This is a genomic window from Dyella sp. M7H15-1 (assembly GCF_004114615.1).
Taxonomy (GTDB): domain Bacteria; phylum Pseudomonadota; class Gammaproteobacteria; order Xanthomonadales; family Rhodanobacteraceae; genus Dyella_B.
In genome coordinates, this window is sequence record NZ_CP035300.1 from 3110189 (window position 1) to 3225531 (window position 115343).

Sequence of the window (115343 nt, forward strand, 5' to 3'; positions counted from 1 at the left end):
GGCATTGCTGTCGGCCGGCGCGTAGCTGTAACTGGATTGCTCCAGAATGATCGGGAACTGATCGTTCAATTCAAGCTGCGTCTTGCTGTGGATTATCTTGATCTGACGCCACTGCTGTTTCAGATAGCCCAGCACGATGGTGTCGCCGACGCCGATCTGGCTGGTGAACGTGGTGCTGAAACCGTTGAGCTGGGTGTACGGATTGACGGCATCGGCCGACACCATGCCGTTGCCGACCAGTCCATCGCCGGTGCCCACGCTCAGCGACGCCGGCGGATGGGTCATCAGCACGCCCACGTTGCCCTGGTTGTAGTAGATCGGGCTCAGCGCCGCGGTGGGATTCTGCTTGGTCCAGTAGCTGAGGATCGGCAGGTTTTCCAGTTTGCTGCCGTTGCCTTCGAACGAAAGCGCCTTGACGGTGCCGTTCACCTCCAACGCTTCCTGCGGCATGACGGCCGCATCGTCGAAGCCGATGCCCACCTTGCGTTCGGGCGTGATGCGCAGCGCCGCCGGCCCGGGTTTGCCGCTGCTGGCGGCGGCCGGCAAGCCCAGACCGACATTGCCGTCGTTGTCGATGCGGAAGATCTCCAGCGGCGGATCTTCGCTGAGGCCGGCCAGAAAACGCACGAGATGGGTGCGGATGTAGCCATAGCCCACCGGCACCAGCATGTCATTGGCGAAGGCGCGCTGGATCTTGTAGACCTGCTCGCCTTGCCGGGCGGAGGTGCCGACCGCGGCGATCACCGCCTGGCCTGGTGTCGGCGCGGCCGTACCCCTTATGCGCTGCGGTATCACCACGTCGCCCGGCTGCAGCGGCGGAAAGATGCCCGGCTGCATGAATAGCGTCGTGCCCTGCGCCTTGAGCGTGCCGGGTGCCGGCGTAACGATGCGCGCCAGTTCCAGGTTGGCCTTCGGAAAGTCGACGCCGATGCCGAGATTGTCGCGCGTGGTGAGCATGCCGTTGAACTGGCTGCGGCTGGCGGTAACGTCGAGGTAATCGTGCTTGCCATCCTGGTCGCGCAGCGCCTGCAGTTGCACGCCCTGCACGGGATCGGAGCCACTGCCTTCGGTGACCAGCTCCAGCAGGCCCAGCCGCGAGCCGACGTAGCGCCGCTCGGTGTTGCCCTGCTTGAAGATCAGATCGTTGATGTTGCCTTGCGGCGAGAAGGACACCACCGCCAGCAGAATGTTGATGCCCGGCTGCTGCAGGGTCGGCAGTTGTTCCAGCAGCGGTTGTTGCACGATGCGTTTGTAGCCCGGCACGCCGCTGTCCACGCTGTAGTCGGCGTATACCTCGTTGTAGCGGATGGTGAGATAGATCGGGCCATCGTCCGGCCCCGCCGTCAATGCAACGATCTGCGGGACGCTGAGCACGATCTGGCGACCGAGTTCGTCGATCGCCATGCCCGGGCTTACGCGCACCTGGTTCGACTGGCTGCTGGCCTGCCAGCTCACCAGCAGGCCGCTGGCGATGCCCCAGGTGTGCAGGCTGCTGTTGAGCAGCGTGCGCATCTGTATGTTGTAGTGCTGCTCGCAGACGAAATCGCCGGTGAGCAGGGCTTCGCCGGAAAAATAATTGACGCGTTCGACGGGAGGAAGCTCAGACATAGGCCAGCCATTGCACGGTGATCGGCCCCGTGTTTTCCGCGGCCAGCGAGAACAGCGACGTCAAGGTGAGCGTGAATTTCTCCGTATCGACGCCGCTCACCGCCGTGGCATACGGCACGCTGCCGAGCACGGTGACCATCACTTGCGGAATCCGCTTCCATTCGCTGCCCGGCGGCGGGTTGAAGTACACCGGCTGTTCCACGCTCTTGCCAGGTTGGCGCAGATCCGTGCTCGGCACGGACGCCACGCCGCGCAACATGCTCTGGCTGCTGCCCTTCGGCGCCATCGCGTTGATATCCGCAGTGCCGCCCAGGTTGGCGGGAAGACGGCTGGCGACCGGTGCGCGCAGGTCGGTGACGCCATCGATGACGCCGCTCTTCACCGTCACCTGCGCCAGCACCACGCTGCGGCCCGGCGCACTGGCGCCATCATCGAGCACCTGCAGGCCGCTGGCCATGTTCACCTCGGTGTCCGACGTGCCTTGCACCGGCGGCGGGTTGTTCGGATCCGGGTAAACCAGATACACCTTGTACACCTGGTCCGTCGCGCCGGAAGGAAGCGCCAACGCTTGCGCACTGTCGCCAGGCAGGATCAGGAAACAACCGTTGTCGTCGAAACCAGTGCCCGGCTGCACCGCCAGGCTGGCAGGCCCGGCGCTGCTCACCGCCAGGCCGTTCAATACGCCCGGCGTGTAAAGCATCTGGTTCTGCAACTGCATCCAGTTCACCAGATAGTTCTGCGCCGTCGTCATGTTCTCGGCGGTGAGGAACATGCCGGCCTGGTATTTCACCGTGTACGCGATATTCGCCGGAATCGGCGGTGTGGGCGCGGGCGGTGGCGTGGACGCGCTGAGCGATGTGGTTGGCGTAGTCATGAAGATGGCAACGTGCTACCGAGGAGGGTGGTGAAATCGAGTTTGGGGTCCGGCAAAGACGGTGCGGGCGGCGGCGATACCGGGCTTGGCTGAAAACACATGCCGCCGAGGATCTGCACCTGGTAGCGGCAGGCCGCGGGCTTGATCGCGTCGAGCAGCACCGGCAGTTTCGCCAGCAGCTGGCGCACCTGGTCCGCGCCGTCGTCGTCGAGCACGTGTTGCGCATCGCTGTACCTGGGCAGCATCACCTGCACCAGAAACAGCCATGGCGCATAGCCCGACAACAGCGGCAGCCCCGGCCGCCAGGCGCATGGCAAGATGTAAGTGCTGCCGGCCGTGTCGCCGATCACGATGTCGGGCGGCGACGGGTTCAGCACCTCGATGCTCACCGTGCTGGTGACTGCTTTGCTGCCCGGCGGCGTATAGCAACTCACCTCCATCGGCAGATCCAGAAACAGATCCAGCATCATGTTCATGCCTTGCGCGGTTCCGCGCAGCCGGTACAAGGCCATGATCTGGGCGATCACCTCTCGCTTCCGATCCAGCGACCAGCTTCCGTCCAGCAGCAGGTTCACCCATCCGGCCAGCCAGTCGAGCACGCCGTCGAGCCAGGCGCTGAAGCTGGCGAGCGGATCGTCGTCCTGCGCATTCGCCGCGGTGGCACTCGTCAGCGGCAGGCGTAGCTCGGGCACGCCGATGTAGCTGTCGAAATCGCGCAGGATCGCGTCGCGGTGCTCGCTGCCGGAAATCGGCGGAATGAAGGTGTCGTCGCCCGACGGAAACAAAAAACTGAAACGGCTGTAGAACAAGCTGCCGACGACGTCCGCGGCGAGCAGTTCCTGGATGCCGCGCCGCCCGTCCAGCGTGCCGTCGGCGATACCGGTGAGCAGCTTCTGGAAGATCGTCAGATAGCGCGCGAGAAAGCCGTCGTCAGCCTTCGCATACGCGGCGGGGAGATAGCGCAGATAGCTGGCAGGCATGCTCATGCCGCGTTCCTCGCCTGCAGGCTGATGCAGCGCACGCGCGGCAATCCGCGGTAAAGCATGGCCGGCGTGCCCGGCGGCAGATCCGCGAGCAGTGCGTTGACGTTCAATTGCGCCAGCCAGCCGAGCTGCGCACTGGGCGCATAGCTCCATTGCATGCCGTCCATTCCGGAAACGCCGGGCACGCTCTCGATCACATGCTGCAGATCTTCCAGCTCGGGCGGACGATCGTATGCCCAGCGCTCGCCGGGCTGGAAATAAGCGAACAGCGTATTCATCAACGCAGTCAGCACCGTCTTCAGCACCACGTTGGGTGGACAGCGCACGGACACGTCGAGATTGATGTCGGTGAGCTGCGCGGCGCGCACGTTCACGCGGTTGCCGAGCAGCACACGCGGCGACACGTAGGTGCGCACGCTGTCCAGCAAGGTTTTCTCCGCCTGCGCCGCATCCGCCGCAGCCTGCCCCAGCGGCGGCTGCAGCACCAGCACGCTGCGCCGGCTTCCGGGCGGGGGCGGCGCGCCGGCATCGGTCGGATCGATGAGCTGATAGGACCACGCCGCATCGCTGAGCACGTAAGCATTCGTGGCCTCGCCGCTCACCAGCGCATCGGCGCGCCGCACGCGCAGGACGGTTTTCGACGAATCCTGCGATGCTGACTGCTGCGCATCGATCATCGCATTCGTTTGCAGGGCCAATGCCTGCACGTCGCTCAGGCTCAGCGCCAGATAGGGTGTATCCCGGTAATCCAGCACCGCATGCTGCAATTGCGCGCGCGTGAGAGTGACGCCGGCTTCGATCTGCCCGAGCACGTCGCGCAGGCCCTGGAACGCGAAATCGAAATCCTTTTCGGCCGCCTCGCTGTAGGGCGTCGTGTTGGAGGTAAACGCCAGCCCCAATACGTCGCGCAGAAAATTCTGGTCCGCCTGGATGGGAATGGCGTTGTTCTGGTACAGCAGGGATTCGCCGATCCAGCACAGCAACTGCAACAGCGTGATGCCCGGATCGGAGTCGTTGTAATCGGTCCACAGGCGCGTGAACTGCGGAATGCGCCGGATCAGCTCCGCCTGCAGGGCGGCGCTGTCGCGCGTATCCAGATCCGGCAGTTCGAAACTCATGCGCTACCTTCCCGCACCGGTCGCGTACACCAACACGCTCATCGTGCCCGCTACCGGCAACTGATCCGGCGCCAGCGGCACGTTGCCGTTCTGCACGCCGTTCAAGGCGATGCCGAGCACGGCGCCGACGCGCTTGTCCTTGCGCAGCATGCGCGTCACCTGCGCCGCCTGCACGGTTTGCCCGAAAGCCCATCCCTGCCCGTCCGGACCGCCGAATACCGGCTGGAAAAACGCCTGCAGTTGCGCAGCCAGATCCTGCTGGGTGGCGTTGCTTTGATCGCTGGGCACGTCGGCCGCCACCTGCGCGACCACGTCGATGGCGACATAGCTAGGGCCGCAACTGCCGATGCGCGGCGCCAGCGGCGCCAGGCAGCGTGCACGTACATAGGCCGTCACCTGATCCAGCAAGGCGGGCGGCGCATACGGGCGCGGCGCGTCGGAGAGCGCCAGCACGCCGATCGCGATGCGCTGATCCGGCGTCACCACGGCGCGCGCGCGGCTCACCATCGAACTGGCGGCGCGCGCCAATGTGCCCAGGTCGTCCAGTTGCACGGCGCGATCGTTGGCTTTTGTCTGCGTGGGCGCCGCCGCCTCCAGGTCGCCGACGCTGTCGCCGTTCACGCCGCCCTGCGCCGGCGCGGGATTGTTCACGGCGGCGATCGCGCTGAAACCCTCGCGCAGCACGCTGAGCTTGCCGGCCGCCACGTTGCCGGCAATACCCTGCGTATATTCGTAATGGCTGGCGACGATGTTGTTGTAGCCGGCGGGGGGAATCATGCCGTTGTAACCATCGCCGAAGGTGACCCTGCCGTTTTCGCTGTTCAACGTGTAGACGCGATCGGTCGGTCCGTAGAAGCAGAAATTTTCCACCTGGGTCCAGCGGCGCGCCGTGGTATCGCTGCCGCCCGCGCTGGTCGCGGAAGGCGTGACGGAAAAACTCAGCGCATCGCCATCGTCCGGCGCGGGCGCCGGTTCCATGCCGGCCGGCTCGATCACGTCCAGTTGTAAGCCCTGCAGCACCGGTGTGTAGCTCAGCTCGAACGACTGGCTGGGCTGCTCGTTGCTGGAGCCGAGTATTTCGCTCAGCACGGTGCTGCGATTGCCGGCCATCGCCGCGTTGGGATAGATGCCATAGACGTCGACGTCCTGGCGCGGATACGGATTGAGGATGCGCAGCCAGCAGGCGTCCTGCGAATACAGCGTGGCGGCGATCAGATCATCCGGCACGGTGAAGCGCACGATGCCTGAGCGCGTCAAACCCTTGGTGCCGTCGTCGATCGACAACGCCTGCCAGGCGGCACCGTCGTAATACTCCCACTGCTGCGTGGGCGCCGGCAGGTCGTATTCCCGCGACAGATAGAAATACAGCGACAGGCCGCGCCCCAGCGTGTAGCGGACGAAATCCTGCGGCGAAAAGCCCAGATAGCAACTGGTGTAGCGATCCGTCACCGGCTTGAACGGACTGTGGCGGAAGGCTTCCAGCGCAAAGGCGTTGTAGGTCCACAGGCTCTGCGGCGTGGCCGTGTAGGCATAGCTCAGGCACAGCGACTGGATATACGGCGGCGCGTAGCTGCTTGGCGTATAGGTATAGGAGAAATTGACGCCCTCCACGTTGTTCAGATAATCCGTCACCTGCTGCTTCTGCTCGGGCGGAAGAATGCTGTCGGGAATCTGGTCGATGGTGGTGCTCACCGCCTGGGTGGTGATCGCACCGATCTCGCCGTAGCCGCCCGCGGCGATCACCACGCGCAGCCAATAGCCTTCCGCACCGGCCACGGTGGTGCGCTGCATCGCCGGACACAGAAATTGCACATAGCTCGCGCCGAGCGGATTGCCGCGCAGCGCGTTGGTGGTGTCGATGAAGTGATAGGTGCCGATCTGGGTGGGCGTGGCATTGAGCGATTGCCAGGTGGAACCGTCCCAATACTGCCAGTACAAAGTGACCGGGTAATCCGTGGTGACGTAGCTCAAGGCAAAGTTCAGCGTGATCTGCGCGCCCTGGCGCACGAACAGATTGTCGGAGCAGATATAGAACGCGTCTTCCACCGCCGGCGTCTGCCCGAAGGGATACACGCCGTTGCGCAAGTTGACGATCACCGTACCGCACGCAGCCTGTTCCGGCTGGATGCCGTCGCCGCTCAAGGTGCAACTCAAGGCGGACACGCTGGGCAACTCGCTCGCCAGCGCATTGACGACGCGCAGCGTCGGCGCCGGCCGCACCAGCAGCCAGTACATCGGTTGTTCCGCATCCGCATCCGGATTGCCGGCGAAACCGCTGCTGCGGCCATCGGCCTGGTACAGCTCCGCTTCCAGTTGCGTCAGCGTCAGCGGGCCGGCAGTGGGCGCCTGGGTCACCTCGATGCTCAGATCAAGATCGCCGATCGTACCGATGACGGTGGCCGCCAGCGGCGCGAGCGCGCCATCGGCCCATTGCTCGAAATACTCCGCGGCAAGCCGCGCGCCGCTGAGGTGCACCGTGATGCGTTGCAAGGATGGATCGGGCTTGAACAGTTGCGGATCGCCGAGCATGAACCAGTGCGACAAGGGCAGTTCCTGCTGGCTGTCCTGCCCGGCGAGAAACAACGGTATGGGCTGGCCCTTGCCCATTGCGTCGAAAACGTCGATGTAGCGATCCTGCGAGGGAATCATCGTCAGCAGCGCCGACAAGGTGGCAGGCACGACTTCCAGCGCTTCGTTGGTTTGGAACGCCATCAGCGGATCGTCGCTGTTCGACACCACCGTATCGGCCGGTATCGCGCACGGCGGTTGCTCCGCCTGCAGCGTGAAGGCGAGCGGCGCCTGCGCCGCCAGCGGCGGGCGCAGTTGCATGTCGAGAAATTGATAGAAGGCCAGCTTGCGCTGATGGGGGACTTGGTTCTGCATCTGCCCGATGTAGCGCCCCAATAGCGCGAACAACTTCAGCAGCACCAGGCCCGGATCCTGGTTCACCTGCTGCGCATCCGGCTCCTGCGTGCTCCATGGATCGGTCCAGTCCGGCGTATAGGTGCGCGCCAGCGCCAGCGCCTGCTGGTAGAACGCATCGGTGCTGCGGAAATCCAGGATCGGATCAGTCATGATGCGTCACACCGCACCGAGCTTCCCGTCGGCGGCCAGTTCCTCCAGCACGGCGATGGCGCCGCTGATCCGCTGCAGCGTGTCCTTGAGTTCGCGCGTGCGCTGTTCCAGCGCGCGCAGTTGCGCCTGGCCGGTTTCGTATTCCTGGCGCAGCGCCATCAGGCGCTGTTCGATCTTGCTGGAGACAAGGCCGGCGTCATCGATCGATGGCGGCATGTTCATGCGGACTCCTCAGCTCTTCAGATAGAACGGATAGACCAGGTTGTCGGGACGGTTCTTGTCGCGGATGACGTAATCCACGGAAATGATCATGCGTTGCGGCTGATCCAGATCGATCGATGCCGTCACCCCAACGAGCTGGATGCGCGGCTCCCATTGCTCCAGCGCATCTTGCACGTAAAGCTGCGCCAGGCTCAGCGACGCGGCATTGCCGGCGGCGAACACCAGTTCGTTGATGCGGCAGCCGAAATCGGGCAGCAGCACACGCTCGCCCGGCGCGGTCTGAAGAATCAGCACGATCGCCTGGCGGATGTCGTCTTCGTCGACGGCGAAGCAGATGCTGCCGCCCTGCACGCGCACCGGAAACGCCCATCCGCGCCCGAGAAAATCGTCACCTTTGTTGCGGATCGCGTTCATGGCTCACCCGATCAACACGTTGCCGGGACCGTTCAACACCACCATCGGCAGCGGCGCCTGCGGACCGGCCGGGGGCAGGTCGTGGCAGGTTTCGCACGGATCGCCCGCGCGCGCCGCGCCACGGCCGTTGATGCGCACCGTGGTGCTGCCGAGCAGGATGCGTCCCAGGTTAGTGGGCGGCTTCTGGAACGGACCGCCTTGCGGAATGTGCGGCGGCAGGTTGTTCGCCATCGAACCCTGCAAGGCGGCCGGCTGCTTGTTGATGAAGACGTTGCGGCTGACCTGCTGCGTGATCCTGCCATTGAACGGACACGGCTCCGGCGTGGGCATCGGCCCGCCGGGCGAGGGAATCATCACGATGTGAATATCGGCCGCATTGACGATGCTGTCGCCGAATCTCGCTGCGGGTTTTCCCGGCATGGTGTGATGCTCCTCAGTTGAGTTCGATGGTGGCGGCATTGAGCTTCATGCTGCTGCCGCCGTTGGCCTGCATGCCGCTGGCGCCAAGCACGAGCTTCACCGCGCCGGTCGTGTTCTGGATCGTCACCTCGCGCGCCTTCAGGTTCAGCTTGCCGGCCGCACTGATGCTGATGTCGCCTTTGCTTTCGATGCTGATGCGATTGTTCGCGGTGTCGAGGGTGATCGCGTTCTGCTTTTCGTCGATCAGCGTAAGCTGGCCATTCTTGCTGTCGTCGAAGATCAGCTGCTTGCCCTGCTTGGTTTTGATCACGCGCACGTCCTGCTGCTTTTCCGCACCTTGCACCGGTGGCTTGATGCCGCCATTCCACAGGGTGCCAAGCACGATGGGCGCATTCGCGTTGCCCTGGATAAAGGCCACCAGCACCGAATCACCCTCGCGCGGCAGGAAGAACGCACCGTAATCGGCGCCGCCGTAGAAGCTCATCACCTGCAGCCAGTCCGTGGTGACTGTGCTGCCCTTGAGCTGGAACGTCACGGTGACCCGTCCCAGGCCCTTGGGATCTTTCGTTTCCTTCACGGTCGCCATCACCACCCCCATCGCGTTCGGCGTCGACGACGATGAAGGCATGGCGAAATCCACGTTGATGCTCATGCACCGCTCCTCTTCAATGTCAGGCTCGTGCGGTAGCCGCTGTCGAGGTCGTAGCGATGCGTGCTGCCCTGCACGTAATAGATGCCGTCGAAGCTCTGGCTGAGCCCCTTGAGCCGCACGTTCACGCCGGCCACCAGACTCGGGTCGCCGGCCAGTTCCGCGCTGCCCTCGATAAAACCGCCGACGTTCTTCAGGTATTCGGCGTTCGCATACGCCTGCAGGGCTTCCACCCGCGTGATCGAATAATCGGCCAGGGCCATGCTGGCGCTGGGGAAGTCGCTGCTGAAGTCATAACCGGTCTCGCTGCCGCCCATCTTGACGCGCGTCGTATTGGGATTGCTCTGCGCGACGATTTGCTGGTTGGTAAGCGGATCGAAACTCACCGCCTTCACGCTGCTGCCTTCGGTGCGCACGCGCAACTGCAGACTCACGCTGTGCAGGTTGAGTGGAAAGCTCAGGGTCTTGACCGGGCTCAAGCCTTCCGCGCTGGGCCGAAATTGCACGTCGGTACCGCTGACCACCAGTTCGTAATGAATAAGTTTGCAGCGGCCGAGGATGAAATCGTAATTGCTCTGCTCGCTCTGGCAGACCCATGCGTTGAGCGCGACCGCGGCGCCGGGCGTCACCACTTTCACCTGCGAGGATTTGGCCGCGGTGATCGCGATCTGGTTTTCGTCCATGTTCTCGTAGTCGCGGGTGTGATTGCCGAAGCGCAGCCTGGCCATGGCGTCGAATCCGCTGACCGTTGCGCTCGAATACGGCCCGAAGCTGGGATCGATCGCGTAGATCTGCCCCTTGATCAGCGACTTCGGCTGGCCGATGCCAAGCTGCACTTCCACCTTCGCACCCGGTTTGAAGGTTTCCAGATCCACCCCCTGCCAATTGCCCTGCGGCGACATCAAGTTGAAGGTGAAGCTGAACATGCCCGGCACGTTCAACTGGTTGGAAACCTCCACCGCGGTGATCGCGCTCGACAGGTTGTTCGCCAGCGGCCTGCCGTTGAGCAGGATCTGGAAAGCCGCCGTTTCGACCCGCGCGCTGCACATGCTCACACCCTCGCCGGCGGGTTGTACGACTCGCCGTGCACGTCGATGATCACCAGCGTCTTGCCGATGTCGGCGGGCGTGGGGAAGTTCAGCGGGTCGTAGATCGCGTTGGCGTCCGCGATCAGCCGCCACAACGATGCATCGCCGAGCGTGTGCTGGGCGATCAGGTACAGGCGATCGTTTTCGGCCACGGTCCAGAACTGGCGGCAGTTGGCATAGCCGCGCGAAGCCAGATCCTGCTGCGGCGTCAGGATCGATTTGAAGGTGACGCGCAACTCCGCACGCACCGGCACGCCCGATTCCAGGAACAGCGTGAATTTCTGCTCCAGCTTCACCACCATGCCGGTAAACAGCGCGCCGGCCCAAGAAAACACCACCGTCGGCGGTTCCCGGCGCATGCCCGTGCCGGCGGTGGGCTTGGTCAGCGCGGCGATCTGGTCGGTGTATTTGCGCACGTCGCTTTTGCTGTCGTAGGTATCGAAGAACAGGTTGACCGTGAGGTCGTCGTCGACCACGCGCTGGAACTGCACGTTGGAACCCTCGCCCGCCGCCAGCACCGTCTTGTTGAGCGACAGCTCGGTGGGGTTGTACATCACCGGAATGGTTTTCGTCGGTGACGACTGCACGATGATTTTCGCCTTCTCCAGCATCACAGCCCCCTGCGGTAGCGTTCCAGGCTGACCCGCCGCGCCATCACGCCGGCCACCTGCCTGGCCAGTTCGCGCACCATGTGCGGAGCAAACGCCGCCTGCTCGACCTGCTCGCGCGACGGCGCGGACTGAGCCACCTCGCGCACGATGCGGCGGGTGAGTTGCTGCTCGATGCGTTCCACCTGTTGCTTGATCAAGCGCGATGGCGCGGTGGCGGCGGCGCGGTAAACGAGCGGCGTCGCTGCGCCTGTCGATGCCGCCAGCAGGGACGAGCCTTGCGCGGTGAATGCAGGGATGCTCGGAGTTATTCCCTGTTCGATTCGAAGCGAGCGTAGGCTGGGATGAAATCCCAGCGCTTTTGCAGCTCCCAGTGCTGGGATTTCATCCCAGCCTACGCGGATTGACTGGCTCTGCGAATTAGTCTGTGCATCCGGAGGGCCGGATACGGCCGAAGCGGTCGATGTGTTCGCTCGCGCAATGCTTTGCCGTTGTGTCGGCCATGGTGGTGGGTGCGCGATCGGAAAAATTCCGCTGTATTCGTGCTGCCGATGTGTCGATGTTTGGAATGCGCAAAGCACGCGCTGGATGAATGACAAGGAAGTCAATGCGTGACGCCGGAACTGGAGACGAATGCTCCTTTGCCTTTCGCCATGCGCATCCAATCTCGATCGTCGCCCCGGCGAAGGCTCTGTCTCTCGATCACGTCTTTCCGTTTGATGCCTGCTGACAGGTAGCCACCTGTCGCGGTAAGCCAGCTCCCTCTCCCCCATCTTTGATAAATAACGGGGGAGAGGGTTGGGGTGAGGGGCGAATCTCGCGAAATGGCTTGTTCCACGCGAGATTTAAAGAACAAAAATTACGCGTAGCCCCCGAGTCTCCCGCAAGCCCAGCCCCTCACCCCAACCCTCTCCCCCGTTATTTATCAAAGATGGGGGAGAGGGGGCTGGCTTAATGCGTATTGGAGTGGTGCGACAAGTACAGGGCAACCAACCGCCCGCGTGATGCCGAAAGGCCACAATGACCCGCTTGAATTTGGCGCACGACAAACCTGCACGGTTTCGCCCCACATGCCATCGCATCCGCGCCAGTCGCGACCACGCACGCACGATCACCTGCACGACAAGCTGCATCGACGTTGAAACCGGCGACAGATACACCAGATGCGCCCACCTCCCGCTCACGCCAGGCGCAAACGCATGCGTGCTGAAGCGCATGCTGATCGTCGCCATCGGCGCGCGGCTGCGTATCACAACGCCCCCATCACCGCGTTGGCGGCACCGGCCGCGGCGGCATACGCTGTGGCGGCCAGGCTTTTCTTGATGCCTTCGTGCGCCAGCACGAAACGCTGGGTGGCGACCAGGCTCTGGCTTGCATCCAGACGCGGCCCCTGCCATTCCGTGGGCCAGGCGTTGTAGAAGTCGTACCAGACGTTGGGTATGCCCATGTCGCCGAGCAGGTAGATCGAGCCGTTCTTGCGCTTGATCTTGCCCTGCAGCGTGGACTGGTACCACAGCCACACCGGATCGAGCGCGGTAATGCCCGATTCCAGCACGATCGGCGTGTAGCTGACCACGCCGCCCAACGAGTAGCTCTTGTCGTTGACGCCGCCCTCGCGCACGGTCATGACTTCCATCTTCGATTCCAGCCCGGATACCGACGTGAAGCCGCCGACCAGGATGCCTTCCACTTCCACGAAGAAGCTGTAAGCCTTGAACGGATCCAGGTGCGCGCCCATGCGCTGTGCGGCGGCGGCCGCGGCGTTGATGCCCAATGCCATAGCTCACTCCAGGTTGAGATCGCGGCGCGGCTCTTCCGCGCTCATCGCTTGGTTGATGCGGCTGATGTGTTCGCAGAAGTGGCGACGTTCGGCGTGCTCCATCGCCATCACCTCGTCCAGCGACCAATGAAAGTGATAGGCGATGAACGCTATTTCAGCGTAGAGCCGTTCATCTGCAACAGGTCGCGTTTTCCCATGAATGCGCCGACCTCCGGCACGGCGTCGGCGGCGCTGCCATCGATCTGGTTGATGCGGTTGTAGAGCTGCTGCAGGTAATTGAAATCCACCGCGAACAGCTCCTCGATCACCTTGGTGTTGATCATCTCCAGCGTGCCGAGCTTCACGATCACGCGCGACAGCACGATCACGGCGAGATAGCCGGGGTTGGCCTGCACGCGGTGGTCCTTCAGTGGCAATATCTCGTCGCCCGCGGTGGCCATGCGCATCACGCCCTGCCGTTGCAGTGTGCCGTCCGCGTCGCGGTAGCCGACGGGCAAGGTGAATTCCACTTCCGTACTGATCACGCTCATGACTGCCTCACTTGATTCGGTTCATGTATTCCATGGCCAGCTCCAGCGTTTCGACCATCACGTCGCTGCTGGCGGCGTTCATGCCGCTGGTCTCGTATTTCGTCGGCCAGGCGTTGATCACGTTCCAACGCACCTTCTCGCTGCCATCGGTGTCCAGCAGGATCAGCGAGATGTTTTTCTGCGCATTGGGGCTGCCCGATCCCAATTGCGATACCTGCTGCTGCCAGTTGTAGAGATCCATGCCGTCGGTCAGGCCCTTCTTCAGGCTCAGGCGTCCGTAGCTGGTGAGGCCGGACAAGGGGCGCTTGTAGATCGGATCGGTACCTTCACGGTAGTCGACGCTGTCCACGGTGATGTCGGGCACGCTGGCTTCCGCGAAGGCCGCCACCTGGATACCGGCGATTTCCACGCGGAAGCGAAAACCACGGAACGGATCGGTCAGTTGATTGGCCATGTCTCAAGCTCCTGCTCAGCTACCCGAATCTGGGCCGGCGGTCTTCTGGGTGATGCGGATGATCACGAACTCGGCCGGATAAACCGGCGCCAGGCCGATGTCGATGATCAACTGGCCAAGCTGGCGCGTTTCCGGCGGATTGTTGGATGCGTCGCAGGTGACGAAGAACGCTTCCTGCGCGGTGGCCCCGAACAGCGCGCCCTGTTGCCACAGCGTGGTGAGGAACGCGCTGATGTCGCGCGTGACCGCCGCCCATAGCTGCTGATCGTTCGGTTCGAACACCACCCATTGCAGGCTGTTGCGCAGGCTCTGCTCGACGAAGATGAAGAGCCGCCGCACGCTGAGATACGTCCATTGCGAATCCTGCGACACGGTGCGCGCGCCGTAGATCACGTTGCCGTAATTGATCAGGTTGCGCAGCGCGTTGATGCCGTTCGGGTTGAGCGTGTCCTGATCGGCATCGGTAAGCTGCATGAACAGCGCGGTGACGGTGCGCATGGCGCCGTCGTTGACGCCGGCCGGCGCTTTCCACACGCCGATGCTGCCATCCGTATAGGCATAGCGCCCAAGCGACGGCCCGGATGGCGGCATCGGTACGTTGCTGTTGCTGAGCGGATTGAAGATCCACGCCCACGGGTAATACAGCGCGCCGTAGCTGGAATTGATCGCCTGGCCGCCCTGCGATGTGCCGGGCGGCGGCGTGCCGTTCTTGAACGAAAGCACACCCGCCACATCCTGGCCATACGGCGGATCGATCACGTAGAACAGGCTCGCCAGCTTCTCGCACAGCGACAACCCCTGGTTCACCCATTCGCTTTGCGTGACCGGATCGGTGACGCCGCTGCTGTTGGTGATGCCCACCGTATCGGGCATCGCCAGCAGGCTCAGTGCCTGTACGGTTTCCAGCGTATTGAGCGCGGCACTGATGTCCCACGAGGCATTCTGGCCATTGGTGAAGGGAACCGGTGCGGATGTGTTATCCGGGCGCGTCTTGTCGTATTGCGTGACGCGGATGAAGATCGACTGCGTATTGATGCGCGAAGCAAAGGAAGCGTCCGCCGAGGTAAAGCCGCTGAAGGCTTCCAGCACGTAGTAATAACTCGCACTGCCGGAACTGGCATCGCCGATGGGAGTCCTGGCCAGACCGTTCTGGTTCACGTAGGCGATCAGCATCTGCGTGGCCTGATCGGTGGGCGGCTGGCTTGGATTGATGACCGAGTCGGGCACCACCACCTGCACGTTGAAGATCGGTGTCTGATCCGAACTGCCACTGGATGGGCTGCCGGAACTGCCGTTGCAGATGTAGACCTGCAACAGGTTGCCCCACGTGCCCATGCTGGCGGTGCTGAACGTGGTTCCGCCCACCGTCGCCGTGGCGAGCGTGCCCTGGCCCGAGCCGGTCTGCCTGGTGCGCACGACGTAGCAGCTGGTGCCGCCTTCCTGGAAGAACTCGTATACCGTCCAGGGCATGAAGCCGTTCCAGGTAAGGCTGCCGAACTGGCGCGTGAAGGCGTTCCAGCTGGTGATCAACGTGGGTACGTTGAACGGCCCCATCTCGGCCCCGCCGATGAATGCCGCCACCGACGTCGATGCGCCCTGGATGCTGCGCGCACCGGGGATTTCTTCGATATAGATGCCGGGATGCAGATAAGTCGCCACGATCCTGTTCCTCTGTGTTGGGGCATTACTTGGGCAGAACGTCCACGCGCGTCGCGCGCCCCGGCGTTACGGAAATTTGCTGCTGTGCGGCCACGCCGCCGGGCACATCGACGCGCAAGCTCACCGCGGTCGGATCGGCCAGTTTTCCCTGCAGCACCAGCACGTAGTCGCGATCGTTGCCGGCAGGCGCTTGCACGGTGTGCGGACGTCCGTGGACCGAGCGGTAATCGGCGCTGATCGTCGCATCGCCTGCCGTGCCGCACACGCGGCCGTGGATGAGGGTGGCGCATGCGGGATAGGCGTAGTGCGGCCCTGGCTTCAGCACGCAGCGGATCAGCCGCTCCGAAGCGCAGGCCGCTTCAGGCAGCACGAGTTCCATCTCGCATGCATCGAAAGGCGGCACCACGACGCGCAATACGTGCGCACCAGGCCGCACGTCGAAGAACACGTAGCGCGCCTGCGGCTTGGCGATCGGCATGCACGGCTTGCCGTCCCATTCGAAGCGCGGCGCCGCCACGCGCGCCGGCCGGTCGAGAAAACCATCGACCAATTCGACCACGGCAGACAGGCAAAGCAGCGTTCCCATGCGCACTCAACTCCTTAGCGGACGCGTGTTCACCAGCGTCGTGTCGACCTGCGTCACCATGTATTCGTCGAAGGCCGGTTCCGAAGGTATCCGCACGGGTGACAGCGTATACAGCTTGGTGAACTTGTATGACTTGCCGGAAAAGCCTGCCCACAAATCGCGCATCACGTCCACGGACGAATCGCGCGGCACGATCTGGATGCGGCTGTTGCCCGTTTCCTCCAGACCCGGGTGCAGCAATGGCCCTTGCAGCCACGACACGTTGTGCAACAGCCGCATCAGCTTGTCGGCCAGCACCAGCTCCATTTCGGCGGACTTCGCATACGGCACCAGCATGTAGACGAGATCCACCACCATCGGCGCCGGTGTGATCGTCAACGCATTCGAGCCGGTGGCGCCTTGAGGAATACGGCCAAGCGTCGGCGGTTCGTTGCGCAACCATGGGTTGTGCTCGATCTGGTACAGATACAGGGAAAGCTTGTTTTCGCCCTGTGCTTCGATCTCCGCGGGCGATTCGAATACCACCGCGGACTCCGCCGACAGTTCGGAGATGTGGGTGCGGATCAGGTCGCGCAGCGATTCGCTCACCCAGCGCACGACCTGCCCGCTGGCATCGTCCGGCGGCGACAATGGCGGCTCGTTCTGCACGGCTAACACATGGCTTAAGGCCATCGACTTTCCCTAGAGCGTGAAGACCGAATAGGTCGGGCTGATCCATTGCGGCTGCCGTGTTCCGACCTGTGCGCATACCGATACCGAGGGATCGGCGATCGCCTTCAGATAAATGCAGGACAGATCGGCCGGCTGCCACGACACATAGGCAACCATCAGCACGTCGCTGAGCGTGCCGCCTTGCCCGTTGCCGGTCTGCATCACGATCCGCTTGTCGTTATAGGTGAACGACGCCAGCGGAATGTTTCCGCCGGTGCTGCTCAAGGCCGCGCCCAGCGCCTGCGGTACCTCCGGCCCCAGCGTCCAGCGGGCCGAGCCGGGCGCTCCAGCAATCACATCCAGCATCAACGGCGAGCCCGGCTGCAGCCCGCTGATCGTAAACAGCACGCTGCGACAGTTGCGGGGCGCCGCTGGCAGCACGGCGCTGATCCGCCCGTTGTACCACTGCACGGGCTGCTCGCCGCCGAGAAAAGCGCTCACCACGGCTTCGTTGTTGAGCGTGCAATAGCCCTGCAGAAAAGGCACGTCCGGCTCGATATCGAGAAACAACGTAAGCGAAAATTTGTTCAGCGCCGGTGCGACGCTGGAGGTGCGTATCTCCAGAATGCCGCCATTGAAGGAAACGCTCTGCAACACGGGCACATTGCCGTACACATCCTGCGCTAGCACGTTGTAGGAGAAACCAAGGCTGTCGCCAATGCGCCCTCCCATCGACCAGCGCGCGCCAGGTGTCGTAAGCGTGATGTTGAGATAGGAGTTGGATGCCACGTTGCTGAACTGAAGCACCACCGGTATCGCATTTCGGTACGACATGCAGCTTTCCCCCTGCATCAGAAATCGATCGCGAAGGCACTCAGGCCGACCAGGCTGACGCGCTCGGTGTTGGACTGCAAGGTGGCGACGGCGCCGGGCGGCAGATCCACTCGCCCGCGAAAGCCGGGCTGCGCGGTGCGCACATAGAGATTCACCAGTATTTCCTGGCAGGTGTTGTAGGTCTGCACGTAGAACTCGCGCGCATTGATGAGGTAATTGCGCAAATACAGTGCGGGATCACGGGTGGTGGAAAAACTGAGGCCAACCAACCCAGCACCGTCCCCTTCGCTCCACATGGCAACCTGGTCGTCGCGGATGATCAAGGAAGCCTTGCTGTTGGCGCGCACGTTTTGCAGCGAGATCGTCAGCGGCCTGCACAGTACCGGCACATCCGACTGCGCCATGGCGGCCATGAGATCGCGCTCGTTCAGGTGCGAACTCAAATGCCGCTTCATCACCTCGCTCATGCGCGGGTTGCCGCCAGCATCAGCATGCATGCCGGGATCGGTCAGCGTCTGCGCAGGCAATACGACAGGCTGCTGCTCGCCAGCGGCAACGCCTTCATTCGCCATCGCCTCGGTTGCAGCGTCCGCCGGCCTGGCTTTCTTCTCGGTCATGGCGTTACCGACTTTTGTTGATCGAAATGGTGTTTTCCCCAGGGTATAGCTGTCCACCTCCACCGGGGCCGTCAAGCAATGAATAAGACGCCGCGATGTTGGCGCCATGGGTATTGAGGTCAAGCCGCAGCGAGCCGTTCTCGAACGTGCTCCAGACGACGTTCGCAACGCTGTCGTAGGCCGCTGCGCTGGCGACGTTGAGAAAAAGCCCCGTGGTCCAGATGCTGGCATTGTTCATCGGCGGCGTGGAGGAGCCCATGTAAGGCGTGAGCTGCGACTTCTTTTCGCTCGATATCACGAACTCGTTCGAATCGAGGACGGCGATTTCCAGCATCTGGTTGCTCATCGTGTCCTTGAACTGAAATTGAAAGGCAACCTGGTATAGCGCCAGATCATTCGAAGGCATGGCCATCCCCTGCTTGCCGCGCTGACAGCTTGCCACGCCATCACGCAGTCGGCGTTGCTTGCCAAGTTCTTGTCGAAGGATGTGCTTCCGGTCGTGCGTGCCGGAAGCACCCCCGTTTTGCGGCAACGGTCTATTGCATGGTTGCCGAGGTGTTCGACCAGTCGAAATTGGTGGTCGTATTGAAGGTCAGGGTCTTCGCCTTTTGTCCACCCAGCCCCAGCGTGACCTGTGCGCCCGACGGGACGGACTGCAATGTCGCCGAAAAATCCGTCAGGTCCTGGCTCGCGCATAAGAAGCCATTGAGATTGAACGCAACCGCGCTGCCTCCTTTTGCCGTCTCGAAGGTGATCTGGCTGGCCGTTACCATGAAGCTGGTCAACGGCAGCGAACCCGTTGAAACCACCATGTTGATGCCCGAGGACTCAGTGTCGGCAGGATCGCCGGAACTCCACACAATGGTTCCCTTCTTCGTGGAAATCGACACGATGATGGGTGTACCCGGTGCTGCATTGGTCACCGTCAGAATGGCGGATTTGTACTTGTACAATGCGGTCGCACTCGCCGCATAGGCATGCTTGGAAGTCTCTTTCGAGGTCGACATGTCGCTCATATCAATTCTCCTTTCAGGGAACGAGGTATCGGTGCAAAGCGCCTCGGCGGACTGTGCCTGGCACGCGTCCGCCTTGCTCGTTGAAGCCGAAGCGCCTGGTGCATGGGCACGTTACGACCCCGACGGTCGCTTGCCTCCCCCTGTCGGGCTGCCTGCGAGCACGCCGTTTCTGGTACGGGCCGGTCGAAGAAAGGTGAACCATCGCCCGCTGCAAGTAAATCCAACGAAAGGCTTAGGACCAAAGACCCATCTGATATGCATCGACTCAAATCACGGCGCGACGTTGACGATGCCGATCGCGATGAAGGAAAAATTGCGGTCGCTGCGATTGCCCCCTGCATCGCCGGTAAAGACCGTCGATTGGTTGGCGCTGAGCAACGGAAAGGTCACGTTGTCCTTGGTGTTCTGGCTAGTGCCGAACCCCCATTGCGACCCAGTGATGGCGGGTAGATGGTTGAAGGCTGGGGAGAAATTGATCAGGTACGTGCCGGCCCCCGTGCGGTTCACGGAAAAATTGTAGTTTCCGTTCTGCGCCTTCGATCCATTGGCGATGCTTCCGTCCTTGTTGATCGCACCCCACACGATGATCTGGGCCATGCTCGCTCCTTTTGCTTTCAGTGAAAGGTGAGGCGCTGCGGCTTATGCGCTGCGCTCATTTGCAAAATAACGTTCGCACCGATGGCGCGCCTGCCTATCCAAAGTCTTGCCATTTCTTCACGTGGCATGCACGCGTGCTCATGCAACGATCCCACGGTAGGCTTCGCGTAAGCAAAAAGAAAGCCTATGCCCAGGGGGCTAGCCATGAAACTGCTGGTGATCGACGACGATTCCGTATTGCGTACCGGCCTGGCCGTCTTGCTGAGCCGACTGGAAACGGAGACCGTGGTGCAGGACGTCGAGAGTGCCGATCATGGACTTCGTCTGGTCAAAGAGCATCCGGATCTCGCTGCCATTGTGATCGATCCGCTTGCGGCAGGTGTCAAGGGCGCGACGGAATTAGCGGATTTCGTGCGGGCAGCCGCGCCGGTGCCGGTCATCGCACTGTCACACTCGGAACATCCCGAATACGCCAGGCATGCATTGGCATGCGGCGCGCGCGGTTACTTGCCGAAGTCGGCCAGCCCGCACACGATCCAGTCGGCGATCCGCCTTGTGCTGGGCGGCGACGTCTACGTGCCGCCATTGCTGTTGCAGGACGAATCTTCGCCTGTGTCGAGCAGGTCATGGGCCTTCGATCCGACGGCGCATGCGTCGCTTACCCATCGTCAACGAGCCGTATTGCAATTGCTGTGCCGCGGCCTCTCCAACAAAGCGATCTGCCACCGCCTCGATCTTTCCGAAAAAACCGTCAAGGCACACGTATCGGGCATCTTCAAGGCGCTGCACGTCGCCAATCGCACGCAAGCAGCGCGCGTTGCGCTGGATGCGGGACTGGTGAGCTGGGGTGTCATACCTCATTCCGTGAGCTCCTGACTCGCAACCCGCACGCTTGCTTTGCGAGTGATCTTTGACTCACCCGACGCGTCTCGTGTTGTTTAGTGAGTTGTCCTGTTGCTCCACCAAAGCAAGTTTTTGACAAGCTTTGCATGTTCATCGGCTCGCAAAAGGTGTGCCGGGCAGCAGTGGGCTTTCGCTGGGATGACGGCACATTATTGATTGGGCCCTCAAATAGTTCGCACCATGGCCATCCAATCTCGCTTTCCAACGCGGTTGGTGAATGGGTGCCACCTGTACTATTCGTGGGCCGGATCAATAAGGTGCTGACCGAGATGTTGCGATGACCGCGCGTGTGCTGATGGTGCAAGGCTGCACCTCCGATGCTGGCAAGAGTGCGCTGGTGACGGCGTTGTGCCGCTGGGCGCGCCGGCGCGGTCTGCGCGTGGCGCCGTTCAAGCCGCAAAACATGGCGTTGAATTCGGCGGTGACGATGGATGGCGGTGAAATCGGGCGAGCACAGGCGGTGCAGGCCCAGGCGTGTGGCATCGAGCCGCAAGTGGATTTCAATCCAGTGCTGCTCAAGCCTAACAGCGATATCGGTGCGCAGGTCATTGTTCACGGGCATCCGGTAGCGGATATGGATGCATGTGATTATCACGAGTACAAACGGCGGGCGTTCGATGCCGTGATGGCATCGCATCAACGCCTCGTCGATACGTACGATGTGGTGATCGTGGAAGGCGCCGGCAGTCCGGCGGAAATCAATCTACGTGATCGGGATATCGCCAACATGGGATATGCCGAAGCGGTGGATTGTCCGGTCATCCTGGTTGCCGATATCGACCGTGGTGGCGTGTTCGCCCATCTGGTTGGTACGTTGGCGTTGTTGTCGCCAAGTGAGCAGGCGCGCGTTGTAGGCTTCGTGATCAACCGCTTCCGTGGCGATTTCGCCTTGCTTCAGCCCGGGCTTGAATGGCTGGAGAGCAAAACTGGCAAACCGGTGCTGGGCGTCCTGCCGTATCTGCAAGGCTTGTATCTGGAGGCCGAGGATGCCTTGCCGCGCGAAAGGGATAGCAAGCCGGATGCCTTGCTGCGTGTGGCGGTGCCGGCTTTGCCACGGATCAGTAATCACACGGATTTCGATGCCCTGCGTGCGCATCCGCAGGTCGATCTGCATATAGTGGGGCCCGACGAGGCTCCGCCAGCTTGCGACTTGATGGTCTTGCCGGGTTCCAAATCCACTTGCGCCGATCTTGCGTGGCTGCGTGCACAGGGGTGGGATACAGCGATCGCACGGCATCTGCGTTATGGCGGCAAGCTGATCGGCATTTGCGGCGGTTTGCAGATGCTGGGGCGTGCCATCCACGATCCACTGGGCAGGGAGGGCGAGCCAGGTTCCAGCGAGGCGCTAGGTTGGTTGGATCTGGAAACCACGCTTGAGCTGGACAAACAATTACATCGGGTGCGCGGACGCCTGAGTTTCGCCAACGCCCACGTACATGGCTATGAAATCCATGGTGGCGTCAGTTATGGACCGGCGCTCGCGCGCCCGTTCGCACAACTCGATGGCGGTCGCAGCGATGGCGCACTATCGGCGGATGGACAGATCATTGGTACCTATCTGCATGGCGTGTTCGACGATCCGCAAGCCTTGCGCGCCTTGCTGCAGTGGGCTGGCTTGCACAGTGCTGGAACCGTGGACGTGCATGTTTTGCGCGAAGCAAGTATCGATCGGCTTGCCGATGCCGTTGAGGCGCATCTCGATACGGTCCGGTTGGAGCGATGGTTAGGAATCGCCCCATGCGTAAACGTCAACTGCCTGCATCCGATGCTTACCGTCGGTTAAAATCGCCTATCTACCCCGATAATCATTAGCACCGCCGGCCCTATGGCCCTTGGTCCAGTGGAGATGTTTTGCCTATGCCCATCTACGAATTCCAATGCCATGCCTGCGGGCATCAGTTCGATCGCCTGCAGAAGCTATCGGACCCTGATCCGTCCAATTGCCCCGATTGCGGCAAACCCCAGGTACAGCGAAAACTGAGTGCTCCGCAGTTTCGCTTGGCCGGCGGCGGCTGGTATGAGACGGATTTCAAGAAAGATGGGGACAAGAAGCGGAATCTGGCGGGGGATGCGGCGGGCAGCAAGCCGGCTGAGTCTAGCCCGGCGCCGGCGCCGGCTGAGAGCAAGCCCGCGCAGGCGCCCGCGCCAGCTCCCAGCGCCGAATAGTTCTGCTGACTAAGCGCACTTTCATCCCGCGACCGGCAGCCATCAGTGCGTAGGTTTCATCCCAGCAGGTTGTCACAGGTTCCCGTGTAGACGTAGCCATTCCGCAAGATTTGCCCCTCACCCCAACGGTCATGCCGCGCGGCGGCACCCGCCATGATGAAACCTGCTTCACTCATCGTCGCCCCGGCGAAGGCCTGTCTCTTGATCACATTTTCATGAGTGCGAAATGCGCGCTTTTTTGCTCGTCATCCCGGCGCAGGCCGGGACCCAGTGACTTTAGTTCGCCAGTGCTCTGCCTGAGTCGGCGTTCTACGAAGAGCGAAGACGCTGGGCCCCGGCCTTCGCCGGGGCGACGAATCCGGAGGTACGGTGTGTTTCATGGCAACCCTCTCCCCAGAGGGGAGAGGGAGAAAAAGCGTGGCCAACTTATGCCTCGCGCGATAAGCATCATCTCCCTGTCCCTTGCGGGACAGGGAGATGATCGTCCCACCACCAGTGCTAAGATTCCAGGTCTTTTCCATGTCAATTCGCCGCCCAGGCGGCCCGGAGTTTCTTTTCGTATGCGCACGCATTATTGCGGCCTTATCCATGAGTCGCTGGTCGGCCAGACCGTTACCCTGTGCGGTTGGGTCAATACCCTTCGCCTGCAAAGCCACGTCGCCTTCGTCGATTTGCGCGACCATGAGGGTATTGTCCAGGTCGTCATCGAGCGCGAGAACGCCGCCGCTTTCGTCGTGGCCGGCGACTTGGGTTACGAATACTGCGTGCGTGTCACCGGCAGCATTCGCAAGCGCTTGTCGGCCAATGACAAGCTCAACACCGGCACGGTCGAGCTGTTGGCGGAAAAGGTGGAGATTCTCAACGTCGCGAAGGATCTGCCGTTCGCGCTGCACGAGAGCCCCAACGAGGACATGCGGATGACTTACCGCTACCTCGACCTGCGCCGCCCGGATATGCAGGCGATGATGCGCACCCGCATCAAGCTGGTGCAGGCGCTGCGCCGCTATCTGGATGCGCGTGGTTTCCAGGACATCGAAACACCCATCCTCACCAAGGCCACGCCGGAAGGTGCACGCGACTACCTGGTGCCCAGCCGCGTGCACCCAGGCCAGTTCTACGCGTTGCCGCAGTCGCCGCAGTTGTTCAAGCAGATCCTGATGATGGCGGGCTTCGATCGCTATTATCAGATCGCGCGCTGCTTCCGCGACGAAGACTTGCGCGCCGATCGCCAACCGGAATTTACCCAGCTTGATCTTGAATTCGCTTTTGTCGAAGAGAAGGACGTGCAGGATTTCGTCGAAGGCTTGATTCGCCATGTGTTCAAGGAAGTGGTGAACGTGGAACTGGCTGCCGTGTTCCCGCGCATGACCTGGGAAGAAGCCATGCGCCGGTTCGGTTCGGACAAACCGGACCTGCGCATTGCGCTGGAACTGGCCGACGTGGCTGATGCGCTCAAGCACGTCGAATTCAAGGTATTTGCGGAGCCGGCCAACGACCCTGCTAGCCGTGTGGCCGCGCTGCGCGTGCCGGGCGGTGCATCGCTCAGCCGCAAGGAGATCGACCAGCTCACCGAATACGTCGCCAAGTACGGCGCGAAGGGTCTGGCCTGGATCAAAGTGAACGATCTGGTCAAGGGCCGCGAAGGCATCAACTCGCCGGTGACCAAGTTCCTTGATGATGCAGCACTCGACGCGGTGCTCAAGGCGACGAGTGCACAGTCGGGTGACATTGTGTTTGTCGGCGCGGGCAAGTGGAAGACGGTCACCGATTTCATGGGCGCGCTGCGCCTGAAGGTCGGCAAGGATCGCGGCTTGGTCGAAAATAGCTGGAAGCCGCTATGGGTCACCGACTTCCCGATGTTCGAATATGACGAAGAAGAAAAACGCTTCGTTGCTCTGCATCATCCATTCACCGCGCCGAAGGTTGATGATGTAGCCGATCTGCGTGCCAGCGCCGCCCATGCGGTGAGTCGTGGTTACGACATGGTGCTCAATGGCAACGAGATCGGCGGCGGTTCGATCCGTATCCATCGTCCAGAGATGCAGAGTGCGGTGTTTGAGTTGCTCGGCATCGATGCGGAAGAAGCGCGGATGAAGTTTGGCTTCCTGCTCAAGGCGTTGAAGTTCGGTGCGCCGCCACACGGTGGCCTGGCCTTCGGCATCGATCGCATTGCCGCGCTGATGGTCGGCACGGAGTCGATCCGCGACGTGATTGCTTTCCCCAAGACCACCAGCGCGCAGGATCTGATGACCGATGCGCCATCGTTGGTCAACGAGGCGCAACTGAAGGAGCTGCATGTGTTGGTGCGGGACTCGGGAATCGGGACTCGGGAATCGTAGAAGTGGGGCGCAGCAGCGTTCCGGCGGCGGCTTTCAACTATTCTCGATTGACGATTTACGATTCCCGGCACCTCCCCCATGACCGAACACATCATCCTGCTGCACGGCCTGTGGATGCGCGGCTTCGCGCTGGGCCTGTTGCATCAGCGCCTGATGGAAGAGGGCTTCCGCGTTCATCGCTTCGACTATATGAGCGTGGCGGCGACCCAGCATCACATCCTAAAGCGTTTGCGGGCGGGCATGGAGGAGTGCGCGCCGGAGAGCGTCCATCTGGTCGGCCACAGCCTGGGTGGTTTGCTGGCCTTGCGCGCCTGCCTAGAGCCGGGCCAGCTTCCGCCGGGCCGCATCGTTTGTCTTGGCTCGCCGCTCAAGGGCAGTGCCGTCGCGCGTGCGTTCGCAAGCTGGGGGCGAGGCAGCGAGGTATTGCTTGGGCACAACCGCCCGTTGCTGGAGCAGGGATTCGAAGCATGGAACGGGCCGCGCGAGGTGGGCGTGATCGCCGGCCGCATGCCGATTGGACTGGGGGCGATGCTGGGTCATATCGCCGGTGAGCACGATGGCACGGTGGCGGTGGAGGAGACCTGTCTGCCCGGCCTAGCCGCCCATTGCGTGGTCGAGACCAGCCATACCGGTTTATTGCTATCGGCCGAGGTGGCCCGGCTTACCACGCGATTTTTACGTGAAGGTCAGTTCGGGCCGGTCCTTGACGGTAGTGATACCTAGGATATCGGGCAAGATCAGTCTTCAACATCGCCCGTTCCCGTCGCAATAACTCAGAATGAGGTAAGCCCCCGGCTTTGCCGGGGGACTCACCAAGGTTTGACCTATACGGCGGTCGTAGTGAACCTGAAATCTCGACCAAGAGACGAGGTTCACGATGAAAGAGTATCAAAGCTTGAGTCATGCCCGTTGGGACTGTAAGTACCGCGTGGTGTTCATTCCCAAGCGGAGAAAGAAGCAGGTGTTTGGAGAGTTACGCAAGCACTTGGGCGAGGTCTTCCACGAGTTGGCTTCGCACAAGGAATCGCAGATTGTGGAAGGCCACCTGATGAGCGACCACATTCACATGTGCATCAGCATTCCGCCGAAGTATGCAGTGTCGAACGTGGTGGGTTACCTCAAGGGTAAGAGTGCCATCACCATTGCGCGCAAGTTCGGAGGACGGAATCGAAACTTCACTGGGGAGTCGTTTTGGGCACGAGGCTATTTCGTCTCGACGGTGGGCTTGGACGAAGCGATGGTGAGGGCATACATCCGAAACCAAGAGCAAGAGGATGAACGTTACGACCAGATGAAGCTGGGCGTGTAGCCCGCCGCCTTCAGGCGGCTCACGCTGTTATCGCCCCTTTGAGGGGCTCACCCAATAAAGCCCCCGGCTTTGCCGGGGGATACTTACTGCGACGGGGCTGAACGTCGGAACGAAGCAGGAACCATTGACCGGAAAGTGGAAAACTTAGGGATGCCTTAGGCACTGGTGTCCATGCCGTGATGCATTTTCTTTACAGGCGTTCTCCATGTTGGTCTATTTCACTTGTGGGCACTGAAAAATCGAACTTATCTTCAGTCTTATTGCTATCGTTTATCTCGATCACTCTACATGAGCTAAGCGGAAGAAAAGAAACTGACTTGGTATTATTTCTTTCACGGCGAGGCTCTCTACTCGTGACAGCGTCCTGGCGATTAACGAAGGGGTGGACTTCGTAACTTGGTATTTCGTCCTCGCTAGATTTTTCGGGATGTTCTTGGCGAATGCTTGATGGAGGGAATGATGTCTCGCTATATTCAGCCCCTTCAAAATTACAACGCGTAAGGTGGGATGATGATAAGTTCAAGTATTTGAGAATGGATTCGCTAAAATTCGTGTATGGCATATCGCAGCGCTCGTATGTGCTGCAAATCTGTTTTGTTTGACTCATGTTCATTTTAAATAAAGAGCAATCTATCATTCTGGTGTCGATGATGGTGGCAGACGAAAAGTTTGCGCGATCCATCACAACGCCCTTAAATTCACAATTTTCTAGCCTTGCATTGCGAAAATCCGGGTTCGTCAGGCTGATATTGGAAAGTTTAAGGCCGCTTACGCGCAAGCCGTTAAAATCAGCGTCTTCGAAAGTCACGTCAGTCAGATCAAGGTTGTTCACAAAATCAACCATCTGTCGTTCTTGATCCGGACCTTGTGTGGACATTTCTCGGATAAGTTCGGGAATGGGCAGGAGCTGCTTGTCTTCAAAAGGCAGGTTATTAATGTTTTGAGTATAGATCCTCATTAAACCCGGATCTTCGATCGATGCAAGGGTTGTTAATGACGTTAGACGCGATGAAAAGTCACCGCTGCAAAGATTCAGATAAGCCCGTCTTGCTTCTTCTTCGGGCGAAACAGGTAGATGATTCTGTCCGTCTTGAGCACTTCTGTGTACGTAAGCGGGAAATGATGCTTCCATATCAACACCTCTTAATCTTTGATTAAATTTAAGATTGTGAAAAGTGCGTTGGCTAAGCAAAACTTGCATGCAATATGCAAGTGGGAAAACTATGACTCTACGGACTAACGATCTAGCATCGGGTAAACACCTGAGTTTTTCGAGAAACACCTTGGTGGCCATGGCACTAACTTAAGTCCGTCCCGCCATCACTCGATACGGGTGAACGCGTAGGTTGGGGTGCAAACCCCAACGTTGCCATCTCTCACGAACCACGATGTTGGGTTCGCACCCCTACGCGGATCGTGTCGCAAGACTTGCCCCCTCAGGCTTCGCCGGCGACTTATTTAAGGTTATTTTTGAGACACTGCACTAGGCGCAATGCAGTAAAATCATTCGCTTATCATCTGATCCAGTCAGGAATCGCCATGGGTAGAGGCCCGTCCATCGAAGGTCGCAAGAACGCTGAAGACGCCAAGCGCGCTAAGGTGTTTACCAAACTGATCCGCGAAATCACCGTTGCCACGCGTGCCGGCGTGGCTGATCCCAATCTCAACCCGCGCCTGCGCACGGCAGTGGACAAGGCGCTGACCGCCAACATGTCCAAGGACACTATTGAGCGCGCGATCAAGCGTGGCGCTGGCGCCGACGGTGGCGCGAAGATGGAAGAGCTGCGCTACGAGGGCTATGGCCCGGCCGGCATCGCCCTGATCATCGAATGCTTCACTGACAATTCCATCCGCACGGTCGCGGATGTGCGCCATGCGCTGACCAAGCATGGCGGCAACCTCGGCACCAGCGGCTCGGTGGCATTCCAGTTCACTCGTTGTGGCGAGTTGGTGTTTGCGACTGGCGGCGATACGGCGGCGGAAGAAAAGCTGTTTGAGGCGGCACTCGAAGCTGGCGCCGATGATGTGATCAACGAAAACGGTGAAAGCACCGTGATTTGCGCGTCGGAAAATTTTGAAACGGTGCAGCAGGCACTGATCGAAGCGAAGCTCGATGCGCAGCACGCGGGCGTGGTGATGCGTCCGAACAGTCGCGTTGCCGTCACCGGCGAGGCGTTGGAAACCCTTGCCGACCTGCTGGAAAAACTCGACGGGCTCGATGACGTCAGCGAGGTGTATCACAACGCTTTGCTGCCGGTTGACGTTGCCTAAGTGATGGTCATTGCGACAGCTACCTTGCGATGATCCGCATCATTGGTATTGATCCAGGCAGTCAGCGCACGGGCATCGGCATTGTGGATGTCGATGCCGCGGGCAAGCTGTCACATGTTTTTCATGATGCTCTGGTCGTGGCTAGCGAAGAGAACTTTCCGCTGCGCCTGAAACGTATTTTTGATGGTGTCGGTGAGATCATCGCGGCCTATCGTCCGGTCGAGTGTGGCATCGAGCGCGTATTCATGGCACGCAACGCCGACTCGGCGCTTAAACTCGGGCAGGCACGCGGCGCAGCTATCTGCGCCGTGGTTCATCGGGGGATTACCGTGCACGAATACGCAGCGACCGAAGTGAAGAAGGCTGTGGTCGGTGGTGGCCGCAGCGACAAGACACAGGTACAGCACATGATTGGCGTATTGCTTGGGCTGAAAGGCCCAATCCAGGCTGACGCGGCTGACGCGCTGGCGATTGCCGTGGCGCACGCGCACACGCGTTCCAGTCTCGAACGCGTAGGCATTCCACGCACCGCATGGAGACGTCGCCGATGATCGGCCGACTTCGAGGCATTCTTGTTTCAAAGCAGCCGCCATGGCTGATGGTGGAGGTCGGCGGCGTTGGCTACGAGCTGGAAGCGCCCATGTCCACCATCTACGACTTGCCGGCGACCGGCAAGGAAGTCACCCTGCTTACCCATTACGCGGTCAAGGAAGACAGCGTCGCGCTCTATGGCTTCTTGCACGAATCCGAGCGCACCCTGTTTCGCAATCTGCAAAAGGTTAGCGGCATCGGTGCGAAGATTTCGCTGGCCGTGCTGTCTGGCGTCTCGACGCAAGAGTTTGCACGTTTTGTGCAGGCTAGCGATGTGGTCGCCCTGACCAAAATTCCTGGCATCGGCAAGAAGACCGCCGAGCGCATCGTGGTGGAGTTGCGCGATCGCGTGGATGGTCTTGGTGCCAGCGTGCCGGGTTTTTCCGCCGCGTCGAACGCACCGCTCGATCCTGCCGCCGAAGCTACCGTGGCCTTGCAGCAGCTTGGTTACAAACCCGCCGAAGTCACCCGGCTGGTGCAAAAGGTGGCTGTTCCAGATGACAGTGCCGAAACCATCATCCGCAAGGCGCTGCGCGCCGCACTTGGAAGTTGAGGATTCTTTGTGGGACACGATATTTACCAAGGAATGAGCGAGTCCGAGGCCAGAAAGCGCGTGGCGGTGTTGGCACTGGGCGCCATCGGCGTGGTGTATGGCGACATCGGCACCAGTCCGCTCTACACCTTGCAGACCACGCTCGGTTATGAGGGCAAGACCCCAGAGCCGGATAGTATTTTCGGCATACTGTCATTGATTTTCTGGGCGCAGATCATCGTGGTGTCGCTGAAGTACGTGGTGTTCATCATGCGCGCCGACAACAAGGGCGAAGGTGGCATCATGGCGCTGATGGCGTTGGCCCTGCGTGGGGTGCGTGACAGTGCGCGGATGCGTTGGGTGCTGGCCATCATCGGTATTTTCGGCGCGGCCCTGTTCTATGGTGATGGCGTGATCACGCCGGCCATTTCCGTATTGTCGGCGGTCGAAGGCGTGAAGGTAGCGGCGCCGGGGCTGGCGCACTGGGTGATGCCGATCAGTGCGGTCATCCTGTTTTTCCTGTTTGCCTTGCAGAAGCATGGTACCGATCGCGTGGGCAAGTTGTTCGGGCCGGTGATGGTGGTGTGGTTCATCGTCATCGCGGTGATTGGTTTGTACAATATCGTGCAAAACCCTGGCGTGTTGAGGGCGCTTTCGCCGCATTACGGTTACCACTTTTTCATCCATCACGGCTGGAGTGCTTTTATGGCGTTGGGTGGCGTGGTGCTGGCGCTGACGGGCGCCGAAGCCCTGTACGCGGATATGGGGCATTTCGGCAAGAAGCCGATCCAGCTTGCATGGTTCAGCTTCATTCTGCCGGCGCTGGTACTCAATTATTTCGGCCAGGGAGCATTGCTGTTGCGCGATCCCAGTGCGATCGACAATCCGTTCTTCAAGGCAGTGCCTTCGATGTTCCTGTATCCGATGATCGGTCTGGCCACCATGGCTACGGTCATTGCTTCGCAGGCGGTGATTTCTGGCGCCTTCTCGATGACTCGTGAGGCGATGTCGCTGGGTTATTCAATGCGCATGCCGGTCGTGCATACCTCGCGCGAAATGTCCGGCCAGATTTTTGTGCCTTGGGTGAACAGCTTTCTGCTGGTGATGGTGCTAGCAGCGGTGGTTGGCTTCGGCAGTTCCGATGCACTGAGCGCGGCCTATGGTATTGCCGTGACCGGCACGATGAGCATCACCACGATCCTTGCGCTGTTCGTGGCGCGCCATCAATGGGGTTGGCGTTTGCCATGGCTGATCGTGGTGGGCGCGTGTTTGTTGATCATCGATTTGTCGTTCTTCTCCGCCAACTTGCTGAAGGTTGAGGCCGGTGGCTGGTTCCCGCTGGTGTTGGGTCTTGGTGTGTTCATCGTCATGACCACCTGGCGTCGTGGCCGCGAGCTGGTGGTGCGCGAGATTAAGCAGGGTGGCCTGGCGCTGATGCCTTTCATCAAGAACATCACCGAGCATCCACCGTTGCGCGTGCCCGGCACGGCGGTGTTCCTCACCGCCAACCAGAACGCCGTGCCGCATGCGTTGCTGCATAACCTCAAGCACAACAAAGTACTGCACGAGCGTAACGTGATGCTGACGGTGGAAATTCTCGAAACGCCAGTGGCCGATGCCGAGGAACGCATCCATCTGGTGCCGCTGGATGGCGATTTCTACGGCCTCGAATTGCGCTTTGGTTTCGCTGAAGACCCGAACATTCCGCAGGCACTGTCCAAGTGCGCAAAGAGCGGCCTGTCACTCGATCTCATGGACACTACTTTCTTCCTCTCACGCGAAAACGTCGTGGCGGATAAGCGTCGCCCTGGCATGGCGCTGTGGCGCGATCGCCTGTTTGCCTTCATGTCGCGCAATGCACTGCCGGCCACGGCGTTCTTCCAGATTCCAGGGAACCGGCTGATCGAGCTGGGGACGCAGGTGGAAATTTAGCGGGAATCGTCAATAGGGAATAGGGAATCGTTAAAAACCACGGTCATTCCTGCTTGCTAAATTATTTGCTATGGCGCGCTTTTGCTCTCACCATTGACGATTCCCGATTCCCGATTCCCGATTCCCGATTCCCGATTCCCGACTCCCGACTCCCGGCCATGACCGATCACCGCCTCATCACCGCCGACGCCCAGCTCGACGATGAAACCCTGGAAGCTTCGATCCGTCCCAAGCGGTTGGCCGAATACCTCGGCCAACAGGCGGTGCGCGAGCAGTTGTCGATCTACATCGAGGCGGCGAAGAAGCGGGGTGACGTGCTGGATCACGTGCTGATCTTCGGGCCGCCGGGCTTGGGCAAGACCACGTTGAGCCACGTCATTGCTAATGAGCTGGGCGTCAACGTGCGCTCCACGTCCGGTCCGGTGTTGGAGCGGGCGGGCGATCTGGCGGCGCTGCTGACCAATCTCGAAAAGCACGATGTGTTGTTCGTCGACGAGATCCATCGCCTGTCGCCGGTGGTGGAAGAAGTGCTCTATCCGGCGATGGAGGATTTCCAGATCGACATCATGATCGGCGAAGGCCCGGCTGCACGCTCGATCAAGCTGGACCTGCCACCCTTCACCCTGATCGGCGCCACCACGCGTGCCGGTCTGCTTACCGCTCCCTTGCGTGACCGCTTCGGCATCGTGCAACGCCTGGAGTTCTATTCGCCGGACGAACTGACCGCGATCGTGCGTCGCTCGGCGCGCATTCTCGGCATTGCCTGCGAGCTTGAAGGTGCGCGGGAAATCGCGTGTCGCGCGCGTGGCACACCGCGTATTGCCAACCGTTTGCTACGTCGCGTGCGCGATTATGCTGAAGTACGTGCCGGTGGATGCATCACGCCCCAGGCGGCGCAGGCCGCGATGGACATGCTCAAGGTGGATGCCGAAGGTTTCGATGAACTGGATCGGCGCTTGCTTACGGTCATCATCGAGAATTTCGATGGTGGCCCCGTCGGCGTCGAGTCGCTGGCTGCCGCACTCAGCGAGGACCGTGGCACCCTTGAAGACGTGGTCGAACCCTATCTAATCCAGCAGGGCTTCCTGGTGCGTACCGCACGAGGACGTATGGCCAGTGCGAAAGGCTGGCGCCACCTCGGGCTTGCGCCGCCACCGCGCCAACCACAGGCAGCGGATCTGTTCGGCGATCAAGATGGCTGAGATGACGCGTTTCGACTGGCCAGTCCGCGTTTACTGGGAAGATACCGATGCCGGTGGCGTGGTCTACCATGCCAGTTACCTGCGCTTCCTGGAGCGCGCCCGCACCGAGTGGTTGCGCAGCCTGGGCGTAGACCAGATGGCTTTGAAGGAAGCCACTGGCTTGGGCCTCGTGGTACACCGGATGGAGATCGACTTTCTCCGTGCTGCCCTGCTGGACGATGAACTGTGGGTGAGCGTGGAAGTCAAAGAACGGCGTTCAGCCAGTATCCTTTTCGCGCAGAGCATTACCCGGTCGGATGGAGCTGTGCTGATCCAGGCGCAGGTGCGTGCAGCATGCGTGGATCTGAAACGGATGCGGCCCGCCCCGATTCCAGTCGATATCGCTGACCGGATCGTCCCCAGAACTTAAGACATACCTTTGCGGTGGAGTACCCCCAAGCCATGAATGGTGGATTGAACGTTTTCGAGATCGTTGCGGGCGCAAGCTGGCCCGTGAAATTCGTGATGTTGGCGCTGATACTGTTCTCCTTCCTGTCTTGGGTAATCATCATCCGCAAGTATTCGCAGCTCAAGGCGGCAATGGAAAATGCCGAGTCCTTCGAAGAACGCTTCTGGTCCGGTGCGGACCTGGCTCAGTTGTTCCGCGAGGTGAGCAATAACGGCAATGACAACGGCGGCATGGAGAACATCTTTGAATCGGGCTTTCGCGAATTCGTGCGCCAGCGCCAGCGTCGCGTCAGCGACATGCGCACGGTGATCGAAGGCTCCGAGCGTGCGATGCGTGTGGCGGGCACCAAGGAAATCGGCTTGCTGGAACGGAATCTGGAATTCCTCGCCAACGTCGGCTCGATCAGTCCTTATGTCGGCCTGTTCGGTACGGTGTGGGGCATCATGGGCGCCTTCCAGGGCCTGGGCGAAATGAAGGACGTCACTATCGCGGTGGTCGCGCCGCACATCTCTGAAGCACTAATCGCCACCGCGATGGGGCTGTTCGCGGCTATCCCAGCCGTGTGGGCCTACAACCGCTATGCCAACAAGGTGGAGCGTGTCGCTTCGCATTACGAGGTGTTCCAGGAAGAATTTTCCTCCGTGCTGCAGCGGCAGCTCCAGGTCGACGACACGAACTGAGCCGGTGACGCCCACGTAGAATGGAACAGAGCATCCCATGCGTAATTCCGCGCGCCACAAGCGCTTGAAATTGAAATCCGAGATCAACGTCGTACCCTACATTGACGTGATGCTGGTGCTGCTGATCATCTTCATGGTCACCGCGCCGATGCTCAATGCAAACGTCGACGTGAATCTGCCGCAGGCCAACGCCAAGTCGCTGCAGGACAAGAAGGAGCCAGTCATCGTCTCGGTGGATAGCCAAGGACAGATGTACCTCACCCTCGGCACCAGCAAGAAAGAGCCGATCGATGCCGATGCCTTGAAGGTGAAGGTCGGCGCGTTCGTGCAGGAGAATCCGGACGTCAGCGTGCTGGTCGCGGGTGATCGTGATGGCAAGTACGACGGTGTCTACCAGGTACTGGCCTTGTTGCAGCAGGCTGGCGTCGCCAAGGTCGGCTTGATGAGTGCGCCGGAGTCGGGCAAGCCAAATGGACGACCGTAACAAGAGTCTGCTTTCATGCTCCAAGCGCCTCGCATTGCCCCTGAGCGATTGCCAGGTGGTAGGGCGCAGCGCAGCGCTTGACTGGCTGTCAAGTCAAGTCACGCGCTGCCGCATGGCAACCGCTCAGGGGCAATGCGGGGCGCTTGGAGCATGAAAGAAGACTCTAAAGGGACTCCGCTGGCGGTCGTGCTCTCGGCTGTCCTGCATCTGGGCATTGTCGCGTTCTTGTTTCTGGCGATGCTGCCGTGCACGAGCTACGAGAAATTCCTCAGCGCGCTGGGGCTACCCAATCCCATCTCTTGCACACCGCCACCTTTGCAACTGACGGGGCCGGTGATTGAGGCGACCCTGATCGGCAATACGGGCGCGCCGCCACCCAAGGCGGAGAAGATCAAGCCGATTCCCAACACCGTGCCACCGCCACCGTCGGTACCGCCGCCGCCCCCGCCGCCACAGGTGCAGCCGCCACCGAAACCCAGTCAGTTGCCACCGCCGCCGAAAAACCCGAATACGGTAGATCAGGAGCGCGTGATGCAGGACGCGCTGCAAAAGGCTGAGGACGCCAAGAAGGTGCAGGAAGAAAAGGAGCGGCAACGTCAATCCGAACTGGATGCGCAGGCGGCCAAGCGCAAGGCGGAGCAGCAAAAAGTCGATGAGCTGTTCAAGCAGCTCAATGATGCTTCTGCGCAGACGCAAAAGGCCGACACCAAGGCCAAGCAGGCCAAGCAACAGCTTGCAGACCTTAAAAACGCCCAGGACAACGGCCAGGCTAACCTGCCTAACGCTCCGCAGCGCCAGAGCGGCAACAACGCCGCAAACAGCGACCTGATGTCGCAATACGCGGCGGCTATTCAGAACGCCGTCACACAGAACTGGACCCGGCCGGATAACATGCCCAGCGTTCCATGCACGGTTCATATCGTGCAGTTGCCTGGTGGTAACGTCATGAGCGCAAAGGTTGTCGGCAATTGCCCCTATGATGACGCCGGCAGGCGATCGGTCGAAAATGCCGTGTTGCGTGCGCAGCCGCTGCCCTACAAGGGCTTCGAAAGCGTGTTCCAGCGCGAGATCGATTTCACCTTCACACCGCAGTGAGCAAGCCTATGCGCAGATCCGCTCGATCGCTACTTACCCTTATCCTGCTGTTGATCGCAGGCTTGGTCGCCGGTCCCGCCGCGGCGCAATCGTTGAATGTGCAGATCGTCGGCGGCGTGAAAACCGCCACGCCGATCGCGGTAGTACCGTTCGCGCAGCAGGGTGGCTCGCCATTGCCAACCGATGTTGCCGACGTGATCCGCAACGACCTCAACCGCTGCGGCAAATTCCGCTCGCTGGCCGTCAGCGAGATCGTCGAACAGCCCAGCCAGGGTTCGGACATCAAGTTCGCCACCTGGCGCCTACTCAAGCAGGACTACATCGTGATCGGCCGTATCAAGGATGCCGGCAACGGCATGGTTTCCATTGAATACGAACTGTGGGATGTGAACCGCCAGCAGCGTCTGCTGGGTGCGGCCATGCCGCCTGCCTCGGTCAGCGATCTGCGCAGCGTGGCGCACCAGATCGCCGATGCGATCTTCCAGCAGATCACTGGCATCCCGGGTGCGTTCTGGACTCGCATCGCCTACATCACCTCGGTCGGCACTGGCGCCAACCAGACTTATTCGCTGATCGTGGCCGATTCGGACGGCTACAACCCGCAGGTGGTGGCGCGTTCGCATGAAGCACTGCTGTCTCCGAAGTGGTCGCCGGATGGCAGCCGCATTGCCTATGTGTCGTTCGAGAGTGGCAACTCCGCCATCTACATCCAGAACATTTCGACGGGTGCGCGGCAGCTTATTTCTGGTCGTGGCAAGGGCATCAACAGTGCGCCGGCCTGGTCGCCGGACGGTAGCAAGCTGGCCTTGTCGTTGTCTTACACCGGTAATCCGGAGATCTACGTGATGAATCTGGGTTCCCGCCAGGAAACTCGTCTCACGCGCAGCCTTGCGATCAATACCGAGCCGGTCTGGTCGCCGGATGGCCAGAGTATCTACTTCACCTCCGACCGTTCGGGCCGTCCGCAGATCTATCAGGTGTCGGCCGGCGGCGGCACGCCAACGCGCGTCACCTTCCAGGGTCAACAGAATCTGGATGCGGCGATCAGCTACGACGGCAAGCAGATGGCCATGGTGCAGGCCAGCGGGAACGTGTATCGTATCGCCATCGTGGACCAGAGTCTCGGTGGGCAGATGCGCTACATCTCGCCCGGTCCGATCGACGAATCGCCAAGCTTTGCACCTAACGCCAGCATGCTGATCTATGCGGCCACCGATGGAGCACGGGACGTGCTGTATGCCGTTTCGGATGACGGTATGGTGAGGCAGCGGCTGATGTTGGCCGATGGTGATGTTCGTCAGCCAGCTTGGGGACCCTACCGTAAAAATTGAATCCAACCCAACCGCCACCCTTGGGGTAGCGGTTGGGTGTCCTGAGAAGGGCCCCGGGGCGCAGTGATGTGTTTCGGCCAAAGGTGGTCGTGGCGCTTTGCCTCGCCCCAAAGCGGTCTTAAGCAGTACAATGCGTAGCCGCAAATTGAAGGTGTAAGAAAAATAAATAAAACAGCCGGTTCACGGCGATGGCTGTCCCGTAATCGTCATTGACTGTCGGAAATCAAACCCGTTTGAAGGAACGTCACCATGAATAAGACCGTTCGTATCGCTCTGGTCGCCCTGCTTTGCGTTGGCGCGGCGGCCTGTTCCAAGAAGCAGGAAGTCAAACCGCAGCAGGAAGCCCCACAGGTTGCTCAGGAGCAGGCTGCTCCGCAGGGCGCCGGTAAGTACACCCCGGCTGATCTCAACACCGATGCTTGCCTGCGTCAGCGCGTTGTCTATTTCGATTTCGACAAGGACGAAGTGAAACCGGAGTTCCAGCAGATCATGCAATGCCATGCCAAGTACCTGCAGGATCGCCCGACCTCGCAGATGCGTCTGGAAGGCAATACCGACGAGCGCGGTACGCGAGAATACAATCTTGGCCTTGGCGAGCGCCGTGGTAACGCCGTGTCCAGCGCCCTGCAGGCCAACGGTGGTTCGGCCAGCCAGGTCAGTGTGATCAGCTACGGTAAAGAAAAGCCGGTGTGCCGCGAGCATAACGAGGATTGCTGGAGCAAGAATCGTCGTGTCGAGATCATTTACACGGCTGAGTAATGGCATTTCGGCTGGCTAATTGTTTTGCGGCCAGTCTCGGCATGGCGGGCGCCTTGGCGTCCGCCATGCTGTTTATAGCCCCTGCACAGGCTCAGGATTCGTCTCCAATGAGTCTGGCCGACCGCGTTGCCCGGCTCGAACAGCAACAGCAACAGCAAAATCAAGATAAGAGTCGAGGCAATACGCTCAATCAGCTCCAGCAAATGCAGTCGCAGATGCGGGATATGCAGGGCCAGATCGAAGAGCTGCAGCATCAGCTTCAACAGTTGCAGGACCAGGACAAGGCTCAATACACCGACCTGGACAGCCGCATCGGACGTCTGGAGAAAGGTGGTGTCAACCCGGCTGTCGCATCCAGCAGCAATGGTCCGGCGCCAGCCACACCAACCTCGACCACTACCGCACCACCAACGCCTGCTGCATCGTCCGTACCATTGATGCCTGCGAAATCGGCGGCACAAAAGTCGGCGGCGCTCAGTGCTTATAACACTGCTTTCAAATCCTTGAAGGCAGGTGATTACGTCTCTTCATCGCGCGGATTTCGGGAGTTCATCCAGAAATACCCGAGCGATGCGTTGACGCCGAATGCCTTTTACTGGCTCGGCGAATCGTATTACGCCACGACCAACTATCAGGTCGCGGTGGAAGCTTTCAAGCACCTGCTGAGCCAGTATCCGCAAAGCGACAAGGCGCCGGACGCCACGCTCAAGCTCGGTTACAGCCAGCTTGAAATGAAGCAGACCGATGCAGGCGCCGCTACGCTGAAATCGGTCGTGGCCAAGTATCCTAATTCCAATGCGGCGAAGCTGGCCCAGGAACGGCTGCGCAGGCTTTCGCAGCCATCGCGCTGAGACTGTGGGGGCGTGAGTGTGACCAGTCAGGCAAACGTGGACACCACCACGTCGGCTTCGTCGACCGCCGATCGTTTGCGCATCACCGAGATCTTTCATTCGATCCAGGGTGAAGCGGATGCGATCGGCTGGCGCACGGTGTTCGTGCGTCTGACCGGCTGCCCGCTGCGTTGTGTTTGGTGCGATACCGAGTATTCCTTCTACGGCGGCCATTGGCGCGATATCGACGACATCCTTGCTGAAGTGGCATCGCATGGCGCACAGCATGTCTGTGTGACCGGTGGCGAGCCGCTGGCGCAGAAGCGCTGCCTGGTCTTGTTGGAGAAGCTGTGCGATGCCGGTTACGAGGTGTCGCTGGAGACATCCGGCGCCATCGATGTTTCCACGGTCGATCCACGCGTGCGTAAGGTAATGGACTTGAAGGCGCCGGATTCCGGCGAGAGCAAGCGCAACCTGTGGTCCAATCTGAAGCATCTGCTTGCGCATGATCAGGTCAAGATCGTGGTCGCCAGCCGCGCCGATTACGAATGGGCGCGTGATGCGGTGGCGGAACATGCGATCGATCGACGCTGCATGGTGCTGTTTTCGCCTGTGCATGGTGCGGTCGAGCCGCGTGCGCTGGCGGAGTGGATCATCGAGGATAAATTGCCGGTGCGTTTTCAATTGCAGTTGCACAAGCTGCTATGGAACGATGCGTCGGGGCATTGAGTAATCACATGGACTTGCTCTCGCTCATCCATCGACGGTGGACAGTTTTACTCTTCTCCGCTGGCCCGTGAGGCCTTACCGGAGCGGGGCGAGTCCATGTGATTACGCTTAGTTATCGAGCCGAAGGGAGGCTTCCCATGAAAGACCTGGATCAGATCAAGGCACAACAGGAAGGCCAAGGTTTCCAGTTTCCCGGCGAGTTCGAAATCACTGCGATGGGCAATGCCAGCGCGGATTTGAAAGCCCGCGTGTCGCAGATTCTCGAAGGCATCGGCCTGCACGTGCTGCACGAAACCGTGAGGCACAAGCATTCACGCGAAGGTAACTTTCTCTCGGTCACTGTCAGTTTTCGCTGCGACACGCGCGAGCAGTACGACCTGGCGCATAGCGCGTTGCGTGCCGACTCGGACATTCGTTTCACGTTGTGATGGGGAGACACGCTTTTCCCCTCTCGCCCTTTGGGGAGAGGGCAGGGTGAGGGGGCAATCGCGCGGAAAAGTAGCGGTCGGAGCGATGTCTTCCTTCACTTGCAAGTCCCTGCTCCCGGCCACAAATTGGCCTCATCCCGTGTAGGCCTGATCCATGTCCCAACCGCTGAAAATCCGCCGCCTAGGTCGCCAGCCCTACGAGCCGGTCTGGCAGGCGATGAGTGTCTTCACCGACAACCGCACTGCCGCGACTGTCGATGAGCTGTGGGTACTCGAGCACGATCCCATCTTCACCCTTGGTCAGGCCGGCAAGATGGAGCACGTTCTGGCTCCCGGCGAGATTCCGGTGGTGCCGGTAGATCGTGGTGGCCAGGTAACCTACCACGGTCCTGGCCAGATCGTGGCCTACCCGCTGATCGATCTGCGTCGCGCCGGCTTGGGAGTGCGCGAGTTAGTCAGCAAGATTGAGCAAGCCATTATTGATACGCTGGCGCACTGGAATATCGAGGCCGTACGCCGCGAGGGTGCTCCCGGCGTTTACGTGGCCGACGCCAAGGTCGCTGCCTTGGGCCTCAGGGTTCGGCGAGGCTGCAGCTTCCATGGGCTGGCCTTCAATGTGAACATGAACCTGGAACCGTTCCATCGCATCAATCCTTGTGGCTACAAGGGTCTGGCGGTCACGCAAGTGCTAGACTTAGGCGGTCCGTCGCGGCTGTCGGACGTCGAGGATATGCTGATCGGTGAGCTTTGCCGACAGTTTGGCTTCGATATCGAACCGGCTGCTCCCCTTGTTCCCGAACTCCCCGCTCGCGTGGCGGTCCGACCTACTTCATGAGCGATACGTCAGCTTCATCCACGAAGACCATTCCGATCAGCGTCGTAAGCCATACGCCCGTTGTCGAGAAACAGTTGGGCAGTGACAAGATCGCGCTCAACCGTGCGGGCTTTGATACCAACACGCCAACGCTGCGCAAGCCTAGCTGGATTCGCGTGCGCCTGCCGCAAGGTAATGCCGTGCAGCAGTTGAAGGCACGCCTGCGTGAGAACGCGTTGGTAACGGTGTGCGAAGAAGCCTCATGCCCGAACATCCACGAATGCTTCAGCAAGGGCACCGCCACTTTCATGATCCTTGGCGAAGTGTGCACCCGGCGCTGCTCGTTCTGCGATGTGGCGCATGGCCGTCCGGCTGCGCCCGATCCGCTGGAACCGGCACGCCTGGCCGACACCATTCGCGACATGCGTCTGAAGTACGTGGTGATCACCTCGGTGGATCGCGACGATCTGCGTGATGGTGGTGCCGAACATTTTGCCGCCTGTATTCGCGCCGTGCGGCATGCCAGTCCGACCATCCGCATTGAAATCCTCACCCCGGATTTTCGCGGCAAGGGACGCATGGAACGCGCGCTGGAAGTGCTCAAGGATTTCCCGCCGGACGTGTTCAACCACAATCTTGAAACCGTGCCGCATCTGTATCGCGAAGTGCGTCCGGGCGCCGATTACCAATGGTCACTGGATCTGCTCAAGCGCTTCAAAGCGCAGCATCCGGAGGTGCCTACCAAGTCCGGCATCATGCTGGGCCTGGGCGAAACCTTTGAGCAAGTGATCGAGACCATGCGCGACCTGCGCGCGCACGATGTCGAGATGGTCACTATCGGCCAGTACTTGCAACCCACACCACATCATCATCCGGTGGTGCGCTACTGGACGCCTGACGAATTCGAAGCGCTGCGCGTAGCGGGCGAAAAGATGGGGTTCCATCACGTCGCCTCCGGTCCACTCGTGCGTTCTTCCTACCATGCCGACCTGCAGGCCCATGCAGCAGGCGTTACCGAGCAAGCTTGAAGAGAACCCCATGACCTTTCGTTTTCGTCCCCTGCTCGCCCTGCTGATCGCATTCAGCATCACCGCCGCCGGCACGGTGTTGGCACAGTCCGCCGCTGACATGGGTGCGTCCAAGCCGCGCAAAGTGTCCGAGCTGCCCTTGAAGCCCGCGGACAGCCAAGGCGATGCCGCGCTGATCTCGGCCCATCTTCTCACTCGCTTCCACTACGACGCGCAGCCGCTCGACGATGCGATGTCGCAGAAGATCTACACCTTGTATTTCAAGTTGCTGGATGGCGAGAAGGTGTTCTTCACGCAGGAGGACATGGCGAAGTTCGCGCAGTACAAAGATAAGTTCGACAACGAAATCTGGAACAAGGACCTGTCCGGTCCGTTCGACATCTTCAATCAGTACATCCTGCGTGCCATCGATCGCATGACCTATGCGCGCAACCTGTTGAAGCAGGGCTTCGACTTCAACACCAACGACACCTACAACATCGACCGCAAGAACGCCGACTGGCCGAAAGACAAGGCCGAGCTGGACGACCTGTGGCGCAAGCGCACCATGAACGACTGGCTGCGCCTGAAGCTGGCCGGCAAGACCGACGACGAAATCCGCAAGACGCTGGACAAGCGCTATAGCAACTACATCGATCGTGTGAAGCAACTGGACGGCGAAGATGCCTTCCAGACCTTCATGACCGCCTACGCCAATTCCACCGATCCGCACACGGATTACATGGGCCCGCGTCAGGCCGAGAACTTCGACATCACCATGAAGCTCTCGCTGGAAGGCATAGGCGCCGTGTTGCAGGCACGCGACGACTACACCCAGATCCGCGAGCTGGTGCCCGCAGGTCCAGCCGCCAAGTCCGGCAAGATCCATGTCGGCGATTTGGTGCTGGGTGTGGGACAAGGCTCGACTGGCGCCATCACCGACGTCGTTGGCTGGCGCTTGGATGACGTGGTCAACCTGATTCGTGGCAAGAAAGACACCACCGTGCGCCTGGAAATCGTGCCGGCCGATCAAGGCCAGGATGGCAAGCACGAGATCATCACGTTGGTGCGCCAGAAGGTGGCGATCGAAGAGCAGGCTGCCAAGAAAAAGGTCATCGACATCACCGACGGCGGTGTCAGCCGCAAGATCGGCGTGATCGAGTTGCCGATGTTCTATTCCGACTTCGGCGCACGCAGCGAAGGCGACAAGAACTTCAAGAGCGCCACCCGCGACGTAGCCAAGTTGCTGGGCGAACTGAAAGCCGGTGGCGTGCAGGGGGTGGTCATCGACCTGCGCAACAACGGAGGCGGCTCGCTGTATGAAGCCAATGAGCTCACCGGCCTGTTCATCGACCGGGGGCCGGATGTGCAGGTGCGCGACGCGCGTGGCCAGGTGCAGGCGCAGGGCAAGGACGATCCTTCGCCGATGACCTGGAATGGTCCCATGGCGGTGCTGGTCAACCGTGGCACGGCGTCGGCCTCGGAGATCTTCTCCGCGGCGATCCAGGACTACGGTCGCGGCCTCGTGATCGGTACGCCGACTTTCGGCAAGGGCACGGTGCAGACGCTGATCGATCTCAACCGCTTCGCCGCCGATCCGTCCAGCAAACCGAACTACGGCGCACTGAAGATGACCGTGCAGGAATTCTTCCGCATCAACGGCGGCTCTACCCAGTTGAAGGGTGTCACGCCGGACATTCTGTATCCGACCAACGGCGACGAGAAAGAGTTCGGCGAGTCGACCTACGACAACGCGTTGCCGTGGACGCAGATTCCGCCGGCTGACTACAAGCCGGTGGCGGATATGAAAGCCTACCTGCCGCAGCTCGAACAGATGCATGAAGCCCGTGATGCGAAGTCGCTGGCATGGCAGCTCATGCTGGATGAAATCGCACAATACAAGAAGCTCGCCGACCGCACCGCTATCTCGCTGAACTACGGCCAGCGGCAGACGGAGCGCAAGCAGCTCGACGCGATCCAGGCTGAATTCCGCGCTCGTCACAAGGCGATTGATGGCAGCGATTCGGCGGAAGCCGATGAAGAAAGTCAGCTTGATGATGGCCTCAATCCGAACGAGCGCAGCCTGAAGACCGAGCTGAAGGAACAGGAAGACGCCAAGAAGGCGCCCGACCCGCAATTACAGGAAACCGCACACATCCTGTTCGATGCGATCGGCCTGATTCAGGTAAACCCGAAGCTGGCTGCGGAAGTGCTGCCCTACGGTGGCAAGGAAAGCGCCAATACCGTGGCTGCCGTCACCGGCTCAGCGTCCTCGGCACTGCCAACCGCGCCCGGCATGCCGAATACGGCAGTGGCTCCGACCCAGGAGGCGATCAAGGACAGCATCCCGGCCGCGGCAGGTTCGGCTGGCGCGCACTAATCCGATATCAGCCATTGACCGACGGCAAACGTCGCTTTCATCGCGTTCAAAACTCCAGTGAGCGCAGCCAGAAGCGCAACAGATGGGGCTTGGCTTCTTGCTGACCAAGCTCACGCCATGACAGTTCGCAAAACAAATCGTATCGGCCAGCAATGACTGGGGCAGAAATTGGCAAAACTATATCCTGATTCCGTGAGCTCCCGACTCGTAACCCGCATGCACGCTTGCTTTGGGAGTGATCTCCATCTCACCCGCCGGGTGAGTTAAAGATCACTTGCAAACCCAGAGGCCATGCGCATTGCGCGTTAGGAAGTCACGGAATCAGGTATATTTTAGGGCTTATAAAATAGCTGCGTAGTCACCACAAAATATTTACCTCCTAATAAATTTAACTTCGGCCGGAAATGATATTGATGCGCATCGCTATCTATAAGGCCTATATAGAAGAAGCAATCAAGATCACGTTTTTTTGCCTGAGTATTGTGGTGCTGTTTAAAATTTGTGGGGCCCCCAATAACACACTGATAATCGTATTTAATATGGCAGTCATGTCATTCGCCGCCACTTTTTCATCTGATAAAAAACGACTTTCTCACAGTATGCTCGGAAGTGCGGTCGTCGTCCTTTCGATAATTACGGGAGGGTTGGCGGGTTATTATTTTCCGCGACTTACTGATCTCCTAACTCTTCTATATGCCTGTTTGGCTTTTTTCTTGCCGAATACGCGAGAGAAAGTGGTCGTATATGTGACTGGAGCTGTGATGTTTCTAATTTTCACGTCACTGCCACTTGACTGGCAAGATGGCGTGAAATATGGCCTTGACGGCCTTGCTATTATTTTAATTTTTACAGGATTCCACTGGTTTTTTAACCGTCGCGCTAGCATCGATCGCGAATATCGCTCGGCGCAGCTTGTTGAGGATCGGTACGCCACTACGCTGCTTGCTTTTTTCTCATTGAGCGGTGCTTTTGTCGTCGTCCACATTTTAAGATCCTATACAACGCTGTCGCACCTTTATTGGACTGGATTGACGGTATTATTGATTATTCAGGGGGGCGGGAGAGATAAAATTAGAACTTCGTTAATGCGAATGGGCGTGAATATCGTTGGCGCGCTTGCGACAGTGCTATTGTTTGGTTATGTTGCCCCGCCAATTTTTATCGTTAATTTAATTATATTAGTGTTATTTTTATTTTTTATATTTGCACTGGGTTTTTCTTATGTGGGAAGAACGTTATTTATCGAGATGTTTGTGCTAGGGTTTTCTCACTTGATTGGCAATTATGCTAATACGCTTGCGGGAGATCGAGTCATATTGACATTGATCGGTGGAGCAATCGTCATTGGGTCGATCGGCATGGTTTACGTCATATTTTGGCTCTTCTCCCGTTGTAGTTGATCGGCACGTGTTTAGACAATAGCGAGTCCCACTCCGGCCGTGAGCGACGTCGAAATGGATCGTCGACCGGGGGCCGGATGTGCAGGTGCGCGACGCGCGTGGCCAGGTGCAGGCGCAGGGCAAGGACGATCCTTCGCCGATGACCTGGAATGGTCCCATGGCGGTGCTGGTCAACCGTGGCACGGCGTCGGCCTCGGAGATCTTCTCCGCGGCGATCCAGGACTACGGTCGCGGCCTCGTGATCGGTACGCCGACTTTCGGCAAGGGCACGGTGCAGACGCTGATCGATCTCAACCGCTTCGCCGCCGATCCGTCCAGCAAACCGAACTACGGCGCACTGAAGATGACCGTGCAGGAATTCTTCCGCATCAACGGCGGCTCTACCCAGTTGAAGGGTGTCACGCCGGACATTCTGTATCCGACCAACGGCGACGAGAAAGAGTTCGGCGAGTCGACCTACGACAACGCGTTGCCGTGGACGCAGATTCCGCCGGCTGACTACAAGCCGGTGGCGGATATGAAAGCCTACCTGCCGCAGCTCGAACAGATGCATGAAGCCCGTGATGCGAAGTCGCTGGCATGGCAGCTCATGCTGGATGAAATCGCACAATACAAGAAGCTCGCCGACCGCACCGCTATCTCGCTGAACTACGGCCAGCGGCAGACGGAGCGCAAGCAGCTCGACGCGATCCAGGCTGAATTCCGCGCTCGTCACAAGGCGATTGATGGCAGCGATTCGGCGGAAGCCGATGAAGAAAGTCAGCTTGATGATGGCCTCAATCCGAACGAGCGCAGCCTGAAGACCGAGCTGAAGGAACAGGAAGACGCCAAGAAGGCGCCCGACCCGCAATTACAGGAAACCGCACACATCCTGTTCGATGCGATCGGCCTGATTCAGGTAAACCCGAAGCTGGCTGCGGAAGTGCTGCCCTACGGTGGCAAGGAAAGCGCCAATACCGTGGCTGCCGTCACCGGCTCAGCGTCCTCGGCACTGCCAACCGCGCCCGGCATGCCGAATACGGCAGTGGCTCCGACCCAGGAGGCGATCAAGGACAGTATCCCGGCCGCGGCAGGTTCGGCTGGCGCGCACTAAGTCTTCACAGGATGTCATTCAAAAAAAGCAGCGCTTTGGCGCTGTTTTTAATGAGCCCGATATCGCTTCTGTAGCCATTCAAACATCGCGCGCAACCCCATTGCCTCACCACCACGCGGACGCCCCGGGCGATCAGCATCGTTCCACGCATACGTATCCAGATGCACCCATGGCAGGCCTTCCGGGATAAAACGCTCCATATACAGCGCCGCCGTAATCGCACCCGCATGACGCGACGGGCTGGCATTGGCGAAGTCGGCGATGTAGGACTCCAGCATCTTGCGATACGGACGCCACAATGGCAGTCGCCACATCGGATCGGCAGCCGTGCGGCCGCAGGCCAGCGCTGCATCAGCGATGCCGTCGTCGTTGGCAAACAGCGCGGGTAGGTCGGGGCCAAGCGCAACGCGCGCCGCGCCGGTGAGCGTGGCAAAGTCGACGATCAGGTCCGGCTTTTGCTCGGCGCCATAAGCCAGTGCGTCGCACAACACCAAACGACCTTCGGCATCGGTGTTGTCGATTTCCACGCTGTGCCCTGCGCGTGTTACCACTACCTCGCCAGGACGCAGTGCATTACCCGCAACGGCGTTTTCCACGGCAGGAATCAGCAAGGTCAGGCGCACTGGAAGCTTCGCTTCCATCACCAGCCCGGCCAGCGCGATCGCATGTGCCGCGCCACCCATGTCCTTCTTCATCCAGCGCATGCCGTCGCTAGGCTTCAGGTCGAGACCGCCGGTGTCGAAGCACACGCCCTTGCCAACCAGTACCAATTTGGGATCGGTGGATTTGCCCCAGCTCAACTCGATCAGGCGCGGTGCGCGATGGCTCGCACGACCCACGGCATGGATAGTGGGGAAGTTGTCTTCCAGCAACTCATCACCCACCCACTCGCGCACTTTGGCTTTGTGCGGCTTGCCCAACTGCTTCACCGCATCGGCAAGCTGCTTGGGTCCCATGTCTTCGGTCGGAGTATTGACCAGATCGCGCACCAGGCACGTGGCATCAATCAGCGGAGCAAGCGCGGCAAGTGTCTTGGCATCCACCGCCAGGGTGGAAGGTGTGCGCTTGGCCTTGCGGTAGCGCGTGAACTGATAGGCACCCAGCGCCCAACCGAGCGCGGCAAGCTGCGGGTTGAGCGGCACGCTTTCGGTCGCGAGAGCGTATTCGCCCTGCGGCAGGCTCAACGGCAGCGCAGCTAGCGCCGACAACGGCTCCTGCCGGTCCACGCCAACCATAACGCGCACCAGCTTGCCAGTTGCATTCGCGAGCACGCACATGCTGCCTGGCGCTGCGTCAAAGCGATGTTCATCCAGCCAGCTACGCTGTGCGGCGCTCAGGCGCTTGCGGGCAACGGCGAGGTGCGCGGCATCGGTGGCTTCGATCAGAGTAGGGGTGTGACGGCTGGAGCGAAGTTCGATCAGGACGGGCATGCAGTTCCTTGCGCATGGCAGGGCATGCGCGCGTCAGTGGTTGTTGACCGTGGATGATGCGCGTTTTTTGAGGGAGGATCAAAATCGCTGCGAGCTATCCTTTGTGATGGCGCGCCCCCCATGCTTCACCTGTCTCTTGATCCAGAGGTAACCCAGCAAGTCGACAGCATCCGCAAAGGTGGCTTCTGGAAAGGGCTGTTGTTGGATTACGCTGTGCTAACGCAACGGCGCGTGGTGTTTGTCGAGCCACTCTATCAAGGTGGCCAGATCGGGCAGATCCAGATCCGGCGCTGCACCTAGCAGGTCCGGCCACGGGTGCCGCGTACGATTGATCCACGCTGTACGCATCCCCGCATCGCGTGCACCTACTACATCCAGCTCCGGATCGTCCCCCACGTGCAGGATGTTCTCCGGAGCCACTCCCAGCCGTTCGGCCGCCGCCAGAAAAATCTTCGCTTCTGGTTTGGCGGAGCCGATATCGCGTGCGGCAATGTGATGCGCGAAATGCCTATGCAACCCGATGCGCTGCAGGTCGGCATTGCCGTTGGTCAGGCTGGCGACGGGGCGCAGCATACACAGGCGTTCCAGTGCGGGCAGGGCGTCGGGATACAACTCCACGCGGTTGCGTGCGTTGGCGTAGATCTCCCACAGTGTATCGAGCGGTGCCTCGGCAATGCCGCAGGCATCGAAGGCTTTTTGCAGCGTGATGTAACGCTGTGCAGTGAAATCGTGGGCTAGGTCGAATCGTTCGGTGGCCACGCGTGCGCGCAGCTCGCGCATGGCGGGTATGGGCCACGTGCGCGCTACCTGCGGATAGTGCTGACGCAAATAGTTGTCCAAGTCGCGGTCGGCTTGTTCAAGGGCCGGCATCACTGGCCAGAGCGTATCGTCGAGATCGATGGTGATGGCGAGGATGTGCATGGGAAGGAGTGAATGGTCAGGAGTGAGTGGCGAGGGGTGCGCCATGGCTTTTACTTGCTTCTCACTCTTCCTTAACTCACTTCTCGAGATTAGCGCGCGTCAATATGTAGCACTTGGCCAGCGCGCACGGTGTTGTCCTTCAGGTGGTTCCAGCTACGGATCTGAGCCACATCGACCCCGTGCTTGCGAGCGATCGAGTACAGCGTTTCACCCGCGGCAACCTTGTAGGTGCGTGCCGGCGCCTTGGGGGTGTTGGCGATCTTCTTGGCGTCTATTTTCTTGTCCGCCGCAGTGGTCTTGGAAGCTCTTGTGGAAACCTTGGCGAGGACTTTGCCGTAGCTTACGTAGGCATCCGCGGTGACCTTGGCGAAGCTAGTGCCGTGCGTGGTGGCGTCGGCCACGGTGAACGCATCGCCGCGCACACTCTTCAGGCTTCTCGGTTCTGGTGCGGCGACCACGCTGCCGGAAACATTCTTCAGACCTGGCGTAGCAGCCACAACGGTGCGCGAAGCAGCGGCGACGCTAGCTGGCGTTACAGCGGGACGAACGGGTGTAGCAGAAGCAACCTGGGTCGGTTCGGCGCTGGCATGCGCACCCACGGCTGCCAGGATGCGACTGCGACGCGAAGCATCCATGGCAATCAGCGCATTGCCTTCGGCGTACGGCACCAAGCTGTGCTGGCGAAGCACGGCGGTACCCTTCGCGCTCTGCGTGAAGTCCACGAATTCCTTCGCGTTAGCTGCTTTAGGGCTGCTCGGGTTGGTTACCAGATAGATCTCGGTGAACAACGGATAGCTGCCGCTGGAAACGCTGGAGATACTCGGCGCCACGCCATCGATGCGTAGCATCTTGATCTTCGGATCGCCGGCCACACTCGACAGCATGGTCACGCCGAATGCGCGGGGGTCCAGCGCCACCGAGGCTTCCAACTGCGTGGTGTTCACATACAGGCGCGGCGCCGCCACCGGTTGGCTGCCACGGCCGAACAGCAATTTGCGCAGGCTGTATTCCACCCCGTCACCCGGGCTCGCTACGGCGAACACGTCCATGGGCGCATCGTTGCCGCCAACGTCCTTCCAGTTGGTGATCTTGCCGAAGTAGATGTCGTGCACTTGCTGCAGGGTCAGACTGTTCACTGGGTTGGACGGGTTGGTAATCAGCACCAGGCCATCCCACGCCACTGGCGTAAAGGTGAGGCCGCTATCGACCGCGCTGCCGGAGTTGGGGCGCGCACTGCCGGCTAGATCGGCTGCGCCACTGGCCACTGCATCGAGACCGGAAGCCGTGTTGAACGGTTGCATTTCGATGTGGCCATGACCGGACGTTTGCCAGGCTTTCGCCATGCCTTTGACCACGCTGTTGGCAGTGACGACGTCGCCGCGCCATGTCAATGACTGAGTGGTTGCAGCAAACACCACAGTAGAAAGACTAGCGCTGATCAGCGCGGCGGTAAGCAGGCGAGTAAGGCGAACTGGCATAGAAAGGCACGACCTACATGAGGAATTGATGCGAGTGTGCCGTCTACCGCAAAGGTCTGCAGCGACGGGGTTACTGTATTTCAGCGGCCTGGAGGTAAAACATCAAGCAAAAACATCAAATGCGTTCATATATTTGCGTCAAACATTTGAATGCGACGAAACGTGCCGCTGGGGAATTCCGATACGTTTCGTCCTGATGTTTACTGGATCACCACGTAATTGAGTCCCTGATCCGTCGCCACCAGCAACACAAGCTGGCGTGGGCGGGCGGAGGCAAGTCCCTGCAAATCCTGCAGGATGGTGATGCGTCGATTGCCGACACCCACAATCACGTCACCCGCGGAGAGCCCTGCCTGCGCGGCGCGGCTGCTCGGATCCACGGCTGTCACCGTAATGCCGGACAAGCCCTGGCTGGCTTGCTGCGCACTCAGGTCACTGAACGTAACGCCAGCCAGGCGCGGATCGAGCTTGCCGCCATTGAGGGTCGCCAGCTTTTCCGGCGCGAGCTGAGCGGTGATCTGACGCGTGCTGCCGTTGCGCAGTACGCTCAGGTTCACCGTGCTGTTGGCCGGCAGCAGGCCCTCGGCATTGCTGAGTTGATCGGAGTTCTCCAACGACGAGCCATTGATCGCGGTGACGACATCGCCCACCTGCAAGCCCGCGCGATCGGCGGCCGAACCGGGCAGCACGCGTGTGACCACAGCGCCGTTGTTGTCTTTCAGCCCGAGCAGCTTGGCAATATGGGGTGTGATGTCCTGCGTCTGCATGCCGAGACTGCCGCGGCTCACCTTGCCGTGCGCAATAAGCTGCTGCATCACGCTGCTGGCGATATCGGTCGGGATGGCGAAGCCAATGCCGACGTTGCCGCCTGACGGCGACAGGATCATCGTATTAATGCCGATCAGTTCGCCGCGCAGATTCACCAGCGCACCGCCCGAGTTGCCTGGATTGATCGAGGCATCGGTCTGGATGAAGTTCTGGAAGCTGGAACCACCCAGCCCCGAGCGTTTCAGGGCAGAGACGATACCCGAGGTCACCGTCTGGCCCAGCCCGAACGGATCACCCACCGCCACCACAAAATCACCCACGCGCAATGCTGACGAATCCGCAATCGGCAACGCCTGCAAACCCGTCGCGCTGATCTTCACCACCGCCACGTCGGTGGCGGGGTCAGTGCCTACCAGCGTGCCCTTGAAATTGCGGCCATCCTGCAGCGTCACCGTGATGTCATCGGCGCCGCCCACCACGTGATTGTTGGTGAGGATGTAACCCTTGGCTGCATCCACGATCACGCCCGAGCCAAGGCTTTGCTCGGTCTGTTCTCGAGGCATGCCATTGAGCCCGAAAAACTGCCGGATCACCGGATCGTCGAAAAACGGATTGCTCACTCGCACCCGCGTCTTGGTGGAAATATTCACCACCGCGGGCGTTACCTTTTGCAACATCGGTGCGAGCGAGGGCAGCGGTTGGCCATCGACGATAGGGGGCAATGCCGCCTGCACGCAGATCGGCGTTGCGGCGATCAAGGTGATAGCGAAAGCAGTGGCGGCACTGCAAAGGAGGCGGCGTTGCATGAAATCTCCTGATCACGATTAACCATTCGGACTGTTCGACTCGGCGATCCGTAAGCGGTTCCCGATAAATGAGATCGGATGACCACTTTACATCGATCGAGCGCGGGGGTAACGTTCGCCTACGTTCGCAACCACAACATCTTGTGTACAGACGTCAGCGAATGACCTAATGCTGGTGCTTGGTGGGTAAAGTCAGCAAGGGTGGCTGCCGATACCTGCGAAACCAACGCCAGGTGCGATTTGGTCGGTACCGGTCAACTGATAGAGCCGCATCTGTCTAGTAAGAAACCAATGGGGCCACAAGGTCACAACGGGAGGTCAGGAAGCCGATGAGCACCTTGCGTGCAACAACTACGGGTCTCGACGCCACGGCCATTCCGCTGCAGCCCGCGTCGCAGGACATCTGGGACAAGAAATACCGCCTGCGCACCAAGACAGCCGAGCCGGTGGATGCGTCCATCGACGACACCTGGCAGCGTGTTGCACGTGCCCTGTCCGATGTGGAGGCCACGCCGGAACTGCGCGAGCACTGGTTCGAGCGTTTCCTGTGGGCGCTGCGTCGCGGGGCCATTCCCGCCGGCCGCATTACCTCCAACGCCGGTGCGCTGGAACACAAGCCGGCGACATCCACCATCAACTGCACCGTGTCCGGCACCATCCATGATTCGATGGATGACATACTGCAGAAGGTGCATGAGGCGGGGCTTACGTTGAAGGCCGGTTGCGGAATCGGGTACTGCTTCAGCACGTTGCGCCCGCGTGGTGCGTATGTGTCGGGGGCAGGCGCCTACACCAGCGGCCCGCTGTCCTTCATGGATATCTACGACAAGATGTGTTTCACCGTCTCGTCCGCCGGCGGACGCCGCGGCGCGCAGATGGGCACCTTCGATGTCAGTCATCCGGATGTGAAGGAGTTCATTCGCGCCAAGCGCGAGAACGGCCGCCTGCGTCAATTCAATCTGTCGCTGCTGATCACCGACGCCTTCATGCAGGCCGTCGAACACGATCAGGATTGGCCGCTGGTCTTCCCCATTCACGTCAAGGAAAAGGACGAAATCCATCTCAACGACCCGTCCAAAGTCATCTGGCGCGAGTGGGAGACGCACGAAAACTACATCGCGCGGGAAGACGGTCTGGTCGCCTGCAAGATCTACGGCCACATTCGCGCGCGTCACCTGTGGGACATGATCATGGTTTCGACGTACGACTACGCCGAACCTGGGTTCATCCTCATTGATAAGGTGAACGAGATGAACAACAACTGGTGGTGCGAGGATATTCGCGCTACCAATCCTTGCGGCGAGCAGCCCTTGCCACCCTACGGCTCCTGCCTGCTCGGCTCCGTCAACCTCACCACCTTCGTACGCGATCCCTTCGACCCCAAGGCTCGCTTCGACTGGGACGAATACCGCGAGGTAGTGAAGATCTTCACCCGCATGCTCGACAACGTAGTGGAGATCAACGGTCTGCCGTTGGAGCAGCAGCGCAACGAGATCCTCTCCAAGCGCCGCCACGGCATGGGCTTCCTTGGTCTGGGCAGCGCGCTCACCATGCTGAAGATGCGCTACGGCACCGCCGAGGCAGTGGCCTTCACCGAAGAAGTGTCGCGTGAAATGGCCGTGGCTGGTTGGGAAGTTGCGCTCGATCTGGCCAAGGAAAAAGGCCCTGCGCCCGTGCTCGCCAAAAACTACACCGTCACCGGCGACATGCTGCGCAAGCGTCCGGAAATGGCCGAAGACGGCTACAAGGCTGGCGATCTGATCCCCGGCCGCGTGCTGCACGCCAAATACAGCCGTTACATGCAACGTGTGGCCAGCGTGGCGCCGAATCTAGTCAAGGAGCTGGCTGAAGTGGGTGCGCGCTTCACCCACCACACCTCCATCGCGCCCACCGGCACCATCTCGCTCTCGCTAGCCAACAACGCCAGCAACGGGATCGAACCCAGCTTTGCCCACCACTACTCGCGCAACGTGATCCGCGAGGGCCGTAAAACCAAGGAGAAGGTGCAGGTGTACAGCTTCGAGCTGCTCGCCTACCGTGCCCTGATCAACGCTGAAGCCATGCCGTTCAGCGACGACCCCAAGACCAAACTGCCCGACTACTTCGTCGCGGCCGACGACATTACGCCCAAGGAGCACGTCGACATTCAGGCTGCATCGCAGTTATGGGTGGATTCGTCCATCTCCAAAACCGCCAACGTACCCACCGATTACCCATACGAAGACTTCAAAGATATCTACTTGTACGCCTATAAACAGGGTCTCAAGGGCTGCACCACCTTTCGTTTCAACCCCGCCGCATTTCAGGGCGTGTTGGTTAAAGAAGCGGATCTGCAGAACACCCGCTACCGCTTCGAATTAGAAGACGGTAGCGTTGTGGAACTGAAAGGCAACGAGGAAGTGGAGTACGACGGAGAGCTACATACCGCTGCCAATCTGTTCGATGCCTTGAAGGAGGGTTATTACGGAAAATTTTAGTTGTGGCATGTAACGCAAATTCGCGCTACGTTTTTGCTCACACCGTAATAGACTTAACGCAAGTTCCATAACAAACGTCCGGAGGGGAATGCCCGCATGTCTATTGAAACCGAGTTCGAAGTTCATCAGGAAGATCTGCGTGCACCGGTTGAACTGGTGCACGAAGAAGCTGCGGCACCGAAGAAGGCACGCCGCAAGCGCGCCGCCAAGAAGGCTGCTGCCCCGGCCAAGAAAGCTACCAAGAAGGCAGTGAAGAAAGCAGTGAAGAAGGCCGCCAAGAAGGGCGCTGCCAGGAAGGCCGTGAAGAAAGCTGCCAAGAAGGGCGCTGCCAGGAAGGCCGTGAAGAAAGCTGCCAAGAAGGGCGCTAAGAAGGGCGCCGCCAAGAAATCAGTGAAAAAGGCCGCCAAGAAAGCCAGCAAGGCCGTAAAGAAGACGGCCCGCAAAGCTGCAAAGAAGGTCAGCAGCAAAAAGACGGCCCGCCGTAAGGCCGCTACCAAGAAGACGGCCAAGAGGGCCACAAGCAAGAAAACCGCCAAGAAAGCGGGGAAGAGGTCCACTGCCAGCAAGAAGGTAGGCCGTAAAGCGACCAAGCGCGTCGCCAAGAAGGCTGCCCGCAAGAAGTAAGTAAATGAGAATCCGGCCCGGTTCACACCGGGCCGGATTTCTTTTTGAAGCCCCTCTACCGAACACGCGAGGGGCGCCGCTCAATCAGCGCTGCCAGCGAAGGCACTCCACTCCACCACGTGTAATGCCACATCAGGAGCTTCGCCCATGACGATCAAGATCGACAAAAAGATCAAGAGCTACCAAGTCGTCAAACCCGAAGACAAACCCGCGCCCTCCGCCCAAACCGCCCCCGAGCAAGCCAAGGAAGTCCCCACGGCAGAAGTCATCCAGATGCACGAGAGCCTGGAGCGCCCCGAGGCCCTGGTCGGCTCCACCTTCAAGATCAAATCCCCGCTGTTCGAGCACGCCCTGTATGTCACCATCAACGACATCGTGCTCAACGCTGGCACCCCCTACGAGCAGCGTCGTCCCTTCGAGATATTCATCAACTCGAAGAACATGGATCACTTCCAGTGGATCGTCGCGCTCACCCGCATCCTCTCCGCTGTGTTCCGCAAAGGTGGCGACGTCACCTTCATCGTCGAAGAACTCAAGGCCGTCTTCGACCCCCGTGGCGGCTACTTCAAGTCCGGCGGCGTCTACATGCCCAGCATCGTCGCCGAGATCGGTGCGGTAATCGAGCAGCATATGAAGAACATCGGGCTCATCCATGATCCGGAGATGAGCGATGTCCAGCGTGCACTGATGGCTGAGAAGCGTGCCGCCTATGAACAGGCTGCCCAAAAAAGAATGGAGCTGAGCGCCAGCAGTCCTACGGATGCCGACATCAATGACTCGGCCGGCTTTCCGCCGGGTGCGATGTTGTGTGTCAAGTGCAGCACCAAGGCGTTGGTGCTGATGGATGGATGTCAGACTTGTTTGAATTGTGGATATTCGAAGTGCGGTTGAAATAACCAGTCATGAAACCACGGCAGATGAAGGTCAGCGTCACGGCGGTGAATGCCATCTTCAAAATAGGAACTCCGTCCTCAAGGTCGCGAGGTGCTCGGGACGACTTGAAATTCAACATATCTGTTTCTTGCCCGCACTTTCGGGATTTCGTTGTTCGCGACGGGCTCCGCACTTCCATGCCCTTCAGGGGACAACAACCGATTTTTCGCAACACCATTGGCAACCATCCAATGGAAGACCAACTTTGCACGTCGAAGCGACAAAGCGTCACACACCCTTCCACTGTATTCTTCGCTATCTGTGTGGCCCACAATCTTTATCTGGTACGGAGCCTTCAGAGCGTTGATGGCGTCCGCGTCATTTTTCAGAACCTGCAATGATTCGCTGGGTGATACCAGCGACGTATCGAGAGTACTGGTCTTCGACGGCATGCCTTCATTGAAAAAACGGCATCAATCGAAAAATCTGTTGCGAAAGCAACTTGAGAAGACGCGCAAGCCATCAAACCTAATAACAGGCTTGGCAAAATGGCGTTCCTTGTACTCCAGAATTTCATCTCCTATCTCTTCTCATTCAGTGCCCAGAAATCCATGTCTGCCCCTCCCTGGCAGTAGTCCGTTGGAGCCCGGATGGTCGCAAAAATTGACGTGATGGTTTTGTGAAATATCCCCCCAATTTCTCCGCTTTGAGGGGCCGTAGGGAGGTTCTAAGCCAGAGATACCCCTCTTCGAAGTAAGATTGGACTCGGTGATAGCGTTGACTTCCGGGATGGAAATCAAGCTGGGTGTTGGGTCAAAAAAAATGAGCAACATTTTCTATATCTTGGGGAGAGGTAGTCGTGCGGACAACAAAAAAAGCCCGCGCGTCGGCGAGCTTTTTGTGGCCTGCATTTTTCAGTAATTGGCGGAGCGGACGGGACTCGAACCCGCGACCTCCGGCGTGACAGGCCAGCATTCTAACCGACTGAACTACCGCTCCGCATTGTTACTGCCTTCCAGCGCACTCAAACACACTAAAGTCCTTTTCCACTTTACCTCGACGGCTAAAAGTTGGCTGCCGGTTTAAAGTGGCGTCCCCACGGGGATTCGAACCCCGGTCGCCACCGTGAAAGGGTGATGTCCTAGGCCTCTAGACGATGGGGACGTGTTGTGTTGGTGGAGCCAGGCGGGATCGAACCGCCGACCTCCTGCATGCCATGCAGGCGCTCTCCCAGCTGAGCTATGGCCCCACGGCTGGAAGCCAAAAAGAGTAGGATGGATTGGAAATTCCGTCAAGCAATTTTTAAAAAATCTCATTGCTGGATGAGCCGGTTGTTTAGGCGTGGTCTGCATTACAAACGGTTGCCTTAAGCTGATGGCGAGACAACACCACGAGGAAGGCATGCACGATATCGGCTTCATCCGTGACTTGGCACTAGTGATGCTTGTGGCAGGAGCCACCACGGTGCTGTTTCAGCGCCTGCACTTGCCAGTGCTGCCGGGTTACATCCTTGCGGGGGTGGTGATCGGTCCGCATACGCCGGGCGTGCTCGTGACCGATCCGCGTGCGATCAGCGACATCTCCAACCTGGGTGTTGTGTTGCTGATGTTTACGTTGGGGCTGGAATTCAGCGTGCGCAAGTTACGCCAGGTTGGCGGCACCTTATTACTGATCACGGTGATCGAAGTCGGCTTCATGTTGTGGGTGGGGTATCAGCTCGGGCTGCTGTTCGGCTGGGGCGGACGCAATGCATTGTTCCTGGGCGCGATCATGGCGTTGTCGTCGACCATGGTGGCTACGCGCGCGCTGACAGAAAACCATTTGCGGCAATGGCCTTTTGCCCGACTGGTGGTGGGCATGTTGGTGGCAGAAGACATGCTTGCCATCGTGCTACTGACCTTGCTCACCGCCATTGCGATCAGTGGAACGGTACAAACGGTGGCGGCATTCAGCCTGGTAGGACATCTTGGTTTGTTCGTAGTCGCGGGCATGATCGTGGGATTGTTGCTGTTGCCACGCCTGGTGGATTACGTCGCGCGTTTCGATCGGGACGAAACGCTACTAGTCAGCACACTTGGCATCTGTTTCGGTACGAGCCTGCTGGCCGACTGGCTAGGTTTCAGCGTGGCGCTGGGCGCATTTCTCGCCGGTGCGGTGGTGGCCGAGGCGCGCAATGCGCCTCGGGTGGTGCATCTGGTCGAGCCGTTGCGCGACATGTTTGCCGCGCTGTTTTTCGTTGCCATCGGCCTGAAGATCGATCCGGCACAGCTTGCCCATTACGCTTTGCCGGCTGTGTTGATCGCACTCACTGTGATGATTGGCAAGAGTGTGGTGTGCAGCGCCGGCATGTTTTTCATCGGTCATGATGCGCGAACGTCTTTGCGCACTGGCTTGTGCATGGCGCAGATTGGCGAGTTCTCGTTCGTGATTGCCACGTTGGGACTGGCCCTGGGCGTGGCCAGTGATTTCATTTATCCGACTGCCGTGGCGGCTGCGTTGATTTGCATGATTGCGTCGCCTTATTTACTGCGTTCCGCGGATTTGCTTGCACGCGCAGGGGGGCATGTCGTGCCGCGTCCACTACGCTTGATGCTAACCAGTTACAGCGGATGGCTGGAGAACTTGCGGCCAGTCGATGAGAATGCGGTGTTGGCGGCGATGTTTCGCCGCCTGCTGTGGCACATCGCGGTGAACATCGCGCTGGTCATTACTTTGTTCGTGATTGGCGCTTACGTCAATGCACATAACACTGTTTGGTTCGAACGCTGGGGACTGAGTCGCGACATGCGTCATTCCCTCATCTGGGCATCCGCGCTATTCCTGTCGCTCCCTTTGCTGATTGCCGTATATCGCAAGGCTGAAGCGCTAGGCATGCTGTTGGCGGAGTTGGGCATACGCGAGCGTTTTGCTGGCGCCTACACCCAGGCTATTCGGCAGGTTCTTGCGAAATTGATTCCGCTGGCCACATTACTGGTGCTGGCCATCTTGGTGAGCGTGCTGGGCTCGGCGATTTTGCCGCCGCGTGGCGTGGCGTTTTCCCTTATTGCCGCGTGCGTAGTGCTTGCTATCTTGCTCTGGCGCGGGCTGGTGAAGGTGCATGCGCGATTGCAGGCGGCACTGCGTGAAACCTTGGAAAAGCCTTCACCTTCCGATCACAAATCGAGCTGAATGTGACGTCCTGCACATTCATGCGGATGAACCTTTTGATGGATATCGCGGTCAATGCCTGAACGTCGTTGCCAAGACCGGACTGGACACCGCACAATGCGTAGCCAGCCTCCATTTGGGGGAGGTCCGGCCGGCTCGCCGGCATATTCCATAACGAGGGAGTTCCAAATGAAGCAATTTCTGCGACCCACGCTGACGGCGGCCGCCCTGGCTGTTGCGATGGGCATGACTGCTGGCGCGCAGGCACAGACGTCGTCCGGCACCAGTGCTGCGACGGGCACTGTTGACAAGATCAAAGCCAGCACCGTGGTTGGCTATGAGTTGGCTGGTTCGGTACCGCCGGTCATGCGCGATGCCGTGGATCCGGCGACCGTTGCCAAGGCTGTTCAGGACGCACTCTCCGGCAAGAAGCCGCCGATGAGTGAAGCGGAGTTCAACTCCACCGCCCAGGCTTTCGAAGCCCAGTTGCGCACCAAGGCCAAGGCCGAGTTCGACGCCACTTCGGCCAAGAACAAGACTGAAGGTGAAGCCTTCCTGACCAAGAACAAGTCGGCCTCTGGTGTGAAGACCACGGCTTCGGGCCTGCAGTATCAGGTCATCACGCAAGGCACCGGTGCTCGTCCGGGTCCGAATGACACCGTGAAGGTGAACTACACCGGCACGTTCGTGAATGGCGAAGTGTTCGACAGCTCCTCCAAGAACAACCCTCCGGGCCCGACCTCAATCCCGTTGGCTCACGTGATCCCGGGCTTCCGCGAAGGTCTGCAACTCATGCAGGTTGGCGGTCACTACAAGCTCTTCATCCCGGCGAGCCTTGGCTATGGTGCTGAGCCGCAGCGTCCGTTCCCGCCGAATTCCACACTGATTTTCGACGTCACTTTGGTGAGTACGGGCCCGACCCCTGCTGGTACGGCTGGCCGCGATGCAGGTGGTCCCGGTGGTGGCGCCAATGGCGGCAGCAGCAATCAGTAATCGTTGCTGCTTATGCCATAAAGATTGCAGGGCGCGAAGCAATTCGCGCCCTGTTTCGTTGTGTGTGTCTTGCGCCTCTGTCGCTGACACTGCAATAACGGAGTGAGTGCGCAGGCGATCCGTGAAGGCGGTTTTGCCCAGTCCGCCAAGGAAGCGGATCGCTATGGGTTATTGCTGGCAGTGGAAGGCACGATGAGTGTGAGTTACTCGCACGGTGCTGCCACGGAATTGGGCCCGACCAGCAATTGCAAATGGCAGCAAGCCTCCGAGCAGATCAGCCAGCGGCTTGGATCGACGATGCAGCGGACGATTTCCGTGTGCGATCGCGAATCGGATATTTATGAATACCTAAGCTACAAATGTAGCCATGACCAGCGATTCGTGGTGCGATCGATGGAAGATCGTCGCCTGAGGGATCAAAAGCAAACACTTTGGCCAGCGCTCAAAGAAGGGGCCGCGACGGTAGGACAAGCGGTCGTGGCTATTCCCCAGCGAGATGGATGTAAGGCTCGCCAAGCCACGGTGGCGTTACGCAGCATGGAGAGGTGGCGCTGGCAGTGCCCCAACGCAAGCAAGGTGATTCATTGGCTATGCGGGTGGTCGTGGTCGAAGAAATCGATCCGCCCGCTTCCGTGGAGCCGCTGCATGGGATGTTGCTGACCAGCGAGCCGGTGGGAACGGTCCAGCAGGTGCAGGACGTGGTGCGTTTTTACACGTTGCGTTGGCGGATTGAGGAATTCCACAAAGCATGGAAAAGCGGCGCAGGTGTGGAGCGTCAGCGCTTGCAGAGTGCAGACAACTTGGAGCGCATGCTCGCCATCACTAGACAGGGCTTTGCCGAGGGATGCTTACTTGGGTGGGTTGGGGTTGCACCCCATCAGCGTTCTTATGCCAGCGTTAGCACGAACCTTGTCGGATATCTCCAATGCTCAGGGTGGCATGGAGAGGATCAAGAACACTCTACTTCCCCGTCAGTACGCTACTTACCCGATATTGCTCACACATGCTTTCTGTCTGCTGATGCCTCTCGGGCTGATTGGAACGCTCGGGTTGTGGACGCCTCTCGGCTCGACTGTTGCAGGATTCATGTTTCTTGCCATGTTACAAATGGGTAACGATTTGCAGAACCCTTTCGAGAACCGCGAGGACGACGTCCCTATGACAGCAATCACGCGGACCATCGAGATTGACTTGCGATGTTTTGGATGAGGTGCACGCGCTTGAGCCAATCCATCCAAGTCACGGAATTTTGCTTTAAACTTGTGATTCCTTCCGGTTCCCTGCATCTGCGGAGAAGCGAAGGTGGCTGATAGGATCACTCTTTCTTCTGGACCTAAAGACCGTGGAGATTCAAACCAATCGACTTCTGTTGCGGCCATGGTCCGGACAAGATCTCATCGACCTTTTGACTCTCAACAGTGATCCGCGAGTGCATGCTTGGTTGGGTGGTGCTGGCGTCGCTGAACGCAGTGCGGCTGCGCTGCGAAACTAGAGCCTGTCGTCATGAGGTGTTGAAATATGGTTAACTACCCGCCATCGAATCTTGCTGGATGGAATCCTCTGTGACTGCGGCCTATCGACGCCATGACATCTCCGATGAAAAATGGGGTTTGCTTGAACCCCATTTGCCGGGTCAAGCGGGCCGATGGGGGCGTGTAGCCAAAGATAATCGGCAATTCATCAACGCAGTGTTCTGGATACTTCGCACCGGAGCGCTGTGGCGAGATTTACCACCCGAGTACGGCGATTGGAAGAATACCCATCGGCGCTTTTGTCGCTGGCGCGATAACGGCACATGGGAAGGTCTGTTGGAACGTGTGATGGATGAGCCGGACTTTGAGTGGCTGATGATCGATGCCAGTCACTGCAAGGTTCATCCTCATGCAGCGGGAGCTCGTGGCGGCAATCAGGGCATAGGTCTCACAAAAGGGGGCGCAACACCAAGATACATTTGGCCGTGGATGCGCATGGTATGCCAGTCCGAATTCTTGTTACAGAGGGTACCCGGGCAGATTGTTCGCAGGCTGCGGAACTGATCAAAGACATTCCTGCTGAGCATCTCATGGCCGACAAAGGTTATGACAGTGATGCCATTGTTGAGCAGGCTCATGAGCAAGGCATGCAGGCGCATATTCCGCCACGTAAAAACCGAAAAGAGCCGCGCGACTACGACACGTACCTGTATCGTCATCGCCACCTGGTTGAGAATGCGTTTTTGTACCTGAAACAGTGGCGTGGTGTGGCGACACGCTACGCGAAGAATCTGTCCTCTTTCCTTGCCGCTGTGCAAATTCGCTGCCTCGTCATGTGGCTCAGAATCTTATGACGACATGCTCTAGGGTTTCTCATATGCCCTGTTAGAATAGTGCCCCCGAACAAGGTTTTGATCTCATCCGATGAAAGTCACCATTTTCGGCACCGGTTATGTGGGCCTGGTTACTGGGGCCTGCCTGGCCGAAATGGGTAACCATGTTGTGTGCGTGGATATCGATCAAGCCAAGGTGGCCCGCCTGGAGCGGGGCGAGATACCTATCTTCGAGCCCGGGCTTGAGCCTATCGTCCGCCGCAATCACGCCAACGGACAGCTTGAATTCACCACCGAAGCGGCATTGGCGATCGCGCATGCGCAGATCGTCTTTATTGCTGTGGGTACGCCGCCGGATGAAGACGGCAGCGCTGACCTGCAATACGTGCTTGGCGTGGCCCGATCGATCGGTCGCCATCTGGATCGCTATGCGGTCATCGTGAACAAATCCACCGTGCCGGTGGGTACTGCGGATAGTGTACAAAAAGCGGTGATGTCGGAGCTTTCCGCGCGTGGCGCACAGATCGAATTCGATGTGGTATCCAATCCGGAATTCCTGAAAGAAGGCGATGCGGTCGAAGATTGCCTGCGTCCGGATCGCATCGTAATCGGCAGCTCCAGCGAGCGCGCGATCGATCTGCTGCGCAAACTGTATGCGCCCTTCAATCGCAATCATGACCGTACGGTGGTGATGGATGTGCGTTCGGCCGAGCTGACCAAATATGCCGCCAACGCGATGCTGGCGACCAAGATCAGTTTCATGAACGAGATTGCCAATATCGCCGAGCGTGTGGGCGCCGATGTGGAGCTGGTGCGCCAGGGTATCGGTTCGGATCCCCGCATCGGCTATCACTTCATCTATCCGGGTGCTGGCTACGGCGGTTCGTGTTTTCCCAAAGATGTGCAGGCGCTGGAGCGGACCGCACGAGCTGTGGGTTACGACGCGCGGCTGCTGGAGGCGGTCGAGGCCGTCAATCACGAGCAGAAAGCCAAACTGTTCGGATTCATCCAGCGCTATTTTAATGGCGATGTGCGCGGTCGCACCGTCGCCCTATGGGGCCTGGCGTTCAAGCCCGATACCGATGACATACGTGAAGCATCCAGCCGCTGCCTGATGGAGGCGCTGTGGGAGGCGGGTGCCAAGGTGCGCGCCTTCGATCCCGAAGCGCGTGACGAAACACACCGCGTCTATGGTAAGCGCGAGGATCTAGTGGTGTGTGACAACGCTTACCAAGTGCTGGATGGTGCGGATGTATTGGCTATTGTCACCGAGTGGAAGGCGTTCCGCAGCCCCGACTTCGCTCGCATTCGCGCTACGCTCAAAGAGCCGGCTATTTTCGATGGGCGTAATCTGTATGAGCCCAAGGCAGTCGAAGAAGCAGGTCTGGCCTATTACGGTATTGGCCGCGGACGCAGTGTGTTGCAACCCGAGTGATGATGAGCAACCTGGAACAACGACTCACGGAGTTGGAAGTCCGGCTCACTTTTATCGATGATGCCGTCCAGGCGTTGATTACGGCCGATGCTGAGCAATCCTTGCGCATGGCCGAGCTGGAACGTCTGGTTCGCGAGCTGCGCAGCGAGCTGGCATCGGTACGTACCGGGAGCGGACACGATCCGCATTCCGAGCCGCCGCCACATTATTGAAGTGCCCCAAGTAATATCGGATGTCGATCATGGTCGATTCTTTGCGAGATCAACTGTTGAAGAGCGGTATCGTCAAGCAGCTCAAGGACGAGAAGCGTCAGCAGCAACCTGCGGCCAAGCCAAACGCACACGGCAAAGGCAAGCCGCCGCACAAATCCCATAACAAACCTGCCCGCAGTCAGGAAGAAATTGATCTGGCCAAAGCCTATGCCATGCGCGCGCGGACAGAAGCCACCGAGCGCAGGCGCGCCGAGCAGGAAGCTGCCGAGCAGGCGCGCCTGAAGCGCGAGCGCAAGGCCAAGGTGCAGCAACTGCTGGCAGGCAAAGTGCTCAACAAGCCTGATGCCGATCAGGCGCGTCATTTTGAGTATGGCGGCAAGATCCGTCGCTTGTACGTGGACGCCACGCAATGGGCCGACCTCAATGCCGGCAAATTGGGCATTGTGCAGAACGGTGGACGTTATCTGCTGGTCTCGCAATCCGTTGCCGAGCAGGTGCGAGAGATCGATCCACATTTGCTGGCGCTGCTCGTGGATCCTTCCTCCGGTGGTAGCGGGGAAGATGGTGTGCCTGATGATTTGATGTGGTGACTGGGGAGAACTTCTTCCCTCTTGCACACATGGCAAAAAGCCCACTGCCCAGCCTGCGCCGGGATAGCGGGCTTTTTGTCTATCAGTGACCCACTGACAACTCGACCGTGCTCTGCTTCAATGCCGGATGATCCCATCCGTTTTTCGGCGTGAAACGTTCCCCGTAACGCTTTGCCAGACTTTCAAGCTTCTGGCGAATGTTTTCCACGCCCTCGCTGCGCACGTACTGGATCGGACCACCGCGGAATGGCGCAAAACCGGTACCGAAAATTACACCGGCATCCAGCAGGTCGGCATCGTCCACCACCCCATCGCCAAGACAGGCGACCGCTTCGTTTACCATCGCAAGGATCATGCGCTCCTGCAGGTCCGGTGGTGGCGTGTAGTCGGGATCGACTTCAGGCTTTTGCGGTTTGCCATCCTGCCAGGTGTACAGGCCCTGGCCATCTTTTTTGCCGCGCTTGCCGGCTTCGAGCTTGTCTTCGAGCCCAGGCGGAAGTTCCAGTTCCAGGAACGGAGCCAATTCCTGGCCAACCGACGCACACACATCCAGTCCTACGGTATCGGCAAGTTCAATCGGTCCCATTGGCATGCCGAAGCTCTTGGCCTGCTTGTCCAGCACTGGGCCGGGCACGCCTTCGTTGTAAAGACGTAACGCTTCAAGCAGATATGGCATCAGGATACGGTTGACCAGAAAGCCCGGGGTGCCTTTGACCGCCACCGGCAATTTGTCGATGGCCTTGCAGAAGGCTAGTGCGCGTTTTTCGACGGCGGGGTCAAGTTGATCGTGACGCACCACCTCCACCAGCGGCATCTGCGCCACTGGATTGAAGAAGTGCAGGCCCAGGAAACGTTGTGGTGCCTTCAATCCCTTGCGCAATGCGTCGAGCGGAATCGATGAGGTATTGCTGACCAGCATTTCGTTGTTCTGGAATTGTGGTTCGATGGTGGCATACAGCGCTTCTTTCGCCTGGGCATTTTCGAAGATCGCTTCGATAGCCAGGTCGGCCTTGGCGACGCCGGCACCTTCCACATCCGGACGCAGACGGCGACTGGCCGCTTCCACTTTGTCGGGTATCTTGAGTTTTTTTTCGTACAGCGTACGGGCTCGATCCAGCGCAGGCTGGATGAGCTTCATCTCGCGATCCTGCAGCGTAACCTCGAAACCCTTGAAGGCAGCCCAGGCGGCAATGTCGCCACCCATCACGCCGGCACCGACCACGTGCACATGCTTGATGTTGGCATCGACCCCGCTACCTTGGCTCTTGAGGCGCTCCTGCAGGAAGAAGATGCGAATCAGGTTGTGCGCTGTCGATGTATTGGCCAGCTTGGCGACCGAACGTGCTTCCAGTTTCAGCCGCTGCTGGATGTCGCTGCCACCGCGCTTCCACACATCGATCAGCGAGAAGGGGGCCGGATAGTGTTCCTTGCGTACTTTTGTTGCGGTCTGCTTGATCACCATGGGTGCAAGGATTTGCCGCACCAACCAAGAGTTGGTGGCCCAGGCCGTAGCGCGTTGGGTGAGCGGACGCGCATGCGGATGCCGAAGTAGGGAGCGCGCTTCGGCCAGCAGCTCCTCCGGACGAGCTAGCCGGTCGATCACGCCCAGGCTCTTGGCGCGGCGGGCCGACAAGGCTTTGCCGGTCAACATGATTGCCAGAGCCTCAGGTGCGCCGATCAGGCGCGGCAGGCGGGCTGACCCGCCCCAGCCGGGGTGAATGCCCAACATCACCTCGGGTAGTCCGATACGGGTTTTGTCGTCATCGGTGGCAATACGCTGGCGGCAGGCCAGGATCAGCTCGGTACCGCCACCCATGCAGGCGCCGTGCACCGCGGCTACGGTCGGGCAGGGCAGGCGGGCCAGCGATTCGAACACACGCTGGCCGTTCTCAATGTTTTCCTGCACGGTGCCGTGCTTGGCGTACTCGACGAACTGCTTGATGTCTGCACCGACAGCGAATCCGTTCGATTTGGCCGAATGGATAATCACGCCGGTGGGCTTTTCGATGGTCAGCCGTTCGACAATCTGACCAAGTTCATCAAGCACTTCGCGTGAAATCGCGTTGACGCTGCTGTTGGCACGATCCAGGGTCAGGGTGACGATGCCGTCGTCATCCAGGCTCGTCTTCCAATGGTTGAAACGCAATCCTTCGAACATAGGGCTAAGGGGGTGGCCGAGATATCCTCACCATACCGTCCCGCAGCGTCGATTGCGAGACGCCTTGGTCCAATAAAGACGCTTATGCCGCAATGCCGCAAGCCCCGGGACTAGCGGATGTCGTGTGCGTCACGCCATGACATTCCCGCTATTGCGCTCGGCGCGCGAGTGCGTAACGTACAAGAAGCGACGATTTTTCCTTTTGCGGGTGCTATGACTTCCTTGATGGCTCCAGCGCCGCTTGCCGGCAGTGACATCTACGAGCGCATCCTGACTGCTCCCGGTGGGCTGGTTGTGCTTGAGCACGACAACAGCCAAGTCCTGATCGAGCAGTTTCGCGCGATCGCAAGATACAACGGCCAATCTGTCTATGTTTGGGATCCTGAGCGCGGCATGGAGAGCCTACGCGAGGCACATGCGTACATCGCAGGGTCACAGCGGCTAGGCAACGCCCTGCGCTATATCCAACAAAGCATTCACTTTGGGGTGTATTTGCTTTCGCCGTTTCCGTTGCCGATGTCGGCGGTGGACAGCAGCCTGCTGCGCCAGCTTGCGCGCGCACCGGCGGGTCACGTGCGGCGGGTGGTTTTGCTGGATGCGCTGCCAGCATGGGTGGCCAGTTTCGACGATGTGGCCGTGCGCCTGAGCAGCACCGCGTCCGTGACACAGCGTCCACGTTTGCGCGATGGGCGCTGGTTGCTGTGAACAGCGCTACGCCCCAGGCCAGTATCTTGCTGGTTGCATCGCAGCGCGAGCTGCGGCGCGAAGTGTTCGATGTGCTGGGTCGCGAAGGCCACCCAATCATCTATTCGGCGCGGGACACCACCCATGCCGCCATTTTGCTGGAAGGGCGCGAGCCGCTGGCGTTGATGGTGGTGGCTTTCGACGGTGATGGACGTTCTAGCCTGACCCTATGCGAACAGTTGCGCCTGCTTCCGCCGTGTACTGATGCCCCCATCATTGCGGTGCTAGCGGACGATGCGGCCATTAAGCCTACCCAGCTTCCTACGATGGTCAATGCCTGGCTATACGCGTCCCAGGTGGGTACGGAACTGATTCCTCGATGGCAGCAACTGCACAGCGGCAAACCCCAGTCCGTGGTGGTGGAAAAGCCGGCCAGTGTTTCGATGGTTGTATCGGGCCTGTCGCCGTCCAGCAGGGACTACCGATTTGTATTTGAAGATGGCGATGGCGACTGGCTGATTCTGGATCCGGTAGCCGCGCGCGTGGTGGAAGCCAGTCCGGCCTACATGCGGCACAGCGGCCTCGCCAATAGCGTGCTAACCGGGTTGTCATTGCGCGAAGTGCTGTCGTTCGAGAACGTCGCGATGGAAAAAGCGTTCAGTGACGCGGATCGTCGCTGGCTACCCTGTCAACGCAAATCGATCCGCGGACATGACACGGGCGAAGCAAGTGTGCGTCGGGTGCGTCACAGTGGCTGCGAATGGATTGCCTTGCAGTTTCGCAGTGATCATGCGGGTGTGCGCCCGGCCGTTGCATTGACGCTGCTGGCACGTCTATTCAGCGGCGGGTACGACGATGCCGGCGTGACGAACGCCGCGCAATTGCTGCTCGATGAAATGGGCATGGATTACCTGGCAGTCTGGTCGGCGCGCCCGGAAGAGAGCAGTGTTCCTGTGCAGGTCGTGCAGCGTTTGCGCGGCGATGATCAGGCCCTGCCGGGGCCACAGTTGCAGAGTTCGCTGCGATGGGTGCTGGGCGGCCGCACCTTGATGCATCCTCACGATGCAAGGCGGCTTGCTGATGTCGATCCCTTGATTGGCCAATTGGGTCTGCGTGGATTCGTGGGTTTGCCTCTGCTCGACGAACGGCATAGCGTGCTCGGGGCCTTGCTGGCTGGCAGTCGCAATCCGTTTGGAGAACCCGAAATCGTGGAGCCAGTGCTGCATTGTGCGGCGGCTCACTTTGCGCACATGCTGGAGCTGCGCCGCACTCGCGAGCAGGGGCGTGCGGAAGGCCTGCTGGATGCGCTGACTGGTCTGCCCAATCGTTTGTTGTTCAACGATCGCCTCGATACGATTATTCGCGAGGCGCATCGTACCGGGGAAACCTTCGCGGTGCTGTTTGTTGACCTGGACCGATTCAAGTTCATCAACGATACGCTGGGCCACGCAGTAGGCGATCAAGTGCTGGTGGCGGTCACCCAGCGACTGCGCAGTAGTGTGCGTGCGTCCGATACCGTAGCGCGTTACGCGGGTGACGAGTTCATCATCGTGCTGCGGCACATCGTGAAGACGGATGACGTGCTGCGCGTGGCTGAAAAAATCGTACAGCTCATGGGTGTGTCGTTGCATCTGGATGATGGTCCGGAGTTGCAGGTCACGGCATCCATCGGTATCAGCTTCTTCCCGGAAGATGCGCCCGATGCGGAAACCTTGCTCAAGCATGCCGACGAGGCGATGTATGCGGCCAAGAGCATGGGGCGCAACAACTACCGCGTCTACGACGTCAGTCCGGCGCAAGAGCAGCAGAACGCTACTTTGAAGGCTCGGCTTCGTCATGCCGAAGGCAATGGCGAATTGCGCGTGTTCTATCAGCCGCAGATCAACGCGGGGACGGAAGATATCGTCGGCATGGAGGCCTTGCTGCGTTGGGAGCATCCTGAGCTTGGCAACATTGGTCCCGGCTTCTTTATTCCGCTGGCGGAAGAAACGGGCCTGATTGTTTCCATCGGCGAGTGGGTGTTGCGCATGGCTTGCAAGCAGTCGAAAGCCTGGGAAGATCGTTTCGGTCTGGGATTGCGGCTCGGCGTAAATCTCTCTGCCGTGCAGCTCATGCAACCCGATCTTTCCGAAGTGGTTGCGAACGTGCTGGAAGAGACGGGGCTCGATCCAGGCTTGCTGGAGCTGGAAGTCACCGAAAGTATCAGCATCAAGGCCGCCCCGAATCTGATGGAGAACATGCAGAAGCTCCATCGACTGGGCTGCCACATTGCCATTGATGATTTCGGCACCGGCGCCGCTTCGCTGGATTACCTGCGCAAGCTGCCGGCAGACCGGATCAAGATCGACCAGAGCTTCGTGCGCAATATCGGCGTTGATCCGGATGACGAAGCCATAGTGCGCGCTACCATCGATATGGCGCATCGGCTGAAGCGCGGCGTGGTAGCCGAGGGTGTGGAGATCGAGCAGCACCTTCAATTCCTGCGTACCAACCAGTGCGACGAGCTGCAGGGTTATCTGTTCTGCCGGCCGTTACCGCATGGTAGCTTCGAGCGCCTCTTGTCCGAGCGTGAGCGCCTGCTGTCCGGCATCCCGGAAAAACTGCCGGCTTGAGCTCGGCGGGGGCGTCCTTATCTTAGAATCCCAATAGGCCGTGACATTCGTGCTGAACTTGCTGGCACGGAGTGGGTCAGATCAGCTCACCTATCCGATGGACGGCATCCCGGTATGGTCCAGAGACGAAGGAGACGGCCCGGATGGGCGAAAACGAACTCGATAGTGCGCTGGTTGAGCGTGTTCAAAATGGGGACAGGCGTGCTTTCGATCTGCTGGTGCGCAAGTATCAGCACAAGGTCATCGGCCTTATTTCCCGTTACGTGCACAATTACGCCGAGTGCGAAGACGTGGCCCAGGAGGCTTTCGTGCGGGCTTGGCGGGCAATCGGCTCGTTCCGGGGCGAGAGCGCTTTCTATACTTGGATGTACAAGATTGCCGTCAACACGGCCAAGAATCACTTGGTGGCCATGGGGCGGCGCCCGCCCATGGACGATATTGCGATCGAGGACGCGGTTTTCGTGCCTGGTGCCGATCGCATGCAAGAGGGAGCCACTCCCGAGCGCGAATTGATGCGTCATGAAATTGAACAAACAGTGTTTGCCACTGTCCAAGCTTTGCCCGAGGAGCTGCGGACAGCCATTACCCTGCGTGAAGTGGAAGGCCTCAGCTACGAAGAGATTGCCGAGGCCATGGGCTGCCCGATTGGTACGGTGCGTTCGCGCATCTTCCGGGCACGAGAGGCGATCGACGAAAAGTTGCGGCCATTGCTCTCAGACCGCAAGGATCGGATGTCATGAGTGAAGCGAACATGGAAAACCTTTCTGCGGCGATGGACGGGGAACTGTCCAACGATGAGCTGCGCTTCTTGCTGCGCCGGCTTGATTGCGATGTTTCGTTGGTGGATGCCTGGGCCCGCTATCACGTTGCCGGCGACGGTTTGCGTCGCGAGGTATCAGTCATGGCCGGCGCCGGTTTTGCAGCGCGCGTCATGGAGGTCATCGAAGGTGAGCAGGTCACTGTCGAAACGACGCCCAAGCGCCGTGACTGGCTACGCTTGTCCGTAGGTGGCGCCATCGCTGCCAGCGTGGCTGTCGCCGCCCTCATGATCTCGCAGCCTACAGCTCCCGATTCCGAATATGCCGCTCCGGCCACAGCCGGGGTGGCTCCGCAAAGTGCGCACGCAGGTGCGGCCTTGGCATCGGTCAACGCAACCCATGCAAGCAATGATGTACTGGCTGCGGTCCCGCCCTCGCTGAGCGCTTATTCGGCCTCCGGGCTGAGCCAGCGTGCATCGGTGACCTTGGGTGATCCTTCCGATAATCCATTGTTCCAGCAATACCCAGCCGGCCAGCGCTATACCACTCATGGCTACCGGACCTTGAACCATCGCGATGGTAGTTACCTGTTGCTGATCGACACACCGCAAGCCAAGGCTGTGGTGCAGAATCCGGCCTACCAGGTGGGTGCGGGGCGTTAACTCCCGTATCTTCCCGCGTACTGGCCGAGAGGCCTGGCCATCCCCTTATCTTTAGATTGCGTCCCTTCTCGTTCCAACCACAAGTCACGGAGCGGGAATGAGGTGCGCCGAACCAGGAGGAACCATGAGTCACCCCCGTCTCGTGAGCAACCGTCTTTTCAGCAGCCTGATGTGCTGTGCCTTGGTCATGGGGCTTGCCAGCCCGGGCATGGTGTGGGCACAGGCTGCTCCAGCGAGTGCTGGCTTGCCTGATTTCACGGGCATCGTGCAGAAAAATGCACCAGCCGTGGTGCAAGTCGAGGCGAAGTACACCGCTCGCCGTCCTAAAGGGGCTCGCGGCATGCCGCCGATGCAGGGCATGGATCCAGGGCAGGCCGAAATCTTCCGGCGTTTCTTCGGCATGCCGATGATGCCTTCGCCTGAAGATCAGGCCCGTACCTCACTGGGTTCGGGTTTTATCATTTCGAGTGACGGTTACATCATCACGAACAATCATGTTGTTGATGGTGCCGATACCGTCACGGTTCGCTTGCAGGATCGTCGTACCTTGACCGCCAAGGTGATCGGTACGGATTCCACCTACGACATCGCCCTGTTGAAGGTGACTGGCAGCGGCAGCCTGCCGGCAGTCATCATTGGCAATTCGCAGTCGCTGAAGCCCGGGCAGTGGGTGCTTGCGATCGGCTCACCATTCGGATTCGATTACACCGTTACCCAGGGCATCGTCAGTGCGGTGGGGCGTAACCTGGGTAGTCAGGACCAGCCAGCCACGTCTTTCATCCAGACCGACGTGCCAATCAATCGTGGCAACTCCGGTGGCCCGCTGTTCAACCTGCAGGGACAGGTAGTGGGTGTCAACTCGCAGATTTACTCCAGTTCCGGCGGCTACCAGGGTGTGGCGTTCTCGATTCCGATTGACCTGGCGATGAATGTGGTCGATCAGCTCAAGACCAAGGGGTATGTCACTCGCGGTCAGTTGGGCGTAGAGATCAAGCCGGTCGATGATGATGTGGTCAAGGCACTCAAGCTTGATCGTGCGCAGGGCGCCATTGTCGTGACAGTGTCTCCCGGCAGTGCCGCACAGAAGGCTGGCTTGCAGCCGGGTGACGTCATTCGAGCTTATAACGGCCGGACGATCGATCAGGGCGCGGATCTGCCGCCGCTGGTGTCCATGACCAAGCCGGGTACGACGGTGCCGATTCAGATCTTGCGAGATGGCAAGGACAAGACGCTCGACGTCACCATTGGCACCATGCCGCGTGACAAGAACGCCATGGCTGACATTGGCACGTCCGCTCCAAGCAAAGGGGCCGATGCGCTCGGTTTGACGGTGCAGGGTGTGGACCCGTCCACCCGCAGCCAGCTTGGCTTGCAGCCGGGTGAGGGCGTGGCCATCTCGAATGTGGCCGGTCAGGTCGCAGCCCAAGCTGGCCTGCAACCGGGTGACGTGATCCTGATGGTCAACCAGAAGAAGGTGGGCAGCGTGGATGCGTTCCGTGTCGCTACGGCCGATGTGAAAGCTGGGGATACCGTGCTATTGCTGGTCCGCCGTGGCGATACCAGCAATTTCATTGCACTGACCGTTCCCGACGACAACAAGGAAGGCTGAGCTGCCATCCCCGGGACCTGTCATTGAGGCGGGTCCCGGGTTCCGAGTCGCGGCCAGTTTTAGTCCGCATTCTTAATCCATGCAATAATGAGCGGCTAATATCATCATCCCGGTGATAGGCTGCCTGCGCGTCCTGCACGGCGGTGAAGCTGACAGCGTACTCCATGGAACTGATCCGCAATTTCTCCATCATCGCCCATATCGATCACGGCAAATCCACACTTGCCGACCGCATCATTCAGATTTGCGGCGGATTGGCCGAGCGCGAGATGGAGGCCCAGGTGCTGGACAGTAACCCGATCGAGCGCGAACGCGGCATCACCATCAAGGCCCAGTCTGTGTCGTTGCCGTACAAAGCGCGCGACGGCAAGACCTATCAGCTCAACTTCATCGATACGCCCGGTCACGTCGACTTCTCCTATGAAGTGAGCCGTTCGTTGGCCGCCTGTGAAGGGGCGTTGTTGGTCGTGGATGCGGCCCAAGGCGTGGAAGCGCAGTCGGTCGCCAATTGCTACACCGCGGTGGAGCAGGGGCTGGAAGTGGTGCCGGTGCTCAACAAAATCGACCTACCCACGGCAGATCCGGAGAAAGTGAAAGGCGAAATCGAGGCTGTCATCGGTATCCACGCTGAAGACGCGGTTGCGGTCAGTGCCAAGACCGGCCAGAACGTGATCGAAGTGCTTGAAGCCATCGTCGCGCGCATTCCGCCACCGAAACCGCGCGATACCGATCGCCTGCAGGCACTGATTATCGATTCCTGGTTCGACAATTACCTGGGCGTGGTATCGCTGGTGCGCATCATGCAGGGTGAAATCAAACCCGGCGACAAGCTGCTGGTGATGTCGACCGGCCGCGCGCACGAAGTCAGCGAAGTGGGCGTATTCACGCCCAAGCGCAAGAAACTCGACAAGCTTTCCGCGGGTGAAGTCGGCTGGATCACCGCCGCCATCAAAGACGTGCATGGTGCACCCGTCGGTGACACCCTGACCCAGGCGGGCAAGCCTGCGCCGCATCCGTTGCCTGGTTTCCAGACCATGCAGCCGCGCGTGTTCGCTGGCCTGTTCCCCGTTTCCGCCGACGATTATCCGGCGCTGCGTGAAGCGCTGGACAAGCTGCGCCTCAACGATGCCGCCCTGTTCTTCGAGCCCGAAAGCTCCGAAGCTATGGGCTTCGGCTTCCGCTGCGGCTTTCTCGGCATGCTGCATATGGAAATCGTGCAGGAGCGACTGGAGCGCGAATACGATCTCAATCTGATCACCACGGCACCGACGGTGGTTTATGAGATCCTCAAGACCGACGGCACCATCGTAGAACTGGATAACCCAGCACGTCTGCCGCCGACACCGCAGATCGAGGAGATCCGCGAACCCATCATTGTGGCGAATATCCTCACGCCGCCCGATTACATCGGTAACATCATCACGTTGTGCGAAGAAAAGCGCGGCGTGCAGCGTTCCATCCAGTACCTAGCCACCCAGGTGCAGATCAGCTACGAATTGCCGCTGGCCGAAGTGGTGCTGGATTTCTTCGACAAGCTCAAATCCGTGTCCCGTGGCTACGCGTCGATGGATTATCACCTGGAGCGTTTTGACGCAGGCCCATTCGTGCGCGTGGACGTACTGATCAACGGTGATCGCGTGGATGCACTCAGCCTGATCGTGCATCGCAGTCATGCCGATCGCCGTGGTCGCGAACTGGTCGAACGTATGAAGGACCTGATCCCGCGCCAGCAGTTCGACGTTGCGATCCAGGCCGCCATCGGCGCTCAGATCATCGCCCGTTCAACGGTAAAGGCACTGCGCAAGAACGTGCTTGCCAAGTGCTATGGCGGTGACGTCAGTCGCAAGAAAAAGCTTCTGGAGAAGCAGAAAGAAGGCAAGAAGCGCATGAAGCAGGTTGGCCGGGTTGAGATTCCGCAGGAAGCCTTCCTTGCCGTGCTAAAAGTGGACAAATAGCTGAAAGCTATGGAGTCATTGCATGGATTTTGATTTTTCGGCCATTTTGCTCGCCCTCACCGTATTGTTCGGTGTGGTTTGGGCTCTTGATCGCCTGCTCTTCTATAAGAAGCGCAAGGCGCGTTATGACGCTACCGGTGAGGAATACCAGGATCCAGCGCCGGTAGACTGGGCGCGCTCGCTGTTCCCGGTGATTTTTGTGGTGTTGCTGTTGCGCTCTTTTGTAGCCGAGCCGTTCCGCATTCCGTCGGGCTCGATGATGCCCACGCTGGATGTCGGCGACTTCATCCTCGTCAACAAATTTGCCTTCGGCCTGCGCCTGCCGGCCTTCAATAACAAGATTGTCAGCGTCGGCGAACCCAAGCGTGGCGACGTGGTGGTGTTCCGCTTCCCGGGCTATCTCTGCCGGGATGAAAGTGGCAACACCATCCGCAGCGGCGACATGACCTGCGCCGATGCGCATGCGCCGGTCGCCAGCCAGAACTGGATCAAACGCGTTGTCGGTATGCCGGGCGATACGATCGAAGTCCACGACAGCCAGGTCGTCATCAACGGCAAGCCCGTCGTGGATACGCAGATGGGCCTCTTTAAAGGCAACCCACGCCGGGCCGAGGACAACTACCTGCTCTACAACGGTGCCACGGTATGGAGCGAACAGCTCGGTACGGTTAATCATCTGATCGCCCGTATGCCTTCGCTGCAGACGCCGCCCATTCCGAACCCACGCGTGCCGTCGTTAGTGCCGCCGAACTGTTACATCGTCATGGGTGACGATCGTGAGAACAGCGAAGACAGTCGCTGGTGGGGCTGCATGCCAGAGGAAAATCTAGTTGGCAAGGCCTTCATGATCTGGTTCAGTTGGAAGGGTCTGCACACCGGCGCCGTGGATATCCACCGTATTGGCACCGTCATCCACTAAGGTAGCGTGCGTTGCCTTAATGTGGAACCGTGAACATGTCGCTGGCGGTATGCGCGCCGACCGGGCAAAGTATGTGTCACCGTTTCGGGAAGGGCGCGCCATCGTGGCCGCGTGGCCGCATCGCAAGGGGACTATGAAATCGAAGCAGACAGGCATCACGCTGATCGGATTCCTGGTGGTCTTGGCCGTGGTCGGCTTTTTTGGCTACATGGCAATGAAGCTGGTGCCGTCCTACACGGAGTACATGGGTGTGGTGAAGGCCATGAATCAGATTTCCAGTGAGGGAGTCGAAGGCAAGCCCCTGGATGAGGTTCGCCGTGAGCTCATGTTCAAGCTCGGGTTCCAGTACGTTGACGATGCCACCATCCACCCCGGTGACATCACCATTGGGCAAGGCGCTGGTGGCAATGAGCTGCGCGTCAGTTACGACAAAGATATTCCTTTCATGTATAACATCGATTTCCTGATCCATTTCGAAAAGAGCGTGCCCATCCAAGGCAATCTCGCAGTACCCAACTAAGCAGCACTTCATCAAGAACGCAGTGGAACTGGCTTATCACTTTCGCGATGCCGCGCTTGCCGCGCTTGCCTTGACACATCGTAGCGCAGGTAAGCCCAATAACGAGCGCATGGAGTTTCTTGGCGACGCCCTACTTGGTGCCATCGTTGCCGAGATGTTGTATGAGACCCACCCGGCGGCTAGTGAAGGCGAGATGTCGCGCCTTCGCGCGCAACTGGTCAATGGCCAGGCGTTGGCAGAGGTAGCGCGTGAGCTGGAGCTTGGCGACCGCCTCAAGCTCGGCTCCGGTGAACTGAAGAGTGGCGGTTTCCGGCGCGATTCAATTCTCGCCGATGCCTTCGAAGCGCTGGTGGCCGCGGTTTATCTCGACGGCGGGTTCGACGCCTGCCGCGCAACGGTAAGAACCTTGTTTGCCGACCGCATGATGGCCCTGCCGCGCTCTTCCAAGGACGCCAAGACACGCCTGCAGGAGTGGTTGCAGGCACAAGGCAGGCCGCTGCCGCACTACGAGCTGGTGGGGACCGAGGGCGAGGATCACGCCCGTATCTTCGAAGTGAACTGTGTGGTGATCGAACCGGCCGCTATGACGGCAGCGGGGCGCGGCAGCAGCCGGCGCCTTGCCGAACAGGATGCCGCCGAAACGATATTGAGCCGGTTGCTGGAAGCCCAGGAAGAATAGTCATTCCAGTGCCCATTCATCTGGGCCGTTTTTGAGCGTCCGCACCCGTCTCTGTACGGGTATTTGTTACTTATCAGTGGCGTTCGCCCATGCGCAGCGCCATGCTTATACCCGTCTACAAAGAGTGCTGTGTGCCATGAACGACGAACGCGACGACGACATCGCCGAGAACGAGTTGCCCCATCCGGATTTTCGTTGTGGGTTCGTGGCACTGGTCGGTCGCCCGAACGTTGGCAAATCGACCCTGCTCAACGCGCTGATCGGCTTCCGTTTGTCGATTGTCAGCCCGCGGCCGCAGACCACGCGCCATCGCATCCTGGGCATTGCAACCCATGAGGCCGGTCAGACTCTCTATGTCGATACGCCAGGTTTGCATCGTGGCGCAAAGCGTGCCATGAACCGTAGCCTCAATCGCGCCGTGCGCTCGGTCATCAGTGAGGTGGAACTCGCGGCACAGGTGATCGAAGCCGGTCGTTGGACCGACGAGGACCAGGCGCTCTATGAAGCCCTGGCCGAACAGAAAATTCCCCGCTTGCTGGTGATCAACAAGGTCGATCTCAGCAAGGACAAGGCGGCCTTGCTGCCTTTTGTTGCCGAGCTGTGCGAAAAGCATGGCTTCGAGGCCGTGCATTACGTCAGCGCACTCAAGCGCAAGGGGCTAGATACGCTCACGCGCGACATCCTCAGCCGCTTGCCGGTACGTGCGCCCATCTTCGGCGAAGATGAAGTTACCGATCGCAGCGAACGTTTCCTTGCGGCGGAAATGGTGCGCGAACAGTTGATGCTGCGGCTTGATCAGGAGCTGCCTTATGCCACCACCGTCGAGATCGAGCAGTTCAAGGATCGTTCGGATGGTGTGGCAGAAATCCATGCTGTGATCTGGGTGGAGCGTGATGGCCAGAAAGCCATCGTCATCGGCCAGGGCGGTGCGCAGTTGAAAGCCATCGGCACGGCGGCGCGTCGCCATATGGAGCGCATGTTCGATCGCAAGGTGTTCCTGCGGCTGTGGGTGAAGGTGCGCGAGGGTTGGGTGGATGACGAAGCCATGCTCAAACAGTTCGGCTATACCGACTGAACCCGCGGCTGAGGCAGTGGGAAAAGCTTCATGCTTATCGAACAACAACCCGCCTTCGTGCTGCACTCCCGCCCTTATCGGGAAACATCGTTGCTACTGGAATGCCTAACCCGCGATCATGGTCGCATCGGTGTTGTGGCGCGCGGCGTGCGCAGTCAGCGGGGGCGTTTGCAGCGGTCGCAACTGGAGCCTTTTCAGCCCTTGTTGCTGGATTTGCAGGTGCGTGGCGAGCTGGCGACGCTGCGCGCGGCGGAACCCGCCGGAGCGCCACGGCGCTTGCCAGGTGATGCAGGGTTGGCTGGCTTGTACATCAACGAACTGGTGGTGCGCCTGACCGAGCGGCAGGATCCGCATCCGTCGCTTTACGCGGCGTATGCGCAAACGCTGGCCCGGATGAGCGAGGGACCCTCGCTGGCTTGGCAGTTGCGTCGTTTCGAGCGCGACCTGCTTGCAGCGCTCGGTTATGCCCTGCAGCTCGAAGAAGAGGCTGATAGTGGTGAACCGCTGCAGGCCGATGCCCTGTACACGTATCGGCCAGAGCACGGCCCGATACGCTGTCGCGTCACCGATCATGGTGCCCTGCGTGGCTGTGACCTGATATCACTGCAGGAAGACCGCATGCCCGATGCACAGGGACTGCACGCCTTGCGCAGCATGATGCGAGAGCTGATCCGGTTTCATCTTGGCGGGGTGGAACTGCGCGCATGGCGTGTTCTACGCGGTGCCCTCACCCGGCGTTGACGTGCTCGAATGGGTGATGGTTCCTGTGTGGCTTTATGTCCGTATCGTTCAGCTTAGTTTGGCAGAATGTGTCGACATGATTTGTACACCACACCGCCTGCTGTTGTGCCTATGCGTTCTTTGCAGCCTCCTCGGGGCTGTTCCCGTATGGGCAGATACCGCGGTGGCTGCCAAGCGGATTGAGCTGCCCGGCGTGAGCCTGCAGGATGTGCAGGCTCGGTTTGTTCCCGGCTCCAACCCCCATACCGTGGCAGTAAGCCTGCATGCGAGCAAGGCCGACGTCCCGGCTTTTGGCTGGAAGCATGTCGGACTCACATTGAGCGGCAACCTGCACCGCGATGTCCAGATGCGCTGGATATTCGACGGTACGGTGCAACTCACGGGGGCGCCAGGCGGCGCGTTGGGCAACGCCACCGTCAACCTGATGGTAGATGCCTCGGCCAATACGCTCTCGGTGAATGCCGATCAGGGCGGCACGCATATCGGTACAGCTTTCCCGTTGGACCAGACCACCCACGCCCAGGTCCACCTGAAAAACCTTCCTGCAGGTTGGTTGCAAGGGATATTGGCGACGGTGTGGCCAGGGCACATCACGGGTGGAAAGCTGGATGCGGAGCTTGCTCTGGATGTGCGTGACGAAGGCTATCAGTCATCCGGGGATGTCACGGTTTCCGATCTGAAGTACCTGACTCCGGCAGGCAGTCCGTCAGGGGTGGGGGTAGCAGGACATGCGCGCTTTGCACTCGATGCCACCCGCCGCCCTACGCAGTTGTCGCTGAATGGTGCACTGCATGGTGGCATGTTGCAGTTTGGCCCCGTGTTCGCAAAGCTGCCCGCTCATGATGTCGTGATTGATTTAGGCGCGGATATGGAGAAGGGCGGCTTGTCCGTCAGCCATATGCATCTGGACGACGCCGATGCGCTACAGCTAGATGGCGCGCTTGCCATCGACGCCAAAGGGAACTTGCAAAAGGTGAGGCTGGATCATTTCCAGGCACGTTTCCCCGCTGCGTATGACCGCTACGGCCAACCGTGGCTGGATAGCGCCGTAGCCCCCAACCTGCATATCGCCGGGCAGGTCGATGGCCATATCGACTATGCACGCGAGAGCTGGCGCAGTTTCGCTTTCCATTCCGATGGACTGGATCTCGCAGACAGCGGCGGACAATTGCAAGCCACCGGCTTGCGCGGTGACCTGGACTGGTCGGCGGACGATGAAAGGTCGGTCACCCATCTCGGTTGGAACCAGCTCAAAATGCGCCAGTTCGCCATCGGCGCGGGGCAATCGCATTGGCGCAGCCGCAACGGCATGTTGAGTCTTCAGTCGCCGCTTGAGATACCTATCCTGAAGGGGCAGGTGCATGTCACGGCACTCGAATGGCGACCCGCTGCCCCCAAAGCCGAACGCTGGAATCTCACGGCGAATCTATCGGGCGTAGACATGCCTACGCTCAACCAGAGCGTAGGGTGGACGCCATTCGCTGGCACGTTGGATGGCAGCATTTCCTCCATCCAGTGGGTGGATGGGCATTACGCCCTGCAGGGCGAATTGACGATCAATGCCTTCGATGGCACGGCGGTCATCCGGCATCTATCCGTGCAGCAACCTTTCGACAGCAGTCCGGTGCTGGCGGGCGACATCAGCTTGTATCAACTGGACCTGGCTCCACTGGCCGACACCTTCAACTTCGGCGCCATGACCGGGCGGCTGGATGGATCGATCGACGGTCTGCAACTGGCCGGCGGCAACCCGGTCACCTTTAAGGCATCCTTACTGGCGCAGAACGGCGGGCGTATTAGCTTGCGTGCGGCCAACAACCTGTCCGTCGTCACTGGCGGGGCTCCTGCAAGTGGTTTCCAGGGCGCCGTGATGAAACTGTTCAAGACGCTCAGTTATAAGCGCATGGGCATCCACGGCAGCCTGCAGAATGGCGTCTGCACCTTCGGCGGCCTGAATGGCGACAACACCGGCTACACCATCGTCGAAGGCACGGGTTTGCCCTATCTGCATGTGGTCGGCGAGCAGACTCGGATCGAATGGCCAGTGTTTTTGCGCCGCCTGAAGGCGGCTAGCCAAGGCAGCGTAGCCGAGCGCTGAGAGCCCCGGCCTTGGCTGGTACCATGTACGGCTAGCAAGGGCTCATAGACCCGATTCCTTCCTTTTTCCTTGCCTGGGCTGGCCGGCCCGGGCGCCACGCTTTCCAAGAGTGCCGATGAACGAGTTTGAAGCCCCTATCACCGACTTGAGTCACGATGGCCGAGGTGTGGCCCGGGTCGACGGCAAGACCGTGTTCGTCAGTGGCGCGCTGCTGGGTGAGCAGGTACGCATGAAAGTCCGCAAGCGTCACCGCCATTTCGACGAGGCGGAAACGATCAAAGTGCTTACTCCCTCGCCGCACCGGGTCGAGCCGCGTTGCCGTCACTTCGGCCAATGCGGCGGTTGCTCGCTGCAGCATCTGGATGCTACCGCGCAAATCGAAGCTAAGCAGCGCGTGCTGGTCGACAACTTTGCCCGCATCGGCAAGGTGGAACCAGAAAACTGGCTGTCGCCGCTTACCGATGAAGCTTGGGGGTATCGCCGCAAAGGCCGCCTGTCGGTACGTGCCGTGGCGAAGAAAGGACGCGTGTTGGTCGGCTTTCGCGAGGAAAGCAATCCGCGCTTCGTCGCCGACATCACACACTGCGATGTCGTGCATCCTGCCATCGGCCCCAAGATTGGCCTGTTGGGCGAACTGGTGGGTAGCATGGATGCTGCCGCCGATATTGCGCAGATCGAATTTGCCGCCGGCGACGACACCGTTGCGTTGGTGTTCCGTCACCTCAAGCCGTTAAGCGAAGGCGATCGCGCCAAGCTGGTCGCGTTTGCGCAAGAACACCGTTTCGCCATCTATCTGCAGCCCGGCGGCATCAGCAGTGTGCATCCGCTTTGGCCTGAACACCCGCGGCTTGCGTTCCGCATTCCGGCAGACGATGGCGCGGAAGAGGTCGAACTTGAATTCCAGCCGCTTGATTTCGTGCAAGTCAACGCTGGCATGAATCGCCGCATGATGGCGCGCACGCTGGAGTTGCTCGACCTGCAGCCGCAAGACCGTGTGCTGGATCTGTTTTGCGGCTTGGGCAACTTTACCTTGCCGCTGGCACGACGCGTTGCCGAAGTCACCGGCGTGGAAGGCGAGCATGGACTGGTAGGGCGTGCCGCGGAAAACGCCGCACGCAATGGTATTGCCAATGCGCATTTTCACGTCGCCAATCTGTTCGAGGATCAGCGTGGCACCGACTGGGCGCGCAAGCCCTGGGACAAGCTGCTGCTCGATCCACCGCGTGCCGGCGCGGACAAAGTGCTGGAGTACCTGCCGCACAAGCAGACCGGACGCATCGTCTACGTATCCTGCCACCCTGCATCGCTGGCGCGTGACGCGGGCATTCTGGTCAACCAGCATGGCATGCGGTTGGTTTCGGCGGGCGTGATGGACATGTTCCCGCATACGGCACATGTCGAATCCATTGCGCTCTTCGAACGCAAGTAAGGACATCCCTAAGAATGGGTATCGAAATCGAACGCAAGTTTCTGCTCGCCAACGATGACTGGCGAGCAGCCGTCGCGCAGAGCAAGCATATCGCCCAGGGTTATCTGATTGACGTGCGTGCCTTGCGCGATGGCGCTGCTCGTGCTTCGGTGCGGGTGCGCATCAGCGGTGAGCAGGCATGGCTCAATATCAAATCGGTGCAACGGGGCATCGCCCGCATCGAATACGAGTTGCCTCTGCCATTGACCGACGCACAGTCCATGCTTGAAACCCTATGCGACGGTGTGCTGGAAAAGACCCGTCATCATGTGAAAATCGACGGCTGGCTGTTCGAGATCGATGAATTCCGCGGCGACAACCGCGGTCTGTTGGTGGCGGAAGTGGAGTTGCCCGCCATGGATGCCAGCTTCCCTCATCCGGCCTGGCTCGGACGTGAGGTCAGCAACCTCGAGCGTTATTACAACGTCAACCTGGTCGAACATCCGTTTGCCGCCTGGAGCGCCGACGAGCGCGACGCGACCGATGCACCCTCTGTCTACGGAGAGCATGTCTGATGTTGTTGATCGGCATCGGCGGTACCGAGCTGCAGCCGAGCGAACGTGCATGGCTTACCGCACCGGGTGTGGCGGGGGTGATTTTTTTCTCGCGCAATTACGCCAGCCGCGATCAGTTGCTCGCGCTGGTAGAGTCGATCCGTGCGGTAGTGGGTGAGGGTTTCCTGCTGGCCGTTGATCAGGAAGGTGGCCCGGTACAACGTTTCCGTGACGGGTTCACCCGCTTGCCGGCGTTGGCGAAAATCGGCGAGGTATACGATCGCGATCCTGAGGAAGCAATACGTCTGGCCGAGGAGCACGCCTGGGTCATGTCCAGCGAACTGCGCGCCAGTGGTATCGATTTCAGTTTTGCGCCGGTCGCCGATCTGGCGCGTGGCAATGCAGCCATCGGCACGCGTGCGTTCCACGCCGATCCGGCGGTGGCTGGCGAGTTGATCCATGCCTATGTGCGCGGCATGCATCTGGGTGGCATGGCGGCAGTGCTCAAGCACTTCCCGGGACATGGCTCGGTAGCGGTGGATACACACGAGGCCCAGGCCATGGATCAGCGCTCGCTGGAAGACATCCGCCAGAACGATCTGCGCCCCTTCGTCGAAGCTTTCTGCGCCCATGCCGAAGCAGTGATGATGGCGCACGTGGTCTATCCCGCCGTTGACGACCAACCGGCGGGTTATTCCCGACGCTGGATCCAGGACGTCCTGCGCAAGGGACTGGGTTTCCAGGGCGCCGTCATCGGTGATGACATCAGCATGGCCGCCGCTGGCATAGCCGGTGGCGTCAAAGAGCGCGTGCACGCGCACCTGGTGGCCGGCTGCGACCTGGTGCTGGCCTGCTTCCCCGAGGTGGTCGATGAGGCGATTGCCGCCATGCCGTCACCTTCCAAAGTCAGCATGCAACGTATTGCCGTCTTGCGCGGCGCCATCGGCGCTACCTGGGCTGGCCTGCTCGACAATCCGCAACGCGACCGTTTCGTTGCTCGTGTCACTGCACTCGACTGCTAAGGAATTGCCATGAATCCGTCCCTATCAACCCAGGCTCCGCCCACATTGACCAATGCACTGCTTCGCTCCGACGTGCTGTTCGAGAAGGAAGGGCTGGACACCCTGATCGCCGACATGGGGCGTGCCATTGACCTTGCTCTCGATGGCGAGCGCGCTGTGTTCCTCACTGTCATGAATGGCGCGCTGATATTTGGCGGACAACTCGCGTTGGCGATACGCACCGACCTGGAATTCGACTACGTGCACGCCACCCGTTATCGCGGTGCAACGGCAGGCAAGGATCTGCATTGGTTGCGCGAACCGGTCGTGTCGCTGGAGGGGCGCACGGTATTGCTGGTCGATGACATCCTTGACGAAGGCCACACCCTCAAGGCTGTGCGCGACGATTGCCTGCGCCGCGGCGCGAAGCGAGTGCTGGTCGCCACGTTGTGCCGCAAGTTGCATGATCGCTGTGTCGAAGGTATCCAGAGCGATTTCAATGGCGTCGATCTGCCTGATCGCTATGTCTTCGGTTATGGCATGGACTATTACGAGCAAGGTCGTAATCTGCCGGCCATCTACGCGTTGAAAGAATAGGCAGGGCAGCTTTGCTGCTTTCCTTTACCACAGCATCAGGCATCTCATGACTTCATCGATCGATCTTGCCGTTATCGGCGGCAGCGGCCTCTACAACTTCCCGGGCCTGGAAAACACCACGCGGCAAAGTGTCGACACGCCCTATGGTCCGGCTTCTGGCGACGTGGTGATGGGTAACTTCGCCGGTTGCCGCATGGCCTTCCTTGCCCGTCACGGTGAAAGCCACACCCTACCGCCGCACCGCGTGAACTACCGCGCCAACCTTTGGGCACTACATTATCTAGGTGCGCGCCGGGTGATTGGCGTGAATGCAGTAGGCGGCATTCGTGACGACATGGGACCGCGCTTGATCGTCGTACCGGATCAGATCATCGACTACACACACGGGCGCTACACAAGTTTTTGCGATGTGGAAGGCGCCGAGGTCAAATACATCGACTTCAGTGAGCCGTATACTGCCTCCCTGCGTACCGCCTTGCTTGCTGCAGCGCATGAAGCAGGCATTGCCGTGATCGATGGCGGTTGCTATGGCGCCACCCAGGGACCACGCCTGGAAACTCGTGCCGAGATTGCCTGTATGAAGCGCGATGGCTGCGATCTGGTCGGCATGACCGGCATGCCGGAGGCGACGCTGGCACGCGAATTGGAGCTGGAATATGCCTGTCTTGCACTGGTTGCCAATTTCGCTGCTGGTTGCGGTGACGAGGCGGAAATCAGCATCGAGGAAATCTTTGCCCACCTCGCTGCCGCCACGGCTGCCGTACCTCCAATCCTTGCCGAATTGCTCAAAAGCTAAGCAACCAACCCGGGCTCAGGTCACACCAGACGCAGACGCATATTGCGCTTTACCTGAAAACATGCAGATACTTTCTCTGCGTCAGGGGCGGCGGACCTAGGGGTAGAGGTGGTTCTCGCGAAGACCTGGTGCAATCCAGTCCTTAGATTCAGAGGTTCACGCAATGCGTTTCGGTACGGTCAAGTGGTTCAACGACGCCAAGGGTTTCGGCTTCATCGCACCCGAGGACGGTGGGGAGGACGTATTTGTTCACTTCTCGGCGATCAACGTCAAGGGCTTCCGCAGCCTGCAAGAAGGTCAGCGTGTGAAGTTCGAAGTGACCCAGGGCCCCAAGGGTGCCCAGGCTTCCGGGGTCGAACTCACCCAGTAATTTCGGTTACAAGCCGTTGCATGCAGTTCCGAAAAAGCCCTGCGCAAGCAGGGCTTTTTCTTGTGCGCCCGGCAGGGCGCACCTGCTAGGAGGTGCAAGTCCTCCACTCGCCTGGCAAGGGGAAGAGTTAGCCAGAGGCAAGGGCATTGCGGGTGACCGGATGTCTGAAGGAAGCCCGAGGCAAAACGCTGGCCTGACGAACAGGAAGCGGATACGAGGCGACGTGTTGGGGTAAGGCAGCAAGAATTGTCAAAGCCCAAAACGTGTCCGGACGACACGGCGTATATCCGACAGGCCTAAGCGGGAAAGCAGGTGTGTCATACCCGGGGAGATCTCGCCTCATGCCTGAAAGGGCGACGCGGTAACGCGGAGCGAGAAGTCAGCAGAGGCCATAGTAGGTGCAGTAAGACCGAAGGGCCGAACATGAGAGACCGTGATGAGGACGGCCAAGACTCGATGATCGTCGACGAAGCAGAAGCCCAAACCAGCGGGGCCACGAGCCAAGGTACGGAACAGTATTCCGGAGAGGGGCACGGTGGTGCGGAGGCGATCACGGCGTGGGCTGAGCAAACGAAAGCGGAGAAGTCACGGCTGATGGAGGCCGTGGTCGAGCGTAACAACCTGATGGCGGCGTACCAGAAGGTGGTTCGCAACGGTGGCGGACCGGGTGTTGATGGCGTGCCGGTGGGATCGTTGCGTGACTGGCTGAAGGTGCACTGGCCACGTGTGAAGGAAGCCTTGTTGGACGGACGCTACCTGCCGGCGGCGGTGCGCGCGGTGGACATCCCCAAGCCCTCGGGCGGGGTGCGGACACTAGGCATACCGACGGTGCTGGATCGACTGATCCAACAGGCCGTTCTGCAAATCCTGCAACCCATCGTTGAACCAAGCTTTTCCCGATCAAGCTATGGCTTTCGGCCAGGGCGTAACGCACACCAAGCGGTCAAGGCGGCCAAGCAGTATGTGCAGCAAGGACACCGCTGGGTGGTGGACATTGATCTGGAGAAGTTCTTTGATCGGGTCAACCACGACATGTTGATGTCGCGGGTGGCCCGGCATGTGGAAGACGAACGGGTGCTCAAGCTGATTCGTCGTTACCTGGAAGCGGGGCTGATGCGTGATGGGATGATCGGAGCGCGAGAGACCGGTACACCGCAAGGTGGTCCGCTGACGCCTCGAACAATGTTGCATACTTTTCATTCCGTCGCCCGAATCATTCGAATCCTCGCTGGTGAGCGCTCCCGGCTGCGGATCAACCCTGAACACAACGACGATGTCGTCCTTGTGGATTTCGACGCGCTTGACCAGGCCCAATACGATCCTGCGCTTCGTTTCCAGGTCAAGCGTGCCAAGTTTCTTGCTAAGGGCACCTGCAAATTCCTCAAGCCGATTGATGACCAGAAATAGTTCGCGTTGTACGGCCCCTTGTTGCCTTGACTCAAGGATCTGCTGGTCAATCTGCTCAAGCCGGCCCTTCAGTTGCTGCATCTTCGGCTCAAAGTCGGTCTTATCAATGATCCCATCTGCATAGCTATCGATCAGCCTGGACTTGCCTTTTTCCAGTTGCAACCGCTGCTTTTCAAGGCTGCTCGTATCGAAGCTATTTCTTTCATTGCGCTCCATCATATCCAGTCGACGCTGATATTCGTTCTTCAATCGCTCCGGATGTCTAAGTAATTCCACTACCTGCTGCCATACCAGATCATCGAGTTTGTCCGTTCGAACCTGCAGATTGTCACAGATGCGTTGACCGCCGAAACGATAGGCGTCGGTTCCAACACAGCGATAATAGGCATAGTCTCGCGGATGGCTCTTGGACGCGGCCTTGCTCACCTTTTTCGCATAGTAAGCGTAGTGACATTGACCGCAGACTGTCAGTCCTTGCAGCAGACGCAGCGGCGCACTCTCGCGCCTCTGGCGTGCCAGCTTGCGGTTCTCGACGAGTTGTTCTTGCGCCGATTCAAACAGCGCCGCGCTGATGATGGCTGGCACCGGAATCTCGATCCAGTCTTGTGGGTCGGTACGTGTTGTTGAATGCGGTTTTTTTGGCACGTCAGCACTATGACGCTGGGCACGCACGCGCACCTGCAGGTGATCGCACGACTTCGTCTTGCCGAACGCAGCCCGCCCCATGTACGCAGGATAATGTAACGGTAGCCGTAGGGTGCCCCGGACAGGACATTGACGCTGCCACGTTTTGCGCCGTGAAGCTTGCCACGGCGGTGACGTTCGGTGATCTTCGCCCGCTCGTATTCCGCGATCATGCCCTGCATCTGCAGTAGCAGTGATTCTTCCGGTGACGCACCGATGGCGTGATTGAGGAACACGACCTGCATGCCACAAGCTGTGAACTCTTCCATCAGCAATGCCTGGTGCGCATATTTGCGCGCCAGCCGGTCCGGTGACAGGATGTAGAGCTGGTCGATCGTGCTGAGCGCAGCACAGTCCCTGAGTCGCTCTAGCTGTGGCCTGATGAGCGTCGCACCACTCACGCCAGCGTCAACGAAACACATGTCATCGGCGATCTGCGCGCCATCAGCTGAAATACGCTCCTTCAGTGCAGCCAGCTGGCTTTCAATGGTGCCGCGTTTGTTTTGCTGCTCGGAGGATACCCGCGCATAGAGCGCGACCATCGTATCTTTGCTCATCGTCTACCTCGCTTGGTGGTCGCTTGCCTGGTCATTGCAGACGGCTTCGCGGACGGCTTTGCCGTGGACCGTGCTTCGATGGGATTGATTTGCTCGTACGCCTTTTGCAGCTGTTCCTGGGCGTGGCGGTTCGGCTCGAAGGCCAGATGTACCCGCCATTGTTTACGTCCTCGGCTCATCACCGCACCTTCCTGTCAGTGGGAGTGACCGTCTCAAGGACGAGGTTCACATCAACCTTGGAGCAGCTTCTGGACCACGGCGCCAAACACCCCCTTGAAATGCGCAGGCCCCATTTTAAGCGACAGTTTGCTCTGTTGTTGGTGGCGTTCTGTCGCCCTTGTTATCGAACATCCTGCTCACGGATGGTGATCGCGAACTAGAGCGGCGAGGTCACGCGTTCTGCCGCTACGCGGACGACGGCAATATTTATGTCCGCAGCGAAAAGGCAGGACAGCGCGTACTGACCAGCATGACATCGTTTCTTGAGAAACGGCTGAAACTGCGGGTCAACAGCGCCAAAAGCGCGTGCGCGCGGCCAAGTGAACGTAAGTTCCTTGGCTACACGCTGACGCACAGCGGAGGCCGGTTACGGTTACGCTTTGCCGAGGAAAGCGCAGCGCGTCTGCGCAACCGTGTGCGTGAGCAGTTGCGTCAGGGGCGAGGTCGAAGTTTGAAGCGAACCATCGAAAGCTTAAATCCGATGCTTCGCGGTTGGGCGAACTACTTCGGCCTCGGCGAGAGCAAGCAAGCGTGGGAGGAGCTGGACGGCTGGATACGGCGTCGGTTGCGTGGTTTGATCTGGCGACAAGCCAAGACGCGCCGACGACGCACGGAGTTGTTACGCAAAGGAGGCTTGACGGAAGAGCGGGCGTGGCACTCGGCCCGAAACGGGCATGGTCCGTGGTGGAACGCCGGAGCCAGTCATATGAACCACGCTTTTCCAAAAGCCTTCTTCGATAGGCTGGGCTTGGTCAGTTTGGCCAGCACGGCTCGCTATCTCCAGCGTCTGGCATGAACCGCCGTATGCGGAACCGCACGTACGGTGGTGTGGGAGGGGGCCGGGGTATCCCGGCTCCCTACCCGATCTTAATGATGCGCTTCTCGCGTTAGCCTCCCCTCTCCCTCCACGTGGAGGAGCGAGGACAGGATCCCATCTCGCGCAGAGCTGCACAAACTCAAGCCACAAACTGCAATCGCGCCAACTCCGCATACAAACCACCTTCGGCCAGCAAGCTTTCATGCGTGCCTTGTGCCACGATCCTCCCGCCATCCATTACCACAATGCGATCCGCGCGCTGTACAGTCGCCAGCCGATGCGCAATTACCAGCGTAGTGCGCCCTTTTTCCAGGCGCTCCAGCGCTTGCTGGATGGCGGCTTCCGATTGTGCATCCAGCGCTGACGTCGCTTCGTCCAGCAACAGCAGTGGCGCATTGCGCAGGATCGCGCGGGCAATCGCAATGCGCTGCCGTTGTCCACCCGACAGGCGCACGCCGCGTTCGCCAAGCTCCGCGTCATAGCCGTTTTGCAGTAGCTGGATAAAGTCATGGGCTTCGGCAGCGCGTGCCGCCGCGTGCACTTCTTCATCGCGCGCATCTTGCCGGCCGAAACGGATGTTGTCGGCAGCGGTGCCACCAAAGATCACCGTCTCCTGCGGGACCAGTGCGATGGCCCCGCGCAGCTCCGGCACTGCCATGGCACGCAGGTCCACACCGTCGAAACTGATCCGCCCGCTTTGCGGATCGTAGAAGCGCAGCAGTAACGCAAACACCGTGCTCTTGCCCGCGCCGGAGGGGCCCACCAGCGCCACCGTTTCACCCGGCCGGATATCCAGATTGAAATGATGCAGCGCAGGGGCATCCGGACGGGAAGGATAGTGGAACTCCACGCCCTCGAAGCGCAGCACGCCACGCACAGGTTGTGACAGCGCTTGCGGGTGTGGCGGATCAACAATCGTCGCTTGTTCGCCGAACAGTTCGCCAATGCGTTCCATGGCGCCCGCCGCACGTAGCACATCGCCCCACACATCCGACAAACCCATCATCGAGCCGCCGGAAAGCATCGCGTACACCACGAACTGCGCCAGCACGCCCGCATCAAGCGCTCCCGTCAGCACATCACGTGCACCCACCCAAAGCACCAGCGTGATGGCGCCGAAGAACAGTACAATCACGGCCGCTGTGAGGAAGGTGCGCATGCCGATGCGTTGGCGTGCCGTAGCCAGTGCACGCAAGATGGAGTCGCCGTAGCGCTGGCTTTCGATACCTTCGCGCGCATAAGCCTTCACGGCTGGCGCGGCATTCAAGGTTTCATTGGCAATCGCCGCGGCATCGGCCAAGCGATCCTGGCTGGCGCGTGAAAGCTTCTGCACACGGCGCCCGAAAATCAGTATTGGCAAGACCACCGCCGGAATCACCAGGGCGGTAAGACCGGCCAGGCGCGGGCTGGTCCAGATCATCGCGGCGGTGGCGCCCACCAGCATGACCGCGCTGCGCAAGGCGACCGAGATGCCCGAGCCTACCAGCGCCTGCACCACTTCGGTGTCCGTTCCAAGACGGGAAATCAACTCGCCGACGCGATTACGCTCGAAGAAACTGACGTCCAGTCGTATGACGTGGTCATATAGCTTTGCACGCAAAGCGGCCAAGGTCCGCTCGCCCAGCAGGCTTATGCAGTAAAAACGCGCTGCCGTGGCAAATGCCATCACCAGGGCCACCACGAACAGGTCCAGGAAGCTGCTGTTGATCGCCGCCGCGCTGGAATTGCGAAAGCCGTGATCGATCATGTGCCGTACCGCGGTCGGCAGTATTAGGGTGGCGCCCGAGGAGATCCCTAGAAACACCAGCCAGCCGAATGCGAGTCGCCAGTGCGGCTTTACGAAGGGCCACAACAGACGCAGTGCGCCAATGCGGCGACGGGGTTTGGGATCGTTTGCCGGGGTTGTGCTCATCGGGCCTCGCCGCAGACAGGACGCAAATCAGATGGGGTTGCCACCTGGCGATTCAATTCCGGCCGGGGGACTCTCCCGGACTCCCATGCCGACCCACCGCCCCCTCAGCCAAAGGAACGGCTGCTCTACACCGTAGTGGAGCAGGGCGTCGAGGGCGAGAATGACGACGGCATAGAGCGCCAAAGCACTATCCGGGGACGCTGGGTTGCAACAAGGGTATGTAACATCAGGCTCATAGGGTGCAAGGTAACCGAAGCGGGTTATCCCGCCCCCTTGTCTACAGGAACGAACAAGCATGTTGACCGTGTTGCTGGTGCTGTGTCTGCTTGGTCTTGTCTTTGGTCGTCTGTGCGGGCGTCGTTGCCAGTGGACGTTTTTTTGCCTCACCTTGCTGCTTTTCTTCACGGCAGGCTGCGGGCCATTGCCCGCCTTGTTGCTCAAGTGGCTGCAGGCACCGTATGCCAAACGCCCCACCATTACCTGGGCCCAACACAACGCGATTGTGTTGCTGGGAGCCGGCACGACCCATGTGGTCGGGACATCGCAGGTGGAGCCGACCATCTTCGCCAACGGACGTATCATTGAAGCCTACGCGCTTTACCGTGCCTGCCGTCAAGGAGGTAACGATTGCAAGATTGTTGTCAGCGGAGGCGATCCGTTTCGCAATGGCATCACGGAAGCGGTGGCTTACGGCGAGGTGCTCACGTCAATGGGCGTAGCGAGCGATGATTTGCTGCTGGAAATACGCAGCATGAATACTTGGCAGAATGCGCAGTTCGTGCAGCCGATGCTCAAGGACTATCGCCCCGAGCAGGTATTGCTGGTGTCATCCGCCATCCATTTGAACCGGGCGTTGCTGTTTTTCGCGCACTTCGGTATCGATGCGATACCCGTGCGCGGGGATTACACCGACGTGCGCATGACCTGGCGGCCCAATGCCTGGAATCTGGCGCTAACGGATTTTGCCCTGCACGAATACAACGGCATGCTGACTTATCGCTTCTACAGTCTGATGGGCTGGAATGCGCCGCCGAGCCGGAATGGCAACGCTGAACTCCCTTAGGACTCTCGCATCACCATTAAACGAATCTCGGTCATATCCTCAATGGCATAGCGCACGCCTTCGCGACCCATACCGGAAAGCTTCACGCCACCATATGGCATGTTGTCCACGCGGAAACTTGGTACATCATTGACCACTACGCCGCCTTGCTCCAGCTCATTCCATGCACGCATCGCATGGGCAAGGCTGTCGGTGAAGATGCCTGCTTGCAGGCCATAGTCGGAGTGGTTGACCATCGCGATTGCATCGTCTAGCTGCTTGAATGGTGCAAGCAAGGCGAACGGACCGAATACTTCCATGCGATTGACTTTCGCATCATCCGGTGCATTTTCCATCAGCGTGGCATCCAGCATATTGCCCTTGCGCTTGCCGCCACACAGAATCTTGCCACCAGCTTTCTGCGCTTCTTTGATCCATCCTTCCAGGCGTTCGGCGGCTGCTTCGTCGATCATCGGGCCAAGGAATACATCTTTCTTTTTCGGATCGCCAGCCTTGAGTTTCTTCACCGCGTCGACCAGGCGCTTTTTCAGCTCATCGTAGAGCGACGCATGCGCGTAGATGCGCTGCACGCTGATACAGCTTTGTCCGGATTGATAGAACGCACCGAAGATCAACCGCTCGATCACCCGGTCCAGGTGCGGTTGCTGATCGCCATCGATGATGCAGGCAGCGTTGCCGCCCAGCTCCAGCGTCACCTTCTTGTGGCCGGCACGGGCTTTCAGATCCCAGCCAATCTGCCCGCCGGTGAACGAAAGCAGTTTCAAACGCGGATCTTCTACCAATGGCGTAGCGTGTTTGCCGTCCAGCGTGAGCACCGAGAACGCACCTTTGGGCAGATCGGTTTCGGCTAATATCTCGCCGATGATCAATGCGCCAATGGGCGTTTTCTCCGAAGGCTTTAGCACGAACGGGCAGCCTGCCGCGATGGCGGGCGCCACTTTGTGTGCCACCAGATTCAACGGAAAGTTGAATGGCGTGATGAAGGACACCGACCCCAGCGGCACGCGCTTGGTGTAACCGTGATAACCATCCAGGCGCGAGGCCAATTCGAGGTTCAGCGTTTCACCGTTGATACGCACGGCTTCTTCCGCTGCGATGCGAAAAGTCTCGATCAGTCGCGTGACTTCGCCGGCCGAATCCTTGATTGGCTTGCCTGCTTCGATACATAGCGCCATGGCCAGTTCGTCGCGCCGTTCTTCAAACCGCCGGGCGCAATGCTGCAGCACCGCCTGTCGCGCCCAGGGGCGGAAGTCCTTCATGGGTCCGGTCGCTTTCACGGCCGCCTTGATTGCTTTTTCGGTGGCGCCCTCATCCGGCACGGCCACGCGCGTGGCGACTTTGCCGCTGTATTTGTCATAGACCTCCATCATGGTCTTGGAGGTCTGCGGCTGATTGGCCAGGTAGTAGGGGTAGGTTTTCTCAAGCATGGTCATATCCTGGAAAAGTTAGACTGCGGCGCTCAGGCGACGGATTTCTTCGTCCAGCACGCGATGGTTGTCGGAATAGTCGATGGCAAGGTCGATCAAGTGCACGCCACCTTCGTCGAAAGCGCGCTGCAATGCCGGCAGAAATTCATCCGCACGTTCGGGACGATGTCCATGCGCGCCATGCGCTTCGGCAAAAGCCACGAAATCGGGGTTGCTGAATTGCATGCCGAAATCGGCAAAGCCCATGTCGGCCTGCTTCCAGCGGATCATGCCGTAGGCATCGTCGCGCACCAGCAGGATCACCAGATCCATCTTCAGGCGTACGGCAGTTTCCAGCTCCTGCGCATTCATCATGAAGCCGCCGTCGCCGCAGATCGCCAGCACCTTGCGTTCGGGATACACCATCTTCGCGGCCATCGCGGAAGGCAGGCCGGCACCCATGGTGGCGAGTGCGTTGTCGAGCAGCACTGTATTAGGTTGGCGTGCCTTGTAGTAACGCGCATACCACAGTTTGTACATGCCGTTGTCCAGGCACAGGATGCCATCATCGGGCATGTACTTGCGGGTGTCGCTAACGATGCGCACCGGGTGCATCGGGAAGCGTGCTTCATGGGTGTATTGCTGTAGCTGCTCCTGGAAGGCGTGGCGCACTTTGTCGAAGTAGCTGAAATCCCACTGCTCCTGCTTGACCAGCGCATCGGTTAGTCGTTCGATGGTATGAGCGATATCGCCCACCACTTCGATCTGCGGGAAGTAGACAGCATCCACTTCCGCCGATGAGAAATTGATGTGGATAACAGTGCGCCGCCCGCGCTGCATGAAAAACGGCGGTTTCTCTACCACGTCATGACCGGCGTTGATGATCACGTCTGCCGCATCGATCGCCCGATGCACAAAATCACCATCGGAAAGTGCGGCATTACCCAGCCAAAGCGGATGATCTTCATCGACCACGCCCTTGCCCATCTGGGTGGTGAAGAAGGGAATACCCAGCTTGTCGATAAAGGCCCGCAGGGCTACCGCGGTACGTTGGCGATTGGCGGCGGCACCCATCATCAGGATGGGATGTTTGGCACTGCTGATCGCCTCGGCGGCCTGCACCAGTGCGGCGTCGTCCGGCGAAGGCCGGCGGGCGTATTCGGTAGGCAGCAGGATCGCGTCCTCGATATCGTCGCGGGCGATATCTTCGGGAAACTCCAGATGCACGGCGCCGGGACGTTCTTCCTCGGCACGGCGGAAGGCTTCACGAATGCGTGCGGGGATGGTGGCCGCCGACACGATCTGCCGCGTGAACTTGGTCAACGGCTGCATCATGTCGACCACGTCCACCAGTTGGAACAGGCCCTGCTTGTGCATGCGGATCGGCTTTTGGCCGGTGATCATCAGCATTGGCATCGCGCCGAGCTGGGCGTAAGCCGCGGCGGTGACCAGGTTGGTCGCCCCAGGGCCCAGGGTGGAAAGCGCCACGCCGGCCTGTCCGGTGAGCCGTCCCCAGGTAGCCGCCATGAACCCGGCGGCCTGCTCATGTCGGGTCACGATCAAGCGGATCGAGGATTCCCGCATGGCTTCGACCAGATCCAGGTTCTCTTCGCCAGGTATGCCGAAAATGCGGTCTACCCCTTCGGCTTCCAGTGCTTTCACGAATAAAGTCGCAGCCTTCATGCATCGCCTCGTTGGGGGAGAAAAGCAGATGCTATATGTACACGAATATTCGATTTGTTCGGAAAAACGTTTAATTCGTGTAAGGAATCAAACGAATGGGATCAACGTAGTAAGCGCTATTTGTCGCTTACCCGCAATGGCAATTCACCATCAGCGAGCCGCGCACGTAGCGGGGTGTCCACTGTCACAGTTTGCACCGAACGCAACACCTTGCCCTCGGCATCAAACAAGATCGCATAGCCGCGTTCCAGTGTTGCAAGAGGACTGACTGCATGCAGTGCGCGTGCCGTCTGCTGCAAAGTCAGCCGCTCGCGTTCCAGTTTGTGTTCGACTAGCCTACGCAGGTGCTGAGCATGCTGTTCGAGCCGTTGCCGCAGCAGGGCGAGTTGCTGGCGGGGATGCTGGGACAGCAGGTGCGCATGAACGCGGTCGAGTCGCGCCTTGAGTTGGTTGAGTTGGGCGATACGCGCACCCAGCAGCCGCCGATGCAAGTGCAGCAGGCGTTCGCGATCGTGCGCCAACCGGGCTTGTGGACGCTGTGACTGCAAGCGTGCCAGCAGATGATCAATGCGCTGGATCCGCTGCTGCAAGCGACGTTCCTGGATCGCCATGATGCGCTGGCGCATTTGGTCCAGGTGCCTTTGCTGCGCACGCACGTCAGGAACCAGCAATTCCGCCGCGGCGGATGGTGTCGGTGCGCGCAGGTCGGCGACAAAGTCGGCAATGCTGAAATCAATTTCGTGTCCGACAGCACTGACCACGGGCACCTGGCTGGCATGGATGGCGCGGGCCACCCGTTCGTCGTTGAAGGCCCACAGATCTTCCAGTGAGCCACCACCACGGGAGAGCAGCAGTACGTCATAACGACCGCAGGCGGTGGCCTTGCGCAGCATCGACACGATGGCTGGCGGCGCTTCGTGGCCCTGTACCGGAACGGGCAGCACGTCTACATCCACCAGCGGCCAGCGTCGGCCAAGCACACTCAGCACGTCGTGGATCGCCGCGCCGGTGGCCGAGGTGATGACGCCGATACGACGTGCAAATCGAGGCAGGGGGCGCTTGTGATCCTGCGCGAACAGGCCTTCGGCATCGAGTTGCGCCTTCAGCCTTTCGAACTCGCGTTGCAATGCGCCTTCGCCGGCGGGTTCCATATGCTCTGCGACAAGCTGGAATTCGCCACGTGGTTCGTACAGGCCAACACGCGCACGCACCAACACCTGCATGCCATCGGCAGGCTTGAAGCGCAGGCAACTGCTCTTGGGCTTGAACATGGCGCAGCGCACCTGCGCCGCGTTGTCCTTCAGTGTGAAGTAAAGATGGCCTGAGGCTGGCCGTGCCACATTGGAAAGCTCGCCTTCGATCCAGACCAGGGGCAGCGCATCTTCCAGTAAGCCACGCACCAGCCGATTGAGCGTGCTGGGCGTAAGGATGTGCCGTGGCGGCTGGTCACCGGCACCGTTGCTGAAGTCGTCGGGCGCGTGCATGGATGCGGGAGACTAGCACGAACGGCTTGGAGAACATCCTCTACGTGACTGGACTACAACACCACGCCATCAGGAACCATGTGCAAAGGGTCATGCGCAACCCCGTAGGCTTCTGGCATGATCATCTCATGTTGCCAGAGCAGCGTTTTACGGACACCGACGCCTGTGTGCAGCTTATCGTCGAGCGGCTGGGCGCCGATCTACGAGTTGCCGCTCCTTTGGGGCTTGGCAAGCCGCACGGTTTGCTCAATGCGCTGTACGGCTTGATGCAGGCCGACACCTGGCGATCGATGACCTTGTATACCGCGCTGTCGCTGACGCGTCCGCGTACCAAGCCTGGGCTGGAAGCGCGTTTTCTTGGTCCGTTCCTGGAGCGTCACTTCGGTGCGGATTGCATCGACCCGCAGTATGCGATCGATCAGCAGCTAGGCAAGTTACCGTCCAATGTGGCCGTGCATGAGTTCTATATGCAATCGGGTGCCTTGCTCCATTCGGGCAGTGCCCAGCGCAACCACATAAGCCAGAACTACACCCATGTGGCGCGCGATCTGGTGGTGCAGGACATCAACCTGCTGGTGCAACTGGTATCGCGCCGCGACACGCCTGGGGGCGTGCGTTACAGCCTTTCCTGCAATCCGGATCTGACGCTGGATTTTCTGGATCGCGTGAAGGCTGCCGGCAAGGGGCGGCCATTGTGCGTGGCAGTGGTGCATCCTGCTTTGCCTTACATGGCCGGTAACGCTGAGGTACCCCACGATTTTTTCGATCTCGAATTGACGCCGCCTTCCTCGCCACCGCTGTTTGCTTTGCCGCGCAGCCCAGTGGATGTCACCGAATACGCGTTGGGCCTGCATGCTAGCGCCCTGGTGAAAGATGGTGGTTGTCTACAGATCGGCATTGGCACCTTGTCCGACGCGCTGGTGAAAGGCTTGTTGTTGCGCCATCAGGACAACGTAGCCTGGCGACAGGCGCTGCTCGCTTTGGACACTGCTGGCGCGACCCATGCGCTGGCAGTGCGCATGGGTGGTTTGGCCAGTTTCAAGGCAGGCTTGTACGGTGCCAGCGAAATGGTAATGGATGGCTTCATGCATCTGGCCAAGGCCGGTGTACTCAAGCGACGAAGTTGGGACAACCTGGCACTGGAGCGCGCTGCCGCGGTGGGCCGTCTGCCGGATGATGTGCCAGGTGGCCATTACTTGCGTGGCGGTTTCTTCCTCGGTTCGCGTGATCTTTACGATTGGCTGGAGGTCACTGTTGGCAGCGATCCGGATGCGATCGACATGTGCCGCATCTCCAACATCAACCAGCTCTACGGCGACCACCAGCAACTGGCCATGCTGCAACGGCGTGGTGCACGCTTCTTCAATACCTGCATGATGGCAACCCTGCTTGGTTCGGTGATCTCCGACGGGCTGGAAGATGGTCATGTCGTCAGCGGCGTGGGTGGGCAGTACAACTTCGTGGCGATGGCCCATGAGCTTTCCGATGGACGCTCGATCTTGATGCTGCGTTCCACCCGCAAGGGGCGCAATGGTGTGGAGACGAATATCCGCTGGAATTACGGCTATACCACCATTCCGCGCCATCTGCGCGATATCGTGATCACTGAATACGGCGTAGCGGATTTGCGCGGAAAAAGCGACAGCGAATGCATTGAAGCGATGCTGGCGATCAGCGATGCACGTTTTATCGATGCCCTTGCGGCGGAAGCTAAATTGCACGGAAAACTCGCGGCGGATTTCAAGATTCCCGACGCATGGCGCCATCATCAACCGGAGGCTTTGAAAGAAGCATTGGCCACGCCGGTGCGCAAAGGTTTGATGCCGCCATTCCCGTTTGGCAGTGACTTTACCGAGATCGAGCAACGCCTTTTGCCAGCGCTGGAATGGCTAAAATCCTCCAGTGCCAACTGGAAGGGGCGCTGGCGTCTGCTTGAAGCTTTTTTGCGCCCGGGGGAGCCGTGTGTCGAGGAGGCGGCTGCGCTGGAACGGATGGGATGGGTGGATGCAGTCAGTATGAGCGATCGCTTGCAGCGTCGTCTTTTGCAGGCGGCCCTGCGCCAACGGGGAACGTAACCCTCATGGTCGTCATTCCCGTTGATCAAGCCAGGCAAACTGGACGAAGAAGAAATCCTCCTGACACGCACGCATCCGCGCATGGGTTACGACATGCCGCAGCGAATCGATTTTCTGCACAAAGACCATGGCGCTCAATTTGGCCCATTGAAATCGTTACCGGCCAGGATGCGGGAGACGGGCATGCTGGGCAGATTTCGCCAATGTTCTGGATCAAACGGCACCGATACCAGCGTGGCGATCTTGCGAAGAAAGGCGCTGCGCGGCATTTCCGTGGCGCCAAGGTACAGTAGATGCGGATTGCTGACCTGCGCATCGATCAAGGGAAAACCCCATCGATGCAACAACGCAGCCAGAGCGCATAGCGCAAGCTTCGATCCGCCACTGCAGGCGCTGAACATCGACTCGCCGCAAAACAGCTTGCCGATTGAAACACCATAGATACCGCCGACAAGGTGGTCTTCCTCCCACACTTCCACGCTGTGCGCATGGCCTTGCTCGTGAAGTGCGCCGTAAGCGTCGATCATCGCCGGGCTGATCCAGGTGCCGGCCTGGTTTTGGCGTGGTGCCGCACAGGCTTTCATGACTTGTCCAAACACGCGATCGACCGTTATTCGCCACGCTTTGTTGGCGATGGCGCGACGCAGACTACGGTTTGGATGCAGTTGATCGGTAAGAAAAATACAGCGTGGATCAGGGGACCACCACAGGATCGGCTCACCCTCGCTGAACCAGGGAAAGATGCCGTGGGTGTACGCGGCCTTCAGTCGTTCGGGTGAAAGATCGCCGCCGAAAGCAAGCAGGCCGTTAGGGTCGACGAGCGCCGTGCGCGGATCGGGGAAATGATCCGGGGCATGGTCATCAAGCAGCGGCAGGCGGATCATGATTTGGCGTAGGGGCTGTGGTCGAGCAGCTCTCGGACATAAGCCTCCACGCCTTCGCGCTCCTGCGCAAGCGCACGATCTATCACGTCGCGAAAACCTTCATGCAACAGGTAGTGGCGAGAGTGCGTGCGCACCGGCAAAAAACCGCGTGCAAGCTTGTGCTCGCCTTGCGCACCGGGTTCAAAACGTTCCAGCCCCTGCGCGATGGCGTATTCGATGCCCTGGTAGTAGCAAAGCTCGAAGTGCAGATCGGGCAGGTCGACGCAGGCTCCCCAATAGCGGCCATACAGGGTTGTCGCGCTGCGCAGCATCAAGGCGGCAGCGAGGATCTCCTCGCCTTGTCTTGCCAGAGCAAGCTGCACGGTATTCCCCAACTCCTTGCGCAGATACTGGAAGAACGGCTCGGTGAGCGCCGCATGATTGCCCTTGGCATCGAATGTCGATGTGTAGAGGGTGTGTATGCGCTGCCATGTTCGCGCATCCAGCTCCGCGCCACCGTGCATACCGATTTGCAAACCGTGACAGGTGACGCGCTGGCGTTCGTGCCGGATGTTCTTGCGCTTCTTATGGTTGAGCACAGCAAGAAACGCATCGAAGTCGGCATAGCCGCGATTGTGCCAATGGAACTGCACATCGTTGCGGGCCATCCAGTCGTCGTTGAAAGCTTCAAGGTCTGTATCCTGCAGAAAGTTGGAGTGGACGGAGGAGAGCTGCAAACACTCGGCCTGTTGCTGCATCGCTTGCACCAGCAACCCGCGCAAAGCAGGCGCTTGCGCCGGATCGCGACCTACCAGCAGGCGTGGACCCGTCACCGGAGAATAGGGCACTGCATTGAGCAGCTTCGGGTAGTAGTCGCCACCTGCACGCTCCCAGGTGCCGGCCCAGTTCCAGTCGAACACGAATTCGCCGTGCGAGTTGCCTTTCAGGTACAACGGCGCCGCGGCGATCAACTCGCCCTTGCGATAAAGACCAAAGTGATGCGCCTGCCAGCCCCACTCGGGGCGGATACAGCCTGTGTGCTCCAGGCCGGCAAGGAACGTGTGCGATAGAAAAGGATTGTCATCGGGCCGCAGCGCATCCCACTTCGCGCTGGGAATATCGGTGATGCTGTCGTGGAAGCGTGCTTCGATCACGCGCGGGCTGCATACATTACGTTGAGTTAGCGCCAATGGTACTAATTTAAGTCCGTCTCGCAATCGCTCGTCGCAGGTGAAACCTCGTAGGTTGGGGTGCAAACCCCAACGTTGTCGTACAGATGAGCATCACGACGTTGGGGTTTGCACCCCAACCTACGCAAGACTTGCCTCCTTCAGACATTCGATTTTTCCTGGATAGTCGTGCGCGAAAACGGGAATAACGGCGAGACAGGACTTCCACGAGACCTTAAGGGGCGCTTAAATTAGTGCCATTGGCGCTAACCTAACCACGCTTGAGTGTTCAGCCGGCGTGCTTGCCTTGATCCAGCCAGCGCTCCGCATCCAGTGCCGCCATGCAACCAAAACCGGCGGACGTCACTGCCTGGCGATAAACATGGTCCGCGACGTCGCCCGCCGCAAACACGCCCGGTACCGAGGTCATCGTCGCCATGCCTTCCAGACCGCTGCGGATCTTGATGTAGCCGTCGTGCATGTCAAGCTGGTCTTCAAAGATGCCAGTGTTCGGTGTGTGACCAATGGCCACGAAGAAACCGGTGGCTTCGATGTCGCGGGTGGTGCCGCTGTTGATGTCCTTCACGCGCACGCCGGTCACGCCGGATTCGTCGCCCAGCACTTCGCCAATCGTGTGGTTCCACACCAACTCGATCTTGCCGGCGGCGGCTTTCTCGAACAGCTTGTCCTGCATGATTTTCTCGGCGCGCAGTTTGTCGCGGCGATGCACCAGGTACACCTTGCGGCCGATGTTGGCCAGATACAGCGCCTCTTCCACGGCGGTGTTGCCGCCGCCGACCACGACTACATCCTGATCGCGGAAGAAGAAGCCGTCGCAGGTGGCGCAGGCGGAGACGCCCTTGCCCTTGTAGTGCTCTTCGCTGGGAATGCCCAGATACTTTGCCGTGGCGCCGGTGGCGATGATCAGCGCATCGCAGGTGTACTCGCCGGAATCGCCCTTCAGACGGAATGGGCGCTGCTTGAGATTGGCGGTGTGGATATGGTCGAACACCATCTCCGTCTCGAAACGTTCGGCATGTTCGGCCATGCGCTGCATCAGCTCCGGACCTTGCACGCCTTTCACGTCGCCCGGCCAGTTGTCGACGTCGGTGGTGATCATCAATTGGCCACCCTGCTGCAAGCCGGTGATCATGGTTGGCTTGAGGTTGGCGCGCGCAGCGTACACGGCAGCGGTGTAACCGGCGGGACCCGAGCCGAGAATCAGCAGGCGGCTATGTTTGGGGGTGGTCATTGCTATCATTCCTCAAGGGTTTGCTGGCGACTTGTACGGTGATTCGCTGAAACGGTGGCGCGGGTTGCACGCGTTCCCCGGAAGTCCGCAAGGATGGGGAAGTCGCTGGGGCTATTCAAGGCATCGACGGGGTTGGATCGCCATTCATCTGCAATCCAGCCAGTTAGGTCATGCTCAACCGCGCGCGAGATGAGCGGCGAGAGCGTCTTAACGCACTGATTTCGCAAAACTCATCCGGGTTGGCGCCCGGCAGGGTCTTTTGTGCCGGGGGCGCCGCTAACCACCTTTGCACCTTGTTACACTGCGTCGCGCAAATCTATGCCAAATCCCGAAACCAAGGAAAAAGACTCCGGTGGCGCGTAGCGCGAACGTACAAAAGGAAACGCCAAAGGTGGGCATGAGCGAGGAGCTCAAGCGCCGCCTGCGCGAGGCCGGCGCACTCTTGTTGCTGCCGCTGGCGTTGTATCTGCTGGTTTGCCTGCTTAGCTACGAGGGTGCGGATCCAAGCTGGTCGCATGCCGACACCAGTGGGCACGTGTATAACCTGGGTGGCACGGTGGGTGCCTATATTGCCGATCTCTTGCGCTACCTGTTCGGTGGCGTGGCCTATTTCTTCCCCTTGCTGTTGTTGTTCCTGGGCGTGCAGGTGTTGCGCAACCATGGCGTGCGCAGCGTGCAGCCGTGGGAGCCCTCGCTGCGCCTGATCGGTTCGGTGTTCTTCTTCATCACTTTGCCGGGCCTGTGCTGGATCAATTTTCCGGACAGCAGCATGGGGCCGGAAGGTGCTGGCGGCGTGATCGGCCACGCCATCGGCCACGGCCTGCTGGGCGCCTTCGGTGACAAGGGTGCGCCGCTGCTGCTGCTGGCCCTGTTCCTGATGGCGGTAACCTTGGCCACCGGTTTGTCTTGGTTCAAATTGATGGATCTGACCGGGCAGGGCGTGGTGATGCTGTTTTCCTGGTTTGGCGGCAAGCTGCGCGAAGCGCCGGAAGTGATTGCCGCACATCAGGCGCGGGTTGAACGCGAGGCCGTGAAGAAGGCCGAGGCTGTCAAACAGGCCAAGCGCGAACCTGTGCGCATCGAGGCGCTCGCAGCGCCGGTGGTGAAGAGTGGGCGCGCGCACGTGGAAACGCAGATCCCGTTATTTGTAGGCACCGCACAGCCGGGGGAGCTGCCGCCGCTGTCGTTGCTGGATGAGGCGCCCGAGCAAGGCCCGGGCTATTCGGAGGAAACGCTGGAAGTGTTGTCACGCCAGGTCGAGCTGAAGTTGAAAGACTTCAAGATCGAGGTCAAGGTGGTCGGCGTCTATCCCGGTCCGGTGATTACCCGCTTCGAGCTGGAGCCTGCCGCTGGCGTGCGCGGCAGCCAGGTGTCGAGCCTGGACAAGGATATTGCGCGCGGCCTTTCCGTGGTCAGCGTGCGCGTGGTCGATGTGATTCCGGGCAAGAACGTGATCGGCCTGGAAATTCCCAATGCCAAGAAACAGATCGTCTACCTTTCCGAAATCCTGCGCTCCGACAAATACGACCAGCAAAAATCGCCGCTGGCGCTAGCACTGGGCAAGGACATCGCCGGCCGGCCGACGGTCACCGATCTGGCCAAGATGCCGCACTTGCTGGTGGCCGGTACCACCGGTTCGGGTAAGTCGGTGGCGGTGAACGCCATGGTGCTAAGCCTGCTCTACAAGGCCAGCGCCAAAGACGTGCGCATGATCATGATCGACCCGAAGATGCTGGAGCTTTCGGTCTACGAAGGTATTCCGCATCTGTTGGCGCCGGTCGTCACTGACATGAAGGAAGCCGCCAACGCGCTGCGCTGGTGCGTGGCCGAGATGGAGCGTCGCTACAAACTGATGGCTGCGGTCGGCGTGCGTAATCTGGCCGGCTTCAACAAGAAAGTGAAGGATGCCGAGAACGCCGGCCAGCCCCTGCTTGATCCGCTATTCCGTCCCAATCCAGAGATGCCGAACCTGGCTGCCGAACCGCTGGAGACGCTGCCTTACATCGTCGTGATCATCGACGAATTCGCCGACATGATGATGATCGTTGGCAAGAAAGTGGAAGAGTTGATCGCCCGGCTCGCCCAGAAAGCGCGCGCGGCCGGCATGCATCTGGTGCTTGCCACGCAGCGTCCATCGGTGGATGTGATCACCGGCCTGATCAAGGCCAATATCCCCACCCGTATTGCCTTCCAGGTGTCGAGCAAGATCGACTCGCGCACGATTCTCGATCAGTCCGGCGCGGAAACCCTGCTTGGCCACGGTGACATGCTGTACCTCCCGCCCGGCACCGCCACGCCCGAGCGCGTGCACGGCGCCTTCGTCGACGATCACGAAGTGCACAACGTGGTCGCATGGCTCAAGGCCCAGGGGGCGCCGCAATACATCGAAGGTGTGCTCGAAGAAGTGCAGGCGACCAGCGACGGCAAATTCATCAACGACGTCGGCCTGCCGCAGGAAGGTGAGGAGGGTGGCGATGTCGACGCGCAGCTCTACGACAAGGCTGTGTGCATCGTCACCGAAACCCGCCGTGCTTCGATCTCCGGCGTGCAGCGTCATTTGCGCATCGGTTACAACCGCGCTGCGCGTTTGATCGAGCAGATGGAGCAGGATGGCGTGGTCAGTGCGCCCCAGCACAATGGTAATCGCGAGGTGCTGGCGCCACCGCCGCCGAAGCACTGAGGCGTTCTTGTGGACGCGGCCCAACATTCTCGCAATGTCAGTCCCTCTCCCCCGTTAAGCATCGCCGCCGCACACTTACCCATTACGCTCCCTCGGAAACAGGACTTATGAAACGTTTTCGCCTCACAGCTCTTGCCGGCTGGTTCGCGTTGTCTCTCGCCAGTCTGGTCCATGCCGCCACTGGCCCGGCGCGGGCACGGTTAGATGCTTTTGCTCAGGGGCTGCACGCCGTCTCCGGCAACTTCAGTCAGTCCATGACCAACCCTAGCGGCAAGGTTCAGATCAGCAGCGGCACCTTGGTGCTCGAAGCACCGCATCAATTCCGCTGGGACACGCGCACACCCTACAAACAAACCATCGTGGCGGACGGCAGTCGCGTGTGGCTGTACGACCCGGATCTGGAACAGGTCACCGTACGCAAGCAGGACACCGAAGAAGCGCACAGCCCGCTGACTGTGCTGACCGACCTCAAGCAGCTCGATAAGGCATTCACCGTCACGGAGCAGGGCGAACGTGATGGTCTGGTGTGGCTGCGCCTCACCTCCAACGGGCAGGATCCGCAATTCAGTTACGCCGACCTCGGTTTCGATGCGAATGGTTTGGCACGGATGCAATTCAAGGACCAGCTCGGCGCCACCACCGACATTCGCTTCTCCAACTGGAAGCGCAATCCGGACATCCCATCGCAGGATTTCAACTTCACGCCGCCGAAGGGCGCAGACGTCATTGGCGATCTGCCGGAACTGACCACGCAGCCGCTGAAAAACTGATCCACCTGCCATGATCCGCTAGTTGCCACGTTAGGCATGGATCGGCGGTGGCCTGCTCTGCTGGCTGCCGGGTGTATCAACGCGGTCGGTTATCTGTGCTTCCGCCATCAGCCAGTGATGCACCTCACCGGCACCAGCACCGTGTTTGGCATTTCGATAGCACACGGCGATACGTCGGAAGCCTTGCACTGGGCGATAAGCATCGGATCGGCGCGATGGTCAGCGGTTTCATCGTGAAGCAGCGCGCGTTGCAGCTCGGCCGCCGTTAGGGTGAGGTGCTGATGATCGAATTGCAGCTGCTGTTTGCGGCTACGCCGCTGATTCATGAGGCGAACGATTTTGGCTTAGTCCCATATAGCGCGCCCTGTATAGGCGGAATATCCCTAATGGCGGTGCGTGATGAATGTGTGAAAGTTCGGCACAAATCCTTTGTGGTTGCTGTGCTGTTTAAAGCACGGAGAAATTCCAATCGCCGTTCGCGGCGTTTGCACTTGCGGCCATCAGGGAGAGGGGCTCACCCAACTGTCTTTTCTTATAGGCGATACTTATTCAGCGTTGCCTTAAGTTGAGAACCTCAGGGCACGGCCAGTCACACCGAATGCCCTATCATCCCCCGATGGAACGACGCGACGTACACACCCCGCAACTGTTCGGCAGCGACGCGGAAGAACTCAAGCCACTTGCCGAGCGCATGCGCCCGCGCACCCTCGACGAAATCGTCGGCCAGCAACGCCTGCTTGCACCGGGCAAGGCTTTGCGGCGCGCACTGGAAGCCGGTCGCGTGCATTCCATGGTGCTGTGGGGGCCGCCGGGTTGCGGCAAGACCACACTCGCGCTGCTGGTAGCGCGCTATGCGGATGCGGACTTCCGCGCCATCTCCGCCGTGCTGTCCGGACTGCCGGATGTGCGCAAGGCACTCGCCGAAGCCGAAGTGAATTTCGCGCAAGGCCGGCGCACCGTGCTGTTCGTCGACGAGGTGCACCGCTTCAACAAAGCGCAGCAGGATGCCTTCTTGCCGCACATCGAGCGCGGCGTGATCATTTTCATCGGCGCCACCACGGAAAACCCATCGTTCGAATTGAACTCCGCGTTGCTGTCACGCTGTCGCGTACACGTGCTGGATGTGGTGTCGGTGGACGACATCGTCGCCGCCTTGCAACGCGCACTTGCCGATGCCGAACGCGGCTTGGGCGCGATGCAACTCGAAGTAGCCGATTCAGCCTTGCACCTGATCGCCCAAGCCGCCGATGGCGACGTGCGTCGTGCGCTCACGCTTCTGGAGATCGCCGCGGAACTGGCAGACGGCCACGTGATCGACGAAACCACGCTCGAACAAGTGCTGGCCGATCGCACCCGCCGTTTCGATAAGGGCGGCGAGCAGTTCTATGACCAGATTTCAGCGCTGCACAAATCGGTGCGTTCCTCCAATCCCGATGCCGCGGTGTATTGGCTGGTACGCATGCTCGATGGTGGTTGCGATCCGCGCTATCTCGCTCGCCGCCTGACGCGCATGGCGGTGGAAGATGTTGGCCTGGCCGAACCACGCGCGTGGCGCATGGCGCTGGATGCGTGGGATACCTACGAACGCCTAGGCAGCCCGGAAGGTGAGCTGGGCCTGGCGCAATTGGCGATCTGGCTAGCTATGGCACCCAAAAGCAATGCTGCCTACATGGCCTACAACCAGGCGCGCGCCGTCGTCGGCGAAACCGGCACGCTTGAGGTGCCGATGCACCTGCGCAATGCGCCGACCAGACTGATGAAGGGTCTCGGCTATGGCAAGGGCTATCAATACGATCACGATGCCGAAGGCGGCATCGCGCTTGATCAGCAATGCTTGCCGGATGCGCTGGAAGGTACCGAGTTCTATCAGCCCATGGAACGCGGACTCGAACTGAAGCTACGCGAAAAATTGCTGGCGTTGCGTGAAGCACGCGCGCAAGCACGCAGCGCTAGAAAAGGGAAGCGCGGCTAACCGCTAGATAACCCAAATGGGCTGTCAGTTACCCTGCCGTTGTTGAAATAGCGACTTTGCACAAAGGCAATATCATCTTCGACGTCGCTTCAGTCGAAACGGAAAAAGCTGTGCTTGGCCTTTAACTAGCCGATTTGCAGAATGCAATAGACCTGGGCGAGGACACCAGGGCGGCTACCGGCAATGGTGGGCGTTGCAGGTCAATCCAGCCATAATTATACTTAAATATAACTCACGTCACTGAAGGTGCCTCATGTACACCACCTATCTGCGCAAAGTCGGCGGCTCGGTCATGCTGGCCGTCCCACCTGCTTTCCTTGATCAATTGCACCTGCAAGTCGGCGCGACGGTCGGCTTGGCTGTGGACCACGGTCGCTTGGTGGTCGAACCGAACGCGCGGCCGCGCTACACCTTGGATGAACTGCTGGCCGCCTCGGACTACAGCCAACCGGAAGCCGCCGATAATCGAGAGTGGATCGATGCGCCGGCCGTGGGCGGCGAGCTGCTATGAACCGTGGCGACATTTACCTGGTGTCGCTCGATCCGACGGCGAGCCACGAACAAAGCGGAAGCCGACCCGTGCTGATCGTGACTCCGACCGCATTCAACACAACCACTAAGTTGCCCGTAGTGCTGCCGATCACTAACGGTGGGGAGTTTGCGCGTCGGCTCGGTTTTGCCGTGCCGATCACTGGCGTCAAAACCACCGGGATCGTGCGATGCGATCAACCGTGCGTGCTTGATCTCGCTGCGCGGGGTGGGCGTAAGGTAGATACGCTGCCGGTGGCGATCATGGACGAAGTGCTGGCGAAGGTTGCCACGCTGTTTGAGTAACATCGGCCTGATGCGGGCAACGGAGCGGGGCGTGTGCCGCGTTGCGACGGTGCATGCCCCGCAGCGATAATTCCCCGTTCTTGCCCCGATATCGGATCCCGAACATGTTGGACCCCGCATTGCTGCGTTCGCGCTTGGCCGAAACCGCCGCGCGTCTCAAGGAAACCCGAGGCTTCGCGCTCGACGTCGCTGCCGTGGAGGCACTGGAAAACCAACGCAAGCACTTGTCCACCGAAACCCAGGAGCTACAGAACCTGCGCAACACCCGCTCCAAGGCCATCGGCCAGGCCAAGGCCAAGGGCGAGGACGTAGCGCCACTGATGGTCGAAGTCACCGGCATCGGCGACAAACTCAAGGCCAACGAGCAGGCCCTGGCGGACGTGCAGGCCAAGTTGTCCGACATTGCCTTGCTGATCCCCAATATCCCGCACGAATCCGTGCCAGTCGGCAGAGACGAAGCCGACAACAAGGAAATCAGCCGCTGGGGCACGCCGCGCAACTTCGACTTTGAAGTGAAAGACCACGTCGACCTTGGCGAGCGCCACGGCTGGCTCGATGGCGGAGCCGGCGCCAAACTCTCCGGTGCGCGCTTCACGGTACTACGCGGCCAGCTCGCCCAGCTCCATCGTGCGCTTGGCCAGTTCATGATCGACCTGCACACGCGCGAGCACGGCTATCTGGAATGCAACGTGCCGGTGCTGGTCAACAGCGACACCATGTACGGCACCACCCAGTTGCCGAAGTTCGAAGAAGATCTCTTCGCCACACAGGTCGGCGATTCGCGTCGTTACCTGATTCCGACGGCCGAGGTCTCGCTGACCAACCTCGTGCGCGACACCATCCAGGACACCGACGCACTGCCGCTGCGTTTCACTGCGCATTCGCTGTGCTTCCGCGCCGAAGCCGGCAGCTACGGCCGCGATGTGCGCGGCATGATCCGCCAGCACCAGTTCGAGAAAGTGGAAATGGTGCAGGTGGCGCGTGCCAGCGAATCCTATGTGCAGCTTGAAGAAATGGTCGGCCACGCCGAAAAGGTGCTGCAAAAACTCAACCTGCCATACCGCAAGCTGTTGCTATGCACCGGCGACATGGGCTTCCAATCATCCAAAACCTACGACCTGGAAGTGTGGCTGCCCAGCCAGAACACCTACCGCGAAATTTCCAGTTGCTCCAACTGCGAAGACTTCCAGTCGCGCCGCCTGCAAGCCCGCGTGCGCAACCCCGAAACCAACAAGTCCGAACTGGTGCACACCCTCAACGGCTCTGGCCTCGCCGTCGGCCGCACGTTGATCGCGGTGATGGAGAACTACCAGAATTCCGATGGTTCCATCACCATTCCCGAAGCCCTTCGCCCCTACATGGGAGGCACGGGGAAAGTCGCATGAACACATCGGCGCGCACGTCCTGGGACAAAGTAGAGTTCTACACCAGCTACTTCCTGATGTTTGTGCTCGCCTCGGTGATCGGCACACGCCTAAGCTTCGCCACCGTGTGGGAGCTGTCCACCCGGGACCTGGTGCTCAACATCATCGCTCTGGTGTGGGTGGTGGCCAGTTTCTGGATCGCCCGCAAACGCCGTAGCTGGCGCTTGTGGATCATCGCCTTCGCCACCGCCACCCAGATGGTGCCGATGATCGTGCACCATCCCGCTACGCTGTTCCCCGTGCTGGGCGGCCTGATTCCGGTGATCATCATGGTGTGGGCGCTGTTTGCGTTGTCTCGCAAAGGCTCAAATAGCCCTCGGGTGCGTGGTTCCTGATAGGATTATTGAGCTCGCAAGATGGGCCGGGCCTGCAAGCCACCCCCAATAACGTGGTTTAAGGCAGCAGTCTTGACGCGAAGGCAGGAAGCCGAAGCGAACATCGGCAAAGCCGATGGCCCCGAAGGGGTGTAGGGCAGGATGCCCGGAATCAAACTGCCGTAGAGGTGCGCAAGGCGCACCTGCTTGCGGAGTAAAACGGAGAGATGGCCGAGTGGTTTAAGGCAGCAGTCTTGACGCGAAGGCAGGAAGCCGAAGCGAACATCGGCAAAGCCGATGGCCCCAAAGGGGTGTAGGGCAGGATGCCCGGAATCAAACTGCCGTAGAGGTGCGCAGGCGCACCTGCTTGCGGAGTAAAACGGAGAGATGGCCGAGTGGTTTAAGGCAGCAGTCTTGAAAACTGCCGTAGGTGTAAGCCTACCGTGGGTTCGAATCCCACTCTCTCCGCCAAGTCAAAGCCTGGCCCGGCGCAGCGTGGACAGACAAAGCTCTTCGGCCAATGCGCCCTACGCAGCGCTTGCGCGCAACGCACTTCTGTGCCGAATTGTTCCAGAAACGCTGCCAGCGACATCCCACACTGCATTTGAACCGCATTTATCGCCATGATCGTGGCCTCCGCATGAGTGGGTGGCCTTCAGCGTCGCCTGCGTCGCAATGGCTGCGACGCGAGCTGAACTTCGGAACGAATCAGGTCATTTTTTCTAAATCCATTAAAGCTGACTATACGGTGTTTGCGGATTTCGGCGATCGTGACCGCGTATTTCGGTTGATCGTGACCGGTCAGCGCCAGTCATTGTGCGGTGCACTCGAGTGTAACTGGACCGGTCACGATGAGGTATCGGCGGCTGGCTTGGCGGAGGACTTTCGGCGCATCGATTCGCCCTTCAGCACGATGCGATGAGAGCGGTGTACGAGACGGTCGAGGATGGCATCGGCGAGGGTGGGATCGTTGAGCCAGGCGTGCCAGTGTTCGATCGGTAGCTGGCTGGTGATGAGGGTCGATTTGCCGTTGCCGCGATCGTCGATGACCTCCAGCAGATCATGGCGCGCCGCCTGATCGAGCGGTGTCATGCCCCAATCGTCAAGGATTAGCACGTCGATGCGCGCCAACTGAGCAAGCACGCGACCGAAGCTGCCGTCGGCGTGGGCGATGCGTAGCATCTCGGCGAGGCGTGGCACACGCTGATACAGCACCGGGAAGCCTTGGCGGCAGGCATGTTGTCCAAGCGCACACGCCAGCCACGTTTTACCAACCCCGGTCGGACCGGTCAGCAACACACTTTGCCCCTGCCGGATCCAGTCGCCGCCGGACAAGGTGGCGATCAGGCGTTTGTCGATACCGCGGTCGGCGCTGTACTGCACATCTTCCAGGCAGGCCTGGGCGTGTTTGAGCTTGGCCACACGAAGTAATCGTTCCTGCCGTCGACCGTCACGCCAATGGCGTTCGCGATCGACCAGCATGCCGAGCCGATCTTCGAACGGCAGATCGTGACAGGCCGGCAACAGGCGCTGTTCTTCCAGCGCCTGTGCCATGCCGTCGAGCTTGAGGGCACGCAAGTGTTCAAGGGTGGGATGGATCAACAAGGTGGTCTCCTTTTCAGTGAGTGGTGGGTGGATCGCGGTAATAGGTGGGGCCACGCAGGTTGACGTGGTCGGGTGTGACCCAGTCGGTTTGGGCGATGGCGCTGGGCAAGGGGTGTTGATCGAGCTTGTTGTGCAGGATCGACTGCACGGATTTGCGCGTGCGCGAACCGATCGCCCACGCGCGTGCGCAGGCCGCTTCCAGGCGGTCGTCGCCGTACTGGCGCGCGAGCGCCAGCAGCCCCAGGCAACTGCGATAGCCCATCTCCGGATGCGGGCGCTCGGTCAGCAGGTGCTCGACCAACTGACGGGTTGCCGCGCCGATCGTGTCGGCCCAGTGCAGGAAGCGACCGGGTGACCATTCCCGATGCGCACGATGTGCGGCCGGCATGTGGTCGGCGACGGTGGTGTGGCGTCCGCGCGCCGGGGAGCGGACGTGGCTGGCGATGCGCTGGCCGGCATGCAGGATCTCGACGGTGGTGTCGGTGATGCGCGCCTCGACGGTCTTGCGTACCAGGCTATGCGGCACGCTGTAGTAATGGCCATCGACCTCGATGTGGTAATCGATGTTGACCTTGCACGGCTTGAAGCGCGCCGGCTCATAGGGTTGCGCCGGCAAGGGCATCAGGGCGGGACGGTCGATCGTCTCGAACCACGAACGGCGCGAGCCGTCGAGCTTCTTGAACGGCCGTGCATTCAAGTCCGTCAGCAGGTCGGCGATGGCGTGATTGAGAGCGCTGAAGGTAAAAAAGCACGGATGGCGCAAGCGCGCGAGGATCCAGCGCTCGACCACCTGCACGCCGACCTCGACCTTGGCCTTGTCCTGCGGGCGTCGTGGGCGGGCCGGCAGGATCGCCATGCCGTAATGCTCTGCACACACCTGCGTAGCACGGTTGAGCACGGGCTCGTAGCGATCCGGCTGGGTGATCAGCGCGCGCGGATTGTCAGGTACCACCAGCGCCGGCACGCCACCAAAAAATGCCAACGCCTGCGTCAAGCCGCGCAGCCAGTCGATCTGCGTTTCGCCCGGTGTGGCGCAGGCATAGGTGAAACTGGACGCACCCAGCACGGCCACGAAGATGTGCGCTCGCCGCAGCTCGCCGGTGTCGGGGTTGACGACGCCAAGGGTGGGGCCGGCGTAGTCGATAAACAGCTTTTCACCGGCAACGTGCAACTGACGCATCGAGCGGCGCAGCGAGGCCGTGTAGTCGTGGAGGTGCTGGCAAAACTGGGTGTATTGGTACGTGAGACGGCCAGCGTTCGCGTCGCAGTATTCCTGCCACAACAATTGTCGCGTGACGCCTTTGCGGCGCAACTCCCGATGCACCCATGGCAGATCGATGGGTGCCCGCTCGCCACGCACGGCGGGTGGTGACATACACAGCTGGGCGGCAATCGCGTTGTCGTCTATGGCGGACAGGCCGGGCCAGTCCAGTCCGGCGGCCGTGGCACGTTTCACGTACTTGCTGACCACGCCCTTGGACAGACCCAAGGCCAAGGCGATGCATTCGTGCGAGAGGTCGCACTCCAGCTTCAGTCGAAGACATTCTTTGATCTTGCGCATAGCTACTCGCGGGGTCGGCATCGCCACTCCAAAAAGCCGTGGAGGATGCCGTTGCGTTGAAGTTATGCACAACGAGGGGCGCGTTTCGGTAAGCCGTGACCGCTGATTTCGGTGACCGTCGAAAATCGGTCACGATCAACCGAAACGGGCGGTCACGGCTTACCGAAATGACCGGTCACGCCTTACCGAAATGGGCGGTCACGATGGGCCGAAATACGCATCATGCCGAGGAGGGGTCACGGAATCAGGACTTATTTAGGGAGAGGCGAGGAGAAGAATGCGGGGAAGCCAACTCCCTGTAGGTCAAACCCTGGCGCGTTGACTGAGCGCTTACTTCGCGACTATCTTTGCGCCGATCAGCCGCTACCCCTTCCCCTTCGGTACCTTCTATCTCTTCTGGCAGGTAGATACGTCAAATCGCTATGGATGTTCAAGGTAAAGAACAGGAGACTTGACCTCCGAGTGCTCCACCGTCATGGAGCGACATACGCTCTGAGTGACAAAAGTGGATCCATTCTCCGACCATTTGCCCGCATTGAAGTCTTTTTCAACGATCGCGGACGAAAAGATAGAGCCAAAAGACCCCCAGTCGCTCTTTCTACTCGAATCGGCCTTACGCGACCTTGCCTTTGGTTCTGACATGCGCCAGCAGTTGGCGGCGCATGAACTTCGAGCAATCGCCTCCGACCCCAGCTATCAGTCGTTTGCTTGGGATCCCTTTTACATTCAACTAGCCGGGAACCAACATTGGCAGCTACGCGTCGGCTTGTACCGCCACTCATCTGAATACATCTACACAATCCCAATGCACCTTCTGGTTGCGGTGATTGGTCCAGGCGATCTGCAAGCTGTTCATTACAGAATGCCCCCAAACATTATCAATCATACCTTTGACCCCAACGCCCGCTTGCAGGCCGGAACACGTCGAAGCTACAAACCCGGTGATATTGCGATAGTTGACGGTCGATATGACATCTTTGATGTGAGGATCGATCGCCCTATTGTGGCGCTCAAGCTGACGTCCGGAATACATCAATCATTACAGTGGGCGTTCCACCGCGAGAGCCTCCTGGCAACCCAAGCCATCGCGGCCGACCCTATTGATTCTGAGCTTGTATCCATGGCTCAAGCATTAGGAGCTATGCGCCATCATTCCTCCACAGCAACTCTGACCGAACTCGCCAATCACCCAAAGCACTTCGTGAGGTGGGCGGCCATTCAAGCATTGGGACAGATTAATCCCGAAGTTGCGATAGAGAAGCTGAAGGAAGCGACATCCGACAAGCACTCGCACATACGCCGTGCCGCGATTGCCGGGTTACAAAAGCTAACCAAAGCGAGGGATGAACATGCCTCTTAGCGCAACTCCAGACACCGCTGATTCGATTTCTTTACCCGCATTTCTTAGCCACGTAGAAGAAAAGGTCGACCTCACATCACCTGATGGCCTCTTTCAGGCATCAGCACAGATGGGATCTCTGGCAAACAATCGATGTTTTCTAGCCGAATATTTTAACGATGCCATAAAGCGCTTTTGGCATGACGGCATGCTAGCCGCCTATACGCCACAATCAGTCTTGCTTGGCCAAGGGCGTGGCTTTTTCATGCGCGCCAACATATGGACACCATTAAAGCTCGAGTCTCAGTTCCGCAGTCAAGAAGAAAAGGTCTTCAGCTATCGCAATACCCATGATCACAACTTCATGTTTATGACAGTTGGTTATTTTGGCCAGGGATACGAGACCGACATCTATCACTATGACCCATCAAAGGTTATCGGCTATGTCGGTGAGCCCATTGATTTGGAATTCATGGGAAGAGAACGTTTAAG

General features: G+C 59.8%; 105 protein-coding genes, 4 tRNA genes and 2 pseudogenes (2 of these 111 running past the window's edge). 67 read left to right on the forward strand and 44 right to left on the reverse strand.

Annotated elements, in window-relative coordinates; all coding sequences use genetic code 11:
- From EO087_RS14215 to EO087_RS14325, 24 genes are all read right to left on the reverse strand, one after another.
- A protein-coding gene (locus EO087_RS14215; protein ID WP_128899447.1) for a hypothetical protein crosses the window boundary here: on the reverse strand, nt 1–1608 show its 5' portion. Its footprint begins 1128 nt before the window's first position; the window shows 1608 of its 2736 coding nt (coding positions 1–1608); it begins with the start codon at nt 1606–1608; the stop codon falls past the left edge of the window.
- On the reverse strand, nt 1601–2482 hold the full coding sequence (locus EO087_RS14220) for a hypothetical protein (RefSeq protein ID WP_128899448.1): 882 nt from the start codon (nt 2480–2482) through the stop codon (nt 1601–1603). The genes EO087_RS14215 and EO087_RS14220 overlap by 8 nt, the downstream gene beginning before the upstream one ends.
- Nucleotides 2479–3468: a phage tail protein gene (locus EO087_RS14225; RefSeq protein WP_164931858.1), complete on the reverse strand. Its 990-nt coding sequence runs from the start codon at nt 3466–3468 to the stop codon at nt 2479–2481. The genes EO087_RS14220 and EO087_RS14225 overlap by 4 nt, the downstream gene beginning before the upstream one ends.
- Complete coding sequence (locus tag EO087_RS16320) at nt 3465–4583, reverse strand: hypothetical protein (RefSeq protein WP_164931859.1); 1119 nt, start codon at nt 4581–4583, stop codon at nt 3465–3467. Before EO087_RS16320 ends, EO087_RS14225 begins: the two co-directional genes overlap by 4 nt.
- Nucleotides 4584–4586: 3 nt before the next feature.
- A complete protein-coding gene (locus EO087_RS14230) occupies nt 4587–7658 on the reverse strand; it encodes a hypothetical protein (RefSeq protein WP_128899450.1) in 3072 nt (1023 codons plus the stop codon).
- 6 nt (nt 7659–7664) lie between these two features.
- Nucleotides 7665–7880, reverse strand: a complete 216-nt coding sequence (locus tag EO087_RS14235) for a hypothetical protein (RefSeq protein WP_205744374.1) — start codon at nt 7878–7880, stop codon at nt 7665–7667.
- Between the two features lie 9 nt (nt 7881–7889).
- Nucleotides 7890–8294 carry a GPW/gp25 family protein gene (locus tag EO087_RS14240; RefSeq protein ID WP_128899451.1) on the reverse strand — a complete coding sequence of 135 codons (405 nt, stop codon included), beginning with the start codon at nt 8292–8294 and terminating at the stop codon, nt 7890–7892.
- 3 nt (nt 8295–8297) lie between these two features.
- A complete protein-coding gene (locus EO087_RS14245) occupies nt 8298–8714 on the reverse strand; it encodes a PAAR domain-containing protein (protein WP_128899452.1) in 417 nt (138 codons plus the stop codon).
- Between the two features lie 13 nt (nt 8715–8727).
- Nucleotides 8728–9366 carry a phage baseplate assembly protein V gene (locus EO087_RS14250; RefSeq protein WP_205744375.1) on the reverse strand — a complete coding sequence of 213 codons (639 nt, stop codon included), beginning with the start codon at nt 9364–9366 and terminating at the stop codon, nt 8728–8730.
- Nucleotides 9363–10412: a phage late control D family protein gene (locus EO087_RS14255; protein ID WP_128899453.1), complete on the reverse strand. Its 1050-nt coding sequence runs from the start codon at nt 10410–10412 to the stop codon at nt 9363–9365. The genes EO087_RS14250 and EO087_RS14255 overlap by 4 nt, the downstream gene beginning before the upstream one ends.
- Before the next feature lie 2 nt (nt 10413–10414).
- Complete coding sequence (locus EO087_RS14260; protein WP_128899965.1) at nt 10415–11062, reverse strand: peptidoglycan-binding protein LysM; 648 nt, start codon at nt 11060–11062, stop codon at nt 10415–10417.
- Nucleotides 11062–11667 (reverse strand): hypothetical protein, encoded by a 606-nt coding sequence (locus EO087_RS14265; RefSeq protein WP_128899454.1) that lies wholly within the window; start codon nt 11665–11667, stop codon nt 11062–11064. Before EO087_RS14265 ends, EO087_RS14260 begins: the two co-directional genes overlap by 1 nt.
- A 641-nt stretch (nt 11668–12308) precedes the next feature.
- Entirely contained in the window at nt 12309–12839 is a 531-nt protein-coding gene (locus EO087_RS14270) for a phage tail protein (protein ID WP_128899455.1), read from the reverse strand.
- A 3-nt stretch (nt 12840–12842) separates the two neighbouring features.
- Nucleotides 12843–13040, reverse strand: a complete 198-nt coding sequence (locus tag EO087_RS16955; RefSeq protein ID WP_128899456.1) for a DUF6760 family protein — start codon at nt 13038–13040, stop codon at nt 12843–12845.
- Nucleotides 12989–13369: a hypothetical protein gene (locus EO087_RS14280; RefSeq protein ID WP_205744377.1), complete on the reverse strand. Its 381-nt coding sequence runs from the start codon at nt 13367–13369 to the stop codon at nt 12989–12991. The genes EO087_RS16955 and EO087_RS14280 overlap by 52 nt, the downstream gene beginning before the upstream one ends.
- Nucleotides 13370–13376: 7 nt before the next feature.
- Nucleotides 13377–13823, reverse strand: coding sequence for a phage tail protein (locus tag EO087_RS14285; RefSeq protein WP_128899457.1), 447 nt, complete (start codon nt 13821–13823; stop codon nt 13377–13379).
- Between the two features lie 15 nt (nt 13824–13838).
- Complete coding sequence (locus tag EO087_RS14290) at nt 13839–15482, reverse strand: phage tail sheath C-terminal domain-containing protein (RefSeq protein WP_205744378.1); 1644 nt, start codon at nt 15480–15482, stop codon at nt 13839–13841.
- Between the two features lie 25 nt (nt 15483–15507).
- Nucleotides 15508–16068 (reverse strand): hypothetical protein, encoded by a 561-nt coding sequence (locus EO087_RS14295; protein WP_128899459.1) that lies wholly within the window; start codon nt 16066–16068, stop codon nt 15508–15510.
- A 6-nt stretch (nt 16069–16074) separates the two neighbouring features.
- Complete coding sequence (locus tag EO087_RS14300; protein ID WP_205744379.1) at nt 16075–16740, reverse strand: DUF4255 domain-containing protein; 666 nt, start codon at nt 16738–16740, stop codon at nt 16075–16077.
- Between the two features lie 9 nt (nt 16741–16749).
- Nucleotides 16750–17553 carry a hypothetical protein gene (locus tag EO087_RS14305; protein WP_128899460.1) on the reverse strand — a complete coding sequence of 268 codons (804 nt, stop codon included), beginning with the start codon at nt 17551–17553 and terminating at the stop codon, nt 16750–16752.
- A gap of 17 nt (nt 17554–17570) precedes the next feature.
- Complete coding sequence (locus EO087_RS14310) at nt 17571–18170, reverse strand: hypothetical protein (RefSeq protein WP_128899461.1); 600 nt, start codon at nt 18168–18170, stop codon at nt 17571–17573.
- Nucleotides 18171–18174: 4 nt separating this feature from the next.
- Nucleotides 18175–18576, reverse strand: coding sequence for a hypothetical protein (locus tag EO087_RS14315; RefSeq protein WP_128899462.1), 402 nt, complete (start codon nt 18574–18576; stop codon nt 18175–18177).
- Nucleotides 18577–18706: 130 nt separating this feature from the next.
- Nucleotides 18707–19186: a hypothetical protein gene (locus EO087_RS14320; RefSeq protein ID WP_128899463.1), complete on the reverse strand. Its 480-nt coding sequence runs from the start codon at nt 19184–19186 to the stop codon at nt 18707–18709.
- Nucleotides 19187–19456: 270 nt separating this feature from the next.
- Nucleotides 19457–19783: a hypothetical protein gene (locus EO087_RS14325; RefSeq protein ID WP_205744380.1), complete on the reverse strand. Its 327-nt coding sequence runs from the start codon at nt 19781–19783 to the stop codon at nt 19457–19459.
- Between the two features lie 204 nt (nt 19784–19987).
- Here EO087_RS14325 and EO087_RS14330 point away from each other — a divergent pair, with 204 nt between their 5' ends.
- From EO087_RS14330 to tnpA, 6 genes are all read left to right on the forward strand, one after another.
- Complete coding sequence (locus tag EO087_RS14330) at nt 19988–20659, forward strand: response regulator transcription factor (protein WP_128899464.1); 672 nt, start codon at nt 19988–19990, stop codon at nt 20657–20659.
- 304 nt (nt 20660–20963) lie between these two features.
- Nucleotides 20964–22469: a cobyric acid synthase gene (locus EO087_RS14335; RefSeq protein ID WP_128899465.1), complete on the forward strand. Its 1506-nt coding sequence runs from the start codon at nt 20964–20966 to the stop codon at nt 22467–22469.
- 74 nt (nt 22470–22543) lie between these two features.
- On the forward strand, nt 22544–22852 hold the full coding sequence (locus tag EO087_RS14340) for a zinc ribbon domain-containing protein (protein ID WP_128899968.1): 309 nt from the start codon (nt 22544–22546) through the stop codon (nt 22850–22852).
- Nucleotides 22853–23412: 560 nt separating this feature from the next.
- Nucleotides 23413–25191, forward strand: a complete 1779-nt coding sequence (gene aspS / locus EO087_RS14345) for an aspartate--tRNA ligase (protein WP_128899466.1) — start codon at nt 23413–23415, stop codon at nt 25189–25191.
- Between the two features lie 78 nt (nt 25192–25269).
- Entirely contained in the window at nt 25270–25914 is a 645-nt protein-coding gene (locus EO087_RS14350; protein ID WP_128899467.1) for an alpha/beta hydrolase, read from the forward strand.
- A gap of 154 nt (nt 25915–26068) precedes the next feature.
- Nucleotides 26069–26500, forward strand: coding sequence for an IS200/IS605 family transposase (tnpA, locus tag EO087_RS14355; protein WP_128898495.1), 432 nt, complete (start codon nt 26069–26071; stop codon nt 26498–26500).
- Between the two features lie 190 nt (nt 26501–26690).
- Here the strand turns inward: tnpA and EO087_RS14360 are convergent, their stop codons facing one another.
- Nucleotides 26691–27701, reverse strand: coding sequence for a pentapeptide repeat-containing protein (locus EO087_RS14360; protein ID WP_164931860.1), 1011 nt, complete (start codon nt 27699–27701; stop codon nt 26691–26693).
- Nucleotides 27702–28039: 338 nt separating this feature from the next.
- Here EO087_RS14360 and EO087_RS14365 point away from each other — a divergent pair, with 338 nt between their 5' ends.
- The 19 genes from EO087_RS14365 to EO087_RS14465 all read left to right on the forward strand — a co-directional run bounded on the left by EO087_RS14365 (nt 28040) and on the right by EO087_RS14465 (nt 46506).
- Nucleotides 28040–28771 carry a YebC/PmpR family DNA-binding transcriptional regulator gene (locus EO087_RS14365; protein ID WP_128899469.1) on the forward strand — a complete coding sequence of 244 codons (732 nt, stop codon included), beginning with the start codon at nt 28040–28042 and terminating at the stop codon, nt 28769–28771.
- Nucleotides 28772–28800: 29 nt separating this feature from the next.
- Nucleotides 28801–29322, forward strand: coding sequence for a crossover junction endodeoxyribonuclease RuvC (ruvC, locus tag EO087_RS14370; RefSeq protein WP_205744381.1), 522 nt, complete (start codon nt 28801–28803; stop codon nt 29320–29322).
- Nucleotides 29319–29915 carry a Holliday junction branch migration protein RuvA gene (gene ruvA, locus EO087_RS14375; protein WP_128899470.1) on the forward strand — a complete coding sequence of 199 codons (597 nt, stop codon included), beginning with the start codon at nt 29319–29321 and terminating at the stop codon, nt 29913–29915. The genes ruvC and ruvA overlap by 4 nt, the downstream gene beginning before the upstream one ends.
- 33 nt (nt 29916–29948) lie before the next feature.
- Nucleotides 29949–31826 carry a potassium transporter Kup gene (locus tag EO087_RS14380; protein ID WP_128899471.1) on the forward strand — a complete coding sequence of 626 codons (1878 nt, stop codon included), beginning with the start codon at nt 29949–29951 and terminating at the stop codon, nt 31824–31826.
- A 158-nt stretch (nt 31827–31984) separates the two neighbouring features.
- Nucleotides 31985–33028, forward strand: a complete 1044-nt coding sequence (gene ruvB / locus EO087_RS14390; RefSeq protein ID WP_128899472.1) for a Holliday junction branch migration DNA helicase RuvB — start codon at nt 31985–31987, stop codon at nt 33026–33028.
- Nucleotide 33029: 1 nt separating this feature from the next.
- Nucleotides 33030–33437 (forward strand): tol-pal system-associated acyl-CoA thioesterase, encoded by a 408-nt coding sequence (gene ybgC / locus EO087_RS14395; protein WP_128899473.1) that lies wholly within the window; start codon nt 33030–33032, stop codon nt 33435–33437.
- A gap of 32 nt (nt 33438–33469) precedes the next feature.
- On the forward strand, nt 33470–34156 hold the full coding sequence (gene tolQ, locus EO087_RS14400; RefSeq protein WP_128899474.1) for a protein TolQ: 687 nt from the start codon (nt 33470–33472) through the stop codon (nt 34154–34156).
- A gap of 37 nt (nt 34157–34193) precedes the next feature.
- Nucleotides 34194–34640 (forward strand): protein TolR, encoded by a 447-nt coding sequence (gene tolR / locus EO087_RS14405; RefSeq protein WP_128899475.1) that lies wholly within the window; start codon nt 34194–34196, stop codon nt 34638–34640.
- A 150-nt stretch (nt 34641–34790) separates the two neighbouring features.
- Nucleotides 34791–35735 (forward strand): cell envelope integrity protein TolA, encoded by a 945-nt coding sequence (tolA, locus tag EO087_RS14410; RefSeq protein ID WP_128899476.1) that lies wholly within the window; start codon nt 34791–34793, stop codon nt 35733–35735.
- A gap of 8 nt (nt 35736–35743) precedes the next feature.
- Nucleotides 35744–37066, forward strand: coding sequence for a Tol-Pal system beta propeller repeat protein TolB (gene tolB, locus EO087_RS14415; protein ID WP_128899477.1), 1323 nt, complete (start codon nt 35744–35746; stop codon nt 37064–37066).
- A gap of 249 nt (nt 37067–37315) precedes the next feature.
- Nucleotides 37316–37825: a peptidoglycan-associated lipoprotein Pal gene (gene pal, locus EO087_RS14420; RefSeq protein WP_128899478.1), complete on the forward strand. Its 510-nt coding sequence runs from the start codon at nt 37316–37318 to the stop codon at nt 37823–37825.
- A gap of 107 nt (nt 37826–37932) precedes the next feature.
- Nucleotides 37933–38676: a tol-pal system protein YbgF gene (gene ybgF, locus EO087_RS14425; RefSeq protein WP_343133011.1), complete on the forward strand. Its 744-nt coding sequence runs from the start codon at nt 37933–37935 to the stop codon at nt 38674–38676.
- Between the two features lie 36 nt (nt 38677–38712).
- Nucleotides 38713–39384 (forward strand): 7-carboxy-7-deazaguanine synthase QueE, encoded by a 672-nt coding sequence (gene queE / locus EO087_RS14430; protein ID WP_128899972.1) that lies wholly within the window; start codon nt 38713–38715, stop codon nt 39382–39384.
- Between the two features lie 137 nt (nt 39385–39521).
- Nucleotides 39522–39812: a DUF493 family protein gene (locus EO087_RS14435; RefSeq protein ID WP_128899479.1), complete on the forward strand. Its 291-nt coding sequence runs from the start codon at nt 39522–39524 to the stop codon at nt 39810–39812.
- 154 nt (nt 39813–39966) lie between these two features.
- Nucleotides 39967–40647, forward strand: a complete 681-nt coding sequence (lipB, locus tag EO087_RS14440) for a lipoyl(octanoyl) transferase LipB (RefSeq protein ID WP_128899480.1) — start codon at nt 39967–39969, stop codon at nt 40645–40647.
- Nucleotides 40644–41654, forward strand: coding sequence for a lipoyl synthase (gene lipA, locus EO087_RS14445; RefSeq protein ID WP_128899481.1), 1011 nt, complete (start codon nt 40644–40646; stop codon nt 41652–41654). Before lipB ends, lipA begins: the two co-directional genes overlap by 4 nt.
- Before the next feature lie 10 nt (nt 41655–41664).
- Entirely contained in the window at nt 41665–44013 is a 2349-nt protein-coding gene (locus tag EO087_RS14450) for a carboxy terminal-processing peptidase (RefSeq protein ID WP_128899482.1), read from the forward strand.
- A gap of 413 nt (nt 44014–44426) precedes the next feature.
- Nucleotides 44427–45413: an FUSC family protein gene (locus EO087_RS14460; protein ID WP_164931861.1), complete on the forward strand. Its 987-nt coding sequence runs from the start codon at nt 44427–44429 to the stop codon at nt 45411–45413.
- A gap of 85 nt (nt 45414–45498) precedes the next feature.
- Nucleotides 45499–46506 (forward strand): carboxy terminal-processing peptidase, encoded by a 1008-nt coding sequence (locus EO087_RS14465; protein WP_343133015.1) that lies wholly within the window; start codon nt 45499–45501, stop codon nt 46504–46506.
- A 47-nt stretch (nt 46507–46553) separates the two neighbouring features.
- On the opposite strand, the gene EO087_RS14470 is transcribed toward EO087_RS14465, so the two are convergent.
- The 4 genes from EO087_RS14470 to EO087_RS14485 form a co-directional block, all read right to left on the reverse strand.
- Nucleotides 46554–47936 carry a leucyl aminopeptidase family protein gene (locus EO087_RS14470; RefSeq protein ID WP_128899484.1) on the reverse strand — a complete coding sequence of 461 codons (1383 nt, stop codon included), beginning with the start codon at nt 47934–47936 and terminating at the stop codon, nt 46554–46556.
- Between the two features lie 216 nt (nt 47937–48152).
- On the reverse strand, nt 48153–48857 hold the full coding sequence (locus tag EO087_RS14475; protein ID WP_128899485.1) for an HAD family hydrolase: 705 nt from the start codon (nt 48855–48857) through the stop codon (nt 48153–48155).
- Between the two features lie 89 nt (nt 48858–48946).
- Entirely contained in the window at nt 48947–50335 is a 1389-nt protein-coding gene (locus tag EO087_RS14480; protein ID WP_128899486.1) for a substrate-binding domain-containing protein, read from the reverse strand.
- A 200-nt stretch (nt 50336–50535) separates the two neighbouring features.
- Nucleotides 50536–51909 carry a Do family serine endopeptidase gene (locus tag EO087_RS14485; RefSeq protein WP_128899487.1) on the reverse strand — a complete coding sequence of 458 codons (1374 nt, stop codon included), beginning with the start codon at nt 51907–51909 and terminating at the stop codon, nt 50536–50538.
- 329 nt (nt 51910–52238) lie between these two features.
- Here EO087_RS14485 and EO087_RS14490 point away from each other — a divergent pair, with 329 nt between their 5' ends.
- The 3 genes from EO087_RS14490 to EO087_RS14500 all read left to right on the forward strand — a co-directional run bounded on the left by EO087_RS14490 (nt 52239) and on the right by EO087_RS14500 (nt 55901).
- A complete protein-coding gene (locus EO087_RS14490) occupies nt 52239–54386 on the forward strand; it encodes an adenosylcobalamin-dependent ribonucleoside-diphosphate reductase (RefSeq protein ID WP_128899488.1) in 2148 nt (715 codons plus the stop codon).
- Between the two features lie 96 nt (nt 54387–54482).
- Nucleotides 54483–55010 carry a hypothetical protein gene (locus EO087_RS16960; RefSeq protein ID WP_205744383.1) on the forward strand — a complete coding sequence of 176 codons (528 nt, stop codon included), beginning with the start codon at nt 54483–54485 and terminating at the stop codon, nt 55008–55010.
- Between the two features lie 147 nt (nt 55011–55157).
- Nucleotides 55158–55901 (forward strand): NrdJb, encoded by a 744-nt coding sequence (locus EO087_RS14500; protein WP_128899489.1) that lies wholly within the window; start codon nt 55158–55160, stop codon nt 55899–55901.
- A 904-nt stretch (nt 55902–56805) separates the two neighbouring features.
- Here EO087_RS14500 and EO087_RS14510 read toward each other — a convergent pair.
- The 3 genes from EO087_RS14510 to EO087_RS14520 all read right to left on the reverse strand — a co-directional run bounded on the left by EO087_RS14510 (nt 56806) and on the right by EO087_RS14520 (nt 57132).
- A tRNA-Asp gene (locus EO087_RS14510) sits at nt 56806–56882 on the reverse strand.
- A gap of 89 nt (nt 56883–56971) precedes the next feature.
- Nucleotides 56972–57047 (reverse strand) — tRNA-Glu (locus EO087_RS14515).
- 9 nt (nt 57048–57056) lie between these two features.
- Nucleotides 57057–57132 (reverse strand) — tRNA-Ala (locus tag EO087_RS14520).
- A 152-nt stretch (nt 57133–57284) separates the two neighbouring features.
- Here EO087_RS14520 and EO087_RS14525 point away from each other — a divergent pair.
- From EO087_RS14525 to EO087_RS14560, 6 genes and pseudogenes are all read left to right on the forward strand, one after another.
- A complete protein-coding gene (locus EO087_RS14525) occupies nt 57285–59051 on the forward strand; it encodes a cation:proton antiporter (protein WP_128899491.1) in 1767 nt (588 codons plus the stop codon).
- Nucleotides 59052–59219: 168 nt separating this feature from the next.
- Nucleotides 59220–60023: an FKBP-type peptidyl-prolyl cis-trans isomerase gene (locus tag EO087_RS14530; RefSeq protein WP_128899492.1), complete on the forward strand. Its 804-nt coding sequence runs from the start codon at nt 59220–59222 to the stop codon at nt 60021–60023.
- A 1550-nt stretch (nt 60024–61573) separates the two neighbouring features.
- A pseudogene (locus EO087_RS14545) lies at nt 61574–62349 on the forward strand (IS5 family transposase).
- Between the two features lie 70 nt (nt 62350–62419).
- Entirely contained in the window at nt 62420–63763 is a 1344-nt protein-coding gene (locus EO087_RS14550) for a UDP-glucose/GDP-mannose dehydrogenase family protein (RefSeq protein ID WP_128899495.1), read from the forward strand.
- A gap of 2 nt (nt 63764–63765) precedes the next feature.
- The gene (locus EO087_RS14555; RefSeq protein ID WP_205744494.1) at nt 63766–63975 is read left to right on the forward strand and encodes a SlyX family protein; all 210 of its coding nucleotides are present in this window, start codon (nt 63766–63768) and stop codon (nt 63973–63975) included.
- A gap of 29 nt (nt 63976–64004) precedes the next feature.
- Nucleotides 64005–64565: a DUF2058 family protein gene (locus tag EO087_RS14560; protein ID WP_128899497.1), complete on the forward strand. Its 561-nt coding sequence runs from the start codon at nt 64005–64007 to the stop codon at nt 64563–64565.
- 82 nt (nt 64566–64647) lie between these two features.
- Here the strand turns inward: EO087_RS14560 and EO087_RS14565 are convergent, their stop codons facing one another.
- Nucleotides 64648–66723 (reverse strand): 3-hydroxyacyl-CoA dehydrogenase NAD-binding domain-containing protein, encoded by a 2076-nt coding sequence (locus EO087_RS14565; protein WP_128899498.1) that lies wholly within the window; start codon nt 66721–66723, stop codon nt 64648–64650.
- 213 nt (nt 66724–66936) lie between these two features.
- Between EO087_RS14565 and EO087_RS14570 the strand changes: the two genes are divergently transcribed.
- From EO087_RS14570 to EO087_RS14660, 19 genes are all read left to right on the forward strand, one after another.
- Nucleotides 66937–67428 carry a hypothetical protein gene (locus tag EO087_RS14570; protein WP_128899499.1) on the forward strand — a complete coding sequence of 164 codons (492 nt, stop codon included), beginning with the start codon at nt 66937–66939 and terminating at the stop codon, nt 67426–67428.
- Nucleotides 67425–70019, forward strand: a complete 2595-nt coding sequence (locus tag EO087_RS14575; protein ID WP_240669066.1) for an EAL domain-containing protein — start codon at nt 67425–67427, stop codon at nt 70017–70019. The genes EO087_RS14570 and EO087_RS14575 overlap by 4 nt, the downstream gene beginning before the upstream one ends.
- A 143-nt stretch (nt 70020–70162) precedes the next feature.
- Nucleotides 70163–70759, forward strand: a complete 597-nt coding sequence (rpoE, locus tag EO087_RS14580; RefSeq protein ID WP_128899501.1) for an RNA polymerase sigma factor RpoE — start codon at nt 70163–70165, stop codon at nt 70757–70759.
- Complete coding sequence (locus tag EO087_RS14585) at nt 70756–71439, forward strand: sigma-E factor negative regulatory protein (protein ID WP_128899502.1); 684 nt, start codon at nt 70756–70758, stop codon at nt 71437–71439. The genes rpoE and EO087_RS14585 overlap by 4 nt, the downstream gene beginning before the upstream one ends.
- 142 nt (nt 71440–71581) lie before the next feature.
- Nucleotides 71582–73048: a DegQ family serine endoprotease gene (locus EO087_RS14590; protein ID WP_128899975.1), complete on the forward strand. Its 1467-nt coding sequence runs from the start codon at nt 71582–71584 to the stop codon at nt 73046–73048.
- A gap of 149 nt (nt 73049–73197) precedes the next feature.
- A complete protein-coding gene (gene lepA / locus EO087_RS14595) occupies nt 73198–75003 on the forward strand; it encodes a translation elongation factor 4 (protein WP_304988494.1) in 1806 nt (601 codons plus the stop codon).
- Between the two features lie 22 nt (nt 75004–75025).
- Nucleotides 75026–75922 carry a signal peptidase I gene (gene lepB / locus EO087_RS14600; protein WP_128899504.1) on the forward strand — a complete coding sequence of 299 codons (897 nt, stop codon included), beginning with the start codon at nt 75026–75028 and terminating at the stop codon, nt 75920–75922.
- 133 nt (nt 75923–76055) lie between these two features.
- The gene (locus tag EO087_RS14605) at nt 76056–76442 is read left to right on the forward strand and encodes a DUF4845 domain-containing protein (protein ID WP_128899976.1); all 387 of its coding nucleotides are present in this window, start codon (nt 76056–76058) and stop codon (nt 76440–76442) included.
- Between the two features lie 22 nt (nt 76443–76464).
- Nucleotides 76465–77121, forward strand: coding sequence for a ribonuclease III (gene rnc / locus EO087_RS14610; protein WP_128899505.1), 657 nt, complete (start codon nt 76465–76467; stop codon nt 77119–77121).
- Between the two features lie 136 nt (nt 77122–77257).
- Entirely contained in the window at nt 77258–78196 is a 939-nt protein-coding gene (era, locus tag EO087_RS14615; protein WP_128899506.1) for a GTPase Era, read from the forward strand.
- A gap of 30 nt (nt 78197–78226) precedes the next feature.
- Entirely contained in the window at nt 78227–78937 is a 711-nt protein-coding gene (gene recO, locus EO087_RS14620) for a DNA repair protein RecO (RefSeq protein ID WP_128899507.1), read from the forward strand.
- 193 nt (nt 78938–79130) lie between these two features.
- Complete coding sequence (locus EO087_RS14625) at nt 79131–81035, forward strand: DUF748 domain-containing protein (RefSeq protein WP_240669067.1); 1905 nt, start codon at nt 79131–79133, stop codon at nt 81033–81035.
- 115 nt (nt 81036–81150) lie between these two features.
- Nucleotides 81151–82464: a 23S rRNA (uracil(1939)-C(5))-methyltransferase RlmD gene (gene rlmD, locus EO087_RS14630; RefSeq protein ID WP_128899509.1), complete on the forward strand. Its 1314-nt coding sequence runs from the start codon at nt 81151–81153 to the stop codon at nt 82462–82464.
- A gap of 14 nt (nt 82465–82478) precedes the next feature.
- Nucleotides 82479–83018 carry a CYTH domain-containing protein gene (locus tag EO087_RS14635; protein ID WP_128899510.1) on the forward strand — a complete coding sequence of 180 codons (540 nt, stop codon included), beginning with the start codon at nt 82479–82481 and terminating at the stop codon, nt 83016–83018.
- Entirely contained in the window at nt 83018–84019 is a 1002-nt protein-coding gene (gene nagZ / locus EO087_RS14640) for a beta-N-acetylhexosaminidase (protein WP_128899511.1), read from the forward strand. Before EO087_RS14635 ends, nagZ begins: the two co-directional genes overlap by 1 nt.
- A 9-nt stretch (nt 84020–84028) precedes the next feature.
- A complete protein-coding gene (locus EO087_RS14645) occupies nt 84029–84595 on the forward strand; it encodes a hypoxanthine-guanine phosphoribosyltransferase (protein WP_128899512.1) in 567 nt (188 codons plus the stop codon).
- A 46-nt stretch (nt 84596–84641) separates the two neighbouring features.
- A complete protein-coding gene (locus EO087_RS14650; RefSeq protein WP_128899513.1) occupies nt 84642–85391 on the forward strand; it encodes an S-methyl-5'-thioinosine phosphorylase in 750 nt (249 codons plus the stop codon).
- 163 nt (nt 85392–85554) lie between these two features.
- Entirely contained in the window at nt 85555–85761 is a 207-nt protein-coding gene (locus tag EO087_RS14655) for a cold-shock protein (RefSeq protein ID WP_128899514.1), read from the forward strand.
- Between the two features lie 423 nt (nt 85762–86184).
- Entirely contained in the window at nt 86185–87168 is a 984-nt protein-coding gene (locus EO087_RS14660) for a reverse transcriptase domain-containing protein (RefSeq protein WP_240669068.1), read from the forward strand.
- Between the two features lie 467 nt (nt 87169–87635).
- Here the strand turns inward: EO087_RS14660 and EO087_RS14670 are convergent, their stop codons facing one another.
- Nucleotides 87636–88394, reverse strand: coding sequence for a recombinase family protein (locus tag EO087_RS14670; RefSeq protein ID WP_205744444.1), 759 nt, complete (start codon nt 88392–88394; stop codon nt 87636–87638).
- A 352-nt stretch (nt 88395–88746) separates the two neighbouring features.
- Between EO087_RS14670 and EO087_RS14675 the strand changes: the two genes are divergently transcribed.
- Nucleotides 88747–89424: a group II intron maturase-specific domain-containing protein gene (locus EO087_RS14675; RefSeq protein WP_205744384.1), complete on the forward strand. Its 678-nt coding sequence runs from the start codon at nt 88747–88749 to the stop codon at nt 89422–89424.
- A gap of 160 nt (nt 89425–89584) precedes the next feature.
- Here EO087_RS14675 and EO087_RS14680 read toward each other — a convergent pair whose 3' ends face one another.
- Nucleotides 89585–91357 (reverse strand): ABC transporter transmembrane domain-containing protein, encoded by a 1773-nt coding sequence (locus tag EO087_RS14680; RefSeq protein ID WP_128899516.1) that lies wholly within the window; start codon nt 91355–91357, stop codon nt 89585–89587.
- Between the two features lie 295 nt (nt 91358–91652).
- Here EO087_RS14680 and EO087_RS14685 point away from each other — a divergent pair, with 295 nt between their 5' ends.
- Entirely contained in the window at nt 91653–92420 is a 768-nt protein-coding gene (locus EO087_RS14685; RefSeq protein ID WP_128899517.1) for a YdcF family protein, read from the forward strand.
- Here the strand turns inward: EO087_RS14685 and EO087_RS14690 are convergent.
- The 3 genes from EO087_RS14690 to xseA form a co-directional block, all read right to left on the reverse strand.
- Entirely contained in the window at nt 92417–93847 is a 1431-nt protein-coding gene (locus EO087_RS14690) for an aldehyde dehydrogenase family protein (protein WP_128899518.1), read from the reverse strand. The genes EO087_RS14685 and EO087_RS14690 overlap by 4 nt on opposite strands.
- A gap of 18 nt (nt 93848–93865) precedes the next feature.
- On the reverse strand, nt 93866–95509 hold the full coding sequence (locus EO087_RS14695) for an acetolactate synthase large subunit (RefSeq protein ID WP_128899519.1): 1644 nt from the start codon (nt 95507–95509) through the stop codon (nt 93866–93868).
- Between the two features lie 116 nt (nt 95510–95625).
- The gene (xseA, locus tag EO087_RS14700; protein ID WP_128899520.1) at nt 95626–96993 is read right to left on the reverse strand and encodes an exodeoxyribonuclease VII large subunit; all 1368 of its coding nucleotides are present in this window, start codon (nt 96991–96993) and stop codon (nt 95626–95628) included.
- A 128-nt stretch (nt 96994–97121) separates the two neighbouring features.
- Between xseA and EO087_RS14705 the strand changes: the two genes are divergently transcribed.
- Nucleotides 97122–99068: an acetyl-CoA hydrolase/transferase C-terminal domain-containing protein gene (locus EO087_RS14705; protein ID WP_128899978.1), complete on the forward strand. Its 1947-nt coding sequence runs from the start codon at nt 97122–97124 to the stop codon at nt 99066–99068.
- A gap of 134 nt (nt 99069–99202) precedes the next feature.
- On the opposite strand, the gene aat is transcribed toward EO087_RS14705, so the two are convergent.
- The 3 genes from aat to trxB form a co-directional block, all read right to left on the reverse strand.
- Entirely contained in the window at nt 99203–99952 is a 750-nt protein-coding gene (aat, locus tag EO087_RS14710; protein ID WP_128899521.1) for a leucyl/phenylalanyl-tRNA--protein transferase, read from the reverse strand.
- The gene (locus EO087_RS14715) at nt 99949–101085 is read right to left on the reverse strand and encodes a GNAT family N-acetyltransferase (protein ID WP_128899522.1); all 1137 of its coding nucleotides are present in this window, start codon (nt 101083–101085) and stop codon (nt 99949–99951) included. Before EO087_RS14715 ends, aat begins: the two co-directional genes overlap by 4 nt.
- A gap of 304 nt (nt 101086–101389) precedes the next feature.
- Nucleotides 101390–102352 carry a thioredoxin-disulfide reductase gene (gene trxB / locus EO087_RS14720; RefSeq protein WP_128899523.1) on the reverse strand — a complete coding sequence of 321 codons (963 nt, stop codon included), beginning with the start codon at nt 102350–102352 and terminating at the stop codon, nt 101390–101392.
- Nucleotides 102353–102749: 397 nt separating this feature from the next.
- On the opposite strand from trxB, the gene EO087_RS14725 reads away from it, so the two are divergent.
- The 9 genes from EO087_RS14725 (at nt 102750) to EO087_RS14765 (ending at nt 110817) form a co-directional block, all read left to right on the forward strand.
- Nucleotides 102750–105032 carry a DNA translocase FtsK gene (locus EO087_RS14725; protein WP_164931863.1) on the forward strand — a complete coding sequence of 761 codons (2283 nt, stop codon included), beginning with the start codon at nt 102750–102752 and terminating at the stop codon, nt 105030–105032.
- Nucleotides 105033–105139: 107 nt separating this feature from the next.
- On the forward strand, nt 105140–105802 hold the full coding sequence (gene lolA, locus EO087_RS14730) for an outer membrane lipoprotein chaperone LolA (protein ID WP_128899525.1): 663 nt from the start codon (nt 105140–105142) through the stop codon (nt 105800–105802).
- 117 nt (nt 105803–105919) lie between these two features.
- A complete protein-coding gene (locus tag EO087_RS16825; RefSeq protein WP_240669212.1) occupies nt 105920–106039 on the forward strand; it encodes a hypothetical protein in 120 nt (39 codons plus the stop codon).
- Between the two features lie 379 nt (nt 106040–106418).
- Entirely contained in the window at nt 106419–107774 is a 1356-nt protein-coding gene (locus EO087_RS14740) for a replication-associated recombination protein A (RefSeq protein WP_128899979.1), read from the forward strand.
- Nucleotides 107775–108027: 253 nt separating this feature from the next.
- Nucleotides 108028–108285 (forward strand): antitoxin, encoded by a 258-nt coding sequence (locus EO087_RS14745; protein WP_128899526.1) that lies wholly within the window; start codon nt 108028–108030, stop codon nt 108283–108285.
- A complete protein-coding gene (locus EO087_RS14750) occupies nt 108282–108608 on the forward strand; it encodes a type II toxin-antitoxin system PemK/MazF family toxin (RefSeq protein WP_128899527.1) in 327 nt (108 codons plus the stop codon). The genes EO087_RS14745 and EO087_RS14750 overlap by 4 nt, the downstream gene beginning before the upstream one ends.
- Nucleotides 108609–108712: 104 nt before the next feature.
- Nucleotides 108713–109993 carry a serine--tRNA ligase gene (gene serS, locus EO087_RS14755; RefSeq protein WP_128899528.1) on the forward strand — a complete coding sequence of 427 codons (1281 nt, stop codon included), beginning with the start codon at nt 108713–108715 and terminating at the stop codon, nt 109991–109993.
- Complete coding sequence (locus EO087_RS14760) at nt 109990–110367, forward strand: LrgA (RefSeq protein ID WP_128899529.1); 378 nt, start codon at nt 109990–109992, stop codon at nt 110365–110367. The genes serS and EO087_RS14760 overlap by 4 nt, the downstream gene beginning before the upstream one ends.
- Nucleotides 110368–110727: 360 nt before the next feature.
- Nucleotides 110728–110817, forward strand: a tRNA-Ser gene (locus EO087_RS14765).
- Between the two features lie 19 nt (nt 110818–110836).
- On the opposite strand, the pseudogene EO087_RS16830 reads toward EO087_RS14765, so the two are convergent.
- The 3 genes and pseudogenes from EO087_RS16830 to istA form a co-directional block, all read right to left on the reverse strand.
- A pseudogene (locus EO087_RS16830) lies at nt 110837–110971 on the reverse strand (IS1595 family transposase); the annotation flags it as partial.
- A 221-nt stretch (nt 110972–111192) separates the two neighbouring features.
- Nucleotides 111193–111951 (reverse strand): IS21-like element helper ATPase IstB, encoded by a 759-nt coding sequence (gene istB, locus EO087_RS14770; RefSeq protein WP_128897459.1) that lies wholly within the window; start codon nt 111949–111951, stop codon nt 111193–111195.
- 13 nt (nt 111952–111964) lie between these two features.
- Nucleotides 111965–113533: an IS21 family transposase gene (gene istA / locus EO087_RS14775; RefSeq protein ID WP_128898324.1), complete on the reverse strand. Its 1569-nt coding sequence runs from the start codon at nt 113531–113533 to the stop codon at nt 111965–111967.
- 484 nt (nt 113534–114017) lie between these two features.
- Here istA and EO087_RS14780 point away from each other — a divergent pair, with 484 nt between their 5' ends.
- Both EO087_RS14780 and EO087_RS14785 read left to right on the forward strand, forming a co-directional pair.
- Nucleotides 114018–114872 (forward strand): HEAT repeat domain-containing protein, encoded by an 855-nt coding sequence (locus tag EO087_RS14780; protein ID WP_128899530.1) that lies wholly within the window; start codon nt 114018–114020, stop codon nt 114870–114872.
- Nucleotides 114862–115343, forward strand: partial view of a HEAT repeat domain-containing protein gene (locus EO087_RS14785; protein ID WP_128899531.1) — the 5' portion only. Its footprint extends 424 nt past the window's final position; the window shows 482 of its 906 coding nt (coding positions 1–482); its start codon is at nt 114862–114864; the stop codon falls past the right edge of the window. The genes EO087_RS14780 and EO087_RS14785 overlap by 11 nt, the downstream gene beginning before the upstream one ends.

Excerpts from the sequence above, each read along its gene's own strand:
- EO087_RS14220 (WP_128899448.1), bottom strand. The coding sequence starts at position 2,482 with ATGACTACGCCAACCACATCGCTCAGCGCGTCCACGCCACCGCCCGCG.
- EO087_RS14225 (WP_164931858.1), bottom strand. The coding sequence starts at position 3,468 with ATGAGCATGCCTGCCAGCTATCTGCGCTATCTCCCCGCCGCGTATGCG.
- EO087_RS16320 (WP_164931859.1), bottom strand. The coding sequence starts at position 4,583 with ATGAGTTTCGAACTGCCGGATCTGGATACGCGCGACAGCGCCGCCCTG.
- EO087_RS14230 (WP_128899450.1), bottom strand. The coding sequence starts at position 7,658 with ATGACTGATCCGATCCTGGATTTCCGCAGCACCGATGCGTTCTACCAG.
- EO087_RS14235 (WP_205744374.1), bottom strand. The coding sequence starts at position 7,880 with ATGAACATGCCGCCATCGATCGATGACGCCGGCCTTGTCTCCAGCAAG.
- EO087_RS14240 (WP_128899451.1), bottom strand. The coding sequence starts at position 8,294 with ATGAACGCGATCCGCAACAAAGGTGACGATTTTCTCGGGCGCGGATGG.
- EO087_RS14245 (WP_128899452.1), bottom strand. The coding sequence starts at position 8,714 with ATGCCGGGAAAACCCGCAGCGAGATTCGGCGACAGCATCGTCAATGCG.
- EO087_RS14250 (WP_205744375.1), bottom strand. The coding sequence starts at position 9,366 with ATGAGCATCAACGTGGATTTCGCCATGCCTTCATCGTCGTCGACGCCG.
- EO087_RS14255 (WP_128899453.1), bottom strand. The coding sequence starts at position 10,412 with ATGTGCAGCGCGCGGGTCGAAACGGCGGCTTTCCAGATCCTGCTCAAC.
- EO087_RS14260 (WP_128899965.1), bottom strand. The coding sequence starts at position 11,062 with ATGCTGGAGAAGGCGAAAATCATCGTGCAGTCGTCACCGACGAAAACC.
- EO087_RS14270 (WP_128899455.1), bottom strand. The coding sequence starts at position 12,839 with ATGGCATTGGGCATCAACGCCGCGGCCGCCGCCGCACAGCGCATGGGC.
- EO087_RS14280 (WP_205744377.1), bottom strand. The coding sequence starts at position 13,369 with ATGAGCGTGATCAGTACGGAAGTGGAATTCACCTTGCCCGTCGGCTAC.
- EO087_RS14285 (WP_128899457.1), bottom strand. The coding sequence starts at position 13,823 with ATGGCCAATCAACTGACCGATCCGTTCCGTGGTTTTCGCTTCCGCGTG.
- EO087_RS14295 (WP_128899459.1), bottom strand. The coding sequence starts at position 16,068 with ATGGGAACGCTGCTTTGCCTGTCTGCCGTGGTCGAATTGGTCGATGGT.
- EO087_RS14300 (WP_205744379.1), bottom strand. The coding sequence starts at position 16,740 with ATGGCCTTAAGCCATGTGTTAGCCGTGCAGAACGAGCCGCCATTGTCG.
- EO087_RS14305 (WP_128899460.1), bottom strand. The coding sequence starts at position 17,553 with ATGTCGTACCGAAATGCGATACCGGTGGTGCTTCAGTTCAGCAACGTG.
- EO087_RS14310 (WP_128899461.1), bottom strand. The coding sequence starts at position 18,170 with ATGACCGAGAAGAAAGCCAGGCCGGCGGACGCTGCAACCGAGGCGATG.
- EO087_RS14315 (WP_128899462.1), bottom strand. The coding sequence starts at position 18,576 with ATGCCTTCGAATGATCTGGCGCTATACCAGGTTGCCTTTCAATTTCAG.
- EO087_RS14320 (WP_128899463.1), bottom strand. The coding sequence starts at position 19,186 with ATGAGCGACATGTCGACCTCGAAAGAGACTTCCAAGCATGCCTATGCG.
- EO087_RS14325 (WP_205744380.1), bottom strand. The coding sequence starts at position 19,783 with ATGGCCCAGATCATCGTGTGGGGTGCGATCAACAAGGACGGAAGCATC.
- EO087_RS14330 (WP_128899464.1), top strand. The coding sequence starts at position 19,988 with ATGAAACTGCTGGTGATCGACGACGATTCCGTATTGCGTACCGGCCTG.
- EO087_RS14335 (WP_128899465.1), top strand. The coding sequence starts at position 20,964 with ATGACCGCGCGTGTGCTGATGGTGCAAGGCTGCACCTCCGATGCTGGC.
- EO087_RS14340 (WP_128899968.1), top strand. The coding sequence starts at position 22,544 with ATGCCCATCTACGAATTCCAATGCCATGCCTGCGGGCATCAGTTCGAT.
- aspS (WP_128899466.1), top strand. The coding sequence starts at position 23,413 with ATGCGCACGCATTATTGCGGCCTTATCCATGAGTCGCTGGTCGGCCAG.
- EO087_RS14350 (WP_128899467.1), top strand. The coding sequence starts at position 25,270 with ATGACCGAACACATCATCCTGCTGCACGGCCTGTGGATGCGCGGCTTC.
- tnpA (WP_128898495.1), top strand. The coding sequence starts at position 26,069 with ATGAAAGAGTATCAAAGCTTGAGTCATGCCCGTTGGGACTGTAAGTAC.
- EO087_RS14360 (WP_164931860.1), bottom strand. The coding sequence starts at position 27,701 with ATGCAAGTTTTGCTTAGCCAACGCACTTTTCACAATCTTAAATTTAAT.
- EO087_RS14365 (WP_128899469.1), top strand. The coding sequence starts at position 28,040 with ATGGGTAGAGGCCCGTCCATCGAAGGTCGCAAGAACGCTGAAGACGCC.
- ruvC (WP_205744381.1), top strand. The coding sequence starts at position 28,801 with ATGATCCGCATCATTGGTATTGATCCAGGCAGTCAGCGCACGGGCATC.
- ruvA (WP_128899470.1), top strand. The coding sequence starts at position 29,319 with ATGATCGGCCGACTTCGAGGCATTCTTGTTTCAAAGCAGCCGCCATGG.
- EO087_RS14380 (WP_128899471.1), top strand. The coding sequence starts at position 29,949 with ATGAGCGAGTCCGAGGCCAGAAAGCGCGTGGCGGTGTTGGCACTGGGC.
- ruvB (WP_128899472.1), top strand. The coding sequence starts at position 31,985 with ATGACCGATCACCGCCTCATCACCGCCGACGCCCAGCTCGACGATGAA.
- ybgC (WP_128899473.1), top strand. The coding sequence starts at position 33,030 with ATGACGCGTTTCGACTGGCCAGTCCGCGTTTACTGGGAAGATACCGAT.
- tolQ (WP_128899474.1), top strand. The coding sequence starts at position 33,470 with ATGAATGGTGGATTGAACGTTTTCGAGATCGTTGCGGGCGCAAGCTGG.
- tolR (WP_128899475.1), top strand. The coding sequence starts at position 34,194 with ATGCGTAATTCCGCGCGCCACAAGCGCTTGAAATTGAAATCCGAGATC.
- tolA (WP_128899476.1), top strand. The coding sequence starts at position 34,791 with ATGAAAGAAGACTCTAAAGGGACTCCGCTGGCGGTCGTGCTCTCGGCT.
- tolB (WP_128899477.1), top strand. The coding sequence starts at position 35,744 with ATGCGCAGATCCGCTCGATCGCTACTTACCCTTATCCTGCTGTTGATC.
- pal (WP_128899478.1), top strand. The coding sequence starts at position 37,316 with ATGAATAAGACCGTTCGTATCGCTCTGGTCGCCCTGCTTTGCGTTGGC.
- ybgF (WP_343133011.1), top strand. The coding sequence starts at position 37,933 with ATGAGTCTGGCCGACCGCGTTGCCCGGCTCGAACAGCAACAGCAACAG.
- EO087_RS14435 (WP_128899479.1), top strand. The coding sequence starts at position 39,522 with ATGAAAGACCTGGATCAGATCAAGGCACAACAGGAAGGCCAAGGTTTC.
- lipB (WP_128899480.1), top strand. The coding sequence starts at position 39,967 with ATGTCCCAACCGCTGAAAATCCGCCGCCTAGGTCGCCAGCCCTACGAG.
- lipA (WP_128899481.1), top strand. The coding sequence starts at position 40,644 with ATGAGCGATACGTCAGCTTCATCCACGAAGACCATTCCGATCAGCGTC.
- EO087_RS14450 (WP_128899482.1), top strand. The coding sequence starts at position 41,665 with ATGACCTTTCGTTTTCGTCCCCTGCTCGCCCTGCTGATCGCATTCAGC.
- EO087_RS14460 (WP_164931861.1), top strand. The coding sequence starts at position 44,427 with ATGCGCATCGCTATCTATAAGGCCTATATAGAAGAAGCAATCAAGATC.
- EO087_RS14470 (WP_128899484.1), bottom strand. The coding sequence starts at position 47,936 with ATGCCCGTCCTGATCGAACTTCGCTCCAGCCGTCACACCCCTACTCTG.
- EO087_RS14475 (WP_128899485.1), bottom strand. The coding sequence starts at position 48,857 with ATGCACATCCTCGCCATCACCATCGATCTCGACGATACGCTCTGGCCA.
- EO087_RS14480 (WP_128899486.1), bottom strand. The coding sequence starts at position 50,335 with ATGCCAGTTCGCCTTACTCGCCTGCTTACCGCCGCGCTGATCAGCGCT.
- EO087_RS14485 (WP_128899487.1), bottom strand. The coding sequence starts at position 51,909 with ATGCAACGCCGCCTCCTTTGCAGTGCCGCCACTGCTTTCGCTATCACC.
- EO087_RS14490 (WP_128899488.1), top strand. The coding sequence starts at position 52,239 with ATGAGCACCTTGCGTGCAACAACTACGGGTCTCGACGCCACGGCCATT.
- EO087_RS16960 (WP_205744383.1), top strand. The coding sequence starts at position 54,483 with ATGTCTATTGAAACCGAGTTCGAAGTTCATCAGGAAGATCTGCGTGCA.
- EO087_RS14500 (WP_128899489.1), top strand. The coding sequence starts at position 55,158 with ATGACGATCAAGATCGACAAAAAGATCAAGAGCTACCAAGTCGTCAAA.
- EO087_RS14525 (WP_128899491.1), top strand. The coding sequence starts at position 57,285 with ATGCACGATATCGGCTTCATCCGTGACTTGGCACTAGTGATGCTTGTG.
- EO087_RS14530 (WP_128899492.1), top strand. The coding sequence starts at position 59,220 with ATGAAGCAATTTCTGCGACCCACGCTGACGGCGGCCGCCCTGGCTGTT.
- EO087_RS14550 (WP_128899495.1), top strand. The coding sequence starts at position 62,420 with ATGAAAGTCACCATTTTCGGCACCGGTTATGTGGGCCTGGTTACTGGG.
- EO087_RS14555 (WP_205744494.1), top strand. The coding sequence starts at position 63,766 with ATGAGCAACCTGGAACAACGACTCACGGAGTTGGAAGTCCGGCTCACT.
- EO087_RS14560 (WP_128899497.1), top strand. The coding sequence starts at position 64,005 with ATGGTCGATTCTTTGCGAGATCAACTGTTGAAGAGCGGTATCGTCAAG.
- EO087_RS14565 (WP_128899498.1), bottom strand. The coding sequence starts at position 66,723 with ATGTTCGAAGGATTGCGTTTCAACCATTGGAAGACGAGCCTGGATGAC.
- EO087_RS14570 (WP_128899499.1), top strand. The coding sequence starts at position 66,937 with ATGACTTCCTTGATGGCTCCAGCGCCGCTTGCCGGCAGTGACATCTAC.
- rpoE (WP_128899501.1), top strand. The coding sequence starts at position 70,163 with ATGGGCGAAAACGAACTCGATAGTGCGCTGGTTGAGCGTGTTCAAAAT.
- EO087_RS14585 (WP_128899502.1), top strand. The coding sequence starts at position 70,756 with ATGAGTGAAGCGAACATGGAAAACCTTTCTGCGGCGATGGACGGGGAA.
- lepB (WP_128899504.1), top strand. The coding sequence starts at position 75,026 with ATGGATTTTGATTTTTCGGCCATTTTGCTCGCCCTCACCGTATTGTTC.
- EO087_RS14605 (WP_128899976.1), top strand. The coding sequence starts at position 76,056 with ATGAAATCGAAGCAGACAGGCATCACGCTGATCGGATTCCTGGTGGTC.
- era (WP_128899506.1), top strand. The coding sequence starts at position 77,258 with ATGAACGACGAACGCGACGACGACATCGCCGAGAACGAGTTGCCCCAT.
- recO (WP_128899507.1), top strand. The coding sequence starts at position 78,227 with ATGCTTATCGAACAACAACCCGCCTTCGTGCTGCACTCCCGCCCTTAT.
- rlmD (WP_128899509.1), top strand. The coding sequence starts at position 81,151 with ATGAACGAGTTTGAAGCCCCTATCACCGACTTGAGTCACGATGGCCGA.
- EO087_RS14635 (WP_128899510.1), top strand. The coding sequence starts at position 82,479 with ATGGGTATCGAAATCGAACGCAAGTTTCTGCTCGCCAACGATGACTGG.
- nagZ (WP_128899511.1), top strand. The coding sequence starts at position 83,018 with ATGTTGTTGATCGGCATCGGCGGTACCGAGCTGCAGCCGAGCGAACGT.
- EO087_RS14645 (WP_128899512.1), top strand. The coding sequence starts at position 84,029 with ATGAATCCGTCCCTATCAACCCAGGCTCCGCCCACATTGACCAATGCA.
- EO087_RS14650 (WP_128899513.1), top strand. The coding sequence starts at position 84,642 with ATGACTTCATCGATCGATCTTGCCGTTATCGGCGGCAGCGGCCTCTAC.
- EO087_RS14655 (WP_128899514.1), top strand. The coding sequence starts at position 85,555 with ATGCGTTTCGGTACGGTCAAGTGGTTCAACGACGCCAAGGGTTTCGGC.
- EO087_RS14660 (WP_240669068.1), top strand. The coding sequence starts at position 86,185 with ATGAGAGACCGTGATGAGGACGGCCAAGACTCGATGATCGTCGACGAA.
- EO087_RS14670 (WP_205744444.1), bottom strand. The coding sequence starts at position 88,394 with ATGGTCGCGCTCTATGCGCGGGTATCCTCCGAGCAGCAAAACAAACGC.
- EO087_RS14680 (WP_128899516.1), bottom strand. The coding sequence starts at position 91,357 with ATGAGCACAACCCCGGCAAACGATCCCAAACCCCGTCGCCGCATTGGC.
- EO087_RS14685 (WP_128899517.1), top strand. The coding sequence starts at position 91,653 with ATGTTGACCGTGTTGCTGGTGCTGTGTCTGCTTGGTCTTGTCTTTGGT.
- EO087_RS14690 (WP_128899518.1), bottom strand. The coding sequence starts at position 93,847 with ATGCTTGAGAAAACCTACCCCTACTACCTGGCCAATCAGCCGCAGACC.
- EO087_RS14695 (WP_128899519.1), bottom strand. The coding sequence starts at position 95,509 with ATGAAGGCTGCGACTTTATTCGTGAAAGCACTGGAAGCCGAAGGGGTA.
- xseA (WP_128899520.1), bottom strand. The coding sequence starts at position 96,993 with ATGCACGCGCCCGACGACTTCAGCAACGGTGCCGGTGACCAGCCGCCA.
- EO087_RS14705 (WP_128899978.1), top strand. The coding sequence starts at position 97,122 with ATGTTGCCAGAGCAGCGTTTTACGGACACCGACGCCTGTGTGCAGCTT.
- aat (WP_128899521.1), bottom strand. The coding sequence starts at position 99,952 with ATGATCCGCCTGCCGCTGCTTGATGACCATGCCCCGGATCATTTCCCC.
- trxB (WP_128899523.1), bottom strand. The coding sequence starts at position 102,352 with ATGACCACCCCCAAACATAGCCGCCTGCTGATTCTCGGCTCGGGTCCC.
- EO087_RS14725 (WP_164931863.1), top strand. The coding sequence starts at position 102,750 with ATGAGCGAGGAGCTCAAGCGCCGCCTGCGCGAGGCCGGCGCACTCTTG.
- lolA (WP_128899525.1), top strand. The coding sequence starts at position 105,140 with ATGAAACGTTTTCGCCTCACAGCTCTTGCCGGCTGGTTCGCGTTGTCT.
- EO087_RS16825 (WP_240669212.1), top strand. The coding sequence starts at position 105,920 with ATGCACCTCACCGGCACCAGCACCGTGTTTGGCATTTCGATAGCACAC.
- EO087_RS14740 (WP_128899979.1), top strand. The coding sequence starts at position 106,419 with ATGGAACGACGCGACGTACACACCCCGCAACTGTTCGGCAGCGACGCG.
- EO087_RS14745 (WP_128899526.1), top strand. The coding sequence starts at position 108,028 with ATGTACACCACCTATCTGCGCAAAGTCGGCGGCTCGGTCATGCTGGCC.
- EO087_RS14750 (WP_128899527.1), top strand. The coding sequence starts at position 108,282 with ATGAACCGTGGCGACATTTACCTGGTGTCGCTCGATCCGACGGCGAGC.
- serS (WP_128899528.1), top strand. The coding sequence starts at position 108,713 with ATGTTGGACCCCGCATTGCTGCGTTCGCGCTTGGCCGAAACCGCCGCG.
- EO087_RS14760 (WP_128899529.1), top strand. The coding sequence starts at position 109,990 with ATGAACACATCGGCGCGCACGTCCTGGGACAAAGTAGAGTTCTACACC.
- istA (WP_128898324.1), bottom strand. The coding sequence starts at position 113,533 with ATGCCGACCCCGCGAGTAGCTATGCGCAAGATCAAAGAATGTCTTCGA.